Raw genomic sequence first — 115,343 nt, 5'->3', positions numbered from 1 at the left:
TTTCCCCCAACAAACAATTAAACATATAACAAACGTTCATTAATTAATTTTAATACAATATTAAACACTTGTACAATGGACAATCTGGTTGTATCAATTTTCACTGCATCATCTGCAGGCTTTAATGGCGCATGCGTACGAGCAGTATCCCTGACATCACGTTTAGCCAATTCTTCTACAACCTGCGCGAGGCTAACATTAATTCCTTTTTCTTTCAACTGTAAATAACGTCTATTTGCTCTTTCCTCTTCACTTGCATATAAAAAAATCTTTAAAATTGCCTTAGGAAAGACCACGGTTCCCATATCTCGACCATCTGTAACTAAACCAGGACGTTGGGCAAACTTGCGTTGGCGATCAAGCAAAGCTTGCCTTACTTCCTGAATAGCAGCGATCTGAGACGCATCCTGGCCGCATTGTTCACTGCGAATTTCTGCGCTAATGTCTACATCATCCAAGATTACTTTTGTTTCATAATCATCAGAAGATGCAAAACGTAAATTTAGAGCGTGCGCGAGTGCAATTAGCTCATGCACTTCATTAAAATCGATTTTGTTTTTCCTAGCTGCATAAGCAAGAACACGGTAAATTGAGCCGCTATCAAGCATATTCCACTTAAGATGCTTTGCTAGTAATTGACATAAAGTTCCTTTACCAGTTCCGCTTGGCCCGTCTAGGGTTATCACAGGTACAGTGTCATTGTACATTATCAACAGTTTCCTCTATTTGTAATTGAAGTTCCTTTGCAGTTTCTACAAACAAAGGGAACGAGGTAGCTACATTGACACAATTTTTTATTGTAACAGGATCACTAGCTACAGCACCGGCGATTGCAAAAGACATGGCAATACGATGATCACCTCTGCTTTCAACAGTACCTCCATGTAAAGTTCCTCCTTCAATTATTATTCCATCATCTAATGCTTGCGCATGAATACCTAATTTTTTTAGACCATCAACCATGGCAGCAATACGATCACTTTCTTTAAAACGCAACTCACTTGCACCATGCAGTGTAGTTTGTCCTTGGGCACACGCTGCGGCTATAAAAATAACAGGAAACTCATCAATTGCAAGTGGAACCATATTTGCTTCAATCTTAATTCCTTTTAATGGTGTATATTTAATTCGTAAATCAGCGACCCACTCCTCGCCCAACTGACGCTGATCTAAAAGAGTAATATTTGCTCCCATTTCCAGCAAAATATGAATTATCCCTGAACGTGTTGGGTTAATACCTACATTACGAATAAGAATATCGGAACCAGGGATAATTGTAGCCGCAACAATGAAAAATGCCGCAGATGAAATATCTCCGGGAACGTATATCTCAGTACCTATACATTCATTTGCCGAGTTAATGATTAGAGTATTATCTGAGCGATGTACCGGATAAGAAAAGTTTTTGAGCATTAACTCCGTATGATCACGGCTTACACCTATTTCTATAATTCGTGTTTCACCCTCAGCATAAAGCCCTGCTAATAGAATACATGATTTTACCTGAGCACTCGCTTCAGGCATTACATAATGGATCCCTTTAAGATTTTTTCCTCCTTTAATTGTAATAGGAGGCTTACCATCGACAGTAGTGATATCAGCGCCCATTTGTGTTAGTGGTTTGCTAACCCGAAGCATGGGTCTCTTCAATAAGCTCTCATCTCCAGTTAATTGACTATCAAAAGATTGTGCAGTCAATAATCCTGCTAATAAACGCATGCTGGTCCCAGAGTTTCCACAATCAACAATCTTTTCTGGCTTTTGCAGTCCATGCTTACCAACACCGTAAATTACCACTTGTTGTTCATCAGGGCCTTCTATTGTGACCCCCATTGCTTGAAACGCTTTTAGAGTCGCCATGCAATCATCGCCATCGAGAAATCCATTGATAATTGTTGTTCCTTTAGCTATAGAACCAAAAATAATGGAACGATGAGAAATTGATTTATCACCAGGCACAGTGATTTCACCTTTTATTGAATGGACAGGTTTACTTATAAAATTATGTATTCTCACCGACTATATTCCTTTGCAAATTCAGACATGAATTCAATTAGTGCATCGACTCCAGCCATCGGCATTGCATTATAAAGGCTGGCACGAATTCCACCTACTAAACGATGTCCCTTTAAAGCATATAAACCTCTGAGTTGGGCTAAGCGTAGGAATTCATTCTCTAATTTATCATTTTTGAGTGAAAAGCAAACATTAACTATGGAGCGTACTTCAGGATTTACATGAGTAGTATAAAAATCTGTATCGTCCAAATATTGATATAATTTGGCAGCTTTTTGGCAGTTTAAGCGATATATTTCTTCCACTCCACCCTGGGCTTTCATCCAATCAAATATTTTATCCGCCAAATAGCAATTAAAAACTGGCGATGTAGCATATAGCGAACGATGTTCTGTTTGAGTTTTATAACTTAGCATTGTTGGCACCGGAGGAATAGGCATTCTTTCTAGTAAATCATCTCTTATAATGACTATGGTTAATCCAGCATTAGCTATGTTTTTCTGCGCTCCAGCAAAAATTAAGCCAAAATTTTTGACATCTATAGGCTCGGTAAGCAATGCTGATGTCATGTCAGCTATTAATGTAATTCCCTTGGAATTAGGAACATAAGGAAAGCGAACGCCATTTACGGTTTCATTTGGGGTATAATAAACGTAAGATGTATTTTCTTTTATTTTCCAATTTTTCGGTTCAGGAATCGATTTATAGCCATTTTCTTCATCATTAGCAATACAATATGCTTTTTTCAAGTGCAGTGCTTCAGAAAAAGCCATATGCGACCATATCCCTGTAACCAGATATCCTGCCTGTTCTTCTGGATTTAAGAGATTCATTGGAATCATGGCAAATTGAGTACGGGCTGGTCCTCCCAAAAATAAAACATGGTAATTTTGAGGTATAAAAAGTAATTCTCTTAAAGACTGTTCTGCGTGACTTAATAGAGCCGAAAATTCTGGGCTACGATGCCCCACCTCAAGAATAGAAACGCCGAGATTTTGCCAATCAAGAAATTCATTCTGAGCTTCCTTAAGAACAACCTCAGGAAGCATGGAAGGACCTGCACTAAAATTATAAACTCGAGTTGTCATCGCTGCTTTCTTCAATTCCAGTTTCATTATTGGACTCATTGGAGTCCTCACCCAAATCTTCAATTTTTTGCATACCAACTACTTTTTCACCTGGACTGACATTTATCAAACGAACACCCTGTGTATTTCGACCAATTACAGATAATTCATTAATCTTAAAGCGTACCAACGTGCCTTTATCCGTTATTAACATGGCCTCATCCCCATCAGTAACCTGTACCGAGCGTACAACCTTACCATTACGCTCACTTACTTGAATGGAAATCACACCTTGTCCACCACGTCCAGAAACCCGATACTCTTCGATTGAAGTACGTTTACCATATCCATTTTCTGTCGCAGTCAATATGGTTCCATCTGGATGAGCCACTATTAGGGAGATCACTGCCTGGGCCTCTTCGATGCGAATGCCTCGTACCCCACGAGCAGTGCGTCCCATAGGCCGTACTTTGTTTTCATCAAAGCGAACTACTTTGCCTGCATCAGTGAATAACATGATATCTTTAGTGCCATCAGTGATATCAACTCCAACTAGACTGTCATCTTCATCCAAATCAACAGCAATAATTCCATTGGATCTAGGCCTGCTAAATGCATTTAAGGGTACTTTCTTAACTGTTCCCTTTTTAGTAGCCATAAACACATAATAACCATCTTGATATTCCCTGACTGGTAACATGGCATTAATTTCCTCGCCTTCAGCAAGTGGTAATATGTTAATAATCGGACGACCACGAGAAATACGACTGGCTAAGGGAAGCTGATAAGCTTTTAACCAATAGAGTTTCCCGTGGTTAGAGAAGCAAAGTAACGTGTCGTGAGTACTTGCAATAACCAAACGAGAAACAAAGTCCTCATCTTTAACATTTGTTGCGGATTTACCCTTACCGCCTCGACGTTGAGCCTGATATGCAGTAAGAGGCTGGTACTTTACATACCCTTGATGCGATAAAGTTACCACCACATTCTCTTCAGTGATGAGGTCTTCAATTGTCAAATCTTCTTGTGATGCGGTGATTTCAGCTCGACGCTCGTCACCAAATTGGGTTTTTATCTCAATGAGTTCATTACGGATCACTTGCATGAGCCGCTCTGGAGAAGCTAATATTTCCAACAGTTCACGAATCAATTTTAATAATTCTTCAAACTCACCTAAAATTTTATCCTGCTCCAAGGCGGTTAAGCGATGAAGTCTTAACTCAAGAATGGCCTGAGCCTGAGCTTCTGATAATTTATATCCATCAACACTTAAACCAAATTCAGGGGCCAAATCATCAGGGCGAGATGCATTGGCACCTGCTTTTTCCAGCATCGCTTTAACCATTCCTGGCTGCCACAGTTTAGCAAGTAACGCTTCTTTAGCATCCTGAGGTGTTGGTGATTTTTTAATTAAAGCAATCATTTCATCAATATTAGCTAAAGCAATTCCCAATCCTTCTAATAAATGAGCGCGAGCACGAGCTTTTTTCAGATCAAATAAAGTTCTTCTGGTTACAACTTCACGTCTATGCTTAATAAAATATTCAAGAATTTGTTTTAAATTCAATGTGCGTGGCTGGCCATCAACTAAGGCAACCATATTGATTCCAAAAACATTTTGCATTTGTGTATGGGCGTACAAATTATTTAAAATGACATCAGCTACTTCATTACGTTTTAGTTCGATAACGACACGCATGCCCTGTTTGTCTGACTCATCTCTAAGGCCAGAAATACCTTCAATCTTTTTATCCCGCACCAATTCAGCAATACGTTCAACCAAACGGGCTTTATTCACCTGGTAAGGAAGCTCTGTAATAATAATGGCTTGCCGACCTGAATCTTCATCTGTTTCAATTTCTGTACGTGCTCGTATAATCGCACGTCCTTTTCCAGTACGATAGCCCTGAATAATCCCTGCTCGGCCATTAATAATAGCCGCTGTTGGAAAATCTGGGCCAGGAATAATTTCCATAATGTCATCTAGACTTAATTCAGGATCATCAACCAGAGCAACACACGCATTGATGACTTCAGTAAGGTTATGCGGTGGAATATTAGTCGCCATACCTACAGCGATACCTGAAGAACCATTAACTAACAAATTAGGTATACGTGAAGGCAAAACTACGGGAGCGAATTCTGTTTCATCATAATTAGGACTAAAATCAACAGTCTCTTTATCAAGATCTGCCAATAAAGCATGGGCTGCCTTGGACATTCTTACTTCGGTATATCGCATTGCTGCAGGGGCATCACCATCTACAGAGCCGAAGTTACCTTGTCCATCCACCAAAAGATAACGCATCGAAAAAGGCTGAGCCATGCGAACTATAGTATCATAAACTGCTGTATCACCATGCGGATGGTATTTACCGATTACATCCCCTACGACACGCGCTGATTTTTTATAGGGTTTATTCCAATCGTTGCCTAATTCACTCATCGCATAGAGCACGCGTCGATGAACCGGTTTCAATCCATCACGAACATCAGGCAAAGCCCTGCCTACAATGACACTCATCGCATAATCTAAGTAAGATTGCTTTAACTCATCTTCAATATTAACTGGCAAGATTTCTTTAGCTAGATAAACCATAGTTTGGACGTATCCTTGACGATAATTTTTTAATAATAAAGGATATCACACAGACGGATTTAATTAAATCATCTACACTAAAATGTACCCAGGAAAAGTGCCCAATGTAAGGATAAACAATATAATGCAAGTGAGGTCTGCGCTCCTACCTTGACGAGATAAATTTATTACATTTTACTGTCATTCTTAGAAATTCTAAACCATAATAAAATTGACTGTAAGTGCTCATTTTGTATATAGTGCCACGCACAATTCAGATGAATCCTTTATCAGGAGAAGCAATGACAAAAAAAACAGCTAAACTTAGCCTTGAAGGCCAGGAGCCGCTTGAATTACCCGTATATAAACCCACACTAGGGAATGATGTGATTGATATCACACAACTGGGTGCACATGGCGTTTTTACCTTTGACCAAGGTTTTTTATCGACTGCCTCCTGCGAATCTAAAATCACCTATATTGATGGGGATAAAGGCATATTACTTTACCGAGGCTATCCTATTGAGCAATTGGCCGAGAAAAAAGATTTTCTTGATGTAAGTTATCTTTTACTCAATGGTGAACTGCCTAATGCTGAAGAAAAGAAGAAATTTGTTAATTTAATTAACAATCACACGATGGTACATCAGCAAATGTATCAGTTTTTGAATGGTTTCCGTCGTGACGCGCATCCAATGGCGATTATGGTCGGTATGGTTGGCGCTCTATCTGCGTTTTATCATGACACCATGGATTTAAATAATGCAGAAGATCGCTTTATTTCTGCGATTCGTATGGTTGCTAAAATGCCCACCCTTGCAGCAATGAGTTATAAATACTCCATCGGATTACCTTATATCTACCCACAAAATAAAATGTCATATGCCGAAAATTTCTTGCATATGATGTTTAGCGTTCCGACAGAAGAATCCACACCTGATCCAGTTCTAGTACGTGCTATGGATACGATCTTCATATTACATGCAGACCATGAGCAAAATGCTTCTACTTCTACTGTTCGCCTTGCTGGCTCAACTGGTGCAAATCCTTTTGCATGCATCTCTGCAGGAATCGGTGCATTGTGGGGACCTGCGCATGGTGGTGCAAATGAAGCATGTCTCAATATGCTTAAAGAAATTGGTAGTGTTGATCGCATTCAGCTTTATATCAAGCGCGCAAAAGACAAAAATGATCCATTCCGATTAATGGGATTTGGCCATCGTGTTTATAAGAGCTATGATCCTAGAGCAAAAGTAATGCGCCAAACCTGCTACGATGTATTAGAAGCTGTAGGAGCAAAAGATGCTCCATTATTCAAGCTTGCTATGGAACTTGAACGCATTGCCCTTGAAGATGATTATTTTATTGAGAAAAAACTTTATCCCAATGTTGACTTCTATTCGGGTCTGACTTTAAGTGCTATAGGAATTCCGACCAATATGTTTACGGTGATTTTTGCTTTAGCTCGAACTGTTGGCTGGATGAGCCATTGGATGGAGATGGTTGCCACCAAATCAAGAATTGGTAGACCTCGTCAGCTTTATACTGGTGAAAAAACTAGAGATGTTCCTTAAAGTCTAGGATGTATAGTCTAGATTCAGGTCCCACTAAAAAACTGTCGTTCCCGCGAATGCGGGAACCCGCTTTCTAGAGAGGCACAGAGCCACCGCGTTTCATTCAGACTACAATTTCTACAAGTTACAGCCCTCTATAAACGATTTTCTGGAGTTCTGAATCATTCTACTTGATACTAATCTAGTTTCTAAGGTGTTTATTCTTTTATTTTTTGTAAAGCGTGTCTCCAGCCATGATAATCCAGTTCCACTTGCTCTAAAGATCTTTCTGGTATAAACGCTTGCTCTACATTCCAAATTGCATGCAGCTCATCCAAAGAGTTAAAAACGCCACACCCCAAGGCTGCTAATATTGCTGCGCCTTTAGCTGTTGTTTCAATGTTCTTGGGTTTTTGTACCTCTAATTGACATTGATCAGCTAAAAATTGTAAAAACCATCGATTGACAGCCATTCCACCGTCAACACGTAATAGTGATAGGTCCAACTGACTATCTTCTCGCATACAAAGACATACTTCTCGAGTTTGATAACAAACCCCTTCTAATACTGCTCTGGCAAAATGCGCCCTATTACTCGATAAACTTAAACCAACCATGGATGCACCAGGAGCAGATAGCCAATGAGGAGCACCTAAACCTGTAAATGCTGAAACGAGATAAACGCCCTCATTTCCACTTAATGAATTAGCCAGTGTCTCAGTTTCATCAGCATGAGTAATCAGTTTCATTGAGTCTCTTAACCATTTTACAGCTGTACCTGCATGATAAATGCTTCCTTCCAGCCCATAAGTTGTTTGTCCTTGAATTTTATAAGCAACTGTTGTTAAAAGTTTATGTTGTGATAATACAGGTTTTCCTCCTGTATTTAGTAATAAAAATGCCCCAGTTCCAAAAGTTGCTTTTACCATACCCATTTTGAAGCACTCTTGACCAATTAATGCAGCTTGCTGATCGCCAGCAACTCCTGTAATTGGTAACTCAATACCAAGCCATTGTTTATCAATTATCCCAAAATGGCTGTCACTTGCACAAACTTTAGGTAAAACAGAATCAGGGATTTTAAAATAATTAAGCAAGTCTAAATCCCATTGTTCTTCTTTAATATTAAATAGCATCGTTCGTGACGCATTGGTCACATCAGTCAAATGCAAATGTTCTGTAGTTAAACGCCAAATCAGGAAACTATCAATGGTACCAAAAGCCAGGTCCCCCTTATCTGCCAACATTTTTATTTCGGGATTATTTTCTAAAAGCCATTTTAATTTAGTTGCAGAAAAATAAGGATCCGGAATTAAACCAGTTTTCTCTTGAATCATGGATTCGTCAGCTACTAAAGTACGGCAATATTCAGCAGTTCTACGATCCTGCCATACAATAGCTCGGGCAAGGCATACGCCAGTATTTTTATTCCAGACTACAGTAGTTTCTCTTTGATTTGTTAGACCACAAGATACTATGTGATCGGCAGGAACTTGAGATATCACATTACGCATTGCAATTAAAGTTTTTTGCCATATTTCTTCCGGGTCATGTTCAACCCAACCTGTTTGAGGATAGTACTGTGTGAGTGGATATTGACTGGCAGCAACTAGTTCGCCATGAACTGTATATATCATGGCACGTGTGCTACTCGTTCCTTGATCTATCGCAAGTAAATAATTCATTGTTGCAAAGTTCCTTGTCCCAACTATTATGTGTATATTATAAGTGTATACTTTTTTTGTGGAGACCAAAACATGAATTCGGTTTTTGATGTTGCAATTATTGGCGGCGGCATCAATGGCTGTGGTTGTGCTGCTGATGCGGCATTGAGGGGATTGTCTGTAGTTCTCTTGGAGCAAGATGATTTAGCATCTAAAACATCTTCAAGCAGTACAAAGCTCATTCATGGCGGGTTAAGATATTTAGAAAATTATGAATTTGGAATGGTTAAAAAAGCAATAACCGAAAGACAAAGACTTCTAGATCTGGCACCGCATATAGTCCATCCTCAAGCCATGGTTCTCCCCCATGAAAATCACATGCGTTCCGCCTGGTTTTTACGTTTGGGTTTGTTTATTTATGATCATTTGAACAACAAAAATCGCCTACCTAAATGCAAAATAATTTATAGAAAAAGCAAAAAAGACTATTTTGCTGCCCTAATCAATAAACTGAATATGGGTTTCCTATTTTATGACGCTGTAACCGATGACGCTCGCCTAACCATTGTTAATGCAATTCAAGCAAAAAATCATGGTGCAAGCATACGAACACACTCAACAGTAATTCATGCTGAAATTGTAAATGATTTATGGCAATTAACAGTAAAACCTAAAATAGGTTCATGCTATACACTCTACGCCAAATCAGTAGTTAATGCAGCAGGTCCATGGGTTAAATCCGTAGAACAGCTTACTCAAACCCCAGATCAACAAAAAATTAGTTTAATTAAAGGAAGTCATATTATCGTCCCTCAAATTTATGAAGGGAATCATGCATATTTATTACAACATCAGGACAAACGTATTATCTTCGTGATCCCCTATCACGGATTTAGTATGATAGGTACAACTGATATTCCATTAACTGATAATAATCCTGTAAATGCAAGTATTAGCAATGAAGAAATTCAGTATTTAATTGGATTAGTCAATTTATACTTTGAATGCAAAATATCCGAAAAAGATATTATCTATACTTGGAGTGGGATTAGGCCTCTACTCGCCGATGGAAACAAGAAAGCGAGCGCTCTAAGCCGTGACTATTCCTACAAAATACATTTTAAACCGGCGCCTATTATTACAGTTTATGGTGGTAAAATAACAACTTATCGTCAATTAGCGGAAGAGGTCATTAATCAACTTTTGCAAACATTCCCACAAATGGGCCCTTCGATTACTGCATCAACTCCCTTACCCGGGGCTTTTTTTGAAGAAATGAATTTTGAGCAATATACGCAATATGCCAAAGAAAAGTACAAGTGGATGGATAAATACTTACTGGAGCGCTATTTATATACTTATGGAAGTCGCATGGAACTGTTTCTTGCTCCTTGCAATAGTAGAGAGTCCCTAGGGAAAAAGTACTGTACCAACCTTTATCAAGTTGAAGTAGATTATTTGATTTTAGAAGAATGGGCACAAAGTTGTGATGATATACTCAAGCGACGGACAAAGCTCGATCTAATCATTGATGAAGTAGGAAAGAAAGAACTCACAAAGTACTTGTCGCAAGTTATTTCTCGTCCTTTTCTTGAAGCTCCGCTTTTATTGCACTGACATCAACTGCCACTGCTTGCTCAACCAACTCTTTTAGTGTAGAGGCTGGCATACTGCCAGCATTTGAATAAATTACAATCCCTTCTTTGAAAACCATCAGATGAGGAATTGAGCGTATTTCAAAAAAATCAGATAGTTGTTGCTCCGTTTCAATATTTACTTTTGCAAATTTTATATTAGCAAACTGTTCAGAAACTTGCTCATAAACCTTAGAAAATTGTTTACATGGAGCACACCAGTCAGCCCAAAAATCAATAAACACAATTTCATTTTTATCAATCAAAGATTGGAATTCAGCACTAGTTATATTGAGGCTGGTCATATTTCTTCCTTAGCTTCGATTGAGTTGACAATTTTTTGAAAGACATCATCTACATCTCCGGTACCACAAATACTATGAAACTCAGGAGCACCATGATTGTCATTCTCAGCCCATGATTTATAGTAATTGACTAAAGGCGCTGTTTGACTGCGATAAACTTCTAAACGTTTTCTTACAGTTTCTTCTTTATCATCTTCGCGTTGAATTAAAGCTTCACCAGTAACATCATCTAATCCCTCGTGCTTTGGAGGATGGTTTTGAATATGATAAACACGGCCAGAAGGTTGATGAATACGTCGGCCACTGATTCGTTTGATGATTTCCTCATCATCAACCTCAATTTCAATGACATGATCTAAATAGATTTCTGCTTGTTTCAGTGCGTTTGCCTGCACAATTGTTCTAGGGAAACCATCAAATAGAAAACCATTGGCGCAGTCACTTTTTTTTAATCGTTCTTTAACTAAGCCAATAATAATATCATCGGGTACCAGACCACCTGTCTCCATAATTTTTTTAGCACTTAGTCCCAAGGGAGTCCCTTGTGCAATAGCAGTGCGCAGCATGTCACCTGTGGAGATTTGCGGAATTTGATAACGTTCTATCAAACGCAAAGCCTGGGTTCCTTTACCTGCACCCGGCCCACCCAAAAGCATTAATCGCATTAAAAAACTCCTTAGTAATCTATCAGTTTTAATTACTGAATATATTATTACTTATTAAACCATATAAATTCAAATATAACCTGGTTTCCGCCTCGTCACGCCAGTAGGCTAGCACCTCATTAAACGCCTAAAACCAAGAATGTGATTTAAACCTCTTTTTACACGAATTAAGTTGTGCAGCATAAAGTTGTGAACGTGCTTTTACTTTGCGAGCAACAGGAATTAACCATGATTTTCTCAAATAGGTTTTACGCTGATAACCGCCTATACCTTCATGGTAGGCCAAATAAAGTGAATAAGCATCCGTACGCGGAACTCTTGCTTTTTTATAAGCTTCATTTGCATACCAACCAATAAAATCCACACCATCACTAAAATCACCACGTGAAGCAAACCATCCTCCACAGTTTTGTTTGTAATGGCTCCAGGTTCCGTTTAACGCTTGGGTATATCCATAAGCTGAAGAAGGTCTTTTCCAGGGGATAACACAGAAGAGTTTTTTACGTGCTGGTCTTGCTCGAGCATTAAATTTTGATTCCTGATGGATAATAGCCATTTGCACTGGAATAGGAACCATCCATCGGCGCTCAACATCCTTGGCATCTTTATACCATTTAGGATATTGTCTAAATATATTACAAAGGTTATTGACATCAGCAGGAGGATGACTAACACAAGCAGTCAGGAAAAAAATAAACAACAAAAATATTATTCGCAACTTCTTAAAATTTTGTAATAGAGCGTCCATGAGCAGCCAAACAATAAAAAAATTATTTTAACAAATTTAAGCACTACAATCCACGCATGATGCACTCAAAATAAGCTATTATTTTGAAAAAAATTACTATTTCCCTAAATTATCCCATATTGTTAAGATATGGATTCATGTATAATAAACTAAGTTGAGCCAATGACTATTCTTGTATTCGATATAGAAACAATCCCAGATATTGAGGCTGGACGTAATTTATATGATTTACACGGATTGTCTGATAAAAATGCTGCGGAAGCGATGTTTGCTTTACGTCGAGCCAAAGTTGGCCATGATTTTTTACCTCATTATTTGCAAAAAATTTGCGCTATTTCTTTAGTTATGAGTCACGGCTCACAAATAAAAGTTTGGTCTTTAGGCGATGAGTCTTCTGACGAAAAAGAACTAATAACACGTTTTTTTGCTGGAATTGACAAACATACCCCGACTTTAGTCAGCTGGAATGGCAGTGGCTTTGATTTACCAGTTTTACACTACCGCTCCTTATTACATGGAATTACGGCGCCTACTTATTGGGAAATTGGTGAAAACCAACAAAATTTTCGTTGGAACAATTACTTAAGTCGCTTCCATTATCGACATATTGATCTTATGGATGTCATTGCAGGATATCAAAATAAAGCATTTGCCCCTCTGGATGAAGTCTCCAGCATGCTAGGATTCCCCGGAAAAATGGGTATGAGCGGCTCTAAAGTATGGGAACAGTATTTATTAGGCCAAATAAAAAGTATTCGTGATTATTGTGAAACAGATGTACTCAATACATATTGTGTTTTTTTACGATTCGAACTCATGCGAGGCATACTTCAATATGATGAATATAACCGCGCACTGGAATCACTCAAAATTTCTTTAAGTTCCGAGCAAGAGAAAAGACACTTACAAGAATTTTTGAGTCATATGGCCTAATCCAGGTAGCGCGAGTGTGATGGCAGAGTATTGAGAAATTGACTCGAATTTAAGTAACTTTACAATAAGTCCAGGCAAAAACTACAGTTCTGCGGCTTGTCCGAGAATTCAGAAACTTAGCTCTGAGGATCTCTGAATCCTGCAAATAAGCTGCAAGACATAGGAGAATGTAATTTGCCGGAATTTCCACTGTACTGCTCTTAGATTGAAAAAGTCCGATGACCGGTAAAAGAAGGAACTAATCGATCTGATTCAATAACAGCAAAGGCATTCTTATACTCTTCACCGTGTAAAAGTTCCAAAGTTTTGGCGAAACGTTCTCTCCCCAACTTTTCATATTCACTCTTACCCACAGATTTGGCTTCATTTGTTAATTGAGTCCATGACCAAAGAGTAATCCACCACTCCACGACAGGTTTATAAGCACTGAACCATGCCAAGATTGAATCTGTCAGTTTTTCTTTTCCAAAATACTCAGTTAAATAAATTAATTCTTGTTCTTTGCTGAGCTTTGCTTCTCTTGCAAAATAAACAAGATCCCACATAAAGTCGTTATTACTTGAATATTCCCAATCAATTTGATAGAAAACCTCTTGTTTCTTTAACTCCCCAAGAGACATCATATAGTTCAATGGCGTTGAATCATTATGGCATGGACTCATTTCAATTTGATAAGAAGAGAATAAATTCTTCAAATACCTCATCTGCTCAACAACGAAATCTATTTCCTTAGGAAATATAAAATTTTTTATTTTTAATTGCTGCACTAAACGTTCATTGCGTTCAAAAACAGCAGTATCATTATCAAAGCGCTCCGAGATATGTAACTTCTTTGCCATAGAAGCTAAAATTTGTAATATACCAGCACGTTCCAATGTTTTTTTATCTAAAATTTGAACATTTTCTATAAACTTAGTGAGTTGCAATCCATCCTGGTCAAAATGTTCTATAGGTACATTAAGCCCCAAAGCCGATGCCTTACATGCATTTTCTAATTCGTGTTTACGCGATACTGAAAATGATGATACTTCTCCTGGAATCCGTAATATCCATCGTTGGGGCAGCCTGATACGCTCAATAAGGGCTGAGTTGACCGAAGGGCATTCTCTGAGCGACTTGAAAATATTTGGCCCAACTTGGACTCTATATACAGTATTTGTCATTCCACCCGACATTAATTTCAATCTTAATACATCGAGACCTAACTTAGAAAGCAGCGGAATGCGATGAATCGTTGGCAATAAATCGATATATTTTTGAGTTAATTCTACGAGTTCCCTCCATTTATGATTAACCAGGGATGCCTTGAACTGCGAGGCAGGATCAAGTAAACTAAGGATGTAAATCATTAAATGTTCATTAATTCTGGGTTTGCCACTATCTTCGCCAAAAAAATACCATTTCATAAGATTGTTTCGCAAAATTGAACATCAAAAGAGTATATAAAAATTAATCACAGAATTACAGAGTAGTACGCTTAAAGAAAAAATTAATCAACAAGGGTCTTGTTATGACTGAACCCCTTATTCCTATAACAAAAAAGCAGGCGCTTATATTTACCTGTTTTTTTGTCATGTATGAATTCTTAACTTATATTGCCAACGATATGATCATGCCAGGCATGATTCATGTTGTTCATTCTTTTAATGCACCAGAATCTGCAGTAGCAACCTCTTTAAGTGTTTATATTCTTGGGGGTGCAAGCCTGCAATTCCTCTTAGGTCCTATATCGGATAGTTATGGGCGCAGACCCATGATGCTGCTTGGTGCATTCCTATTTTTGATTTTTACTTTATTTATTGCTTGCTCCAATTCAATGAACCAGTTTTTGAGTGCACGCTTTTTTCAAGGTATGGGCTTATGTTTTATTGGGGTAATAGGCTATGCAACAATCCAAGAGATTTTTGAAGAGATGGATGCAATTCGCTTAATCTCTATTATGGCAAATGTTGCGATTCTTGCCCCATTATTAGGGCCTCTTATAGGAGCCATAGTCATTCATTATACTTCGTGGCGTTATATTTTTGTGACTATTGCGCTTGGAGCTCTTGTTGCATTATGGGGATTGTGGCGATATATGCCAGAACCTATAGGACAAACAAAGAAGAATGGAGAAGTAACTCCTAAAACCAAATTCTCAGCACATAAAGTATTTCAAAACTATAAAGACCTTTTTACCAACCAAAGGTTTTGTTTTGGGACTTTAGCTGCGGGAACAGTTGGCATTCCCTGTATAGCCTGGATTGCATTAGCTCCTATCATTTTGATTGTTGAAGCGAAACTCACGGTGATTCAATATGGGCTTTGGCAACTCCCTGTATTTGGTGCAACTATTTTAGGGAATTGGTTTTTACACAAATTAACCTATAAATACAAAATTGAACAAATAGTTTTTTTAGGCTGCTTTATCATGATTATTGGGGCAGTTTTAACCTCTTTACTTCCTTTTCTTTATGGGAATGCCTATTATTATTTGTTGCCTGGAACAATTATTTACTTCTTTGCACTGAGTGTAATTAATGCACCTTTAAACAGATACTGTCTTTTTGTAACACCTGTAAGCAAGGGCACTGCATCTGCATTGGTTAGTCTATGTGTTATGGTTGTTGGTGCAATAGGAACAGAAATAGCTAATTTATTTTATAAGCATCACAATAACCTTCATTTTGGACTTTATTGTAATGTAATCCAATTCATATTCCTGATATTTATAGTCCTAACTTTTTTACCTAAAAATCCGGTTGCAGATGAAAGCACAGCTGATACAAATGCAATTGGCAGCATTTAACGCCCTAAAGCCCTTTCCTGGAATTATCGCGGTAACTCCAACTGTTTGAAGTGATGCAACTTGCCTCTAAGAATGCAATTGACTTTATACGCGCTCAAGGGTTTTTTCCGCAATGCTGATCTGTGTGTCATTAAACTATATATCTTGAACCTGTACTTTCATACATACCTACTCCAGGACAAGATACTCATTTACTCCCTGAGCTTAATGTAATTCAAAATATGCACTAAATTGTATAACCAGCACCCTATTAGATCAAACAATAACCACAAAAAACAAGTATTTGACATGAATAACCATAAGTAATTAACATTAAATGTGGTGAACTTAAATTTATTGTACAGCCTATTTAATCTTCTAAAAAATCACCGCATCAATATATAGCTGTATTTTCAAAGGAAGAATCATGACTGTTGAACTCATACAAATTGGAAAAAAAGATACGAATAATTATGAACAATGCTTACAAGATTTTGGCTACACTAACTTAGATAAAAATGTAAAAGAAGATGTTATTGCAATCTGGAAATTTTTCTGCAATGAGGAATTGGTATTACGCGGTTTAAAAAATTTCGTAATTGCATATTTTTTATTTAACCAAGAAGAAAAAAGATCTTTACGCCAGTTTTTCAATGATTGGGGAAACAAAAATCATTTTAATACACCAACCTCTTCCGAGATTAGTAAGGAATTTAAAACCAGCCCTGATTTTCAATATCCCAAACACACTCCGATTTTACATGGTGAATTAACTGCCGATCTATTTAATAATGTTCTATTAAAAAATGGTTATTTAGCTGCAGATGCGGGTGCAGGTCCCGCACATGGAAAATGGGCTCACACGATTCAACTTTTTCTTTTAGAAGAAGCACGAAAAGAAGGTATTTTACAGTTGCATGCGCAAACTGTTTGTCAATTTGTACAAACGATTTCACAAATTAAAGGAATGTTTGAATCATTAACCTTATGGAATATTCTATTCGATTCTTTTGATGAGCATATTTTTACTTCACCTAATAATATTACCCAGATTTTAACTAGCTCGCGGGACTCTTCAGAAGCGGCTAGATTTCTAGCTGGTAAATTTAATGCTTTTGAAGAAAAATTTAATCGGTTTGCAAATGATGAAAAATGCTATGAAGGTTATGCAAAAAAAAAGTATTTAAGCAGATTAAATGAAGCAAGTTACATTTTTTATAAAGACAAATGTGCTTTATTATGGTTTGTATCAAAGAATAAAGAAGAAACTAGCAATACAGCTGAATTGGGCAGTGTCTGCGCATCCCCATTAGGGTTTTGACAGTATAGGAGAAGCTCATCGAAAGATGAGCTAAATAATTTGCAGTTAATGAGGCTTCTGATGTGCTGGATGTGACTCTTTAAGCAAGAAACTTGCAATAAGTAAACTGGCTAAAAAACATATTGGCATTACCATTAAAGCAATCTGGTAGCTTGCAACACTATATACATGTGCTCCATTCACTATATGCCATAAATTAGTATGCTGTAATATGTAACCTACTAATGGCTGAAATATTGCTCCGCCTATCACAACTGAAAGATTATTAAAACCTGAAGCAGTACCAACAAGATCAGGAGAATTATTTTCTTTGACCACTGCAAAACTTACCGTTTGCCCACCAGCTCCTAAACCCAGAACAAAGAGAATAAAGGGTGTCCATCCATAAGACAATCCAGGCAAATACAATAGAACCAATGTTGCGCATAAACCTAAAACTGCACTAATAATCAGAGCGATACGCCGACTTTCAATCTTATCACTGAACCATCCTAAGAAAGGACTCCCTACGCCTATTCCAATCCAAATCATACTGCACAATCCTGAAGCAGCAACCACACTTATTTGGAATTTTTCTTGTAAATACGGGACCCCCCAGAGTGCAGCAAAAACTGCAATGGGGGCCCATATCGTGAAAGCATAAGATCCGGTTATCCAAGTGTAACCATGTTTGCATACAGCAACAAGTCGTTTCCATTCATCACTCAGGTAATTTTCAGGAATTGTTTGACTTTTCTGGTGCGGATAATCTCGGATATATATCCAAAAAAATGCTGCTAAAATAAAGCCGATAATCGAAAGAATAAAACTTGCATTACGCCACCCAACAGCTTGAATTAAATAGGCAAGAGGCATTTCACCAAATATAGCACCAACTGAACTCATCAATTGCGCAATTCCTGCCAAAATGGCAAAATAATAAGGGGGAAACCAACGCGAGATGAGAACCAGAACACCAATAAATGAAAATGCGGATCCAATTCCAATAAGGAACCTGCCAATACATGCCGTTAATACACTATTTGTTGATGCAAAAAAAGCAGACCCTAGAGCACATAGGATAATTGCAAAAGTCATTAGTTTTCGTGGACCATAACGATCGTATAAAACACCCGCAGGCAATTGAGTTGGGGCATAGGCATAAAAATAAAAAGCCGATATCACCCCAAATCCTTGTCCGGTAACTCCAAAAGTTTTCATCATGGACTCAGCCATAACACTGGGTGCTACTTGCAAAATGAATTCGTATAAATAAAATGATGCTGCGAGAAAAAATATAAAATAAGCCGTTACGAGACTTGTGCTCGTTCCTTGATTTGTATTTTCTGAATAATGTTCGCTCAACTTAAGGTCACTCCGTTTGAAATTCCACATTTAAGCCTATACATATTTATTTTGTCAATATAATCTTGGTACATATAAAGCAAATAGAAAGCCTGATGTCAGACAAAAAAGTAACTACCAGACCCAGATCCACTGCCGCTTACCCCAGGCTGCATGATTTTTCTTCAAATTATTTTATAACAGGATAGATCGCACCCAAAATTGCTGGTTGTCGAGCGCCAGTAACAACGCATAAATCAACTGGAATTTGATTCATCGTTTGTTCAGCAAGCCAAGCAAACATCATGGCTTCCAAGTAATCAGGACTAAAACCTACTTCAGCAATGCTTTTTACCCTGGTTTTAGGCAATAATTGAATCAACATATGCAATAAAGCAAGATTGTGAGTACCTCCGCCACATAAGTACATTGTTTCGACATGATTTTGTTCATTTAATACTGCATCTGCAATTGTTTTAGCAGTAAATGCAAGCAACGTCTTTTGTATGTCTACAGGTTGATACGTTTCTTTTAAATGACGCTCTAGCCAAAATAAAGAAAAGTATTCTTTGCCTATGCTTTTGGGTGATGAAGAAGTAATGAACGAATCAGACATTAGTGCTTCAAGAAGAGGTTCAATAATTTCACCTTGCCGTGCCCATCTCCCATCTGTATCATACGATTTCCCCTGGTGTTTCATGATCCATGCATCCATTAAACAATTTCCAGGGCCTATATCCCAACCTTTAATTGGTTCACTTGCATTAATAAATGTAATATTGGCAATGCCACCTATATTCACTACAGCAACATGATTATTCGTATCACCAAATAACCTCTGATGATAAAGGGGAGCAAAAGGAGCCCCTTGCCCACCCAGAACCAGATCACGGGTTCTAAAATCAGCCACAACAGTGATGCCTGTTAATGCAGCAATAGTGTGAGCACATCCCAGCTGTAAAGTATATGGAATAGTGCTATGAGTATTATGACACACTGTTTGGCCGTGACTCCCTAGAGAGCAAATATCACTGGCTGACAATTTTGCTTTCTGTAATAATTCATTCACTGCACAAGCAAACTCTTTTCCAATTAGTGTGTTGAGCTGACAAATAGACGCCAAACTTAAATCTACACCTGAAAGCAGCTTCTCCATCCGCCTTTGTACTTCATCGCTGTATTTTTTAGTAATTCCATAAAGCAGCGTATTTGTTGATGTATCAACAAGAGCAGCATCGATACCATCCATACTTGTTCCAGACATCAAGCCAATGTACAAAGTCATTAGTTAATCCTCAGCATCATTAAATATTAAAAAATAGAGCATCCCCCGAGCGTTGCGCGCTCATAGCTAGTAAGTTAAGTCCATAATTTATTAATTATCATCCCACGTAGGTGGAGATCCCTCTCCAATCGAACACCAAGCCGAACCAGGTATAGATTCCTACTCATGCGGGAATGAAAGAAGTTTCTTAACTTAATGGCAGCGGATGCAGAGCCACAAGGTTACAGTCTGAAACAAGTATAAAAGTTATTTGTAGTAATTTCAGCTATTTCATCATAAGTCATATTGCGAAGCTCGGCTATAGCCTCAGCTACATGCTTCACAAGGGCAGGATGATTTTGTTTGCCACGATAAGGCACTGGAGCTAAGTAGGGGGAATCCGTTTCAATAAGTATTCTATTCAAAGGAACCTTACGTGCCACATCCTGAAGTGCAGTTGCATTTTTAAATGTAACTATTCCTGAAAATGAAATATAAAAATTTAAATCCATCGCCTTATATGCGATATCCAGACTTTCAGCAAAACAATGCATAACACCGCCAATTTGATGTGCATTTTCTTTTGCCATTAATGCTATCGTATCTTCTGCCGCCTGGCGAGTATGAATGATCAAGGGTTTCGAAGATTTTAAAGCAGCTTTTATATGCTCTCTAAAAAGATCACGCTGTGCCTCCTGTGCTTCTTCGGTATGTGTTCGATAATAATCCAAACCTGTTTCACCTATGGCAATACATGCTGGATTGACTGCTAAATCACATAGCATTTGCGATGTCACAGGATACTCCATTTCGGTGTTTGGATGAACACCTACAGAAATGCTGATATCAGAATATCTTGCTGCTAATTTTTCTAATTGTGGATAATCCTTTAGTTCGACGCAAACAGATAAAAAGTGCTGCACACCATTTGTTTTTGCCTGTGCCAAGACATTAGCTATATCATCATCAAAATCTGCTAAATCGAGAAAATTCAAATGACAGTGCGAATCAACTAACATGGATGTCCTCATTAAATATTTGCGCGTTCAAATTGAGAAAATAGAAATTATATTTTCTCACATCAAGTCACTCTAAATTGTATCGGTGAGTTGTGAAGATTTTAACATGCCTGCTAAATAGGTTTCTATTTTATTACACAAGTAGCGACTGTTTTCACCAATAAATTGTACCCCTACTCCAGGTACTTTATTACCCTGAGCGCCTTTAGGTGTAATCCAAACTACTTTACCATCGACTACATAGAGTTCATCTTCATCCATTAATTTAATCAATAACTTAACTATTGAACCAAATAAATAATTGGTATTGGTACGGATAAATAACCCACCTCCTTTTATAAAAGGCATGTAAGCTGCATATAATGCTGATTCATTAAGAAATGTGCAATTAATCTGGTGAATTGTATCCATCATCACTTTCCTTTATATCCCTTAATTTTCAGTAAAATCAAAATATTAATGCATCGGGGCTTGTTTATGAGAAAGTCTTAGATTTACTGTATAGTCCAAGCAATAAATCTTCCAATGCCAAAATTTGATTTACATTTATATTATGGCTTAATTTTCGCTGCAATGTATTTAATTTGTCTATTTGATCAAAAATTATTATGGGATTTAATAGAGACATTAAATGATTCAATTGCTGAATCGCTGGACCAACAGCTGCAGGCATATTAATTTGCATCATTTGTATTTGCGCATAGACTAAATACAGAAACCAAAGTAATGTACCAAACTCAAATTGATTCCATTGGGCTGCAATCACACTCGGATGTTCTTTTTGTTCCATCACAGCGATTAAACCATCTAAAATAAATTCCGATTGTTTCACAATCATTACTTGTTCAGATTCCGGTGAGTAGTACTCAGCCAATTGCAAAAGATTAATGACTGATAAATCTTCATGTGACGCAAAGCGAATTATTTGACATCTGCTTAAAACCGTAGGCAATAAAGTGCTTAATTGCTGAGCTAAAAGTAAAAATATCGTCTGTGGCGCCGGCTCCTCTAAAATTTTTAGTAATGAGTTCGCAGCAGCAGTATTCATTCGATCTGCCGATTCAATCACAATCAAACGATGCTTGCTCCGCTGTGGGGTCAAATAAGCATAATTTTGTAATTCTCTGATTTGATCGATTTTAATTGGACCACTACTTTTTTCTGGTTTGACCCATTCAACATCAGGATGTTCGTCATGAACAACCATGCGACAATCAGCGCACTCAAAGCAAGGTTTATTTTCCTTTTTTTTGCAGAAAATTAATTGAGTTAGTTTCTTAACAAAATCCATAAAAGCAGAATCAAACGAACCAACGAAAAGCATAGACTGAGGCATACGATTACTTACCCATGCAGATTGCATTTGATTCCATTGAGTTTGATATTTTTTCTTTCCACTCAATCGAGAAAGCTCCTGCAGCTCACTGAAACCACTCATCCTTGGCGCTCTATAAATTCATTTATTGCTTTTTGAATTGCCTGTTGCACTTCATATAGCGGTTGCCTCGCATCAATTGTTATTGCATTAGTGCTCATTTCAACATGACGAATATATCTTTCATGAACGCGATGGAAAAAATCAATGGATTGTTGCTCAATCCTATCAAACACTCCTCTTGACTTGACTCGCTTCATTCCTTCCTCAGGACTAATATCTAAATATATAATCAAATCCGGTTTAAATCCCTTCAATGCAAAAGAAGATAATTGATGTATTATCTCTTGGTCTAAGCCACGCCCACCACCTTGATAGGCCATAGTTGAAAGTTCGAATCGATCGGCAATAACCCAAACTCCTCGAAGCAATGCAGGCTTAATAACTTCCTCAAAAAGCTGAATACGCGCTGTATAGAGTAACAATAATTCACTGCGATCATCCAAAACATCACGATAATCCGGATTTTTGATCAAGGCGCGCAAAATTTCCCCTATTGCTGTGCCACCAGGCTCTCGAGTAGTTAGGGTTTTAATTTGTCTTTCTGTCAACAGCTCTGTAATAGTATTTATTGCCGTGGTCTTTCCTGCTCCCTCCAATCCTTCAATAACAATTAATTTCCCGCTTAATGATGACATTAAAAATCCTTGCGTTTATATTGATTAATTGCACGCTTTTGTTGTTCATAAGTTTCTGAAAACTGATGTGCTCCATCTCCTTTGGCAACAAAATATAAATAATTGGATAATTGAGGGTGAGCTGCTGCATCCAAAGCTTCCTTACCTACCATTGCAATCGGTGTTGGCGGTAATCCTCGATTATGATATGAGTTATAGGGCGAGTCGATGAGCAAATCATTGTGTGATAGTTTTCCAGTATATGCCGAGCCTAATCCATAAATGACTGTAGGATCCATCTGCAAAGGCATTTTTTTATTTAAACGGTTAACCATTACACCTGAAATCAATTTTCGCTCTTGAGGAATAGCTGATTCTTTTTCAATTATTGAGGCTGCTGTAAGCAATTCATATGGGCTTTTATAAGGCAAGTTAGGCGCTCTATTAGCCCAACTCGTATTTAAATAACTCATTAAATTACGATGAGCATGCTCTAACAAACTTTTACCACTACTCCCACCAGGATATTGATAGGTATCAGCAAGTAATAATCCCTCAGCATTGGGATGGTCACCCTTAATGGAACGCCAATCCTCAGAACGATAATTTAAATATGCTGCTTTCAGCAAATCTTGAGAAATTTTCTGCTGAGTAGTCCCTGCAACTATTGTAAAATTTTGCGTTAAAACATCTCCTGCAACGATTCGATGCACTAATTGCATTGGCGTTTCACCCGGATTTACTTGGTAAACACCCGCTTTAAGTTGAGATGACAAACCTGAATAACGAATCATCATTAAAAGTATTGAAGATGAGTGTATGAGATTTTTCTCTTTTAAATTTTTTACAAACTGTGATGCCGAAGCAGCTGGTTCAACGGTGATAATAATCGGCGAACCTTGTTCTGAAACAATAGCTCTAGTGATTTGAATATAGGTAATCAAAAAAAAAGAAAGGAAAGACATAAAAAACAGTATTATAAGAAAAAGCACCTGTTTTTTATGTCTTGGAAACGTCATTTACACACGCTTAAATAATAAGCTACCATTTGTTCCACCAAAACCCAATGAGTTACTCAGAACGTAATTAATAGCCCTTTTTTGAGATGTATAGGGTACATAGTTCAAATCACATCCTTCATCTGGATTATCCAAATTAATAGTGGGTGGAGCAATTTGATCTCTGATTGCTAAAATACTAAATATTGCTTCTACAGCACCGGCAGCACCTAATAAGTGTCCAGTCATTGATTTTGTAGAGCTTACAGCCAAATCATAAGCGTGTTGCTTAAATACACGTTTAATCGCTTTTGTTTCATTCAAATCATTAAGATAAGTAGAGGTACCATGCGCATTAATATAATCAATCTGTTCGGGATCAATTCCTGCATCATGTATCGCTGCTTCCATTGCACGAGCAGCACCATCAGCATCATCATCTGGAGCAGTAATATGAAAAGCATCACCAGACATACCGAATCCTAAAAGCTCGGCATAAATTTTTGCACCACGAGCTTTAGCATGCTCATACTCCTCTAATACAAGAACACCTGCACCCTCGCCCATAACAAAACCATCTCTATCCTTATCAAAAGGTCTTGATGCTTTTTCAGGCTCATCATTACGCTTAGATAAAGAGCGTACAGCAGAAAATCCTGCTAAACATAGCGGTGTTAAGGTCATTTCGGCCCCACCACATACCATAACATCAGCATCACCATAAGCAATCATTCGTCCAGCAAGACCAATATTATGTGTTCCTGTAGTGCATGCGGTAACAACTGCAATATTAGGGCCTTTAAGCTGATGTCTAATTGAAATCTGCCCAGCAACCATATTAATAATACCTGCAGGAATAAAAAATGGAGAAACCTTTCGAGGACCACCTGCCATCAATTTATCCTGATTATTGGTAATTGTCTGGATGCCGCCAATACCTGCTCCCACAGCTACACCAATACGATTTGATAAATTTGCATCAATCTTCAAACCTGAATCAAGTATTGCTTCATCAGCTGCAGCAATACCGTATTGGGTAAATACATCCATTTTACGTGCATCTTTAAGCGGAACATAGTTCTCAATATTAAAATTCTTAACTTTAGCCCATATTCGTGTGCTGTACTCGTTGGCATCAAACTCATCTGCCAAAGCAACGCCACTTACACCAGCCAATATATTTTGCCAAGTTTCTTCTACATTAAGTCCGACAGGGGTAACCATACCCATACCAGTAATTACTATACGCCGCTTATTCAATGAAAGCTCCTCGTAAAACACTCTCATCCATCTCCCACACGCTAAGCGTGGAGAGAAAGAGATAAAAAAAGTTACGCTTCTTCTTTATTTAAATTAGATTCAATATAGTCAATTGCTTCTTGAATCGTAGTAATTTTTTCAGCTTTTTCATCAGGAATTTCTGTTTCAAATTCTTCCTCAAGAGCCATAACCAATTCCACAGTATCTAAAGAATCAGCACCTAAGTCATCAACAAATGATGCATCATTCTTTAACTCTTCCTCTTTAACACCTAATTGTTCAACAACAATTTTGCGAACACGCTCTTCAACTGTACTCATAACTTGATTTTCCTCTTTCGATTGATAGAAATTTAAAAAAACTCTGGGTTAATTACTATACTACCTCCACTTAACTTTAATTGCTTAATAAAGTAAGCCTCATATCCATTTTTAAATTATTAACCAATTTTAACAAACAAGTCAGGCTCCATTTTTTAATCTAATCACTTAAATTTAAAAGCAATTCAAAAAAAACCAAACAACCAAAGTTAAATGGAAGTGGTATAGTTTATTCATTTATACAGATAACGCAAGTGCATTTAGTCCATATACATGCCGCCATTGACATGAATTGTTTCGCCTGTGATATATTTAGCACTTTCTGATGCTAAAAAAGCAACAGCTTCAGCTATATCTCCAGGCTCTCCTAGCTTACGCATAGGAATTCTTTTTAACATTTCATCCTTTACCATATCAGGTAAAGATGCTGTCATGTCTGTATCAATAAAACCGGGAGCGACAACATTTACTGTAATTCCCCTGCTTCCTACTTCTTGTGCTAAAGACTTACTGAAACCAACAATACCGGCTTTTGCTGCAGTATAATTCACTTGGCCTGAATTTCCACTTGAACCAACCACTGATCCGATAGAAATAATTCGTCCCCATCGTGCTCTAAACATAGGCTTTATACAAATTTTAGACATTTTGTATATTGAATTCAAATTCGTTTCAATTACCTTATACCATTCTTCATCATCCATGCGCAGCAACAAATTATCTGATGTTATTCCAGCATTATTTACTAATATTGAAGGGGATTGGTTCTCTTTAGCTAATTCACTTATCACTTTTTCAATGTGCTCTGAATTTGTAACATCAAGTACTAATCCTTTACCTGATAATTTTTCTTTTTCAAAATAAGCATTAATTGATTGAGCACCTTGCTCTGTAGTGGCTGTACCAAATACCAAAGCACCTTGGTGTGCCAATTTAAGGGCTATAGCCTGTCCTATTCCCCTGCTTGCCCCTGTGACTAAGGCAATTTTTCCCTCTAGACTCATCATTTATTTTCCTCAATAGAAAATGTTTATTTTTGTAGCTTGTGCATTTTGGCAAATAATCTCGGGCTCCACGCAGACACTAGTTAGGCCATGGCTCATTCTACATCTCAGCATAAAATCTGAGCTCGCTTCTTCGGTACCTTTAGACTATGCAAACTGCTCTTCAACCTGGTCCAAGCTAATGGTATCGTAAACACTAATGGTATTTAAGCTTCTGTCTATTCTTTTAACTAATCCGCCAAGTACTTTTCCTGGACCACACTCAAGAATTAGCTCTATACCATTATTTTTAAAAAGCTGAATTATCTCAACCCAACGAACAGGGCTGTATAACTGCTCTTTTAATTTTTCACGTATGTGCTGTGCTGAATGATAGATGCTTAAATCAACATTACTCACCACATCAACTTTGGGGTTTCTGAATTCAATTTTGGCCAGATATTCAGCAAAGGATGCTGCAGCATCCGACAATAAAGGACAATGGCATGGAACACTGACTGGAATCACTTTCGCGAGGCGTGCTCCAGCTTCATCAGCTAATCCTAGTATTCGTGTGACGGCTGGTGTATGACCAGCAACAACTACCTGTCCAATTGCATTATAGTTTGCAGGAGTCACAACCTCATTTGTTTGGCTAGCTTGGTCACATAAAGTTTTTACTTCCTCATCCGTTAAACCAACAATTGCAGCCATTGCACCCATGCCTAAAGGCACTGCATTTTGCATTACTTGTCCTCTACGGGATACCAAACATGCAGCATCAAATAACGACAATGCATTAGCACAAACCAATGCGGCATATTCGCCTAAACTATGGCCAGCCATAATCATTGGCTGTGTAATATTATGCTGCATTAATACTCTATATACAGCCACATCAGCAGTAAGCATTGCGACTTGAGTATGCTCTGTTTGATTTAGTTTTTCTTCAGGCCCATGTTGCACTAGTTTCCATAGATCATAACCTACTGCTTCTGATGCTTCTGCAAAAGTCTTTACAACAATAGGATACTGCAACTCAAAATCTGCCAACATTCCTATTGATTGTGAACCTTGCCCCGGAAATACAAATGCTGTTTTTACCATATCAAAAATAGCTCCGAACTAAAAAATTTAATTCAAAAAAGTTTAACTCAAATAAATCATTAATAACGAATTACCATAGCTCCCCAAGTCATTCCACCACCAAAGGACTCAATCAATAATAACTCATCTCTCTTAATCTGATTAGTTCGAATAGAATGGTCTAGAGCCAAAGGAATAGATGCAGCGGAAGTATTACCCTGGCTACCGATAGTAACGATCACTTGTGACATAGGAAGATCAAGTTTTTTGGCAATGGCTTGAATAATACGCATATTTGCTTGATGAGGAATAAGCCATTGAATATCCGATTTTTTTAAGTGACTCGCCTCTAACACTTCATCAACAACATCACCCATAACTTTTACAGCAATTTTAAAAACCTCATTACCACGCATACTAATCGTAGCACGTTGATTATCAAATGTTGCATTACTAAAATTTAATAATTTTTCAGCATCATAAGAAGCATGTAACACACTGCCCATAAGACCTTGTCTATCACTGGCACTTAGAACTACTGCTCCGGCACCATCACCAAATAAAACACAGGTTGAACGATCAGTCCAATCCACAGCCCTGGACATGCTTTCACTACCAATGACCAAGATATTCTTTACGGCACCAGATGCGATATACTGTTTTGCAATATCCATCACATAAACAAAGCCACTGCATGCAGCACCAACATCAAAAGCAGGTATAGGTCGCTTAATTTTCAAGGCATGCTGAACATAGCAAGCTACTCCAGGAAAGAAATGATCTGGAGTACATGTGGCAACCAATATCAAATCAATTTCCTCAGCGTCCAAACCTGAAGCACTTAATGCCTGTTCAGCGGCTTTGGAAGCCATATACGAGGTGGTTTCATAAGGTTGTGCAATACTACGACTACTAATACCAGTGCGAGTAACGATCCACTCATCACTGGTCTCCAGCATTGATTCCAGTTCAAAATTGGTAAGTTGTTTTTCAGGAATATAACTTCCAGTTCCACGTATTACAGCATTTTTCATAACAGCAATCCCTGATTTATAAAATCATTTATTTGAACGCGCACTAAATCAACTACATTATTTTTAACTTCAAGAATTGCTTGTTCAATAGCATGTTGAAACCCAAGCTCATTGGCACCACCATGGCTTTTTACCACTATGCCATTTAAGCCGAGCATACTTGCACCATTATAGCGAGAAGGATCAAAACGCTTCTTAAGATGCTTTAATGCTGGACGAGCAATTAAAGCAGAAAGCTTGGTATACCAATTTCTACTAAATGACTCCATGAGCAAACTTACAAAAAGCTTTGCAAGACCTTCGCTCGCTTTTAAGGCAACATTACCCACAAAACCGTCACAGACTACCAAGTCCACCTCTCCGGTATAAAAATGATCACCTTCTACATAGCCTACATAATTCATAACCTCACATTCAGCGAGCATATGTGCCGTACGCTTAACTTGATCATTTCCCTTCATTTCTTCCACACCGATATTCAATAAGGCGATTTTCGGTTTGGGTTTATTAGCTACTGCCTGCACTAATGCAGATCCCATAACTGCGAATTGAAATAAATGTTCCGCACAAGAGTCCACATTAGCACCTAAGTCAATCACCCATGTCCTACCACGCATAGTTGGAAGTTCAGAAACAATTGCAGGCCTATCAATTCCTGGTAATGTCTTTAAAACATAACGTGCTGTAGCCATTAATGCACCGGTATTTCCGGCACTAACACAAGCCTGTGCCATGCCCTCCTTCACCAAATTAATGGCTACACGCATGGACGAGTCTTTTTTATTGCGCAAAGCATGAGAAGGCAATTCATCCATAGTCACCACTTCCGAAGCATGTACTATGGAAAATTGATTTGAAGAAGCCATTCCCTGTTTTTTTAGAAATGCATGAATCTTGTCATGAACTCCAACAAGAATGAGCTTCAAATCAGGATTATTTTTTGCCGCGCGAATACAGGCAGGAATCACAACACTTAAACCATGATCCCCACCCATCACGTCAATTGCAATGGTGATGTTTTTCAAGAAAATTACTCTTGTTCGTAAACAGTATCAGTATCAATAATTTTTTTACCGCGATAATAACCATCTGGAGTCATATGATGACGACGATGTGTTTCACCTGTAGTTGAATCAACAGATAATGTTGGTTTGGTTAAACTATCATGCGAACGTCGCATGTCACGGCGTGAGCGTGATTTTTTATTTTGTTGTACGGCCATTGTATTACTCCTAAACAAATTGCATTCATAAAGCGGGAATATTAGTGTTAATTAGATAAAATTTCAATAAAATTCATTTTTCCCCATTAAAATTTGATTTATTTCACTGCTGCAATCATTAACTTTTGGATGAAATTGTGGCGCGTAGAGATGTAACTCATCAATTAGTATATCTTCAAAACTCACTTGCAAATTTTCAGAAACAATACACTCGTAATGCTCCAATATTTGTTCAGCTCTCTCATCATCACGACATACAGCAACTACAGTCATATTATCATATGAAAATTTAAATTCGTCCAGACAACGCTGGCATTGAATAGGTAACTCGCCCTTAACATGAAGATGGATTAGGTAAAAATCTTCCTTTGCCTCAACATGATACGTAATATCCAACTGACAGGTCGAGGTAATAAAATTAGGTAAGCGCTCACTAAGGGTCACGGTCTTAGTTTGTCGGCCTTGTTTAACCATTTCTTGTAAGTGGAGCATTATTGTCGTATCCTAAAGAGTTATATTTTTGTAAAAGGTCACTTCCATAATTGCAGCTTGGGTGCAGCGCAGTGGAACCAGGAATTTCACAAGGAACAGAAGTCGCTGCGCTGCACCCAGGCTACAATTGGAAAATTAGAATATTAAGCGGTATCTCAATTTTATGAAAGCTAAAGTTATTGTTGGAATGTCTGGTGGTGTTGATTCCTCAGTTGCAGCATGGTTATTACAAGAAGCCGGCTATCAAGTAGAGGGCTTGTTCATGAAAAACTGGGAACAGGATGATAAAAAAGAATTCTGCCCTGCAACTCAAGATCTTGCTGATGCTCAAGCCGTATGTAATCAATTACATATTCCACTCCATACTGTAAATTTTTCTGAAGAGTATTGGCAAAAAGTTTTCACTCATTTTTTAAGTGAATATGAAAAAGGAAGAACACCAAATCCAGATGTATTGTGCAATAAAGAAATCAAATTTAATGCTTTTTTAAATCATGCGTTAAACCTTGGCGCTGACTATATTGCTACAGGACATTATGCTAAAAATAAAATAGAAGGAGATATTGGACTTTTATATAAAGCCAAAGATCGCGATAAAGATCAAACCTATTTTCTTCATGCCGTCGATCCTAAAGCTCTGGCAAAAACTCTGTTTCCAGTTGGTGATTATACAAAACCAGAAATTAGAGAGTTTGCTAGAAAACTGGGCTTAGTGACACAAGCAAAAAAAGATTCAACAGGTATTTGTTTTATTGGTGAAAAACGTTTTAAATCTTTTTTACAGGAATTCATCTTGGCACGACCAGGTGAGATAAAAAGCACCGACGATAAAGTTCTGGGTAGACATGATGGATTAATGTTTTATACTTTGGGTCAAAGACAAGGATTAGGCATTGGTGGTTTACACAATTCAGCCGATGATCCATGGTATGTAGTCGATAAAGACGTAACTACCAATACGTTATATGTAGCCCAAGGAAGTCAACATCCAATGCTTTATGCACAAGGTTTAATTTGTGGTCCAATCCATTGGCTCGCTGATTGCAAAGATAATTTACCGCTTACCTGCTATGCTAAAACACGATACAGGCAAGCAGAACAAGGCTGTATCATATCACCTCAGAATGAAAAACAGCATTATGTAATGTTTTCAAATCCACAAAGAGCAGTTACTCCAGGACAATATGTGGTTTTTTATGATAAAAACCAATGTCTCGGTGGCGCTACTATTGAACAAATTATTAGATAAATACATTATACTTGTATTATAAAACGGGAGTTAAAATGGCTGCTATTGATATATCCCCTGCTAACAGTACCAGCGACATCCACTTTACTGTTAGTGCAGCAGACAAAGTGGCTGAGCTAATAAAAGAAGAAGATAACTTAAACTTGAATCTACGCGTCTCAATTACAGGCGGTGGTTGCTCTGGGTTTCAGTATGGATTCAGTTTTGATGAAGAAATCAATGAGGATGATACCATTGTTGTTCAGCAATGTTCAGATGGCGTGTCCTCAGTAAAACTTCTTATTGATTCAATGAGTTATCAATACTTGCATCAAGCTGAAATTGATTATGTCCAAGGTATACAGGGCGAACAATTTGTGATTCGTAACCCAAATGCAAAAACCACGTGTGGATGTGGCTCCTCATTTAGCATAGATGATGAGGATGAATACTAATCTTTAGAAATTTTCATGTAATGAAGCAAAACTCAATTTTTCTTCATTTTGCTTCATTACATCGCTGTTTTACAAAAACTCAATAAGGTTTCACAATTACCTTAGTCCCTATTCGAATAAAATTTTTGCTTAACCATTTAGCGTCGCCCGGATGCACACGGATGCAGCCATGACTTGCATTATAATTTGGCACATGGTAGGAACCATGAATTGCATAATATTTTGAATAAAACATACAATAGGGCATAGGTGAACCACCCTTACCTACAGGATAACGACTGGAAACACATCCAGGGCCACCTTTACTCCAAACAGTAAAAACACCACTCGGTGTTTTACATCCTCTTTTTATGTCCGCACAATATTTTTTACCACCAGATCCTTTGCCAGTACGAATAACTTTACCATTCGAATCAATAGCCTTCCATGTAAGGGTATTGGGATTAAAAACAAAGGTATTTGCTGAAGCGGTGGAAGAATATAGCAGAAAAACGAATAATGGAATGAATGCAAAATAAGCTAATGATAATAAAATAGAACTTTTCTTTTCCATAATAATTCCTAACAATTTAATCCATCTTCACCCTAATTTTAGTTCATTTTTTGATCAAAACAAATTATTTTCAAGCAAAAAAATAATATTTGTCCTACTCTTTAATGATAGGATGTTAATAAGGTGCCCAATCATGACGAAACATTTGCTTGCAGCTTCCTCCATTTTTTTGGGATGTACTTTGATTTCTTTCACTATAAGTGCTGAAGATAAGACTGATAGTTCTACGGACACATCTTCTAATAGCACAATCGAAATATCGAAAGACAGCTGGTTAAAATCAGTTACACCATTATTACCTAATCTCATTTGCAAGGGATTTGAGAATGACTCTCAATTAAAAAAACGACTTGATGAAATCAAAATGACTTATGACCAGTGTGTAGTTAAGATTCCGGATAGTGTCAGTAAATGTCAGCAAGATCTTTACGCTAATATTCCTGATAAAATTAATACCGACAATGCAGGAGTTTGGGGGAAAGCTCTAGGCGAGTGTATTGGTAAAGATTTTGCAATAAAATACTTAATTCCCAAAAGTTAAGAAGAACGTGAATTCATATAAAAGGGTATGAAAATGCCTTTTATGTCGCTAAACGAACATTAACAAAAATGCTTAGCATTTATATGGCTAATGCTCGAAACAGGAAAAGTGCTCCCAAATATCAGTTCTCACTCCAATGATTAATACCTGACTGTTTGAGTAAATATTCAACAAAAGATTGATGCAATTCCAGTTCTTCGTTATCAGCTGAGAAAACAATAGGATTTGCCAAATGAAGTGCTGTAATTTCTTGAGTCTTGATTTTAGCATGACTTGATGTATCTTCAACCTCTTCAAATAAGCTAGTTTGACCACCAGTCATTGCTAAATAAACATATGCAAGGATCTCGGCATCAAGTAAAGCGCCATGAAGTTCACGATTAAAATGATCGATGCCATACCGTTTACATAGAGCATCCAAACTATTTCGTTGCCCAGGATATTTTTCACGTGCTAAAACAAGTGTATCAACAATATTACAAAAATCTTCTAACTTCTTATTCCATTTGATGAACCTCAGCTCAGAATTCAAAAATCCCACATCAAAGGGAGCATTATGAATTATTAATTCAGCGCCAATAATAAACTGCCAAAACTCATCGGCTTTTTCTGCAAATAAAGGTTTATCCTGCAAAAACTCATCACTAATCCCATGGACACGAAAAGCCCCCTCATCAACCTGGCGTTCTGGATTGAGATAAACATGGAAGTGCTTGCCGGTTAATTTTCTATCCACTAATTCGACACAGCCTATCTCAATCACGCGATGCCCATGCTCATGCCCTATACCCGTAGTTTCTGTATCTAAAACAATCTGACGCATTATTTACTCACTTAACTCTTCGATTGCTTTGTTTGCTAAAGTATCAACCAAATCATTTTCCACATGACCTGAATGTCCTTTTACCCAGTGCCAATTTATTTTATGACGAGAAGCCAATTCATCTAATGACTTCCAAAGATCTGCATTCTTCACAGGCTCCTTTTTAGAATTACGCCAACCATTCAATTTCCAGTTGCCCAACCAATCCGTCATTCCTTGTCTCAAATACTGAGAATCAGTATATAAATCAACGACACAAGGGCGCTTTAAAGCTTCCAGACCCTTAATCGCAGCCATAAGCTCCATACGATTGTTCGTAGTATGTGCTTCTCCTCCGTATAAAGTTTTTTCCTGTCCCTTATAACGAAGCAATACCCCCCAGCCGCCAGGCCCTGGATTTCCTTTACATGCTCCATCGGTATAAATTTCTATACTCACGTTCATCCCTAATTTTTATTCCACAAGTGGAAAAATGGAGTGGCGAATTCCTCATCGAAAATCTTTTGCTTGATTATGGCAATATCAGGTGCAAAAAAACGATCAGTATCATAAGCAGCTACATTAGAACGTATGCGTTGATGAAATTTTTCTAATAACGTTGATGATTTAAGTGGCTTATGAAATTCAATTCCCTGTCCAGCTGCTAATAATTCAATAGCCAAAATAGTTGCAGTATTATCATTCATTTCATGTAGTCGTCGGGCTGCACTGGTTGCCATAGATACATGATCTTCTTGATTTGCAGAAGTTGGAAGACTATCTACTGAGTGTGGATGAGCAAGTGCCTTATTCTCACTGGCACAGGCTGCTGCTGTAACATGAGCAATCATAAATCCTGAATTTAAGCCGCTCTCTTTAATCAGAAAAGCTGGTAAGCCACTAAAATTTTTATCAATAAGCAGTGCGATGCGTCGTTCGGATCCTGCTCCTATCTCAGCTGCAGCCAAAGCAAGATTATCAGCCGCCATGGCAACAATCTCCCCATGGAAATTGCCTCCTGAAATAATTTGCTCTTGTTCATTAAAAACAAGTGGGTTATCAGAAACAGCATTGATTTCAACATCTAAAGTCCTTCTTACGAATCGAATTTGATGCAATATTGCACCCATAATTTGGGGCTGGCATCTTAATGAGTAAGGATCCTGGACTCGTGCGCAATGACGATGAGCCTCGCGGATCTCGCTTCCAGCTAATAATTCTCTATAGCATGCCGCAACATTTTGCTGTGCTTCATGGCCTCGTACCTTTTGAATCCGTTCATCAAAGGGCACATCACTACCATTAGCAGCATCCACTGATAAAGCACCAGCAACCAGTGCTGTTTCAAACAATGTTTCTGTAGTAAACAAGGCATTTAAAGCGATAGCTGTAGAAGCTTGTAGCCCATTTAAAAGAGCCAGTCCTTCTTTCGCCTCCAATTCAATTGGCTTTAAACCTGCGATTTTCAATCCTTCAATCGCACTAATTACTTTTCCTTGATGACGAACGTTACCAACACCTAATAAAGGTAAAGACATATGAGCTAATGGGGCTAAGTCACCAGAAGCGCCTACTGAGCCTTTAGATGGAATACAGGGATAAACTTTGTGATTAAGTAAAGAGATTAATGCTTCAATCAATTCCAGACGAACTCCAGAATATCCTTGAGCCAAATTATTTATCTTAAGCAGTAAAACTAAGGCAACAATTTCATCAGACAACAGCTCACCGGTTCCACAAGCGTGGGAAAGGACTATATTGCGCTGTAACTGTTTTAAGTTTTCCTCTGAAATCGTTTGATTTGCCAATGAGCCAAAACCTGTATTAATTCCATATACCGTTTTTTTATCGAGAATTACTTTTTTAACTGTTTGATTCGATGCATGAATTCGCTCAACTGCCTCTTTAGCAAGAACACAATTCGATTGCTGATTTAAAATATATTGAATTGACTGCAAGTTCAACTCGCCAGGTTGAAGAATAAAAGGTTCTTGCATTAACTTAACTCCTTAAATATCGATGGGTCTTTTGACCTAACATGAGATAACAACTAAAGTTTGTTGGACAAAAGCCCGAACAAAGTCTGTTCTAAGATTCCATAGGCAGCCAAAGTGAATTTTCCTTGGCACATTTTTTTGCAAGTTCATACCCTGCATCTGCATGACGCATAACCCCAGTAGCAGGATCGTTATAGAGTACTCTTGTCAAACGTTTTGCCGCTTTCTCTGTGCCATCCGCAACAATCACAACTCCAGCATGTTGTGAAAATCCCATGCCTACTCCACCACCATGATGAATGCTAACCCAAGTTGCACCACTCGCACAATTTAATAAAGCGTTGAGTAAAGGCCAATCAGATACTGCATCACTACCATCAATCATTCCTTCAGTTTCACGATTAGGGCTTGCTACTGAACCAGAGTCTAAATGATCCCGTCCTATAACTATAGGTGCTTTAACATCACTATTACGAACCATTTCATTAAAAGCCAATGCTAAACGAGCACGATCTTTTAACCCAACCCAACATATACGTGCAGGTAATCCCTGAAACGCAATTTTTTCCTTTGCCATATCCAACCAATTATGCAGATGATTATTGTCTGGAATTAATTTTTTTACCATTTCATCAGTAGCATAAATATCTTCAGGATCTCCTGATAAAGCAACCCATCTGAAAGGCCCGATTCCTTCACAAAATAAAGGCCGGATATACGCAGGAACAAAACCTTCAAACTCAAAAGCATTTTTTTCTCCCGCTTCAAAGGCCATTTGCCTTATATTATTCCCGTAATCAAAAACCGGAATGCCTCTTTTTTGGAATTCAAGCATCGCATGTACCTGTACGGCCATAGATTGTTTTGCTGCTGTAACTACTTCATCCGGTGCAGTTTTACGCAATTTTGCTGCCTGCTCTAATGTCCATCCAGCAGGAAGATATCCATTTAAGGGATCATGAGCACTCGTTTGGTCAGTAACTAAAGCTGGAGAAACTCCACGCTGCACCAGCTGAGGAAAAATTTCTGCAGCATTTCCCAAAACAGCAACAGATAAAGGGCTTTTCTTTTGGCACGATTCATTTATCCATGCCAAGGCTTCATCCAAGTCCATTGTATATCGATCTAAGTATTTTGTTTTAATACGTTTTTCTATTCTGGATATATCGCATTCAACAGCCAATACACTAGCTCCTGCCATGGTACCGGCTAAAGTTTGTGCTCCCCCCATTCCTCCTAAACCACCAGTTAAAATCCAACGTCCTTCTAAGCTTCCTGCATAGTGTTTACGCGCAGCGGCGACAAAAGTTTCATAAGTTCCTTGTACAATGCCTTGCGAACCTATATAAATCCAGCTTCCTGCAGTCATCTGACCATACATCATCAGACCTTTTTTATCCAATTCATTGAAATGCTCCCAAGTAGCCCAGCGCGGGACTAAATTAGAGTTGGCAATAAGAACTCGAGGCGCATCCTCATGAGTGGTAAAAACTCCAACAGGTTTACCTGACTGAATTAACAGGGTTTGTTGATCATTTAATGTCTTCAGAACATCTACAATTTTGTTAAAACACTCCCAATTACGAGCAGCCTTACCCAAACCTCCGTAGACAATTAGAGAATCTGGGTCTTCTGCCACATCCGGGTCAAGATTATTGCACAGCATACGAAGCGCTGCTTCTGTGAGCCAGCTTTTGGCTTGTCTGTCGCTTCCTTTATTTGCTCTAATTATTCGATTTTTCTTGTAGTCTTCCATTAAGAAATGCCCCATACGAAATAAAATAGAAGCATCATACACCAGAGCCATTTCAGAACATAGATATCAATTTAAAGGTAAAATATTTCTTTAATATGCTTAGCTTCCGAAGTATTATAATAATTAAACATTTTGATTATTATGATTGCTAATAACCGCTCAAAATGAGCTTCGAGAGAACACATTGTCTATGATGTCCCATAATGCTATGTTACAATTGACCCCACTCTAACTCACATGTTTAAGATATAGTGCACACCAACTCTGAAAAACACCCAAAGTCACTCCGTATTTTTTTCGCAACCGAAATGTGGGAACGATATGGCTTTTATGTAGTTCAATCCCTTTTGGCACTTTATTTAGCCTTACATTTCAAATGGCCTGACGAGCAAGTTTATGCATTAGTTGGTTCATTTACTGCCTTAACCTATCTTTCTCCCGTAATAGGAGGCTGGATTGCGGATAAATTAATAGGTCAAAAACGTGCTGTTTTACTCGGTGCAGTTGTACTTTTCGTGAGTTATTGTATCTTGTCTCTAGTCGATAATGCTACTGTACTTACGGGATCTCTTGCAGCAATTGCCGTTGGAACAGGTTTATTAAAGCCTAACATTTCATCGCTTTTGGGAAATGAATATCTTACGAGCTCAGCACGTCGTGAGAGCGGTTTTACAATTTTTTATATGGGAATTACTACAGGGATTATTTTAGGAACCACTTTACCGAGTATTTTAAATGAGCATTTTGGCTGGGTTGCCTCTTTCGTCAGTGCCGCAATCGGAATGATCGTAGCCTTTATCGTTTTTTTGCATGGCATCAAAAAATACAATATTAAAGACTACAATCCTTTTGTTTTTCAATATAAAAAAATCGTTGCCGCTACTCTCTTAATGATATTCCTGTGGTCCTTATCGTTTTATATTTTAAACTCACCTCAATTAGCCAATCTTATATTCGGACTTGTCGTATTATTTTCAGCAGGTTATATTTTATATTCTGTCAGTGGAGAAAATACCAATCAATCTCGTCAAACTCTAGTGATTGGTTTATTGTGCATCATTTCAGTTGTATTCTGGTCTTTCTACTTTCAAATGTTTATGTCATTGACTCTGTTTATTTCACGTGTTGTTGAACCAACATTTCTTGGTATTTACTTCCCGCCACCTTATTATGTAACGATTCAAAGCGTGGGAATGCTAATTATTGGTTACTTTCTCTCGAAGAAAAACCCTAAACTAAACTTAGTGGAGCGTGGATTAAGTATCGGTAAAAAATTTCTGCTTGCCATATTTATTACAACTGCAGCTTATGCAATTATTGCATTAGCCAGCAATTTCACTGACAAGAATGCGTTACTCTCTCCACTTTTAATTATTCCAGCTTATTTAATGTTTTCATTGGCTGAGCTCCTGTTATCTCCAGTTGGATTATCTGCAATTACACTTCTTGCAGACAAAAACAAAGTGAGTACCCTAATGGGCATCTTTTTTGTTTCTCTGGGCATCGGAGGGTTTTTATCAGGTAAGCTGGCTTCATTAACAGCTGTTCCTTCGGGTGAAACAAATATTGCAGCATTAAAAACGCTTTATGCTGCAGCATTTACTCAACAACTAGGGATACTGTTTATTGCTGCTTTATGCTGCTTGATCTTATTTGCAGTAATCAAATTCTTATTAACTCATGTGCGTTTAACTGATTAATCATCTAGTGGATGAAACAAAATGAAATATAGATTCCATTCTTGTTTCAGCTAACCGCGCAAACAAATAAATAATCTTATGATTAATATTGGTTTTTTTTATTTTTCAACAATTTTTCATACAATTGAGTTACGTGCGCTCCCTAAAGCCCTTTTTATATAGAAAAAATACTGTTATCATTCAGCGCTTTTTATTAATGATTAGCTAATTTATGTCAGATCAAAACCCAATGTTAACTAAACTGTTACAGCTGCTTGATGACAATCAGGCTATCGATGTTAAAGTAATTGATGTTCGAAAACAAACGACAATTACTGATTATATGATTATTGCTTCAGGGCGCTCTTCTCGGCATGTTAAAGCAATTGCACAAAAAATAATGGAGGATATGAAGTCCACAGGCACTCATGCCATGAATTGTACGGGACTGGAAACTGGTGATTGGGTTCTTATTGACTTTAGTGACTTTATCATTCACGTCATGCAGCCTGAATACAGGCAATACTATAATCTAGAAGGTCTGTGGGAAGAGTCGTCCAAAGATTAAATATCGTTATGTTAAAAATCACCATCATCACTATAGGCAATAAAATGCCCGACTGGGTTACCCAAGGGGCTAATGAGTATGCCAAACGATTAAATGATGGTGTTCAACTCAAACTCATTGAAATACCATTGATTCGCCGCGGTAAATCATCAGACTTATTGCGAATATTAGAAAAGGAATCTGCACTTATCCAAGATGCATTACCCAATAATGCACGAATTATTGCTCTGGATATTGAAGGTAAAGCGTTTAGCAGCGAAGAATTGGCACTTAAGATATCTCAATTACAACAAATACATAGTCACTTCTGCTTTATAATCGGTGGTCCTGAGGGTCTATCTCAAAACATCCTCAAGTTATGTAACGAACGCTGGTCTCTATCAAGGCTTACCCTTCCTCATCCACTCGTACGTATTATTTTACTGGAAACCTTATATAGAGCCTTGTCTATTATTAACAATCATCCTTATCATAAGTAATGTATTATAGTGATGCGACGAAGCTATAGTAAACAAACTCATTTTAAGTTACTATGCAGTTTTCCAGTCCAGCTTAACTGACCGTGCGTCAATGAGTCGAAATCAGTTTTTTAAAAATTATCGCTCTGAATCCCAGCATCAACTTTTTAGAATTAACCTGCTGGTGGCTTTCCTTATTATTTTGTCTTTAATCCTTGTTTTAAGGCTGGCATTTTTGCAAATTTCCGAATTTAAAAAGTATCAAACCCTATCTTTAAAAAATCAAATGAGTATTATTCCAATTGCTCCACCTAGAGGAGTTATTCTTGATAGAAACGGCGTATTGCTTGCAGAAAACATACCTGTTTATGTTCTGGAAATTATCCCTGAGCATGTTAAAAATATGGATCAAACATTAGCTGAATTACAAAAATTAATTCCTTCGATTACAGAAGAAGATCTCAAAAATTTCAAACGTACCAGAAAGCAAAACCGCTCTTTTGTACCCATACCTGTTAAATTAAAATTAACACAAGAGGAGGTAGCGCTTTTTGCCATCAACCAATATCATTTTCCTGGCGTCAGCATTAAAGCACGTTTGATGCGTCATTACCCCTTAGGTGAGATAACTGCTCATGTTCTGGGTTATGTTGGTCGAATCAATGTTGAGGAATTAAGGGCAGTAGATCCAACCAATTATCGAGCTACAAACTTTATTGGAAAGGCTGGTGTTGAAAAATATTACGAGGATGTACTTCATGGTAAAGTTGGATACCAAATGGTAGAAACCGACGTCAGTGGGCGCACGCTAAGAGTTATTGATAAAATTAACCCTCATTCAGGAGAAAAACTTTATTTAAGTATTGATATCAGGCTTCAACAAGCAGCTTATGAAGCACTCAAAGAGAAACGAGGTGCAGTTGTCGTGATTAACTCTAAAAATGGTGAAGTCTTAGCCATGGCGAGTTCTCCAAGTTTTGATCCCAATATTTTTGTCGGTGGTGTGAGTGCTAAAGAATACAAAAAATTGTCAAATACCTTACAAAGACCATTATTTAATCGAGCGGTGCGCGGTGTATATCCTCCTGCATCAACAATTAAACCATTTGTTGGCCTAGCAGGTTTAGATAAAGGATTTATTACCACTACAACAACTATTTATGATCCAGGTCGATTTAAACTTCCTACTGCTAGCCACATCTATAGAGATTGGAAAAAAACAGGCCATGGAATGATTAATTTTAAAAGAGCAATCACCGTTTCCTGTGATACTTATTTTTACCAACTAGGAAATAAAATGGGTATTTCCAATATTGAAGATATGCTCGTAAAATTTGGTTTGGGCCATTTAAGCCATATCGATCTTTATGAAGAAGCTGCAGGTATCGTACCTAGCTTACGTTGGAAAAAACAAACTAAAGGAGTTTCTTGGTATCCTGGTGATACCTTGATAACTTCTATAGGTCAAGGTTTTATGCTTGCTACACCATTACAAATAGCGAATGCGACAGCATCGTTAAGCCAACATGGACAACGGTTTAGGCCTCATTTATTAACGAAAACTGTCAATAGTGACAGTGGCGAGATAAAACAATACAAACCTGTTGAGGAATATCCAATTTACCTAAAAGATGAAGCAAACTGGGATATCGTTGCAGACGCAATGCACAACGTTTTAACCAGCAATGAGGGAACAGGTTATCGATTTGGACGCAATCCCCCTTACCCAGTTGCGGGAAAAACCGGTACAGCACAAGTATTTAGCGGCAGACAATATGAAAAAGTAAAATATGAAGACATCCCTGAAGCATTACGGGACAACTCATTGTTCATTGCATTTACTCCGGTGGAAGAACCTGAAATTGCACTAGCAGTTGTTGTAGAGAACGATGTTGCTGCGCCCACAGTTGCACGTAAAGTGCTTGACACATACTATCAACTTTATCCGATGAAGGCTCATGAACAGAAGACACACTAAACCCGTTTACCGGTTTACCACAAAATCACTTCATTTAGATCTTCCCTTATTGGGGTTACTTCTTTTATTGATAAGCTTTGGTCTTTTAATTTTGTACAGCGCCTCCAATGCGAATACAAGTATGATCTTGCGCCAATCAATGAGACTTATCTTTGCATCGCTCATTATGATTGTGCTCGGGTTTATTCCTCCTCATAAATATAAAATATGGACTCCATGGATATATAGCGTAGGATTGACTTTATTAATTGCCGTGATGCTTATGGGGAAAATTGGGAAAGGAGCTCAGCGCTGGCTTGAATTGGGTTTATTTCGCTTTCAACCTTCTGAAATCATGAAATTGGCTGTCCCTATGATGGCTGCTTGGTACTTTGACCGACAAGCTCGACCCAGCACCTTTAAATCTCTTGCTGTTGCCGGACTCATTATCTGCGTTCCCGTACTGCTTATTGCAAAACAACCCGACTTAGGGACTGCGATTATGGTAGCTGCTGCTGGACTATGTGTTGTATTTTTAGCTGGGATTCGTTTTAAAGTTATTTTGTTGCTCGTACTCCTAATAGGCTCTGCCATTCCCGTGGTCTGGCATGTAATGCATGATTATCAAAAACAACGTGTTTATACTCTGCTTGATCCAGAGCAAGATCCACTAGGCGCAGGATATCATATTATCCAATCCAAGATTGCCATTGGTTCAGGTGGACTTGCTGGAAAAGGTTGGTTACAAGGAAGCCAATCTCATCTTAATTTCTTACCTGAACATGCTACGGACTTTATCTTTGCAGTAACAAGTGAAGAGTTTGGCTTCGCAGGTGGATTTGCCATTATTGCTCTTATTGTTATGACCTCTCTTAGAAGCCTGAACATCGCATCCCATGCCCAAACGACATATACTCGTCTTTTAGCTGCAAGTCTTGCCATGTCATTTTTTATGTCTGGCTTTGTCAATATTGGCATGGTTATGGGAATCATTCCGGTTGTGGGCATTCCCTTGCCTTTAGTCAGCTATGGGGGTACTGCAATGGTTACATTTTTAGCGAGCTTTGGGATCTTGATGTCCATTAGTTCACATAAAATTTTATTTAATAGTTTAAATTGATTGTAGTTTGAGTGGTCTTAGTATTTTTTAGCCCGGTTCCGCTATGGCGCGCAACCGGGCTAGGAAATTAAAGCAATGCTGCTACGCGTTCATAACTTCGCCGATGAATCTCGCATGGCCCAAGTCGATTTAATGCTTCTCGATGAACAGCGGTCGCATATCCTTTATGTTCTGCAAACCCATATCCGGGATAAATCGCATCAAACGCTACCATTTCTGCATCTCGAAATACTTTTGCAAGAATTGAGGCAGCACTAATTTCAGGGATTAAATTATCACCTTGCACAATTGCCTTGCAAGGAACACTTAATTTTGGCATGTATATGCCATCAACTAATACGTAGTCTGGTTTGATTGTCAAAGCTTCAACTGCACGCTGCATCGCCAGCAAAGTTGCATGATGGATATTCAAGATATCAATTTCATCTACCTCTGCTCTGCCATATGCATAAGCAATGGCCTGCTCCTTTATTTGTACGGATAATAATTCACGTTTTTTCGCACTCAATTTTTTCGAGTCGGCAAGACCCTCTATGGGATCTTTTAAAATAACTGCAGCAGTGACCACTGCGCCTGCCAAAGGACCACGTCCTACTTCATCTACGCCAGCTATAAGCATAATATTCTTCTCTTTCCTTAATCAGTATAGTCATGGGGCATTAACGCTGGCTAATAATACTCTTATAAAATTGATTTATCATCCAATAAATGCGATCATGCGCACAAATAATTGACATATGAAGATAATGAGTAAAATTCGCTGTGCAGTCATCGGTGTAGGTTATTTAGGTAAATTTCATGCACAAAAATATCAACTGATTCCGAATGCAGAGTTAATTGGGATTTGTGACCTGAATCAAAGCATATTGGAGGCAGCATCACAGGAATTGCATGTCCCTGGCTATAACGATTACCATGACTTGTTTGACAAAGTTGATGCAGTAAGTATTGCGGCAACAACGAACAAGCATTTCGAAGTTGCTAAAGCTTTTTTAGAGCAAGGCATCCATGTTTTAATTGAAAAACCAATTACTGAAACAGTAGCTCAAGCAAAAGAATTAATTCAACTTGCCGAAAAACACCAGGTAAAAATACAGGTTGGACATCTTGAGCGTTTTAATTCAGTGCGGTTGGCTTTGGATGAATATTTACAAACACCTTTATTTATTGAATCAGAACGTTTAGCTCCATTTAAAACACGTGGTGCTGACGTTAATGTGATTCTTGATGTCATGATCCATGATATTGATTTAATTCAAAATATGGTTAAAAGCCCAATCGTCTCAATCCTTGCCCAAGGCACACCTGTACTTACAAAAGCAATTGATATAGCCAATGCTCGAATTACATTTGCCAATGGGTGCGTGGCTAATCTTACAGCCAGTCGAGTCAGTTTTAAAATAGAGCGCAAGACAAGGATATTCCAAAAGAACTCCTATCTTTCAATTGACTATCAGAGTAAAAAACTTGCTGTATTTAAAAAAGGAACTGGTGAAATGTTTCCCGGAATTCCTGATATTCTTCGAGAAGAAAAAGAGTATGAGCAAGGTGATGCATTATTTGAAGAAATAAAATCATTCATCAAATGCATCCAAGAAGACACTACCCCTCTTGTAACTGGTGAAGACGGCCTCCACGCACTTGATGTTGCAGAAACAATAACTTCGCTTATCCAGAATAACTTAATTGAACGTCATGCAAGAATCTAAACGCATTAGACTTTTTTTTTCCAAACTCGCTGCAGTGAGGAAAGTACAAGGAGAAACGGAGCGAAGAAATGGATTGTGCACGAAGTCACATGAGGATTCGACAACCGTATCGACGAAGCAATTTTTCAATGAAATAGAGTTTAGGAAAAAGTCTATTGTCATTATAGCGGGTGAAGAATCGGGTGATGTCCATGCATCGGTTTTGATTCGCCAATTAAAGGCTGCCTATTCTAATATCGAAATTAGTGGAATTGGCGGCAAACACATGCAGGAAGCTGGAGCCCAAATAATTTCAGATTTAGCTCGTTTTGGTGTTACTGGACTTACAGCGGTTATCCGCAATCTTAATGTAATTCGCAAGGCATTTCTGGCAATTAAAAAACATTTAAATCAGCAAAAGCCGGATCTACTTATTTTAGTAGATTATCCGGGCTTTAATTTAAGACTGGCAAAATATGCAAAACAAAAATTAGGGATTAAGATTCTGTATTACATCAGCCCCCAAATTTGGGCCTGGAAAGCTAATCGCATTCATCTTATCAAAAAATGCATTGACCAAATGGCAGTTATTTTGCCTTTTGAAAAAATTATCTATGAGAAAGCTCAAGTTCCAGTTAGTTTTGTTGGTCATCCTTTAATAGAAAAAATTGCATCTGTTGATGACCTCCATTCACAACGCAAAGCGTTAGGTCTTCCTCAGGAAGCAAACATTTTTACTCTTCTTCCCGGAAGTCGTGCTAATGAAATAAAATATCATATGCCGGTGTTGCGTGACACCGCTCTAATTTTGCAACAACGCTATCCAAATTTGCATTTTGTAATTCCCATTGCAGATACAATTAATCCAGAAAAAATCAAACATTATTTTTCTAATCTAAATTTACCTATTAGCTTTGTACAAGGCCATGCAGTGCACTGCATGGCTGCCGCAAATTTTGTTATCGTTGCTTCAGGAACTGCCTCTCTTGAGTGTGCTTTATTAGAAAAACCGATGTGTATTATTTACAGATCTTCCTTTCTTTCCTATGTATTGGCGATGAGATTTATCAAAGTCAAGTTTTTTGGTCTATGCAATCTTTTAGCGAATAAAATGATTATTCCTGAGTTTTTGCAATACGATTGCAATGCTCATGAATTGACCCGTTATGTTGATCTTTTTTTCAATGATCCAGAGCAACCTACGAAAATGATTTCCCATTTAAATAGGGTAAAAAACTCATTGTCCTCAGAAAAATCCGATCGCTCATTATTTAATCTTGTGGCCAATGAATTGCTCGAAAAAAATGCATAGTTTTCTCTTAAAAATATAGAATATCAATTATCCTTCATGTACAATTAATTTTGCTTTCATTTTGAATGTTAGCAATTGGAATGTTGATTTAATTAATAATAAGGAAGTTAAGATGACTGTCATTGAAACACCTGAAGCTACTTTAAGCATAACGAAACAAGACCAAGGTCTGCAAGATTTAGTCTATAGTTTAGTTACTCGTTTTCTCGCCGAAAATAAAAGTAAAAGCATTGATGATCTTTACGATATGATATTATCTGAGGTTGAGCCTCCATTACTTCAAGCAGTAATGGAAAAGCGTCGTGGCAATCAATTGCAGGCTGCTAAGATGCTAGGCATTAGCCGTGGTACAATTAGAAAGAAACTCCAAAGATATTTTGGAACTAAATATTTTCGTTTAACTGACGAATAATTAAATTTAAACTCGAAAATTGCTTATACCTAAAAAAGGCTCGATATTCGAGCCTTTTTTTTGCAATAAACATAAACTGGCTTTTTTAATGATAAAAATGATACTTATTGGCTCTCTAATGCACTTATATAAAATGTGCGTGCCAAATATTTTACAAAAGGAATTTGAGTATGTCGTTATCAACATTAAATCTTGAGCTTTCAGTTGAACAAATAACGGATAAGTACATTGAGAGTTCTAACTATTTTATTTTGCGTAATTCATGTATTAATTCATCGCCAATTCCTTTTGTAACCAGCGAAATTAAGGACCAACTATCTTACATTCTTCAAGTTGATCAACAGGAGTCAGCATCTCATTTAACATTGGCTGCCTGCAAAAAACAATCTCAATATGATTTGGATGAGCAAAAACGTGATTATCAAGAGTCAGAGGATGATTCTCTTTTAGATACACATTTATATTTTCAATTGGAACTTATCCAGGAGAAAATAAGATCTATAGAAACAGAGATACAACAGGACAATGAAAATATTCATTGTATTCAAACCCGCATCAAAAACATTGAGGAAGACGAAAAAACTCATCACCATCACTCTCATCCAGAGACAGTGGATACTGTTTCAAAAACCTCTCATGAACATCCTCATCCAGAAACAGTCGAGCAACGAGATGATAAAACCCATACTCACCCAGAAGACGATTCGCATTTAAAAACACCCCATGCTCATTCGCGTGTACAACATATGCACCCAGAAACTAATTTAGAGCTGCAAAAAAACACTCTTACAAAAGAATTAAGCTCACTCCAAAAAGTCTTAAAGAGCGACCAATTACGTCATCAACAATTGACTGAAAGTTACGATAGAGTAAGAGAAAATCTTTTGGAATTAACCGAAAAGAGACAACAAAGACAGATGCGAGCCGAAGTACGAAATAAAAGAGCAGTAGCACGTTTGACCGATGATCCTGCTTTATTGCAGCTCTCAGAAGAAAACCGTCATTTACTCAAAGAAGCTATAGAGACAGAGCACAAAAAACTGCATCAAAAAAAAGAACAATTGATGCAGCGAGCTATTGAGATAAGCTATCAAACTTATCTTACACGTCTTGAAATTTATTTGCAATCAACAGTAAGTCGAAATTATCAAGAAAATGAAGCACTAAAACAAATAATTCAATTCATGCGTGAATACCTTTTAATCATAGCAGAAGAACAAAAAATAAGATTAACACGAAATAACACTTTTCTTGAGAAAGAAAAAATAGTAAAGGATAAGTCTCAAACAGAAAAAAAAGTGGAACAATTGAAACAATCAAATCCAGCACTAGCATTACAGAATATAAGTTTAGGAAAAGAAAATGAACAATTAGAAATCTCCATCCAAGAGCGCGGTAGCTATAAGAATACTCTTCTCAAAATAGGTTTATTCTTCTTTTTGTTGTCGGCTGGAGGAGCCTGCACCGGTGTAACCGTTGCGGGAGGCATTCTTGCAGTAACTGCTCTGTTTATGGTTCCAGCTGCAGTGCTTGCTGTCATTATGTTAAGTCTGTTTATTGCTGCATTGATCTACACAATTAAAAACAGTATAGACAGCAATCAGTTAACTAAAAATCAAACAATTATAAAAGATAATATTGCAACAATTTCCCAACAAGATAGTGAAATGATGTTGCTTGAAAGTCAAATACTGCCTGAACTAGCAAAAAAAATAAGTGAAGCTGAACATAATCTGAGCATGCTTGATAAAAGCATTGAGAGGTTACACCAACATGCTGAATTAAAATTAAACACAGCAAAACAAGTAACAGTGCAATTTCCAAGCAGCCAGCTACCGTTTATTGGACAAACCTCTCAACGTACACATCAAGATACATATCAAAATTCAATTAAAACGCCAACCCCATTCATAGATGACTTAACAGAGAGAAATGCATTTACCCATCAATAATTAAATCGTAGCCTGGGCTCTTTATATCTTGGGTGGGATAACGGAACTTGGGAATACTGAAACTTATAAAAAACCCGGGCTACGGTTCATACCTTCACCCAGGCTACACCACACCATATTAAACTGCAGATGAAACCAATAATTTATTAACTCGATTTACAAAATCCGCAGGATTATCTAATTGACCACCTTCAGCCAAAACTGCTTGTTCAAACAACATAGTGACCCATAATTCAAATAAATTATCATCCTGAATATCATGTAAGTGTTTAATTAACTGATGTTCAGGATTTATTTCAAATACAGGCTTACTCATAGGAACCTGCTGACCAGCAGCCTGCAGAATACGTTGCATTTCTAACCCCATATCTTGCTCATCTGCAACAACACAAGCAGGTGAGTCAGTCAGTCTGTTTGTTACCATCACATCCTTAACTCGTGTATCCAAAACGCTCTTAATATGTTTTAGCAAAGGTTCAAGTGTTTTTTCTTGCTCTTTTATTTGCTCGGGTGACTCATCTCCTAGCTCTACCTTTCCTTTGGAAATGGACTGGAGTTTATTTCCAGCATACTCACTTAAATAACCAACCAGCCACTCATCAACTTTGTCGCTAAGTAACAATACTTCAATTCCTTTTTTTCTAAAAATTTCCAGGTGAGGGCTGTTTTTAGCCGCGTTGTAACTGGAGGCAGTGATGTAATAAATTTTGTCCTGTCCTTCTTTCATACGACTGATGTACTCATCCAAGGTGGCCTCTTGTTTCTCAGAATCAGTCGTCGTTGTTGCAAAACGTAGCAATTTGGCAATAGCCTCTTTATTGGTAAAGTCTTCAATTGGTCCTTCTTTTAAAACCAATCCAAATTCATTCCAAAACTTTTGATAGGTTTCCTTATCCTGGGTACTCATTTTTTCAAGCATAGCTAAAATACGTTTTGTACATGCAGAGCGGATGCTCTCTACTTGTTTATTGTCTTGTAAAATTTCTCGCGACACATTAAGGGGTAAGTCACTTGCATCGACTATACCTTTTACAAAACGCAAATAGCGAGGTAAAAATTGAGTTGCATCGTCCATAATAAAAACACGCTTAACATAAAGTTTTAAGCCATGTTGGACTTCATGTTGCCACAAATCAAATGGTGCATGTGCTGGAATATAAAGCAAAGAAATATAATCATTCTTTCCTTCTACATGGTTGTGTGACCAAATGAGTGGATCTTGAAAGTCATGAGAAATATGCTTATAAAGTTGTTTATACTCTTCATCAGTAATATCCGACTTTTGCATTGTCCATAAAGCAGTTGCCTTATTTACAGTTTCATATTCGTTTGATTCTTTATCATCCTGAGAGATTTTTTTCATAATGATTGGCCAGCAAATATGATCTGAATATTTACTGATAATGCTGCGCAGACGCCAATTGCTGAGAAACTCATCATTTTCGTCTTTAATATGTAAGGTTATTTCAGTACCACGAGTTGCTTTATTTTCAGAAGCAATGGTAAATTCCCCTTCGCCATTAGATTCCCAAATAATTCCCTCTCCAGGTTTTACTCCAGCACGCCGACTTTTAACAGTTACCTTATCAGCAACAATAAATGCTGAGTAAAATCCCACGCCAAATTGTCCGATTAACTGAGAGTCTTTTGCGCTTTCTCCAGTTAAATGGCTCATGAATTCTTTGGTACCCGATTTCGCGATTGTACCTAAATTTTCAACAGCCTCATCCCAACTTAAGCCAATACCATTATCTTTAATCGTTATCGTTTTCAACTTCTCATTAACATCAATAGTAACTCTTAAATCAGAATCATTTTCATACAGTGCACCGTTTGATAAAGCTAAGAATCTTAATTTATCCAACGCATCAGAAGCATTAGAAATTAACTCACGTAAAAATATTTCCTTGTTGCTATAAAGTGAATGCACTACCAAATGCAACATCTGCTTTACTTCTGCTTGAAAGCCCATGGTTTGTTGCTTACTTGACATTTACCTCTCCTATGACACATTTCTAAATGATGTATGTCATATAGGGTTTGATTTGATAAATTTCAAGGGGGAAAAGAATGAAATTTAATATACAAATTATTCGTAATTAAACCCAGGCATCGTTAAGGTACCTCCGGAATGAATAATCAATACATTACCTTTCAATTGTTCGGCTTTGATATATTTCCTTGACTCATAAAATAGCTTTGCAGCATAAATAGGGTCAGCCAAAATCCCCTCTTCTCGTGCCAGACGTTTTATTTCATTTTTAATGGTTTGATTCACTGAGCCGAAAGCTTTGGCTGTAGTAGGATAAAAACAAAGAAAATTCTGGGGAATTAATTCAAGCCATTGCTTTAATTTATTTCGAAACGCGAGTTCATCATCAGCCAACAACAATACATAAACCTGAGCAGAATGCTCTAATCGCTTCAGACCTTTAATGAGTGCAGCAGCAGAAAAGCCTGTTCCCGAGTCAATAAAAATATGTTGAAACGTAGATCCCAATGAATACTCATTTAAAATAATATCATCAGCAAGGGTTAACGCACCGTTCATCGCTTGAGAAACACTTGCGCCTTCCTGTAAAACAAATCCAGACTCATTTAATGCCAGTAGATAATTATCTGCCAGCTCATTAACTTTTGACCAGTCGTCACGTGAAACCCAGACAATTTCCCGTTCTTCAAGAAATAAACGACTTAATTTATAATTCCCGCGCAGCTCCAATTTCCAAGGCTGTATCAAAAAGGCAGTTACTCTCAGCTTAAATTCTCGCGCTAATTGTAATGCAGCAAGTAAATTGTTGGATTGAGGTCCAGCAATAATAATTAAGTGCTGTATTTCTTGCTCAATCAAAAAAGGGAAAAGACTGGCATACTTACGTAATTTTGAACCACTGATACCACAACCTAATTCATCATCTCTTTTAACATAGCAACTCACTTCATCATCAGGAAATTTGTTTAAATGATGTACACGACTGGATAGATTCCACATAGATTAAATTTTCGTTTCATTAATAAGCATCTCGTACAAAATCAAGATGACTCTTAGTCGAGGTTGACTCTTGGAATTTATAACCCAGTTCATTAAATTGCTTCAGGTGCTCCAAATCATCAATTTGATTTTGCATGAGAAACTTAGCTATTGTCCCGCGCGCCTTTTTAGCATGAATACCAATCATTTTCATTTGATCATTCTTTTTTTCATAAAAATTGACTGTGATAATTGGATAATTTAATCCCTTTTCATCCACAGCTTTAAAATATTCGCTGGATGCCAGATTAATCAACACCGGATTTTTTTGCGTTGCTAACTGTTGATTTAGTATACTAGTTACTGTTTCCTGCCAAAAATCGTATAAATTTTTACCCGCAGGATTCTGTAATCGTACTCCCATTTCAAGCCTGTAAGGCTGGATATTATCTAAGGGCCTTAATAAACCATAAAGCCCAGACAAAATTCTCAAATGATCTTGAGAATAGTCAACTGTCTTTTGTTCCCAGCTGAAAGCTTTTAAACCCTGGTAAACATCTCCCTGAAACAAAAATAAAGCGGGATATGCGTGCAATGATACTTTATCACCCATATAAAAATCATGGTAACGATTATAATTTAATTCAGCCAAATTCTTAGATAAATCCATCAAAGCGGCGATATCGTCAACTGATTTGGTTTTCATTAACTTAACGAGAGTATTCGTTTTATCTGTAAACAGAGGCGTGGATGTCACTCCAGAATAGGGCTTGGAATTATTTAATAATTTTTTAGCTGGTGATAATAAAATAATCATAATCAATCCATAGAAATTTAACGTGCAGTACCAGGAACCATACCAACCCGCGGTCTAAAAACATAAATAGTTATGGGCTCACTAGTATCAATCACATTTCCATCCGCATCAACAATTTGCACTGCCAAAGTATGCGATCCCCTATACATATCATTTACTTCAAACACTGGATTCACTTGCGGTTCACCAAGAGTTCCGCTATCGTAAATCAATTGTAGCCTATCTCCTGGACGCAAATCAGGCTCCACCTCAGTAGTTACGACGACAAAACCTTGATTATTACGAATTGTTGCCCCAGTTTTCGGTTGGGTAATAGCGATTTTAGTGTACGAATGATTTAACTTTACCGTATCATCTTCATCTATTTGCTCAGGTTTTTGTGCTGGAGTTTGAGTCGAAGGAGGTGGTGAGGAAAAACTTTGTGTCTCGGGAATAATCACAGTTTCAGCTCCCTGACGTGGAGTGTCACTGAAATGAACATTTCCTTGACTATCAGTCCATTTGTAAATTTGCGTCGCATAAGATGCAACGCAAATTACCATCATCAATGATAGGGAGACAAAAAATTTATCCATTACCATTATTCCTATAGGCTGTAATACAACTCAAACTCATAAGGATGGGTCAAACTTCTAATTTTACTGATTTCCTCTTCCTTCATGCTAATATAATTATTAATAAAATCCTGAGTAAATACGTCGCCTTGTAATAAGAAATCGTGATCCACTTTCAGATTTTCCATAGCTTGCTCCAAAGAAGCACATACTGTGGGTACATCTACAAGTTCTTCTGGAGGCAAATCATATAGATCTTTATCCATAGCTTGGCCGGGATGAATTTTCTTTTGGATACCATCTAATCCTGCCATCATCATAGCAGCAAATGCTAGATAGGGATTCGCAGTAGGATCAGGGAAGCGTACTTCGATACGGCGCGCTTTAGGATTATTCACATGAGGAATACGAATTGCAGCAGATCGGTTTCTTGCTGAATAAGCCAATAGAACTGGGGCTTCAAATCCAGGAACTAAACGTTTATAACTGTTGGTTGATGGATTAGTAAATGCATTTAAAGCACGTGCATGCTTAATTATTCCACCTATATAATAAAGTGCCATTTCGGAAAGACCGCCATATTGATCACCAGAAAATAGATTCACGCCGTCTTTGGCTAATGATTGATGGCAATGCATACCGCTTCCATTATCACCAACTAAAGGCTTGGGCATAAAAGTAGCTGTTTTACCGTAATTATGTGCAACGTTATGAACTACATATTTTAAAATCTGTAATTCATCCGCCTTCTTTGTCAATGTATTAAATCGTGTAGCAATTTCACATTGGTTTGCTGTGGCTACTTCATGGTGATGTGCTTCAACAACAGTTCCCAATGACTCAAGGATCAAGCTCATTGCTGAACGCATATCATGAGAAGAGTCTACTGGAGGAACGGGGAAATAGCCGCCTTTTACTGCAGGGCGATGACCAATATTACCCCCTTCTAATTCTTTTCCTGAATACCATTGTGCTTCTTCTGAATCAATTTTATAAAAAGAACCACCAATGGTTGTTTCCCATTGTACACTATCAAAGACAAAAAACTCGGGCTCGGGTCCAAAATAGGCTGTATCGGCAATGCCAGTAGATTGCAAGTAAGCTTCGGCACGCAACGCCAGTGATCGGGGACAACGTTCATATCCCATCATGGTTTTGGGGTCTACGACATTGCATCGAATAAATAGTGTGTTGTCTTGAAAGAACGGGTCAAGTTTCATGGTTTCCAAGTCAGGCATCAAAGCCAAATCAGACTGGTGAATTTTTTGCCAACCTTTAAAAGAAGATCCGTCGATCATTTTTCCATTTTCAATAAAATCATTATCCACTGATGATATTGGGATGGTTATATGTTGTTCTTTACCACGTATGTCCGTAAACCGCAGGTCAACTAATTTGGCATCAAGTTCCTTAATCGCCTCAAGTGCTGTATTTTTGCTCATTATTGCTCTCCAGGATAGTCTGGCTGTATAGTGTACCTTAAGTGACATATTAAACCCAATAGATTAAACTCTATGTTTTACCATCAACCATAAAAAATATGGGTGCATACCAATATCAGGCGCTTCAAAAAAATGGCAATGCGGCTAAGGGTGTGCTGGAAGCAGACTCTGAGCGTCACGCCCGCCAACTTTTGCGTGATCAGGGATTAATTCCAACTCAAGTTCGTGTGTTGACTCAACAACGTATAGGGAGTCATACCAAAAGCAAAATTTCCGCAGCAGATCTTGCTCTATTTACACGGCAATTAGCCACATTGCTTGCTGCCGGAATTCCAGTTGAAGAATCATTACGTGGAGTGAGTGAGCAAACAGAAAAAGACAAAGTCAGAGAACTTATTATAGGTGTTCGTGCAAAAGTACTTGAAGGTTATGGATTAGCGCAGGCCATGGCTCAATTTCCATCTGCATTCCCCGAGTTATATCGTGCTACTGTTGGTTCAGGAGAACAAACCGGTCGCCTTGATGTGGTTTTAGAAAAATTAGCGGATTATACTGAAAACCAACAGCAGACAAGGCAGAAAGTTCAGCAAGCGCTGATTTATCCGCTGATTATGATTATTGTTTCAATTGCTATTATTAGTTTTTTACTAAGTTTTGTTGTCCCTAAAATTATTGAAGTCTTTACCAGCGGCGGACAAACCTTGCCTGAAATGACTTTATTATTAATTAATATAAGTCACTTCGTTAAAAATTATGGCCTTTATACCTTAATTGTACTTATCCTGTTGATGTTTGCCTTTAAGAAAAGCCTGAGCAATGAAAAGATTAAAATTGCTTGGCATCGTCTGTTATTAAAGCTTCCTATAATTTCATATTTAGTAAAAACAGTTAATGTTTCGCGTTACATTCATACTTTTGGTATACTTTTCGCAGCAGGAGTAAGTGTTCTAGAAACAATGCGCGTTGCAGCAAGTCTAGTAACCAATGTCGTTATGCGGCAATCCTTTGATACTGCAACAGTTAAAGTTAGGGAAGGATGTGGTATTAATGAGGCTTTAAAAGAAACGGGTTATATTAGTCCGATGGCAATTCATTTAATTGGCAGCGGTGAAAAAAGCGGCCAACTGTCAAACATGATGGAACGGGCTGCCGCTCACCTGGACAATGAAGTCAAACGGCTAATTGATACATCATTGACTTTATTAGAGCCTATGGTGATCCTGTTGATGGGGGCAGTCGTTTTGTTTATTGTTTTAGCTACTTTATTACCTATTTTTTCAATGGAGCAGTTAATTACTTAAAGCCCAAACGTGAGCCTTCACGTTATCCAATCCAGTTTAAAATCGGAGTAAAAATGAATAGACAACAAGGGTTCTCATTAATTGAAATTATGGTAGTGGTCGTTATATTGGGTATTCTCGCTTCTATAGTTGTACCTAAAATTATGGGCCGTCCTGATGAAGCGCGAAAAGTTAAAGCCAAACAAGATGTACTTGCCATCCAAAACGCATTGGATTTATACAAATTAGACAATGGTAATTATCCCACTACGGACCAAGGCTTGGCAGCCCTCGTTGAGAAACCCACATCAAATCCAGTACCCAACAATTGGAAGCAATATCTCAAGTCACTTCCCACAGATCCTTGGGGCAGAGATTACCTTTATTTAAATCCTGGTCAACACGGTGATATTGATGTTTTCACCTACGGCGCTGAAGGACAACCCGGAGGTACAGGTATTAATGCCGAAATTGGTAACTGGGATGAGAAAAAACAGTAGATTTCTTCGGAAACTTATTACAGAGAGAGAAGCACGAGGAAGCACGGAGCGTAAAATTTCATCGTACGCGCAGCGCACCGTATCGACAAAGCTACTGCCAGTCTCCAAGAGGTCTAATCAAGGTTTTACCCTGATTGAAATCTTGATTGTTTTGGTGATTATAGGCATAACCTTTGGTTTTGCCTTAATTGCCTTTGGTGATTTTGGTGAAGGTCGGCGTATTTTATTTTCTGCAGAACAATTAGTTAATACGCTTCGTCTAGCCCAACAGCAAGCTATTTTGGGGACCAATACTTTGGGTCTGCGTATTGATAACAACGGTTATCAAGTGGTTCAACTGTACAACAACGCTCAATGGAAACCTATTTCCGATAAGGGGGTGTTTAAAATGATATATTTTCCCCAGGATACACGTATTATTTTGAAAACCAGTAATCCAACTCCAGCAGGAAACCCTCTCATCATTATTTCTGCCTCAGGAGATATGACACCATTTACCTTGAGTTTTGGTAGTAAGCAAGACAACAACTTAGCTTTGCTTATCGGCAAACGCAATGGAGAACTCCAATTTAACATTGGTAAACATTAAATGAGCACATACCATAGAAAACCTCTTTCAAATGAATCGGGATTCACTCTAATTGAGGTTTTATTAGCGCTTTCCATAATAGCGATTGCATTAACTGCTTTGCTGAAAGCGATATCACAAAATGTAGAAACTACCCGACGTATAAAAGAAAAAACAGTAAGTCATTGGGTTGCCATGCAAGGCGTGGCAATGATCCAGCTCAATTTACTCCAGATTAATCAAAGTCAGGAAACAACCCAAGATACAACCATGTTGAATGAACACTGGTACTGGAGAGCGAAAGTAAGCTCAACACCACTAAAAAACATTCAAAAAATAGTTATTTCAGTCAGCCCAGAAAAAATAGGGCCTTTTAGAGAGGAACTGCAAGCTTTCAGGTATGTACTATGAAAAAAAATGAAACGTCCCGAAAACTTAATGGCTTTACTTTGATTGAAATTTTAATTGCACTTGCCGTATTTGCTATTCTGGCAACAATTACTACCTCCGTATTATATAATGCATTTACAACACGCTCTCGAGTTAATGAGCAAAGTGAACGTCTCAGTGAATTGCAACTTGCAATAAGCCTCATTCAACAAGATACACGCCAAATCGTAGAGCGCGCTATTCGTAGTAATGAAATGCAGTTATTACCTGCTTTTATAGGACAAACAAATTACGTGGAATTTACGCGCGATGGTAATATAAATCCTGGCAGTATTGAAAAACGCAGTACACTAAAACGGGTTGCATATGTTTGCCAACAAGGAGCATTAATCCGTAGAACTTGGAGTAGTCTCGACATAATCAATCAAAAAAACCATGAAGATAAGCTCTTGCTGAGTCGCCTTACTCACTGTCATTTTGGTTATTTAAATCAAAATTTACAAATACTTCCTGAATGGAGGGAACAAGCTGTAACCTTAAATCAGAGTAAAGAGCCGTTTCCCAAAGCCATACAATTTAATATGACTTTGCAGGAACAGGGTGAAATAAATTTACTTTTTATTCTACCGGGTGCGCTGTATGCTGCAAATTAAAACCATAAAAGGAAGCGCCTTACTTACCGCACTCTTTATTATGACTTTGGTTGCAATTGTAGCCACAGCCATGAGTACCAAAGTGCAATTAGATATTTACCGTACAAAACTTATACTCACTCATGACAGAGTTTATCTTGCCTCACAAGTAGTTACTTTTTGGGCACTTAGTGAGTTAAATAATAAAAAGAATAAATTTGCCAAAGCCGATGCACAAGGAATAGTAAGTGTGTTTCCCCGCAACATGGAAAATATAGACAGCACTGTTACCTTAAAAGGTGCACTTTATGATTTACAAGCTCAATACAATATTAATAACTTAGAAAATAGAAAATCCATGTTAGGATTTATAAATCTTATTGGGGTAGCTTTACCACAAACACCGGAAACAGAAAGAGTTAAGCTCACTCTTGCAATTAATGATTGGCTCTCATCCTATGATTTGGCACGCGGTAAGGACAATTATCTATCCTATTATATGAGCCAAAAAACCCCTTATTATCCCAGTCATCAACTTATGAGCAGCAAATCCGAGTTACGTCTGATCAAAGATGTGAGCGCTCCCCTTTATTTAACGCTAGAGCCTTTAATTACAACTTTACCAGAGTCTACGCCAATTAATATCAATACAGCGCCGATAAAAGTTCTCAAGTCACTAAGCAGTTCAATGAAAGAAACTCAACTCAATGAATTAATCAAGGCAAGAAAAGAAAATGGAATTAAAGATCTAGGCAAAGTCTCTGAAATACTCAAAAAACTTAATATAGCTAATGACCAAATAACCCTAGATAGTACTTACTTTCTTAGTATCGCTTCTGCCACCAGCGATAATGTTAATTTAACTGTATATACTATGTTAAAACGAAGTCGTGATAAAAATCAAAAAATCTCAGTCAATGTGTTAAGGGAAAGTTTCAATATTTTCTAATCTGAGAGATATTAAGAATATCTGCTATTCTTCATTGTTTGATGATTTAGCACTATTATTTTGAAGTATTTCTTTTGATAACTCATCACCTGCTTTAATATCCGCATCAGACAGTTTATTTTTTAGCATTTTAAGCTCTCTGGTTGCTTCGTCATTTTGATTCTGGGCAGCAATCTTAAATAAAGCATATGCTTTAATCCAATCTTTCTCTACACCCAGTCCTGCAAGATACATATAGCCTAACTTGGCCTGTCCAGCTGGATCTCCCTGTAAAGCAGATTTAGTAAACCAATACACGGCCTGTTCATAATCTTTTGCAATACCAGTTCCTGTAAGCAGCAACTGGCCTAATTCAGCTTGTGCTTCAGGTAATCCGCTTTGCGCTGCAGCCTGATACCAATAAGCTGCTTTTTGTGGATTTGCTTCCACTCCATATCCTTTAAGGTAATAATAAGCCAAATAAGCTTGTGCTTTGACGTGACCTTGATTCGCTGCTTGCGAAAACCAATAAAATGCTAATTTATCATCTTGAGCAATACCCTCTTGTTGTCCTGTATATAATAGGCCTAGGCTATACTCTGCTCTAACGTCACCCTGTTCCGCGGCTTTCTGATACCAATAAAAAGCTTTATTGACATCCTTTTTAGTCCCTTCTCCCATAATATACGCATAGGCGACATTTACTTGTGCCTTGCTGTACCCTTTTTTTGCGGATTTTTCGAACCATTCAAATGCAGTTTTTTTATTCGCTTTAACACCATCTCCTGACGTATACATCAAACCAATATTTCTTTCTGCAATTGCATTACCTTGTTTTGCTGATTTCATATACCATTTAAAAGCCTCGGGGAAATTTTGCGTAACCCCTTGCCCTAAATCATACATAAACCCCAGACTTAGTTGTGCTAAGACATTATTTTCATCTGCTGCTTTTTTGTACCAACTTAATGCCTCGGTATAATTTTTAGTTACCCCTTCCCCGTACTGAAACATTCGACCAAGTAAATACATTGCATCAACATTTCCATCCCTTGCTGATTTCATTAGATAAGGATAAGCAGTGGTATAATCTCCGTTTTGATATGCAGCGAAACCAACAATTTCATCACCTGCAAAAGCAGTATTCACTACCAGCAATGCTGCTAAAATCACCCTGCGCATGCCGAGACTCCAATTCGATCCTCTTACCTAAAGAGTAGAATAAAGAATCAACAAAGCAAGTACACCGTCTTGATTAAAAACACCATTATTTCCCTGCAACCATCATTTTTTCGATTAATACTGAACCACAACGTGTCGCAATATTTGGATTAATATCATTACCCACTGCAAGAATATTTTTAAACATATCTTTTAAATTTCCTGCAATTGTAATTTCATCAACAGGGTATTGGATTACACCATCTTCAACCCAATAACCACTGGCACCTCGCGAATAATCACCGGTTACACTATTTATTCCTTGCCCCATTAATTCAGTAACTAATAATCCCTTGTCCATAGTTTTTAATAAACCAGCCAGATCGCTTGCTGTAGGATCAATCGTTAAATTATGAACTCCATCAGCATTAGCAGTTGTTTTTAATCCCATCCTACGTGCAGAATAGCTGCCCAATACGTATTGTTTCACATAACCATTTTCAACAAGAAGATTTGGACGAGTTGGAACCCCTTCACTATCAAATGGTGAACTTCCCAAGGCACCTAACAAATGGGGCTGTTCATAAATACGAATAAACTCTGGAAAAACTTGTTGTCCTATAGAATCCAACAAGAAAGTATTTTTCCTATAAAGATTTGAACCGCTAATTGCATTGATAAAAGTTGAAAATAAACCACTGGAAATTCGTGATGAAAAAATAACCGGTGTTGTTTGTGTAGCAATTTGTTGTGCGCCTAAGCGACTTACAGCACGCTCAACAGCATTTTTGGCAATTACATGGAGATCGATTAAATCCTGTGGATTACGAACGGTTGTATAATCGTAATCCCGTTGCATTTCCTCACCATCCTTCGCTATTAAAGAACAACTTAAACCATGACGTGTGCTGTGAATAAATCCAGATCCACCATGCGTATTAGCAAATCCATGATGCGATTCATATGTAGATACATTTACTCCATCTGAATTAGAAATTCGTTTATCCAGCGATAATGCATAATTCTCACATTTTAAAGCCATTTCTATCGCTTGTTGGGGACTTATCTCCCATGGGTGAAATAAATCAAGATTGGGATGATTCTTGGACATTAACTCTTTATCAGCCAAGCCAAAGCATGGATCCTCTGCACTTACTCTTGCTATATCACAAGCAGCTTTAACCATAGCTTCCAAAGCAGCGGGTGAAGTATCAGTACTGCTTGCCCCACCTTTACGTTGACCAATATAAACAGTCAAACCAACACCTTTATCTTCACTAAATGCCACAGTTTCAACTTCTCCCATACGCACATCAACTGCAAACCCCTTATCGTTATTCACTGCTACCATGGCATTGGTTGCACCTTCTTTTTCTGCAAGTTCAAGCACCTCATTCATAAGGCGAGTTAAATCTATTGTTGACTTATGTACTTCAGTATTGTTATGTTGCGTTTTAATTTGCATAAGAGATTCCGTGGTATTGAATGATGTACATAAGGATACAATAACATGTCTTCACAAACCAATGATTATCCTGCAAACAAATCATATTTGTTCCGTTTATTATTTGTGCTTTGTTTTATATTCATCCCACTTCATTCCTATGCTGAGGGATATTGGCGAAAATTAAGTCCTGGTATTGAGTATCAAGATCTTGCTGGAGGAATACTTTCACCCTGGGCACATATTTATACATTTCGTATTGACCTCAATAAAAATAAACTTGCCTTGGTCAATGCAAAAAAATTATCACTAAAAAATGCCTCTGCGGATCAATTTGCTGAGCACAGCAAAGCACTTTTAAGTATTAATGGAGGATTTTTTGATCATGAATTTAACCCCCTTGGACTTAGAATTAATAATAAAAAATTGATTAATCCTTTAAAAAAAATTAGCTGGTGGGGGATTTTTTATATAAAAAATAATCAAGCATATATTTCCAGCTTAAAAAATTTTAATCATGATGTTGATATTGATTTCGCCATTCAAAGTGGGCCTCGATTGCTCATTAAAGGAAAAATTCCATCCCTTAAACCAGGTATTGCCGACCGCTCAGCCTTAGGAATCACTGAAGAGGGGAAAATAATTATTCTCGTTTCAACTAATACAGCAATGACTACCAACAAGCTTGCTCAGTTACTCAGATCCCCGCCTCTATCTTGTGTTGATGCAATCAATCTGGACGGCGGCAGCTCGAGTCAACTGTATGCTCGTATTGGTTCATTTCTATTAAATGTCCATGGCTTTTCTAATGTCAGTGATGCCATTATTGTGAAAAAAAGAGAAACTCGGTGAAAGTGAAGCCTTAATCTTTATAACCGACACATTTGCCCAAAGGTGCGATTAAGAGATAAGTGTAAGCAACAAATTTATTAAAATTCTAGGTTTCATATGGGCTAAGGCTCTCTTAATAGTCACTCTATATAATTATGAATATTTACTCATAAATATTCATATCTTATGCAGATAATAACTAAATCTGGAGCTCAATACCTATTAACAAAATATGCGACATTATTTAGTCTCTCAAAAGAAGATCGAAGGTATATTTTAATTCACAATATTTCTCAGGCTTTGCATGCAGTAAGAGATGGAGTAAAATCCAATCCCTCTATTGACGAACTTAAAAAAGACTTAGAGAAAGTTGAGTTTCGCCGTCAGTTTTCTAAGCTTTTTGGTGAAGATATCAAAGATATATTTTATGAATTGGTAGATGATTTATTCGATGATAATCTCGAAATAAAAGCCACTCACATTTTACCTTCCCTTCAAATGCAACAGACCAGGCGAAATGAAGATGCTGTAAATAGTATTACTGCAGGTGAAAACTTTAAATTCGCATTAGAACTTTTTTTACAATCTCCTGATCCAGAAAATAAAGAAAAGCTAATTAGTGCTTCGAGTACTATTTATAAAAGTGTTGTGCATGAGCAAGGTTTTGATGCCGATAATATCATCGCTAATCTAAATAAAATCATAAAACGTCTTGTAAAAGACACTCACATCAACGTTTATCAAAAAAATCTTTTAGAAACGCTGATTAAGGATTTAGGGAAAGCAGGAGTTATAATAAAAAAGGGAATGGCAGTTAATATAAGAGAAAATGAGGAAGAAAAAGATGTAAACGCATTTCATGCATTAAATCTTGTTTTCAGTGATTATCTTATACCTGATTTTAAGAGAAATAGCTTAAAAGAGATTACTCAAAATTTCTTAGATGAATTGGAGAAGCTTGAGAAGGCCGGTAATTTAATAGAACAAAAAAATTTGGAAAACAGTTTCTTTTTTAATAGTGAGGATACTAAAAATATTCGTGAAAGAAAGAGGATTATAGAAAATATATTCAACCTCTTTTCAGATGAAATAATTGATGCAGCCAAAGAAAAAGGATCCTTAAAAAATAATGAACAAGCTTTTGATTTTATTGGTAAATTATCTGAAAAAGAATGCGACATTGTAATATATAAATTAATGGACAATCTAAGGAAGTTAACCACTCAAGATAAAGACATTTTAAAAATACATTCTATCAATGATAAATGGATTTTTAATTGGTTTATGAAATTAGTAAAAGTAATTGAAGAGATATTTAATATTAAAACGACTTCAGAGGAACTTCTTGAAGAAATTGATTCCAAGATAAATGGATTGAATCCTTACATAACCTCTGATAACAGTCATTAGTTAAAATAAAAGTCAAGTAAGCTAAAGTTAGGCAACGTCCCTGAGTTTTTTTGTAACTTACCCAAACTACGACCGCTCATAAAAGCAATTGTGAATAAACCCACAACTTATCCACAAAATACTCCCATATTATTCTCTTGACCATCATAAAAAAACACATTATCTTGTTATTAATAACCCGGTGTAACCCAATATATTGGGTTTTCTGCTATAATCTAAATAATAGTGAATAAATTTAACTCGACTGTTAATAACAATAAAAACTGCGTGGAGGAAAAATGTCCGCAATTCTTGATCCGGTAAATGATGTGCCGCAAACCAGTCAACTGGAATTGACCGCTAATGCCCCTGGTTTATTAAAAACCATTAAGCGCAATGGTAAAGTAGTAAATTATGATGATACAAAAATTAAAATCGCAATTACTAAAGCATTCATTGCTGATGAAGGCGGTACAGCTTCCACTTCAGATCGTATTCATCAACAGATTGAAGAACTTACCCGTCAAATAACTCAAGTGTTTAAACGCCGCTTACCTAGTGGTGGTGCAGTTCATATTGAAGACATTCAGGATCAAGTAGAGTTGGCGCTCATGCGTAGTAGTCATTACAAAGTTGCTCGTGCTTATGTATTGTATCGAGAAGAGCATCGTAGAGCACGCGAAAATGAGTTAAAACAGCAAGCCAGTGATAATCAAATCTTGTTAATTACTATGCCTGATGGTGAATTAAAACCATTAGACACCGAACGTATGAACACGATTGTTCATGAAGCATGTCGTAATTTAGAGCATGTTCAGGCAGAGCCTGTCATTAAAGATGCAATGCGTAATCTTTACAATCAAGCGAAATTTGAAGACGTACATAAAGCAATAATTATGGCTGCACGTACACTGGTTGAAAAAGAACCAAACTATACTTATGTCAGTGCTCGTTTGTTGTTAGACAGTTTGCGTATGGAAGCATTGAATAAATTAGAGATTCAAGCAGACGCTACCTTTGATGAAATGAGTCAACTCTACCCCACTTACTTCAAAGTATATGTTGCTCATGGCATCAAACAGGGAATATTAGATGTAAAAATGGCTGACTTTGATTTGGAAAAGCTTGGCAAAGCACTATTACCTGAGCGTGATATGAAGTTTAGCTATTTAAGCTTACAAACCCTATATGATCGTTACTTCATTCATGATCATGGTACACGATATGAGTTGCCTCAGGCATTTTTCATGCGCGTTGCCATGGGTCTTGCCTTACGTGAAAAAGATAAAGATGAAAAAGCCATTGAGTTTTATCAATTGCTGTCTTCATTTGATTACATGTCATCAACACCTACTCTGTTTAACTCAGGTACTGTTAGACCGCAATTATCCAGTTGCTATTTAACCACTGTCCCAGATCATTTGGATGGGATTTACAGCGCAATTAAAGATAATGCCCTGCTCTCAAAATATGCTGGAGGTTTAGGTAATGACTGGACTCCAGTACGTGCTATGGGCTCTCATATCAAAGGCACTAATGGAAAGTCACAAGGTGTAGTTCCCTTCTTGAATGTTGCTGACGCCACTGCAGTTGCAGTAAACCAGGGAGGTAAGCGTAAAGGGGCTGTTTGTGCTTACCTGGAGTGCTGGCATAAAGACGTCGAAGAGTTCCTCGAATTAAGAAAAAATACTGGCGATGATCGACGCCGTACACACGATATGAATACTGCATTATGGATACCCGATTTATTTATGGTACGTGTACGTGAAAATGGTAATTGGACTTTATTCTCACCTGATGAAGTACCTGATTTACATGATCAATATGGCAAAGCGTTTGAAACACTCTATTGCGAATACGAAGAAAAAGCGCGACAAGGTCTCATCAAAAACGCAAAAACACTCTCTGCGGTCAAACTGTGGCGCAAAATGTTATCTATGCTTTTTGAAACCGGCCATCCTTGGATGACTTTTAAAGATCCATGTAATTTACGCTCACCACAACAACATGCTGGTGTAGTTCATAGTTCTAACTTGTGTACTGAGATTACACTCAACACTTCAGAAGAAGAAATCGCTGTATGTAATCTGGGTAGTGTTAATCTTCCTGCGCACATCAAAAAAGGCAAACTGGATACTGAAAAATTAAAACGCACCATTAGAACTGCGATTCGTATGTTGGATAACGTGATTGATATTAACTATTATTCAGTACCTCAAGCGCGTAACTCCAACTTGAAACACAGACCTATTGGTTTAGGCCTCATGGGCTTCCAGGATGCATTATATAAGTTAAAAATTGATTATGCTTCTCAAGAAGCAGTGGAGTTTGCTGATTCATCCATGGAGTTAATCAGCTATTATGCAATTGAAGCTTCTTGTGATTTGGCTAAAGAACGAGGCAGTTATTCCAGCTATGAAGGCTCTTTATGGAGTAAAGGCATACTGCCAATTGATTCAATTAATCTGTTACAACAAGCTCGTGATAAATATCTGGAACAAGACCGTTCACAACGCTTGGATTGGGAAAGCTTACGCATCAAAGTTCGTACACAAGGAATGCGTAACTCCAATGTGATGGCAATAGCACCTACCGCGACTATTTCTAATATTTGTGGTGTAGCTCAATCCATTGAACCTACGTACCAAAACTTATATGTCAAATCCAATTTGTCAGGCGAATTTACTGTGATTAATCCCTATTTAGTTTCTGATTTGAAAGCATTGAATCTTTGGGATGAAGTAATGGTCAATGATTTGAAATACTTTAATGGGAGCGTCCAACCAATCAGCCGCATTCCTGCTGAATTGAAAAAACGTTATGCAACTTCTTTTGAAATTGACCCAATTTGGTTAGTAGATGCTGCTTCTCGTCGTCAAAAATGGATCGATCAAGCACAATCACTTAACATCTATATGGCTCAACCATCTGGTAAGAAATTAGATCAACTCTATATGCATGCATGGACACGCGGACTAAAAACCACTTATTACTTACGCAGTTTAGGTGCGTCCAATGCCGAAAAATCTACTGTGACTGATGGAGCACTCAATGCAGTTAAAATAATAGCTGAGGAACCTAAGGCATGTTCCATACTCGATCCGGACTGCGAAGCTTGCCAATAATCAGGAGAATTTAAATGTCAGAAATCATACAACAACACGATATAATTCATCCTGGTGCAACAGGATATGAGCCCCTTGAAATGGGAGCTGCACGCATTCACGTTGATGATAAACGCATCATCAACTGTCGTGCCGACTTAAACCAACTGGTTCCTTTTAAATATAAGTGGGCTTGGGATAAATATTTAACTGCTTGTGCAAATCATTGGATGCCCAATGAAATCAATATGAGTGCTGACGTAGCTCTTTGGAAAGATCCAAATGGGCTTACAGAGGCCGAACGTTTGATAATCAAACGGAATTTAGGATTTTTCTCAACAGCAGATTCATTGGTTGCCAATAACCTAGTACTCGCTGTTTATCGACATATTACGAATCCTGAATGCAGACAATACTTGTTACGTCAGGCATTTGAAGAAGCGCTGCATACTCATGCTTACCAATACGTCATTGAGAGTTTGGGACTTGATGAAGCAGAAGTCTTTAATATGTATCGCGAGATCCCATCAGTAGCAACTAAAGCAGCCTGGGCATTACCTTTTACTCAAAGCTTAGGTGATGAAACATTCCATACAGGTACTGTAGAAAATGATCAGCGTTTATTGCGCGATTTAATTGCCTTCTATGTAATTTTTGAAGGAATCTTTTTCTATGTTGGGTTTACGCAAATTCTCTCTATGGGGCGTCGAAATAAAATGGTAGGAACTTCCGAGCAATTCCAATACATTTTACGTGATGAATCCATGCATATGAACTTTGGTATTGATGTCATCAACCAAATTAAAATTGAAAATCCGCATTTGTGGACGCCTGAATTTAAAGAAGAAATGATTCAACTCATTCACCAAGGCGTAGAACTGGAGTATCAATATGCTAAGGATACTATGCCTCAAGGCATTTTAGGAATGAACGCAGAAATGTTTGAAGAATACCTGCACTTCATAGCTAATCGTCGTTTAAACCAAATCGGCTTGCCAGAGCAGTATCCTGGTGCTGAAAATCCATTCCCGTGGATGAGTGAAATGATGGATTTGAAAAAAGAGAAAAACTTCTTTGAAACTCGCGTCATTGAATACCAAGCTGGCGGCACTCTAAGCTGGGATGATGATGAATAATAACTCTTCAATTCACATCGAGCTTCATTAAGGAACATTGGGTTAAGGAAATTCCCTAGCCCAGGTTCTAAATCAATTCTATCGAATTCTTTTTCTAAGTTGTCTTCTTTTTAAATTCATCAAGTGCCTTTTCGCTATATTTTCAAACAATCTCATTTTTGGAAAAACAATTTTTTAAAAAAGTACAAATAAAGATGATATTTTTCTTCCCTATAGTAGAATCTTAAAGCAGTCGAAATTCAATTTCGACTTTGATTTTAATACATTGTAATAATTAATCTGGTACAACACATGAGGTGACGTATGACCAAGAAAAAACAGGAAGATGATACCAATTATACTTTTTTACTCAGATGTATGACAGCACTCACTGCAGCTGCAATAGTCACGGCAGGAGTTATTGCTGCAGTAACGCTAAAATCTACAACCGCTACTGCAGCTGCAATAGCTACAAAAACCCTGCTTGCATCAGCTTTTATTTTTACACCGATACTTCCAATTGCACTCGTTGCTATCGGTCTTGTTTTTGTATTACCTTTTCTATTTGCTTGCAACAATAATACATATACTACTGTAAGAACTACCGCTACTCCTGGTTACAGCAGTTATGGCTTTTACTCTCCCGTTTATACTGCTGCTCCTTATGGACACTATGATACTGGTAGTACGGTATACGTAAATAATGATCACTCACATGGACATCCTACCTCCCACAGAACAGTACATATTCATGATGGCGGTCATATTCATGAACATGGCGGCAGTCGCAGTCACCAACATGGTCGCTTTTAATTAAACCACTTTCCCCCATTTGGGGGAAAACAAAATATCCCAAAGATCTTTGATTATACATGCTTATTTTTTATATAAATTCATATCAATGTGATTAAAAATTTTTTCTAAATAAATGTGCTATATTTATCAGGTGTCTTTACTTTGAACAAATATAAAGACTTTATGGGAAAATAAACAAGGAGGATGCACAAATGAAAAAAACACTACTCACGGCTTTACTCCTAACAGTTGCTACGGCAGCCTTAGCTGATAGCATGATCGTAACAGAAACCCAAACTTGGAAAAGTGTCCCCATTACTGTAGATACAACTGCTCATACTTATACTACTGTTGAAGGACCAGTGCCTACAGGTGATTTTTATTATACTTATCCTGGCTACCGCTGTTTAAAAGAGAAAAGAGAGATTGCTGGTGTTGATGCACTGATATTCCATGCTAGTATAGATGGTGGAAGCGTGATCTATTGTTATCCAGAGTAAATTCAAAAGTTACGCTGAATAATAGTATAACCTGGGTTCTCTACTTCACAGCATCCAGGTTATACAATACAGATCAAATGTGCCTAAGATTTTATTTATCTAATTTGATTGAGTTAATTGCATTAATTTCTGTAAAAAATCACCCATTTTGTCATTTTATAAAACCATTCCATTGACTTGACTGTCCCAAAGCATTTTGAAATGACTGTGTTCATTATTTACCAATTCGTTAAAAGTACCTTCTTCAATAATCATCCCCCCTTCCATGACTACAATTCGATCCATGTGCCGAATGGTAGACAGTCGATGAGCGATTGCGATGACCGTAGCATTATTTTGCTCCAACATGGCGTTAATTGATTGTTGAATTTCTTGCTCAGAAAGCGTATCAAGACTTGAGGTTGCCTCATCAAGAATAACAATTGATGTATTCTTTAAAAAGGCTCGTGCAATCGCAATGCGCTGACGCTGTCCCCCTGAAAGTTTCACCCCACGCTCACCAACCAGTGTATTATATTTTTCAGGAAGTGACTCAATGAACTCATCAATATTCGCCATCGCAGCTGCACGTTTAATCTCTTGCAGTGTTGCATTTTCTTTTGCATAACCAATATTCTCCCCAATAGAGCGATGGAAAAGCATAATATCTTGGGGAATAAGAGCTATTTGTTGGCGCAAAGAATCTGCAGTAATCTCTAAAATAGGTTTATCGTCAATTAAAATTTTTCCCTCAGTAGGCCTAAAGTTTTTTAATAGCAAGGAAACTAATGTCGATTTACCTGCTCCCGAATGGCCAACCAAACCAATTCTCTCACCAGGTTTGATAAGCAGATTAAGATTTTTAAATACAAAAGTTCCTGCATTATAGGTAAAAGAGAGCTTCTGGAATTCAATTTTACCCTTGGTAATCCGATATTCTTGTGCATGGGGTATATCCACCTCCTCATGGGGTATCGATAAGATACTAAAAGATGACTTGAAATCCCCCATTTCTTTTAAAAAAGTACAAAGACTACTCATGAGCGTCCATAAATCAAAAGAAATAGTAATGGCAGTCAGCATAACAAACAGAAAATCCCCAGTAGAAATCTTTCCGTGTGTACGCAGATATATCATAAATATAAAAACAACAATCAACATGAACCAGTACAGTACCGAGCCGATCATATTAAATTTAAAGTCATACCGATAAAGAGCAATTTGACTCGGCACAAAATCATCAGACATCAGCTCATTAACACGCCGATGTTCAGCGCGTCGTTTAGCGAAATAAAATAGAGAAAAAATATTGGTAATATTATCCGAAAAACTGCCTATGACTTGATGTTTACTCTCTGCCATATTATTAGAGAGCTGATTCAGTTTGATTGCCATAGGTAGCATAATTGTCATAACGAGCACGCACCAGGCGAGCATGAAACAAAAAACACTGAAATTGACCACCAACAAAACAAAAACAGAAACAGCAACCACACAAAAGTGCTTCCCTACAATGTGGTGGATATTAGAAAAAACACTGTCATAACCATCCAAAAGGCCTTTTAACTTACTAATTACCGTACCACTAGGCGTATTTTGAAAATAATTATAGGAATGATGTTGTACATAATTATAGGAATGATGTTGTACATAATTATAAGCAGAAGACAATAATCTTTGCCGCGCATAGGGCTCCGCCTTCCACTCTGCAAAATCACTAATTCGCCAAACAACATCCAACACAATTTGCGCGATGATAAATAATACAATAGGAAACACTAACGGTTGATATGAAGTGATTGTTTCACTGGAAAATGCATCGACCAGGAGTTTAAAAGAATAATTATTGGCAAAAATATAAAACGCAGTGAACACTGGTGCCTGAAGCATTAAGACATACCACCAACGATAAGGCTTAATGACCTGCCACAAAAAATTCCACACTGAAGGAAATGGATATTTTAAATCCGACGTGTTCATCACATCATACTGATCAAAATAAAAGGTCAACGAAGTATACCACAACAAGGCTAAAAAATGCTTATAATTAACCCATTTTCCATGAAAATTGAAAAATGAAAACCTTACGTTTACTACCATGGAAGTTGTTATTTTCCAATGATAACGGTAGACTTACGAGTCAATAAAAAGTCCCGGTGGCACAGCTGGATAGCGCAGCCCCCTCCTAAGGGGCAGGTCGGAGGTTCAAATCCTCTCCGGGACGCCAGTGAAATCAAAGAGTCACGAATTTTTATTTGGGGGCGAGTTTTAACTCCAAATGCGACAATCATTTTTAAATTGCTGTATAAACAATTCCTTAGGCATTTTAAATCCCAACCATTTTCTTAGGCATAGGTTCAATTAGATGGCTATACCAGATTATCAAACAATAATGCTGCCTTTATTAAAGCTTGTTAAACAACATGGCGATATTAGTCTTTCAAAAGCCACCACCATTATTGCAGAGCAATTCAATTTGACTGAACAAGAAAAAATTACAATCACAGCCTTGCTGTTTGCTGTTTTCCATTCTTGATTTATGCTCAACTATTGTTGTAACCACCTTCTTTTTGTTGCCAGTAAATTGAATTGTATCGAGTGCTTAAAAAGGACAGATGGAAAATACAGAGGATATGCCTACTTGGAAACAGTTTTATGAACTTGCGGCATAACTACGACCTGAATAAGGCCATCCTTAACCTTGTATAAAATTTTTTACACAACCAGGGCAATTACTGGAATTGTCTGAGTACAAGGACAAAAAATGAATTCAATGATTACACCAATTAGCTGATATTGTTTAGATTGCACCATGTGAATTAGTTGTGACTTAATCTCTCTTTTAGCTATGCTCTCTAAGTGACTCGAAATGAAGTGAGACCTAGGTTAAGGTCCTGAGGACAATTAAATTTATATCATTACGGTCTATCTTGTACATTAACTAACTTCTTTCATATAACAAATAGTTAAGAAGAAAATAGAAAATATTCTTTTATACAATAAAGCAAACCCCTCTTCGATGATTGCACTAAAGTAATGATTTCTTCTATCTCTTCTTGGAACTTTTCAAGTACATTTGGTAATTCTTGCGGGAAATATGTTTTTCTAAAGTGCGTCAGGTTAAAAATAAGCCACATAAAATCAATAGGTTATATGAAAACCCGATTATTGACGCTCTGCTGAAAATTCACAAAATTTTTTTTAAATTTTCCAAATCTTCAGCAAATTCATTTTCTAAAAAATCGGAAGGTTAGGTACATAGGCCCTATCTAAATGAGTAATGCAAGCTCTTAGTGTTACAGTAAACTACCAATTGATGTATAATTCGACAAATTTTTTACCAAAGGATATAAATTATGTTTTTAAAGCGATTCCCTGAAAATCCACTTATCAAAAAAATTAAAATTAGCGGCCCTTTTATTAGCGTTTATGTACCTGAAGCAGAATTAAATAATTTTCAAAAAAAATATGAAAAGCTATTAAACCAATACTCAGTTTTATCGATTGGCGAAGGATTAATGCACGATTTTGCTCATTATACTCATAACAAACACTTGTCGTTTCTTTTTGCAAAAAAATCAAGCCAAGAAAAAAGCGGACATTTCCATTTTATTTTACCTGCAACAGTCACTGAAATTAACTTAACAACATTTTTAAACTTTTTTGAAGATCAAGACTTAAATAAAGAACAAAAACAACAAGTTTTAAAAGAATTTAAGGAGCATTCCAATACGTTGACCCTAGAGACATTATTAGAGCAAATTAAGTCTTATAAGTATATCGTATCTGCGTTGTTACAAAAGGACCTTTACCTTTCAATAATGATGCCATTACTTACTGAGTGTGTTAGTAACTTGGAGGCTTATTCGAGTACAGATGACCCTGTTAATATATCTCCGTCGAGCATGATTAAGATAGGTGATCATCAAGTGTCTGCTCGTGATGCTTACAATAACTTTACTGCATTTTTAACTCATATAGGATTTTTATCTTCTTTCGAAGAGATCATTGAGCAATTGAAAAAAGGTGAGAAAGAAACCACACCTCAGACAATAAAGGAATTAAATGAACTCTTTAATTCTGCATCTACAACTCCATTCCCTAATTTTAATACATCACCTTATCTATTCAATGAATTGGTAGCACATTTTCCCTTTTTCGATGGGAATTTCAATAATCTATATGGAATGCTTAAACAACAATTAGCAAATCTATTAAAAACAGAAGGACTTATTTTTGCCCCACAAAAAATTAATCTTCCACCTGAGGATATTTCCTATAATCAAGCGATATTTTTCTTAAGTAAACAGGGAAATATTGGACTAAAAATCATGTATACTATGGCTCGCTTACAAGAAGGTAAAAGGAGTTCGAACCCTTATTGGATTAATAGTGGTACAAAACTTCAGGGTATAGTTGATGCTGTATTAAATCTTAAAGATAAAGAGAATAACCTAAAAGAAGTGGTTCAAAATTCCGAGTCCGAGCTTTACTTGGCGCTCAATAAACAACGACTTTTACCTTTAACTTTCTTAGGCAGTTTTGCTGTTAATAAATCAAAATCAATGATGAAAGTTGAAGAGGAAATTTCAAATTCACTCACATGCTGATAAACATATTGAAAGCTCGCGACCTGAAGGTGAAAAATGACGCAAAGCAATTCGAGTAAAACGCGCTGCGGATCCCCAAGAATTAGCTGGGGCTGTATTGCTACTTGCATCAAATGCATCAAGTTATATGACGGAACACTAAGAGTTGATGGCGGTTATGCTTGTCATGAAATTGTTTTACCTAAGGTGTAACCATGAAGCACAACCTTATTATCATTCCTGAATGAGGTGGTACGGAATTACTATGGAAACATCAAAGCACGCACCTTGATGATATCGCTGATATTACTGTCAAATATTTTCCTGACGCTGAAACCATAGAAAAAATGACAGAACAACTCCTTAAAGATGCACCAGAAAAATTTATTATCTGTGGACATTCTTTGGGTAGCTGGGCAGCACAACTCACTGCAATAAAAGCGTCTCATAGAGTCTCTCACTTAATTATTATGGGGAGTTGGGCAGGTGATTTAGATCAGGGGAAACGCAAATATTTTGAACAGTGGCAATATGAAATTGAAAATGACCGTCCTCAATGAAATCAATGTAACCAGTGTTTTCCCCTCTCGCAGCAATGACAGGACATTAATGAGTACTCTTGTTTAAGGACAAGCAAAATTTCCCAGGCAAGGATTTCTGAATCAAACTAAAGCAATGTTAAATAGTCAACCATTAACATTGCAACTTCATAAAATAGTATGCCCAACATTAATTCTTTATAGCAGACAAGATACTGCTTTTACTTTGCAAACAAAGCAATCAATGAAATCTGGCATTCCTTCAGCAAAGTTAGCAATTATTGAGGATTGTGGCATATGCCTCATGTTAAGCAACCGCAAGCAGTAACTGCATTATTGAAATTTTGGCTTGAAAACCAAGTGGAACAATAACTGTATTTCAGGTTGGGAATGCATTCTCTCCCCCCATATACTTGGTGCTCATTTCAAAGGAGAATCATCCGAGCTTAGTAAAGAGTACTCCACAGTCACTGACTCTAATTTTGCACCTCCCTTTTTGAGGTCATCCCCCTTGAAATGAAAAATTTTATAATTATTTTAAAAGATCTCTCGCAATAAATACGCAAAATGATGTAAAATTATCCATATTTTGATATATAGGGTTGTACTTTCTTGAAATCGATTGATATTGAAAAAAGCATACACGAATTAGAAGTACGAATGTCGGTAGTTGAAAAGATTAATGGCATCGTATCAGCGACAGCGCAAAAGCAATCTGAATCAATTAAAAACAAAAAAAATACGGATAAATCAATACATAAGCCTATGTCAGGTAATTGGTTAGGTTTTGTTGCTTCAGTTTGTTTTATTCTGGCAGCGTGCTTCATTGTTAAATTATCCATTGAATCTGGATGGTTAACTCATGAAAAGCAACTCGGAGTAGCTACATTATTTGGAATGGCTTTATTTACCGCAGGAATTGCAATTTCCAACTCAGATAGAATATATGCCTGCTTTTTACCCGCAGCTGGAGCAATAGTACTTTATTTTACCTGCTATGCCGCATATCAATATTATTTACTGATTTCATTTCAGACAGTCATTGCCACATCAACAATTATTTCAGGAGTTTCTATTTGGTTTTATTTACGGTTTAAACACGATATTTATGCGATTGTTGCTGCATTAGGCGCATATTTTGCTCCTATTGTTGCCGGTGTTGAAAATAATGCTATTTTTTCTTTATATTATTTCACTATTTGCTCTTTGAATTTTGCAACACTTGCTATTTGGGTGGAGTCTCGAACCTTAACTATGATTTCAGCTTACCTAGCAATATCAATCACAGCAATCGTTGGGCTAGAACTGAATCAAGATGTGTTAATCGCTACAGTACTTGCTCTTAATTTTCTTATTTATTCAATTGGCACTCTACTTTTTACACAATTAACTAAAAAACAGCTCACGGAGAAAGAGTCATGGAGTCTCTTCCCTGTCTTATTAATTTTCTATGCAATGGAGTATTATTATCTCAGTCGTATTGATAATACCCTGGCTTCTTGTGTTTCCTTAGTATCAGCAGCTCTTTTAGTTGGGCTCTATTGCTCAGCTAAAAAATGGTTTCCTGATCGTCGCTTTAACAGTCGTAATGTACTACTGACTTTTGTAACACTTGTCAGTTTCCACTCGATTTATCTTGGCCTTTTGCCGTTAAGTCTAAGACCATGGCTTTTTGCAGTAATTGTTTTTGCTTACACCCTCTTTCGTGAAAAAATTAAAGCGATTCAATGGAATATTTCATTCTTAATCCCATTTGTGGCGCTCTCTGCTATTTTGGGTATTGAATATCTAAGTATATTAGGCCACTTAGTGAACGGTAGTGGATTGTCTTGGTCTTTAGTGGCCGGGGCTTCTTTTGCCAGCATTTGGTATTTAATAATACAAAATCGCCAGGAATTATCTTATAGAGAGGAATATTATTATGCTTTACTAGCAGCTGCACATCTCCTTGCGATCATGAGTCTTTATCAACTGACCGCTGAATACAGTACCTTGGCTGTTTCTGCTTCCTGGCTTGCGTATGTTCTTATCATCCTGCGCGTTTCAACACTGCGCAATGATGTACTTATTGCAAAATCAGTGCTTATTGTTTTGTTCTTTGCTGCAGGAAAAGCGTTACTTTATGATGCATCATCAAGTCCAACAATTATTCGGACATTATCGCTTATCCTTACTGGGGTTGTTTTGTATGCTTCAGGGTTTGTCATAAGAAAAAAAACGAATTGGAGAAGTAAACTCATTAAGAGTAATTCTAAAATCACCACCGAAATAGATTTATAACCAATTGATTATAACCGTTTAATTAAAAAATGTAGTTAATTCATCAGGGTATAGTTCAGGGCAAAATCATACCATTTTAAACTCAATTTGAAGCCAGTTCATCATGCAAATTATGTCATTCCCGCGCAGGAGGGAATCCATTCCTCAACGTAGTACATCACTTTGTTTGTCAGATGGAGCCTCTTCTGATCAATTATGACACTACTTGGGTTATTAACAAACAAAGCATGTGTTTTCCCTAGGGTATAGTTTCAAGTCATTGCCTTTATAATCGACTTTCTGTAATATAAGAAATCATATTTGCTCCATTTTTTGCCATTTTACATTTTAATTTTTAGAAATTAGAAATAGAGAATAAATATATGCGTATTAATTTTAGCTTATTAAGACTTTTACATCTGACTGAGTATCAAAAACCAAAAGGTGAACAGTGCTCGCTTGAATTGTTTCGACGAAAAATTAATCCAATAGAGCTTTCAACTTGCATGCGTCATCTCTATCTGTTCTCTGTTGAACAGCTAGAAATGCATAGTGATCAATATAATGAAATACTTTTAAATTTGAAAAAACCTCGCTTACATCAGAAGTCGCTTCAACTAGATGCTCTTGAAGGAAGTGAGGTATATCGGTTTCTGTTATTTTGGGTCATTGGAGGATTAAATAATAAAAAACCTTTTAATGACGAACGTATTTTAGGTGATCTGAGAAAAGTTTGTAGAAATTATGAACTTTCAAAGTCGCCTGCTAAAAAAGAAGTCTGGGAACAAAGTCAAGCGGTTATGAAAGCATTACTCACTGATGCAAAGCATTTATTAAAATTAACAAAAAATATTGAATTACCTTTAGAAGAAAAGAAAATACTTCTAAAAGCAGCTTGTGATCGTTGTACCTGGGTGAGAGAGCAAGGTTTTTTTGAAATCACCCCATGTATTGATTATGCTTCTTTTCTTGATAAAAAAGAAATGGCGGTCCATCTCTATAGAACACTTGAAATGGCACATCAAAAGGTCAATATTGAACTCGGTAAAGTTGCGGTAGAAAAAGCCCCCATTTCCTTTTTATTTTCAAAATCAACCAACCGCTTGCAAAATAAGTTGAGACAGATTGGCAAATTACAAGCGCTACTAATCGATGAAGAACCTTCTTTAATAACTACTGATAAGTTGGATGAAGATGCATCAATGAGGCTAAGGACAACAATTTTTACTGTATAACAACACTGTGTTTGGATAATTTTTTTTCACTTAACTTAAGCAGACTCAAAGTAATTAAACTGAAAAAACCAATCAAGCACAGTAAGCGCATAAAAGAACTTACCTCTTTAATACCAATGACGCTGGTAATAAAGCTAAATAAAGCGGAGCAGTTGAATTGACAAAATAGCGTTAAAGCTAAAGCCAATGCCATTTGTTTCGGAAAAGGACGTACAACTGCAGAAGTTGTACTCGCTACAATAAATCCAGTACCGAAATAATAGATCGCCATCGGAATAATAAAGATAAGATAAATCACATCAGAAAGTAGACTAAACAGCCACATTAAAACCGCAGAAAAAGCAAAGAAATAAATACCAAACGCAGTGAGTTGTCTACTCGAGTAATACTTAACTAAGATACCGCAGCATGCTGTTCCTAATAAATGCATTATTGCCATAACTGTTTTAGCAAAACCATACTGAGTAGAAGTCCATTGAGCACCTTGAATCAAAATAAATGATGCTGAAGTATTAAAGGCAGACTCACCAGCCATCATTAATGCAGAAATCAATAAATAACCAATAAAAACAGGATGACGAAAAACTGTGGTTATTATTTCTTTAAAACTCAACATCAACGAATGATGTGGTTTCGTTTCTTGTATCCCGATACTTAAAGGAAATAAAAGCAGCGCATATAATGCAATGATTATAGATGCAGTCCGCCAATTTAAATGACTATTAATTAAGCCCCCCAAAAAAGGTAAAAAGCATATAAAAAGTCCTCCAAGAGTAAAAAAACAAGCAAAGTATTGGGTTGCATGGTGTTCATCATGAGTGTCATTAATCATTGTTCTACCCATAAGCAATGTTGCACCTACGGCCACTCCCTGAAAAAAACGACAAAATAATAAAGCTTCAATAGAAGGACTCCATGCAGCTAGAAAATTAGAGTTCAGATACAACAACAAGCCTAAAATAAATATAGGTTTTCTACCATACCGTTCAGAAAGAATTCCCCACAAAATCATACTCAACGCCTTTCCTAGTAAAAAAATACTAATGGTTAATTGAGCTGTATTCGGTTTCACTGAAAAAGAATTAGCTAATTGAGGTAAGGCTGGAGTAATAAAATGAATATCCAAATTCCCAAAAAACCAGGTAAATAATATGAGTAAAAAAGCTTTATTGGTCATGATGTTCTATCAGAGTACGTGTTGGAAAGCTGAGATACTGGATTGAAAAAGAATCCATGAAATCCCGCCACAAAAAGAGCAAATAAGCCATAGAAGCTTGCGAGAATCACAAACAATGCTGAATAAGACAGCCAGTTCATCAGAATGCCTCCGAGTAATAGACCAATGAGATTTCCTAATTTGGCAAAAGAATTTGCTAAACCAAGTGCATAACCAGGTAAAGAATAACGATCGCTTAAAAGAGCACATAATGCAGGTAATAAAGCAGCTAAAACAACTCCCCATAGGATACGGAAACAGGCAAAGAGAACGAGATTGCTTGTACTTGCTTGGCATAGCATAAGAATTAAACCGAGTACACTGTAACGTACTAAATAGCGATGTACTAAAAAAATGTCGGTTCGACATTGATCAAACTGACGCCCACACCATTCAGAACTCGCTAACATGCCAGCCGCAGGGAGAGAATAAAGCAGACCAATAAGAACTAAATTATGAGAAAAAGAATCGTTGATAAATAAAGACAATCCTGGATCAGGTAAAAATTTAATGACTTGAGTCAGAGTAATCAAAAAGCATAGAAAGAAGATAGGCTTCGAATCAACTCGCAATCTATTGGGCTTTTGATTCTGATTTTTATCCGCTTTTTTTTGTGCGGCCGGCAGGTAATATTGCATAATAAGCGTTATAGCCAAGCAAATAGCCGTAGCTATTCCATATAATCCTTGGTAATTGGTAACAGCTAAAATTATTCCCCCTATGAAACCAGCTAGAGTTGTAGCAATTGCCTTTGCCGATTGTAAACGCGCTAATTGTCTACTTTTATGATGCCATTCACAAAGGCTTAAAGAATAAGTTTGCATGGATACAATAAAACCTGCGAAAGCCCCTTGAAAAACACGAATGATTAAAATCCAGAAGATAGAATGTGCAAACATCATAGTCAGTTGTGTAAATACCAATGCCCAGGATGCACGCATTAACATAGATTTATAACCATAACGATCAGCCGCAATCCCCCAAATTGGTGCCATGATGATGTTGGCAAGCATAGGTAATACGAAACTGAGCATGCTATAAAATACTGCATCCTCTAATGATCCTTCACTTTGTGAGGCAATAAGTAAAGACAAAAATGGATTCGTCATTTCTAAAGCCAAGATCATAAAAAATTGGCCTATTAAGATGAGTGGCTGCAGTGATTTAGGCATAATTTCTGCTTAATGGATTTCTAATCATGGAAAATAAATCTTGGTTTTGATTTTCATGAAGTCGCATAGCCAGCAAACATTTTTGTTGCCAAGGTTCAACCAACAATTTCTTTCGATGCCAATGATAAATTTGCGGTTCAGTTTCAGTTCTAAGATCTTCTAAAATATGATCGAGAATTTGCCTTACCTTTTGCCAAAGAATAGGCTTAGATAGCTTATAATCGACACTCAAACAATCAATCCCATAAGCCAAATTACTCAGTAAATTACCATGTATAAATTTATCGCTCAGTTCACTTAGCCCAGTACAGGTTATAGTTGAGTCTGGATGTAACGTGGGTTTAATTACTTTCTCATAAAGTGGATGGCTGCAAATTTTTATACCTCCTAGATCTCGTATTACAAGCCCTGAAGGACGATTTGCTTGAAAAATAATTAACGTATTTTGTTGATGGGCTTCCAGTGCAATCCCATAACATAATAATAGGTGCAGCTGACTTGTCAAAACGCAGCGGCAATAATTAGTAAAGTAGCTTACTGGATTGCTTTGGCTGAGTTCAATGAGTTCGCTCAATAAAGATCGTTGACTCATCGGTGACCGTTTAAAGAGTGACGCCAAAGGAACAAGTTTTTGGTCTAATCTTATCCATTGCAAAGGATTTTCACGAATTATAAGTGCCAAATGTTTCTTTTCATTATCAGGAATGGACGGATGTAACGTATTGATACCTGCTAAATCACGTGCCAAAAATAATTGCCCTCTATAATATTGATGTTGTGCAAGTAATTCATTGAGCCATTGTGACAATGTGGACGAGTTACTTACTGATGCTGGAGAAACCGTACGTAAAGAGGAGGTAGTATGTACCCCTACAGCCAATTTAAGATGCGGGCCATGTTTTGCGAGTGGCATCATCGTACGAAATGACATCGAGGGTTTTGTTTGTTGATATACTGGATTGACGATAAATTGGTGCCCATCAAATAAAGGTTTTGTGAGTGTTTGCAATTTATTAGCCCACTGCCAAGGATGAATAGGTAGTGGATAATAATCCTCTGGTTTTAACTTTTTGAATCGTAGAGATTCACTCCACAAAGTGTATTCTTTAGGGAAGTGATTACTAAATAACCAATGAAAAACAGACTTTGACGTTGAGGTAAATGCAAGAGAATGATGAATTGCAGCCCAGCAAATAGTGACTTCTGAATTGAATTCAGGAGAATATTGTACAACTTCTCTACGATTAAAGCCTATTTTGGCGCGAAAATTAGGATGAGATGGATGTCCCATACAGCCCCATTGCTCTAAGAAATTAAGTACTTGTTGCTGATCAAATTGCTCGATTAACCAAGACCATAAATTCGAGTAACCTTTTGCCTGTTGTATAATTTTTTTATGCCATTGATATTGATATGCAAGAGCTAGAGCTTGATTCGCAATGCTTTCATTTAATTCCTCATTTAATGAGTGCCAATTTTTAAAGTGAATTTTTCGATTTTTTGAATAAATCTTCAAGAGATCAAGATAAGCAGCAATGGATTGGCTCGTTACTTTTTTATTAATCAATCCTTCTGAAAAGGCCGCCCTTTTTAACCGTTCAAAACACTGCTGATAAGAGGTAAAAAGAAAACGCTCCATTTGTTTTGATGAAACAGGAAAATCAGTATCCAATAATAATGAACGTAATTGAATGTTTAGCTCATTAACGTGAGAACTCGATAAAATCATACACACCACCCTCTTTATTGTCTTATAGCTTAAGTTATTATTCATAGAGACAACTTCTGATTGTCCGCACCCAACTCCCTCAAGTCAATCAAAATGAGAATAATTATCATTTACAATATAAACGATAACGATTCTCATTTGCAATAATTGGCAGAGGATTTTTATTAAAGAATGCTGTGTAAGAATTTAAAGATTCAATATGAGCTGTAAAGCAAATGTATTTACTTTCGCAGACGTCCCCCAAACAGTCTTGTTTAAGCCCGAGGCTTCATCCTTGGAGCTGTATTCATAATCTTTGAAATATTGAAATTGCGCGGTAAGATAACGTTTGGGATATGCTGAAAGACCTACACCAAATCGCTTTTTTGGTATTCTTAACGCTAAAGTTTCGTAAGAATACTCATAAAATCCAATCAATTTCACCGGAGCTTTTTTTATCATAAGGTAATAACTGCTTTGTATGCTAAAAGCTTGGGGGATCGCTCCTTTTTTATTATAACTAAGCTCCGAAGACTGGAATGGACGAACCGCTGTAACATAAGTTAAATTGATTCCTATATTTTTATAGTTTAAATTCGCATGGGCAGCAAAACCCGGAACTTTGCTGTGGATAGTGCGCTTCAAAAAACCACCAAAACCCTTGTTGTATTGAAAAATCTGGCTATCAGCTAAAGAATATAGGTAGCTGCCGCCAATATCATAATTTTTTTTATGAGTACCAAAGTTTAAATTGTAATAAGGAAGAGAAGAGGAGCGTATGCGTGAATAAGGGGAAAATAAAGATAAACTCATATAATAGTCTGCGTCATATCCCATTACTGCCGTTAATTCATTAGTTTGACCTAAAGCTTTAGTTAAGGGTTTATAAATAAGATCATTTTTATAGTTACCAAAAGTTACCCATTTCCTCCCTCCCTCAAAGTACCAGTGGAAATTGGGACTTTTAAATTCGTGATAGAGTTGATCAAAATAAATTTGCGGATTAATCGGCGTGGGTAATGTATTGTAAATCAGCAACCCCTTCGTTTTATTCCAATCATTTATCTGTAATTCAGAACCTAATTTAATGTTTGATAATTGCTCATTAAGCAGAAACCTCTCTCCTTGAACTGCTGAGTTGGTCGCATTAAAAAATATATGCCCTTCATAGGAGAATCGTTTCGGACGCCATTCTAATACTGCTGATTTTGCAAAAACATTAAGTGGTATCAGCAAAATTACAGTAAAAATTGAAATTATTTTAGCCATTGGTCAATAAAAAATATCAAATCGACACACATCCTAATTGATAATGATTATCATTATCAATTAGGATGTGTGAAAATAAACCAATTTATTGACTTATTACTGCTATGTCGCAGAAAACACCTTTTACAAAATCAGGAAGGAAGTGATGAAATGACTCCTTGTGCAATTGAGCGTTTAGAAGCAACTGTGAAAAACTATACCGAAGAATATGGTGATGTAATTTTTATCAAAGAGGTAGTTACTTCAACTACCAAAGATGTGGAGGGCATAGTAGCCTTATGTGTAGTGAAGCCTGAGAAATTATTACTTAAAGTTAACTCCAATCTATTCAATAAAAAGAATTTTCTGAATACCGCGCATACAGCGCGGTATGTTAAAGAAGTTATAATACTATTTGCTGAATTCTGCTAATAATTGCAAGGTCTTTTCTTTGGATATCTGTCCAACAGAGCTTAAGTGAGCAAGCTGTTGTCCTTGTTTATCATAAAATAGCATCGTAGGAATACCATAAATATGGAACGCTTGACGAATCTCAGCCACTGCATCTGTTTTTTCGCTGATATCAACCCGAAGATTTACTGAGCCTTGCATGGCATCAATGACTGCATCTTGGTTAAAGACTTGACTATCCATAGCCTGACAATCACTACACCATCCAGCAAAAAATTCGATAAAAACACGCTGATTTCCTGCCCTTGCTTCAGCTAATTTGGCATTAACTTCTTCAAGAGTATGTACCATTAGGAATGGAGTATGTTTCACTGATTGAATTATAGGGGTAGGCGAAAATGTGTGATAGGCTAAAGCCCCTGCTCCCATCATGGAAAAAAGAGCCACACCTTGCAGTAATCGTCCACCTAGGTGATGCTCCTGGCGAAACGCACCAAAAATCCACGCAGCGATAAGCAAGACTGCAACCCAGAGTAAATCAATCCAAAACGGTGGCGCAACACGGCTTAATAACCAAACAGCCATAGCAAACATCATGATGGCAAATACTTGTTTGATGCGAACCATCCAAGGTCCTGAACTTGGTAAAAAACGACCATATCCTGCTCCTACAATCAATAAAGGCAGACCCATTCCTAAAGCCAAAACAAAAAGCAATAAACCGCCCTGAGCCACATGCTTGCTTTGAGCAATATACGTTAGAATGCCAATCAAAGGTGCTGTGACACAGGGAGATACGACTAAGGTAGATAAAGATCCCATCAAAGTTGCAGATACAATACCGTGTTGACGTGATTTTCTAGGAGCAAACCGCATCAAAATTGGCAATCGCAGCTCAAAAACACCCAACAACCATAAGGCCATTAAGGTAAATAAGATACTAAAACTCCCAATAATAATCGGTTGCTGCATTAAAGTTTGTACTGTTGAACCAAACCATGCTGCCAACATTCCTGCGATAGCATAAGTGACTGCCATACCCATTACATACCCTAAAGATAATTTAAAGGCATGGCGTCCCGTACTGGCTCCTTGCCCTGTGATGATACTGGATAGGATCGGCACCATAGGTAAAACACAGGGAGTAAATGCCAACAAAACACCGAGACCAAAGAAGGCAGCCAAGTAAAAAATCGGACTATGACTTTGAATAAACATCATTGTATCAGCCGGATTAGCACTGCTAAAACCCGAAGCAAAAACAGAAAATGAGATAAATGACATCAGTAATGACAAAATTAGTTTTTTCATTTTGATTCCTTTTAATAATTTATTTTTTGAATTTAAATAAAAAAAGAAATCAAATAGGAGGACGATAAATCTCATCCAAAGGAGAGTTATATTTTGAGAAAATAAGTAAAAAACCGAGCAACCCAATGAGACACTGTGCTATCCATTGTGCTTTCAAATGGAATTCATCTTGAAGCCAATAAGAAGCAGAGAAACAGCCATTATTCATAGCTTGCTGTACAGAGCAAGGAGTTAGCGTAAAAGAAAGAGCAGCAGGTGCGCTCATACTTTGTTTTGGGCATGTTGGCAGTTTGAGTGGCGCTAGAACGAGGGCACCCATAAGTAACAATAGGATCAGAGAACGGTATTTGTTCATTTAAACACCATAGCATAAAAAATGAAAAGAAATCAAATATATCTTTAATTAGATCTCTTTTAATGCCTTTCCAAGCAATTCGAGAAATGGATTATTTGTTCAATCAACTGTTTAAACATTATAAATCTCTCTATGTACCGCGCGTAAGGCACGGTACGTAGGGTACAAAAAGTTGTGAAGATGTATCAGTTGTTGTGGAATACTTAACTAGAACAAACAGCTTGCAACTCATCTGTTCCTAAATTAATAAGATTAATTTGAGTGCCTGACTCTGCACTCACAGATACACTGCTGTTATTTTTAACATTGATTAGAGTTCCTTGACCAATAGATAGTTTTTTTCCATTTACCGTACCACTGTTCTTTATTACATTAATTTTAATTTTGTTCTTATTTTGATTTGTGCTTTGAACAACACATGTGGCATTTAACGTCCATAGCGAATTATTTGCGAGCATCTTTGATTCATTGGGACTGAGTTTAATTGTTTTTGCATTTGCATTGGTACAGAATAATCCAATGATCATAAAAAGAAATAAAGTTGAAATTTTATTCACGTTGCATCCTTAATGACATTAATAAAGAATATGAGCAAAAATTATATTTGTAGCACACATTTTATACATAAAATATTAAGGTTTTATTAAGACATAATTCTTGGTCGCTTAACTCCAATCCTCTAATAGTTGCCATTTTAATGAATATTGCTCACCATAGGATTGTATCTACTTACTATTTTGAGAGGAAAGATGGCAAGAACAAAATTTTCATTTTGGTCAGATTCCGTTGATGAAGAGTATTACGTAGTGAAAACAAAAAAAGGAACCGAAAAACTCACCGCAATCCATGCGGTACATGACCATATTTCCAACGCTATTTATCAAGTTTTTGGGGTACATACTACAAATTTATATATTGGATATTATCAAAAAATGCTTGGTTTAATATCAAATGTCTTGCCCGGTTACAAAGATCTTATTGAATGGTTGAACAACAAAAATGCATTAGAAGAAATTAACCAACACCAGAAAGTTGAGGCATGTATCACTGCCTATAAAAAATTTGAAAGTGACTTATCAATTGAGGGAAAAGAAGCCTTGCTTGCGGCAGCCATTATCTTAGAGGATATGGATGTTATAGGTGCAGGATTACGGAATGTAGGGCTTATTAAACTTGCGAGTAAACATCAAATCATAAAAATAGATCCCAGTGATTCCATATTTGATACTTCAGCAGAGAATATTGATGCAGTTCTTCGTAATTTTGAAGCCAATTTATCATTGGATAACCCTTTTATATATGGTCCCTTTTCTTTCAGCAAAGTATGTAATAATCCTCAAAACATAGTAGGCAATTTACATTTTAGTGAGTTTTTCCATGACATTGATAAGGAAAAACTTAAGTATGAGTTAGCAAAATTTGCCAGTTTAGATGATGCATACATCAAAAAACTTATTATCCGTGATGAATACTTAGAACTATTATCAATGGATAATAAAAAATTATATTTAGAACAGTTATCTAACTTGCTATTAAGTAAAAAAACCATTTTGAAAAAAGTTTTAAGTTTACCCAAAATAAAAATAATGCCGCCAGAACCAGCACCAGTTTTCATAAAGGATACCGTATTCAGTGAACCATTAGAGTATATTAAGCATGGGGCCTCTATACCTTTTAAGGTTAAAAGAATTGCGTCCTCCAAGTACCTGGATACAGATTTAGACAGTTTCTCGACTGATTCTATAGTTAAAATCAGTTAGAAAACCGGGATGGCACATGGTTTCAAAAAAATGTGACATCAGGTTCGCCGATAACTGGCAAGAATTTAATAGCGGTGTTTATACTCAACCCATAACTGGAAAAAGTCTATTTAGGAATAGATAGATCCAGTATAAATTCACTTTATAAGAAATCAATGACGGTTATCAAGGTAACTAGAAAGTAGTTCTCCTACTGGTCAGAAGTTTTATCTAACCAATCTCGTGAAACACTCATGAAATGAAACATCCACGTAAAATCATTTTCCCTGCGTTATTGGATCCAATTTGATCTCCAGGCTGGATTTTAGACATGGATTCCTCCTTAAAACCAATTATTTTGTTTAAGTATAGGTGAGGAAAATCTTCTTGCCCTTGCAAACAAATTAAGTCCCTAGGTTTTTATATGCTTCATTATCTTGATAAATGCATTGCGTCATCTTATCTTCGTTTGCAGTAGAGACTCCTCTTGAGAAGGAATCAGATCTGCTAACAGAAAAGGATCTGGGGCAAATTGCGCTGGTGCAACTGCTACAAATTTTGGATTAGAGGAGTTTATTGTTTCTATTAGCTTTAGTTTGAAGGACGAAGACAGTACCTTGTCGGGTATTGAATGAATTCTTTCAGCTAACTTATAAGTTTGCTCTTTCAATAAGGAAACACTGGTTTCTTTATTTGCTTTGCACAGAATATCCAAAACTTCTCTTAATTCTTTGGGAAAGCGTACCGATTTATCCCCTATTTTTAAGACAATAGTATCAATATAATCACCAAATAGACCGTATTTTTTTGTTAATTTCCATTTTTTATACTCTTTTAATTGTTCCAAGATATCTGAAAATTGATTCTGCATGATCTTAATATTTATGTCATAAGATTCGAACAGCTTTTTTAGTGGGCCACCATGTCTTTGCCCCTCCTGCATCAATGTACTACTGAGTCTTTTTACATAAGGATCTGCATTATGTGCTAATAAAAATTGACATCGATCCGTATTTTTCTGATGAATTGCGACCCACAAGGGATATTGAGGAACGCCATTGATGTTATCGATTTGTGCATTTACCAATTGAGGAAACTTTTTCAAAACCACATCTGCTATCTCATAGTTCTTCTCATGCAGTGATTTGATAAAGATTTTTTTGCACCACTCTTCGCTGACGTTTTTTATTGAAAATAACTCTTTAAATAAGGTGTTACTATTTCTTTGAGAACACAATTCAAGATCATCAGTACGTGCGAGAAAAAGCGGATCTTCTTTCAATTTTTTAATGCACTTTCCATACACATCTTGGTTGTTATGTAATAATCCTAATACATACATTTGGTTTAAAGCTGCAGATTTTAAATCATCTAAGGCAATTGGGCTTATTAATTGGTTAAAAGCAGCATCATCTTTTTCAAAAAAAATGAAGGGATCTGTTTGGCTCCGAGGACTTTTGAGTAATAAAGCATTTTTATCGAGAATTTGCGCACCAATTTCTTTACACAGATCGATTTTTGTATGTTGTAAAGCAACCAAATAGTATTCGATTAATTGTTCTTGACCTAACTTTTTAATATCGACTTTCTTTAAAATGAGCTCAAATAATTCAGGTTTTTGAGTCAGCATTTTCCATGGCGATAAATCAACCACACCCCCTGCTTTAAATAGTACATTGGGATCAAGTGCAGCAACTTGCAACACAGAGTTTATAATTTCTACATTACTTTGTTTGAGTGCCAGTAAATAGATGCTATGTAGTGTTTCTTGAGTTTGTTCCGTATAATTTATACCGGCTAATGCTTGAATAAACGGAGGCATTCGTCCGTCATCAAATTTGGCTGTCTCACAAAGTTCAACAAATCGATTTTTGGGCGCGCCCCCTTCATGCTGAAGCATTGCGGCAAAAGTAATATTTTCTTGACACCGTTTAATCATGCTTTGGTTATTATTTTTTAACGCTAAGATATATACTTCATACCATCGCCCCTCTTTTATGAGTATAGGATAGATTTTTTCATTTAACTTCCCCTCTGTTTGATACAATCGATGGATTGGTCGTTCGCCTTGTTTGTCCTTGGCTAATAGCAAAGCAGGATTCCGTGATACAATGTCAACAAAAAGCTCAGGCTGATGAAGAGTAAGATAATGCAAGCAGTTTCGTCCTGATTCATCTGTTAATGATAAATTGACCTTTCTGGTTAATAGAATGTGTATCACTTCGACACTATTATTTTGCGCAGCGATATTTAATAATGGTGTGCGGATTTTATGTAATGTACCCGAATAAATTAATTCTGCGGGATTAACTAAATCAGATTGTTCTTTGTAAAATTTATCATAGTATTCTAAAAGTAGATTAAAAATATAACCTTGGTCTAAACGTGCGGCATGAGTAAGTGCGTGGTCAAATGCCTTTTTCTCAAAACGGTGTCCTTTTTCAAGAAGAAAATTAATTACTTGTTTGTCGCCACTGGCGAATGCATTAATCAGTACGTTCTGATCCACATATTCTTTTTTATAATAACGAATTACAAATTCAAGCTGCCCATAGGATACAGCGCTTTTAAATGCTTGTTTTTTACATGCTTCAAGCTTCACCGCGCCAAGCGTTCCTTCCAGATATTCTACTAATTTTTTATCACCGTTTTGTACTGCATAGGCTAATGCATCAAGCTTCGTAAAATTATCTTGCTGCTCCAGTGTGTTCTTCCTTTTTTCATAAATGGAAGTTACTAATTCAGTAGTAGACGGATAAATAGTTGGTAATATTTCAGGATTTGGATCACGTAATCGCGAATACACATGCATGCGTATACCTGTATATGTTCCTTGAAAATTTGCTTCGTCAAAATGCAAAGCATTGTAAATTGCTTCGTCAAACATTTTACTTACAGCCGATTTTAGTGCCGCTGTATTTTCCTCTGCTGTTTCCTTTTGAGGTATTTCAATGATCCAGGACTCCCCATAAGCAGGATCGATCACTTCAATTTGGTTACCAACACGTGTTATCGATATAGAATGTTTGTTACAACTTAGAGTAAATCCTACGCCTTGTTGTTTATTCGGATCGAGTGCTAAATAGGTTACAAGAGTTTCCTTGAGTTCTTCAACAGTAATAATACCTGCAAATTGCTGATGATAAGTGAGAGGGAATGGCTCTCCTTCCCGTTCAAATAATGCTTCCAAAGCCCCTTCCATACGATCCTGTTGCGTCCCTACTTCAATACGTAGAGTTCGATGCAGCCACAAAGTATTTTGAATAAAGGTCTCATATGCCTGATGAACCTCAGGACTAATATGTTCTGCAAGAGGGTCAGAATTATAAATGAGCTTTAATATCTTTTCATATTCCTTGTATTTTCCTGTTAAGGTACAATACAAACGCCAAACTCCTAACCCTAGGCATACCCCTTCATTAGTAACCTCTTTGTTAAAGCTTGCGGTATCGCCCCTAAAACGTCCTTGCCATTTGCTCGCTTTTTCTATTAATACTTCTTGTGGAAGTGATGGCATGCTGATACCATAATTTAATAAGCTTATTGCTAATATATAGTACAACTACCGACTCGTTTACTGAGGATAACTTATTTAATCTCAACTCGACGTAGAATCGAATCCAGGCAAGTACATGGTGTTATGCAAGGCCATACATCGAAACAATAGAATTATGTTTAATTGTTATCAAAATAAATGCTTATTCAAATAACAGCAAAACGGCTTGAACGGGAATCTATTTGTAACATAGACCATAGAATCACATAAAAGAAAAGATTAATATGAGCATTAAAAAATCTATTATTTAGAGGGAACTATGAAAGAACTAATAGAAGCTATGGTATCTAACCCAGGTGAATTTATTCACTTAATTTCTGAGAACTTAGATATCCTTTCCCCAAAAGATGCTGCTTATTTGGATTCCATCGACCCTTTGAAAAAATTACATGATTTATTCGAATATGGCAGTTTAACTCCATTTGCAGCTCATTCTTTAGGGCCTGTATTCAAACCCGCTTTAAAAGAAATCGAGCGAATTAACAACTTACAGACAACCCAACTACATGAAGGACATTTTTCAGAAACTCACGAACAAAGCGGTAACTGGTTTGATTGCGATATTGAGGAAGATGCCGTTAAAGCAATGCAGGCAATACTTGGTTTTTCAGAGACATATGAATTCCTCTATACTCAGGAAGGTTTATCTTCTAATCTTGGTCGTTTGATTGATACTTTTTATCGACCGACCTTAGCTGATTGGCAATCAGGAAAAACACAAATCTGTCATTTAGGAAAAGAGTTTTTTTCCGATCAAGCAATTATTGAATCCATCTTAAAAAGAGGGATACAAACTGCTAAGAATTTTGGTGTCTTTTTTACCAACCATAATCTTATTCCCAATCCTACATCTCTTACCCTAAAAATTCTTCCTGATGAAAAAGGACTCTATAACGAAGAAGAAATTATTGCGTTCATCAAAATGCGTGCAGACAAAATCCAGATTCTACACTTATCTGATATAGTATTTAGTACAGGACAACGTCTTGATATGAATCATATCTTAACCGAATTAAAGGATGTAATTGCAAAACATCGGATTATTGTTGGCCTCGATTTAGCTCATACAGTAGGAAATAGAATTTTAAATCTGAACAAGTTGCCTGTGACCTATGCAGTAGGCTGTAGTTATAAACATATTTGTGGTTCAGCAGGAAGTGGCTTTGGTATTTATGTTAATAAGAATACAGATTTGGGAAAATACCCGCCCATTCAGGGATGGAAAGCAGCAGCTTCAGAGAAAATCTTCGGATTAATCGATGATTTTGATGCAAAAATTATGATGCAAAAAGGTGCTTGGGCATTCAGATGCAGCAATCCCTCCCCTGTTGCCCTTGCTCCAGTAAAAACCTATATGAAAACAATGAGCCAAATTGGTTGGGATAAATTAATTGCTAAATCAGAATGCCTTACTCGCTATATGTATGCGCTCCTGCAACAGTTTTTAGGTGATAAAATTGAGTGGATTACACCTGTGGATCCTAAGCGACGAGGCGCTATGCTGGTTTTTCGTGTTAAAGAAATTAGCGATGTCAGGCAGATAGAAACTGGATTAAAACAATCAAATAAATTAGGGCAATTTGAAATTGATGTACGTCCTCCTAACAATATTCGTGTTACTGCACATTACGGATATACGCAATTTATTGATATTCATAAAATGGTTTCCCGTCTCACGCAAGTTGTTAATCTGTTACTGGAGCAAAAAAAGGTGGAGCGCCTCAGTTTAAGTACAGTGAAACAACGAGGAAAAGATAGATTTTTTGAGAAGCAGGTCATTTCGGGAAATGCGAACCCTACGAGTCCTCAAGTGCAAACAGAGATCGAGAATTTTACCCCTTAGCCTCAAAACGTCTGCTGGCTCTTTTTGCGTTAAAAATTCAAACGACTAACTGATGTTTTTACATATATTGCGTGCATAACCTTATTGTTTTTTCTTATCCACTTTGAATAAGTATTTGAGGAAATAAAGTGTAATAAACGTTATGCTTACTATTTCCACTATTAATGACCTTTACCCCATGCCTAATAAAAATTTCTCTGTATATAATGAACAATGTCCATCACATAATATATTAGAAAAAATTAGTGATAAATGGTCAATTTTAATCATTAATATATTGTTAAATAAACCGTTTCGCTTTGGGGAGCTAAAGCGCAAAATTGGTGGAATTTCTCCAAAAATGTTAACCCAAACATTAATGAAATTAGAGCGCTTCGGTTTTATAACTAAGTGCTCGTTTCCAGTATTGCCTATGAAAGTTGAGTATTCAATAACCCCATTAGGAAAAGAATTGGGTACTATTCTTAATTCACTAACAACATGGACCGAGAAAAATATGAATAGGATAATGCGTGCTGAAGATAAATTTACAGAAACACGAAATTTGTAATTATTGCTCAAACCATCTCATCAATGTATCCTCGCCCAAATTATCATATATATAGGATAAATATAAGGTTAATTCCTGTTCATAGCGTTCATCTAAGTGATTGTCATTCATATCTACAATGGGCTCATGATGAAAGAAAACTCCACCAAGGTAATTACTGCAAAACTCATGATAATCTTTCGTGAATAAAAGAAAAGTATGCCACATGTTATCAATATCGCACATTTCTGGATGAATGGTGCAAGCAAAGTCGAGTAATACATTCGAAGGATTATTTTTTTTATCTGACTTATGCTTTAAACAGAGCCAAATAAACTTCATTAGCTCTCTTAAAGCAGCTTCCGCATGCATTGTCGCATGAGGATAATCTTTATTGTATCGATAAATAATTTTGTTATTTTTATAATGTATTAATTCATCAAGATTAGGACAGTACATAATTTAGACCCGATAAGTTTAATTCAATGCATCATATTTTATGTTCAATATGATGCATACAATTTAATTATCCAACACAGGTACCAGGCCCACACCATCCCTTGCTTTTTTTTAATACTTTTCCTCGAACGATTTTTTTGATAATTTTTTCTTTCATAATGATTCTCCTTTTGGGTTACAAATTCATTATTAAGAGTATAAAAGCACTATTAATCAGTCAATTAGTTACCAATTGGTAACTAGCCAGGGAAGCATAATATGGATAATAAAAATTGGATTAATTATTATAAAATTACAAAGCAAAAGACTCTTCCTAGAAAAACTTTAATGAAAGCAATTGAATTGTTTCATTGTAGGAATAAATTTGACCTTCCAAAATTAGCGATTGATCTTGGATGCGGCTCTGGTTCAGATTCTCTTGAGCTTTTAAGAAATGACTGGTCAGTTCTAGCTATTGATTCTCAAACTGATGCAATATCCATTTTATTATCTTCCTGCCCTCAATCATTAAAAAATAAACTCAAGACAAAGATTGCTTCATTTGAGTCATTAACTTCTCTTCCGATGTCCCAATTAATTAACGCAAGTTATAGTCTCCCCTTTTTAAAACCAGAATTTTTTTATAAGCTTTGGAAATTGATTTTAAAAACATTACGCCCAGGCGGACTATTTTCTGGGACCTTTTTTGGAATAAATGATGATTGGAGTAAAAATAAAAGACCCGATATGACATTTTTGAGTTACAAAGAATTACATCAGTTATTTCTTCAGTTTAAAATCGAATTGCTTGAGGAGGAAGAACGTGATGAAGCAGATGCATTAGGCTACTCTATGAAACATTGGCATAAATACTTTATTGTAGCTGAAAAATGTTAGCCTACCGTCCGTATTAAACTACGTTAATACGAACGACACATATCATGCTCGCTGAGCTTGATTGACATTTACTGCAATATCAGCTGCATCATCAGCAATCAATTGAGTTTCTTTACATAATTTGACGTATTCTTTATGTGTAATTAATGCATAAAAAAGAGCTGATACGAGCAGAATATAATAAATATTTTGATAAAAATAAATTAACCACAAATAAGTTAGAAACGGCGCTGATAATACTAATAATGTTGTTGCCTTCATTCGACGCGCAATCTGTATTGCTCCGTAAATTACCATCAAAATTGAAATCGACAAGTTCATCTTTAGAAAATCATTGGCAGGTAATGTACTCATCATGAGCCCAAGGATACAAAAGACTATTAATCCAAATAATCTGGTACTCGGTCTAATCGCCCCCATGCTGATCGGAGCTGCCATATATCCAATTAAATGATAGCCGGTTACAATCACCATTAATGAGGCCCAACTATCGGAATTCCAGAGAAATAGTGCAGTGAGCGTAAAGTTGATAAGCAAGGAGCGGCGACATAGATTATATTCAGGATGTAATTTACCAATGGTTTTCTTTGGCATTTGGCCCTCTTTAGCCATCGCGTAGAACATTCGTGAAGCACCACCTAAATAAGAGTACCCTGTACCTGATGGGCTAACGATACTATCAGTAATCAAGATCATTGCTAAGAAATTTACTCCGAGCAACATTGCTAAATTAATTAAAGGCGAATGAAAATTAAGGCTACTCCAACCACTCGCTAACATACTATGGGGCACAGCACCCATAAAAGACAATTGCAACAGCATGTAAACCAACATCACAATTACAATTGAAAGAATGATTGAGAGAGGAATATTTCGTTTTGGATTTTCTATCTCACTGGCAAAAGCTACTGCTAATTGAAATCCGTTGTAAGAATAAATTAATCCAGCGGAAATAATTGAAGTAATTGCTGAGCCAATTCCGTATTGAAAATTTGTACCCAAGGTAAAATTGCTGGTGTCAAAGCGCATAATCAAGAAAATAGCAATAGTAAAAATTGGGCTAATAATTTTTATTACCGTAACTGTATTATTAACTTTGGTTAATAACTTAACACCAAAATAATTAATAAATAAATAAATGACCAAGATACTCAATGCAAATAATTTACCGTAAATCGTCAGGACATTATCCGCGATTAAAACATTACTTTTAATTGCGGCAGCTAAATATTGTGTAGTCGCTTGAGCTTCGGTACCGATCGTTACCATTAATCCAAACCAATTGGCAAAAGCAAAAGGCATGCCAAAAATGCTATTGTGTGACAACGCACTGGACCGAGCAGTTGCCCCACGCACTGGGTAGATTGATGCGACTTGCGCAAGACACAGCCCAACCGCCATTACCAATAATGCTGCCAGAACCCATGCAAGAAAAGAGTAATTTCCTGCAATTTTAGCGTTTAACTGAGCACTAAAGAGCCATCCAGAACCAATCATAGCTGTAGCAGAAAGTGCTGTTGCGCTAAATAATGAAATTTTGGCATGCCTAGATCTTGAACCCATAATAAATTACCTTAAAAAGATACACATTCTACAAAAGTGAAAATAAAATATAGATTTTGCATATTTTTAAGTCAGCGTCAATAGGGCATTGAAATACCAAATCCATCTAAAAAGATAATGAAAAAAAATTTGACCAAAAACAGAAAGAAATATATACACTCATAAAGCAATCAACCTATTGTTTTTATTAAATTTAATTCTATTAAGTAGCTATTGCTTGTTTCTAGTTGTTCAACTAAGCATTCACTTGTCCAACAGCGAAGATGAGACAGCCTTTTTATCAAATGTATTTTTACTTACCTATATGAAAATACATGTCTCTTGATACAGTCACGGATATAGAATCACCATGAATAAATTCCCTTGTCATCAATTTTCTTCCTACTTATGTAATTTTCATTATTTTATTGCTTTTAATTAAAACAACGTGGATAATAAATATCTTATTGATTCGAATATATACACAATTAATACAGATCTATACTTAGATCATTTTTAAAAGGTAATTATGGTGTATCCACACAAACAACATGTCATTCTGTCAGAAAAAATGGATGATTTAAAAAAAAGAATAATCCAAAAGAAGAAAGAACAGAAGTCATTGATTGAGATTACCCATAAAAAGGGAAAATTATCCCAACGTCTACTTGAAGGTACACAAAAATTTTTTGACCTCATAGCCTCTTTTTTTTCGTCCAGCAAAGAACTCCCCATCGTTGGATTTGTGTTTCAAATGATCTCCGTTATTCCTAATGCGATTACCACAATAACGGATAAAAACAGCTCGATAGGAAGTAAAATTTTAGCGGTAGGCTTGCTTTTAGCCCTAACAGCCTTGGGTATCACCGCATTTACTCTAGGGGGAATAGTCGCTGCGAAAATTGGATTAGCTTTGGCTTCTCTTGCCACTCTTATTGAAGGAATAACATTTATAGGCGCTATTGTTAATAAATATCAAACAAGTAAAGCTTATAAAGAAAAAAAAGAGTTTATTGACTTACTGAAAAACCAAAATATTGATTCATTAAAGAATGATAAGTATCGTGCGCGATTAGCAATTAGAGCTTTAGAACTAGAACATCTACTTGAAAAATCGACTAATGAATTACATAAAAAAGAGTTTGAATTCATCAAAACAATTTCCAATAAAATAGATTTATCCGATTTCCCTGATGACAGTCCTGTATCTAAACTTTCGAAATTATATAAAGATCGTAAAGATTTGATATCTTATTTGGGGAGAATCACACAATTAGTCGATCAAAAAGAAAAGAAGAACAATTCAATAGCTAATGAGAAAAACACCGAGGATACTTCAACTCTGATTAAGCTCATAAACGATCTTCAACAACAAATTGCCCAAATTGATGAAGATATTGAAAACATAACGGAACCATTGCATGAGTTAAAACAAAATGATCTTTTAGCGAATGAAGGCATACCAAAATCTCTTACTAATTTTGCTTTAGGCGGAGCCGGTGTGGTTTTTTCAATAATGGGTTTAATGATTCTTCTAAGTGCAGTAGCCGTTCCTCCTATTATAGGACCTATTTTAGTCGGATTTGGTATTGGTATGGCAATATTTGGGGTCGTCAAGTGGGGAATAGAACTTTATGAGACGAGCAAAGATGAGAAATTCATGCAAGAACGTGAAGAGGAGAATGAGGGAATAATACTCGAAGAAGCATTAGATCAGTATGAGCATGGATGCACTTACTCAAAAGCAATGCGTCCCATCCTCTATTCACAAGTAACAATCACTCCCAGTGAGTCTCAAAATATAGCAGCAAATGATTTAGAGTCACCCTCTATAAAATCTACAAATTCACTGGAATCTCCAGAACACTTTTCAAAAAGATCAGGAGAATTCCAAATCTAATTATCTACTCCAAAGAATTTTTAGTTGTGTTCTTAATAAACACTTAATAATTTGTTAAGAATCAATATATACAATTTATCTACTTTTAGATCAAATTAATAACTGGTGAAAAATGTTCCAAAAAAAAGACTCCATAAAAGGTTTTACGCTTAAATATACAGGCACTAAATTTAAAGACAACGATGACTCTGTTCATGGAATGGAAGCATTAAGAAAGAATTTTTCCGAAATGGGCGCTTTAGCCATTCGATTACAATTAAGTTTAGCCCAGTTTTCTGCCTTGATTGAACCAGTTTGTGAAGAAAACTATGAAGAAAACTCTACTGAACATACTGCCGAAGGAAAAAACCAACTTGATTTATTTGGTCTTTCCAAGGAAAGTTCACCAGTTTCACAAGGTACAAAATTATTGGAAAAATCCAGTCATTATATTGTTGGAAAAGGAAAAATATTAAATGAGCGTAACCAAGCTCTTAAATACCCCAATACAGAAGGTCTACGTGGTGGGGAATCAATTTGGGATACCATTCATTTTTCGGTTTGGCAAACAGGAATCTGTCTCAGTAGCCAACTATCAAAACAAGGTTTTCTCTATCTTTGCCATCCCAAAGGAGTAAATGCAGAACAATATCAACGCATTACAGAGGAGTTAGATAAAGGCAAATTTGAAATTATCACAGAACAGGATAAAAAAATTGTTAAAACTCGCTCTGGTATGGTGATAGAAACATCTGCTATTCCCTCAAATACCAAAATTGATCTTGATCCTGAGCACACTCAGACTTATCAAGACAATGGCTTTGTAGTTAATGTAAATGATCGGCCAGCACCAATGGGTTGGATTATCAAAGAGAGCACTAGAAAATTCGTCAAGCCAGAATATGCAGACGATGTAATGCGTGTAATACGACTTTCCAAAAGTGGTTTTCGACGCTTACCGGAAGATCAAGGAAAGTTATTAATGCTTGGTTTAATGACAGGTAACGAACATATTCTACATACACAAAATCGCTCATTCAACGCAATGGATATTCTTCTTGAAATTCTGGAAAAAGAATATGATTTTGAACCTTCAAAATTAATGGATTCTACCGTAACGAAACGTGTATTTGCTCAGATGCAAAAAGATGCGAAAGAAAAAGATATTGTTGATGATTTATTAACAATAAATCTTGCACTTGAAATGATTCAGCCATTAAAAACCAGCCTGACCCAAAGTACAAGACATCCTTTACTAAAACAATTAACTAACTCCTATACAGTAAATCAAAATACGCTCAAAGCAATTATCTATGCTTTTGATCTACAGAAAAAAAATGGTAGTCCTGCTCTCTATTTAGACAAGGAAACGCCAATTTCAACAGATGAAGGATTAATTGATGTTCGAATTAATGGAGAATTGGCTACCCCCAACTTATCGAACCCTAAAAATGCAGCTGCATTATTATCCATTGCGGTTCTTGTTTCAGAACAAATGATCATTGAACAATTGCTGCGAGATACAGCTCATTACGGAGAAGAACATCCTAATGCACAAGCACTCAAAGCGATATTAAATGATGATGAGCTGTTTTTAAAGCTGAGAGAAGAATCTTTGCATTTACCAACTAATGAAAACGGACCAATTTTAGGACTGCAATTTGCTTATTGCGAAGAAATCATTGCTCAAATCAGAGAAAAATTCGGTACTAATCATCTCATTGAGGTGATACGTCAATTAGAAAATGATGAGCCAATGGTGATTAATCCGAATACCATTACTGCTCTTAGGACATTATTTGGTGTAGGTGAAACCCTACAACAACTCGAAGGAACTTCAGGCATCAAAGCATACTCTAGAGGAATTAATGGAGGATTAAGTTTAGTAATCCTAAATTTTGCCCCATTGCTATATAATGAACTTTCCGATACAACTCCTCCTGTTCCTGTATTGCAAACTATACCTGGAGAAAAAGCGCGTAGTGATTTGGAAGCAATGGATGCCTGTCCTTTCCTTAGTGGTAAGTTAGGATGTAATTCCGCTGAAAATCCTCATATGCAAAAAGAACATGAGGTAAAAAAAGAACAAACCACAGGTTCATGGTGTGGTTTCTTTACGAAAGCAGTCGTTACAACAGGAGTATGCGCTGCAAGTGTTTATCTTGGAAGTCAAATGTTATAACGAAACGTAGCCCGTATTTGCATGGCGAAATATGGGCTTTCCCCCTTAATGTTTCTAAATCCATCTCAATTAGAAAGCCGTATTTCTCATTTTTTAAATTCAAACCTATAATAAAAAGAAATTAATATTACAGGGACGACTCTTATGAAAATTCTTCATGGATTACTGCTGCTCTCTTCTTTAATTTATCAAAGCGCTTATGCTGAAAAACCACTTTCCCCACCAAGTGGACAATCGCCTCAATGCGAACAAGCTTATGAGAGTTCTGGACAGATTAAAACCATAAACAATGTTTTTAGCACCTTATCAACTACCTGTCATTCTGCTGGCGGGATGAAATTAATGCATAAAATCTTAATATCAGAATATTCAAATGAACCAACAGGGGTTTTATTTACCTGTACAGGGGAAGATTTAAATTTTGTTGTTTTTACTTGTCTCTTTTCAACAAATATTGGAAGCTTATAAAGAGTAAAATACACCTAAGTTAAGAAAATAATTTCTTTATAATCTGCTGGTGCTTGCTTATTATATCCTTATTAAAAACACTAAAAAAACACATTGAATAAAATGTAGCGTCACTTTAGCTTACAAAGGTTTGACAGGCTATAAACAGACTTATCCACAGAAAATGTGAGTAACATGGTCGCTGTCGCATAATGATTTGTATGGTAATTGCTCAGCGGCAATTTTTTTACCGTACAAACTCGTATAAAATCAGGGCCAGTGATTTCCATTACCCCAATCGTGGCACCTCGGTCAGTTTTCTATCAATCTGTGGCTCATTTGCAGATTTCTCCACTGCTTTATTATTTGTTGGACTACCTCTCCTGACGTATAGCGAGTAAGCTGCCTTAGATTGAATCCAAACACGGCAGCATAGCCAGCACTTTTGGTCGTTTCGCCGCAGAAACTTGGATATTTAAAAAAGACTTAGTTATCTTAAAAAATAAAAAAAACACTATTGGCTCACATAAATTTTCTTTTTATTTAGATTTTGATGGTCTAATTTCGCACTAATAATAACTTTATACGTATAACGTTCTTAGACAAAATTTCAAAGAGTTTGATCGACGCCCATTGGGAATTATGATATAATTTTATACACTTTTTGGCTTTTAGACGTCTTATATACGTACTTGCACATGCCCTCGTTAACAACAACTAGTATTTTCATTTATTGCGTATTTTTTTTAATAAGTGCCTTGATTGAATCGATGTCCTTTAATGCGCTTAACGCATCGGAACGAGAAACTGTATCGAAGCGAAAAAAACTTCCTTTTATGACTGATTTAAACAGTATCATTAAAGTATTTTCCTTTTCATTCATCGTTATCTGTATTACACCTTGGCAAATGCGATATAAAACCTATTTATACAGTAATACTCAAGAACTGATTTTTCTCTATCATGTGTTCATGGTTTTTTTTGTTGTCGCATTTGTACCCATAATCAAATACTTACAAAGCGACATTAGAAATGAACGCATTCCCGAATGGTATCTTAAAAATATATTAGTCGGGGATTATATTCATCTATGGGGTATTTTATTCGCGTGCTATGCATCAATTCCCAATTTTTAGTGAGTAATTTCCCAACCTCTTCCTTTCCTAAGGCCACTGTTCCTATTTTTTTATATGGCTTGGATGAAGCTGGAAAAACGGGAGTTAAGGATTCGTTACCTGGGCTTTTGTATGTTTCACCCAGGCTACGATAAAATTTAATTCACATGTCAAACCACAAGGGGGACAATTTTATAGGGAACCAGTTCACAATATTTTTTCCAATCATGGCCATACTTAGCGGAACATCGTTTATCATCACGAAATGCTCTGTCAAATAATAGAACAGTCAAAAAGCAAAGGTAAAAATACGGTGCAAAATTATCAAACAAAGCAGGAACAGACCAAAAAAATGTACCTGCAAGCTCTGGAATATAGTGGAAATGCCTAGCGATTCCCCACCATCCAGAAGCAAGTAATATGGTTTGTTTTTTATCTCCTTCCGTAGTCTCATAACGTGCCAACACAGTGATCGGTTTTTTACCCCAGATTTTACATTCGCCTTGGGTCGCTCGTGTAACAAGTCTTTGTTTGTCAGCAAGATAATTAACAATAATGCTCGTTAACCCTAAGCCTAAAATGAGGATTGCCCATATAAAAGATAAATGAATCGGATGAAGCACAAGATACATACTTGGCGAAGTATAAACACAAGGAACCCATACCATGCACCCCCAGCAAATATAAAAACCGGCGCGATCATGCATGATGTCTAGGGATCGTAAATAACCCTTTTCCCACATGTAAAATTTACTCAGATAAACAAATTGCAAGAAAACAGAAATGAACATTGAGTTGGATAGACCGCCTAATTCTGCTTGTTTGGCACAATAAGAAATAAGAAATAACCCCCAGCTCATCATACCAAAACGGCAAGTAATAAATTTTTTAATACTCCATCCCCAAACTTGAGGATAGAGTTCTGTTCCCCAATAGTAATCAAATAATATATTCTTGGTTATTCCCGAATCGGTTGTTGAAGGAAAAAAACGTCCTTTAAGATACAAAAATATACAGAAGATAAAACTCAACAAATTCAATGCACCGAAAAGTGCTCCCAGATTGTCATAAAGAATAGAGGCCGAGAATAAATTGAAGCCAAACGATGCAATACAAAAAGTTGCCATCGTGACAATAAATGCCAAAACACCATTATCTTTATAAACCGGAACGTTCCCTTTAGGCGTAATAGGACCATTAAATGGTTTTCCTGGAAGAATACGCATTAAGGCCAACTCAAATACAACAAAAATTAAAATCATTTTCCAAGCAATAGAAGATCCCCAAAAGTGAGGACTCCATACTGTCGCTATTGTTTGCAAAAAACCGTTTTGGGTTATTAAATCCCATAGAACAGACAAAGACCCTTGAAGTTGAGTATTGGTATACCACATCAACATCACAAAAACAGGGCATGAAAGGATAAGAAATAAGGGGCCTAAGGTATTCCTAATAGTGAAATTCATAAATGCTTCCTTACATTTTTAAAAAACCTGGAGAGGATTATAATACAGGAATTTTTATCATTTAGTATCCTTTTAATGAGTTGATAAAGTGACAAGCTAAAACCAGAATAGAGTGCGTATTTGCTTTAGTTGCTACTTTAATATTTAATTTATTGTATACACTCGCAAAAAAGTGAATATCATGTCCCAATACCGTATCGAACACATGACACAGGAAGAAGTTTCAATTGCTGTAGAATGGGCACGAAAAGAAGGTTGGAATCCAGGGCTAAATGATGCGGAATGTTTTTATCATACTGATCCGCAAGGTTTCTTTGCTGGCAAATTAAATGGCCAAATTATTGCTGTCGGTTCCGCTGTAGTATATGACCCATGTTTTGCTTTTTGTGGATTTTATATAGTAGATAAAAAATATCGATCCCAAGGCTATGGGATGCAATTAACTCGTGCTCGCCTGCTGTATGTTGGTGATCGCAATGCGGGAATCGATGGGGTGCTTGATATGATCGATAACTATGCTCATATTGGTTATCAGTTTGCACACAGTAACGCACGCTATGCTTTAGAATATACTCGACTGACTCCAAAGCCTGATCCTAATTTGGTTGAATTAAAGACGGTTCCTTTTGAGCAATTAACTCAATATGATCGTCACTATTTTCCTGCACCAAGACCTAAATTTCTCTCGGAGTGGATAAAACAAAATACCGCCTTAGCTCTTGGGTATGTGCAAGAAAAACAATTAAAAGGTTATGGAGTAATCAGAAAATGTTTCGAAGGATATAAAATAGGCCCCCTATTCGCAGATACCTCTTTCATCGCTGAAAAACTGTTCGAGCAATTGGTCGAATATGCTCAAGGAGAAACAGTTTATCTGGATATTCCTGAAAATAATCCCCTAGCTGTTAATCTAGTAAGTAAATATAAAATGTCTAAAGTATTTGCAACTGCTCGAATGTATTTAAAAGGAGCACCTAAACTATCTATTGAAGGCATTTATGGTATTACCACCTTTGAACTAGGATAAATATGCGTGATTTAGTGGGTTATGGCTCAGAAGAAAAAAATTTTTTTTGGCCCAATAAAGCAAAAATTGCCATTAATTTTGTGATTAACTATGAAGAAGGAGCAGAATTAAGCCCTATCAATGGTGATTCACAAGCAGAAAACAGTGGTGCAGATTTTCCTTTTATACCCAAAGCCAAAGGGCAACGAAATCTGAGTATGGAATCGTTTTATGAATATGGGAGCCGCGTAGGTATATGGCGGCTGCTGCGCTTATTTGACCATTATAAAATACCGCTTACTTTTTTTGTTACCGGACAAGCGTTGATACTGAACCCTTTATTTGCCGATTACCTGGCACGACAGAACCATGAAATAGCAGGACATGGATGGCGCTGGATAAATTACACCAATATCCCGCGGAACGTTGAAAAGAAACATATTCTTTTGTGTATTGAAACCCTAAAAAAACTAACCGGACATAAACCCAGAGGATGGTACACTGGGCGACGAAGTAAAAACACTCGAGAATTATTGCTTGAGATCGGGGGGTTTCTCTATGATTCAGACAGCTATGCGGATGAATTGCCTTATTATAGTGAGAACCATTTAATAATCCCCTACTCTCTTGACTGCAATGACTTCAGATTTACGACTACACCAGGCTTTGCCGACAACAAAGCATTTTATGAGCAATTAATGAATACGTTTCATTATCTTTATCAAGAAAAACGCCTCACATTAATAACTATAGGTTTGCATCCACGTCTGAGTGGAAAACCCGATCGTTGTCTTATGTTAAAACAGTTTTTAGAGCATATAATGCAGTATCAGGATATCTGGATAGCAAGACGAATTGATATAGCTCAATTTTGGTTGGAAAAAATCACCCCCTGAATAATTAAATGAAATTGAAAACAGATAATCCCTGAATCAGTACAAAACTTTGCTGCGCAACTTCTAAATTATACAGCTCCTGCTTGAATTCAGTTGCAGCAGCTAATGGGTCAACTTCTTGTAGCCGCTTTAAAATAATTTTGCTTTGTTCAATTAAATCAGCATTTGCTGTTTCAGCATGTTCTAGCTGATTTAGGCGAGCCCCCAGGTTAGCCCTAGCATCCAAAATAGTAGTTAAAGCACTATCTATTTGAGCCAATATTTGATTATTTACGGTTGTTGCTGCTGCCTTTTCCGTAGCAGTTGAATAGGGTTGATTCAAATTATTAATCATATTCTGGATCGTTGCAAAAACCGACTCATTCTGCGAGGGGTTAATTAAAAAGGCATCACCAGGATTTGGCATTCCTGAGACTTTAATTTCCATACCATTAAAACTGACAGCCATCCCCTCCTCGTATAAAGGGGCATCATCAGGTAAACCTGTAGGAGGGATTACATTCCCGCTTACTGCTCCACTAACCATGACGACCAACTGCCCCTGTGAATTTAATGCAAAACCCATGGTGTAATCATCAGGCACATAGGCTGAAGGGGTAGTTATCGAACCCGTATTTAATGACGCAGTTCCCGTATTAGGGGTACCTGTTTGTTTAATAGTAAAGCTACCATTTCCATTGGGTATACGCATAAAAAGAGCATCACCCGGATCATTGATAGCCATTTGTAAACTACTTGCGACCAGCTGAAACCGCTGTGTACTGTCGCCATTGTATACATATTGTCCCGAGGAATTAATTGAAAAAGGTACAGTCGATGTTTGTCCACCACTGAACATATAATCACCATTAATATCTTTTGTATTGGCAAAATCAAGCAGCTCATTCAAAATGATGTTCGCCTCGATTGCTAATGCCTTACGATCCTGTTCAGACAATGTTGCATTACCCGCCTTAACCTGAATCTCCCGCAAGCGTTGTAAACTGGTTGTACAATCATTCAAAATGGATTCTTCCATACTCAGCGCACTATCAGCACTTTCACGATTTTTTTGAAGAAGCTCCGTGGTGCTTATACGTTGGTTCATTAGTTCTATCTGCGCAAAAGCGATAGGATCATCAGACGAATAACGTACCTTTAAAAAATTTTCGCTTAGTTGCTCTTGCAGTTTTGCTACGCGTTCTTGCTTAAGTAATAAACTGCTCAAACTGTTCTGATAAATTTGATTTGTTGAAATACGCATTTATCACCTCATTATTTGAAAAAGAATTTCCATCATTTGATTGGCTATTTCCATTAGCTTTCCCGCAGCTTCATATGCTTGCTTGAATTGCAGTAAATTTTCCGCTTCTTCATCCAGATTAACCCCACTAATACTTTCCTGATAATCTACAGATTGCTTATATAAAACCTGAAATGCATCACTGCGATTTTTAGCCTCGTTAGTCAGGCTGCCTGAATCAGAAAGTAAATCAGAATAAACGTCAAAAAGGGTTTCTGTACCGTTAGAAAAAATATCTTGTTGTTGAATTCCAGCTAAAAGTAATCCATTACGATTATCACCATATCCCCCTTGGTTGTACTGGGCAGTAAACTGATCACCTGTATTTGGAGCTCCGGATAAAGTAATAGAATAAGACGGATTGATATTATCCGGAATCTGAATCACATTGTCTGCATTGGGAACAAACGCAATTGGTCCAGTGGTAATACCATCAGTAACGTTAATTAAATTGAATTGAGTTGGGGAGATAAAATCAATAGTATATTGTTTTGTAACCTCCGTGGTATTTAAAACAGCCCCCAAGTCAATTTTTCCTTGCCCTGTATTGTTTAGGGAAGCACTTGTTTGCACAGGTGAAGCAAGTGCCAATTGACGAGCATCACTCATCAATAAAGCAAAGTTCGATGCAGCCCCACGCGTAGGCATAATTGTAAAAGAATCATTATCTACCAAATTAGCTATGTTATCTACAGTAATAGTCATCCCATCAACTACAATTTGTCCTGCAGGAGGAGCTGGTGGATTGCTACTCCAATTTAAAGTTACAGCAGAGCCATCAGAATCGCGAATGAGTGTTACCTGATTTGCTCCTGCATTGGTAACAACTAATTGGTAATCAGTTATTTTAGTTTGTGAAATATCAGAAATATTCACAGACAATACTCCAGACCCTGCATTTGTAGCTGCTTCAATCGAGCGATTCAATTGCAACGCTTGACTGTTATAATCAGTAAAAATGTTCTGTCCTAGTTGATTGTTCAAATCCATACCCAAACGATTTTGAACATTGAATGTCTGTGCTAAACCAATCGCCATTTGGCCTATTATTTGACTCGTTTTAGATAAAATGTTTCTTTCATAATCCAGTAAACCACCTAATGTTCCGCTTGCTATTTGATTTGTAATATCTGTTTTTCCTGCGCCTGTATCCAATGAAATATGAGTCCCTTGTGCTGTTAATTGATCATAACTCACCGTCATAGCACGTTGCGTTGCTCCAATCACCAGCATTTGACCGCTACCAATACCCACATTTACCATCCCATTATCCTGTTCCACAATAGTTAAATCGGAGTATTCAGACAGTTGCTTGAGCAACTCATCTCGCTGATCCAACAACTCAGGTGAATTAGGAGAGTTCATTATTTGTCCGTTCACAGCAGCAAGATCTGATGTTAATTGATTAATTTTATTTGCTATTTCCTTTATCTGCGCGGTGGAATTTTCTTGATATTGATCGAGATTTTTCTGTAAAAATAAAAATTGACTTGCTAATAATTGACTTTGACTCATCACAACATTTCGCGACGCAACGCTGTCTGGTGCATTGTTTAGTTGACCTAACGAATCAAAAAAGGATTGCAAAGATGAGGAAAGACTACTGCCATCCTGAGAAAGTAATTTATTAATTTGTAGGGCTTGCTGGTAAAAAGTGTCATATTGAAATTTAATGCTTTGGGTACTTCTCACTTGAGCATTAGCAAATTGATCCACGTTACGGGAAACATTATTAACTGCTACTCCAGTACCAATAAAAGAGCCCGCAAACTTGCGTGATGGAGTTGCAGTAAATTGAATACTTTGTCTTGAATAACCTCGAGTTTTGATATTTGCAATATTATTTCCAGTAACACTCAATGCGTTTTGAAAAGCATTCATTCCCGAATAAGCAATACTTAGTATTGACATAATTACTCACTCCCTGACCTAACATTCAAATGTCCATCAAACTTGCTCTAATAGCTCACATCGTTCAATTGCCTGCTTTAATTCTTCACCATGATAAATTGATAAAATTTTTGTACCATACTCAGGATCAGTCGCATATCCTGCCTTATGTAATTCATTGACATAAAGCTCTGGATCTTCTGCACTGGCTAAAGCATTTTGATATCGTTCACTACCTTTAATTAAAGAAATATAATCATTAAAGCTATGTTCAATAGATGAGTATTTTCTGAATGATGCATTTACTTTAATTGGAGTATCTGCAAAATACTCTGTTGTTTTTATATTTACTGAGTCAAGTTCGCTACCATTACTCGACTTGATATTGAACAAATTATTGCTGCTGTTCCCATCAATATCCTTCGTGACAAATTTTCCCCATCCTGTTTCCAATGCTGCTTGCGCCATCAGAATTTTAGGATCCAAACCAATGAGCGATGCAGCTTTTTTGGCCTGAGGCCAAATTGAGTTGACGAACTCATCAATTGTAGCAGCTTCTGGTATATCCTGTTTTGCTGATTTAACTGGAATAGCCGGCGAAGAAATCTCCGTCTTAGCAGGTGTACTCTGTGCTGGTTGATTATCCACATTAGGCAGATTACGTTCCATTTGTTTTACAAGCATGTCAGCCAAACCGATACTCTTGGAATTTGCAATAGTACTCGCATATTGAGCATCTAACATATCCTGAAAAGTTTCCCTATCTTTACCTCTAAATGGGCTGGACTCATCAAGAAAGTGCTGCCCCATACGCATACTTTTCAACATGGATTGTAAGAATATCCCTTCAAATTGCTTCGCTGCATCAGGTAGCGCTTCTTTTGCATTGTTTTGAGCTTGAACTTTTAGTTCATTTAATGCATTAAAATCACTCGTTGCAATTCCATGTACGGTCATATTAATCCTTTATCTTAATCGATGATGCTTCACATTTTTAAGCAAAATACACACCTATATCACAATTAATGTGGCATTTAATGCACCTGCTTGTTGTAATGCTTCAAGAATCGCAATCACATCAGCTGGAGTTGCACCAACAGCATTAATACCTCGAACAATATCTTTTAAAGTCACACCACGCGGCAAGACAAAAGCATGGTTATTTTTTTGGTCAATAGATACTTGTGACTGCTGTGTTGAAACTGTTCGTCCATCTGCAAATGCATTAGGTTGGCTTATCACTGGAGTCTCAGTCACACTGACTACCAAATTACCATGCGAAACTGCAGCAGATTTAACAATGACATTAGAAGAAATAACTACTGTTCCAGTACGTGCGTTAATAATAATTTTAGCCATTGCCTCAGCGGGTTTAAATTCTATATTTTCCAACACTGAAACATAATCCACACGTTGAGACATTTTTTTAGGCGCCGTAACGACTACTGAAGCAGCATCCAATGCTCTGGCAGTTTCTGGCCCCATCATTTCATTAATAGCATCGCTCATTCGCTTCGCTGTTGTAAAATCAGGGGTATGTAAATTAAAGGTCAAATCCTTTGTAAAATAAAAAGGATTAGGTATATCTGCTTCAATGGTAGCACCATTCGGAATTCGCCCTCCGCTGGGAACATTTACCGTAACACTTGTACCATCACTTCCTGCAGCACTTACACCTGAAACAATCACATTTCCCTGAGCCATTGCATAAACACGCCCGTCCGCTCCTTTTAATGGAGTCATTACTAATGTACCACCTAATAAACTTTTTGAGTCGCCAATCGACGAAATATTGACATCGAGGGACTGACCTTTTTTCATAAAAGAAGACAAACTTGCTGTCACCATGACTGCAGCCATATTTTTTGAATTAAGCTTGGTTCCGGGTTGTATGTTAACACCTAATTGAGTGAGCATGTTTGCAAAGGTATCTTCGGTATATCGAGTTCCGTTTTTATCTCCAGTACCATTTAAACCAACAACCAAACCATAACCAACTAACTGGTTGGTGCGAACGCCAGCCAAAGTAGCAATGTCTTTAATGCGTTCGGCATAAACATGATTTGTGATCAAGTTTATCGCAAACATCCATGTAATTATCAGCAATCGCCGCATTACAATTCCTTAATTAAGCATTCTTCTAAATACCAATCCCTTTCTAACTAAGGAGCCAGAAAATACTCCATTTCAAATCATATTCTTAGATCGCAGGTTAGATTATGTTGGGAATAATGGTCCCCACATAATTCGCGCTAACCATCCCTGAGCATTCGTATTATTCACTTGTCCAGTACCGCCATAGGCAATACGAGCATTAGCCAGACGATCCGAGGTGATCGAATTATCAGCTCGAACATCCTGAGGACGAATAATGCCAGAAACACGCACATACTCCTCACCTTGGTCGATTTTAACCCACTTTTCTCCCTGGACTACCATGTTGCCATTAGCCAAAACTTGAGCTACAGTAACGGAAATGCTTCCCGCTAACTTATTATTCTGTACCGCCTGCGCAGAACCATTGAACTGTCGCCGATTGTTCAAATCAAAATCCATACTGTAACCGCTACCAAAAGATATTGGTCGCCCCAAAAAGAGGTTGTTTTTGACTACATTCGTATCTGTTTTCATCTGTTGCAGTGTCGCATTTTTTGATGCATTGGTGCTTTCAACCAAAAATACGGTGATTATATCACCAGCGTGCCTAGCCCTTGGTGTTTCAAAAAGAGGCAATGCCGTTTCAGCGCTATAAATAGCTCCAGACTCTTTCCTCAACTCCTTTGGATCAGGAGTTGTAGGATAGGTAGGCGCATACTCAGGATCCTTTCCCCGCTGGGGAGGATTTAAAAGTTCGCACCCACTCATAAGCATGACAACTGAGCTTACAAAAAGTAGATTAAATAATTTCATTAATGAAATCTTCTTAAACAGTTTGATTCAAGTATTGCAACATGTTATCCACTGTCTGGATGCCCTTTGCGGTAATTTCATAGCTTCTTTGTGCTTGAATCATATTGACTAATTCTTCAACCACATTCACGTTCGAAGCTTCCAAAGAGCCTTGCAATAAAGTACCTACGCCTGAATTTCCTGGGTTATTCAGTGTTGACGCTCCACTCGAAGCAGTTTCAATAAAAAGGTTTTGTCCTATAGGTTGAAGCCCTGTCGGATTAGTAAAATTAGCGAGTTGAATGGTGCCAAGTACAGTAGGCGTATTGCTTCCCACTACAGTAGCACTCACCACTCCCTCCGTGCTAATTGTTACTCCTAATGTTTGAGCAGGAATATTTATTGCAGGTTGCAATGCATACCCATTCATATCAACAAGCTGACCTGTGTTGTCCACTGTAAAAGTACCATCACGCGTATAAGCTTGAGTGCCATCTGGCATTAAAATTGTAAAAAATCCTTGCCCCTGAATCATTAAATCATAAGGATTGCGTGTATTTTGTACACTTCCCTGTTCAAATATTTTTTCTGTAGCAACTAAATGGACACCAGCACCTGAGTTTATTCCCGTTGGAATTAAAGAATTCTCTGAAGATTGGGCCCCAGCTTGGCTTGTATTTTGATACAACAAATCTTGAAATATTGCTCTATCTTTTTTAAATCCAGTTGTATTAACGTTTGCCAAATTATTAGCAATCGTAGCGATATTTTTTTCTTGTGCTTCCAAGCCTGATTTACTTACCCATAATGCTGGCTCCATGGGGATCCCTCCGCAATTATTCTTCAACTAAATTGGTTATCATTCCTGCAATACTTGTGCCAATTTTCGGAAATTTTCTTCGACTGTAGATATCACCTTCATATGTGCATCATATTCACGCCCAGAGGTAATCATTTCGACCATCTGATCAACAGCATTCACATTAGAACCTTCAATAGCCCCGCTTTTAACCTTAACATTACCATCAGCAGCGGCCGGAATTCCACCATTTTTTAATTGGAATAAACCTTCTGAATTTTTAACAATATTATTTTTATCCAGTGTAACCAACTTAATTCTGTCCAATACAGCCGCACTTTTAGGATCACCACCCAGTGGAACAACTGTAATTGTGCCATCAACTCCTATGTTAACGGATTGGGCTGGAGGAATCGAAATTGGACCGCCATTCCCTAAAACCGGATGTCCAGAGGCAGTTGTTAACAAACCATTGATATCCAAACGTAAGTTTCCAGCCTTAGTGTAAGCTTCTTTGCCTTGACTATTACCTACCGCAAACCAACCATTACCTTCAATTGCTATATCTAAATTGCGCCCTGTTGTCACAATCTCACCAGGGCTCAAATCAATTGCGCTTGGGTTTTGTATAGAAAAAGATGGTCCTTTGCCGGATCCATCTGTATTTGCATACATGGTTTGGGCTTGATACATATCCGCTTTAAAACCTGGGGTACTCACATTCGCCAAATTATTGGCGATTATCTCCTGGCGCTTAAAGCCGATCCTCCCACCACCAGCGGCATTATACAAGATAGGATCCATGAGTTACCTCCTAACGCATATTAATAATTGTTTGTGTGATTGTATCACCGGCACGAATTGACTGCGCATTGGCTTGAAAATCGCGTTGTGCACTAATCAAATCAACTAATTCACTGGTTAAATCAACATTAGATTGCTCCAACATACCTGATTTAATGGCACCAAACCCTCCTGACGCAGCAGTACCAATTAAAGGTTGTCCTGAAGCAGAAGTTTCAGCCCAAGAAACATTCCCCATGTTTTGTAGACCTGTAGGATCAGCAAAATTAGCTAATTGAATTTGTCCCATAGCCATGGACTGGCCATTGGTATAAATTCCCAAAATAAGTCCGGTATCATCAATGCTTAAGCTAGCCAAGCTTCCTGTTGTATAACCATTTGAGGAAGTAGATTGAACACCAAAGGGACTACCAAACTGCGTACTGTTTGATAAATCAATATTTAAGTTTAAAGGATTGGCACCATTATTCAAATTAAGTGACAGTGGGATCAGATTATCACCTATAGGTGCCCCGCCTGGACTAGCAACCCCCACAAATGATCCATCCGAATTAAAATTCACTTCGAATAGATTCGTTGTATTATCTGTTCCAGCATTAGCTGGAACATTTTGGTTATCAATTTGAAAAGCAACATACCATTGATTCTCTGTACCTGGAGGAGTTGATGCGTTTGGTTGTCCTGCTGCCGCAGCAGAATCCGCCTTGATAAAATACATGCTCAGCACATGCGAATTTCCTAAACTATCATAAATAGTTAATGATGTTGGATTATTATAAGAACTGCTAAGCGGTGCAGCTCCACCAACCCAATCAATGGCGGGGGGAGTACTCTGTGAATTCAAATTGACGCCAGTTGTCACTGTGGTACTTGCCTGTGGAGTTATATTCTCTGTATTTATCTGTAATTTTCCAGAGGTTCCTGTAATATTTCCTTTTCCATCAGAAAGGAGTCCAGTAAGATATTGCCCATTCGCATTGGTAATATAATTCTGGTTATTCAAATTAAACTGGCCTGCGCGTGTGTACACCGCCCCGCCACCTGGATTATTTAAAATAAAAAAACCAGAACCATTGACTGCAAGATCCAGACTGTTTGTACTACTGGATAAATTTCCCGATGCGAACGATTGCTGAACTTGAGTCAGCATCACCCCGCTACCTATAGAAGTACTGCCTGCACCAAAACTGCCGTAACCGCCAAAAGCATAAATATCACCAAAGTTAGCACGAGAACCCTTAAACCCTACAGTTGAAGAGTTTGCAATATTATTACCTATAACATCCAAATTACTTGTTGCCGCTTGTAGTCCACTTAGTGCTGCGTCAAAAATCATTTTAGCCTCCTGCTTTTAAACTGATATTTGTCTTACCTGATCCAATGATATTGGTCCAATCCCTGCTACATTCAATTTTAAGCCTTCTCCATTTTGACCAAGGCTTACACTATCAACATTAGCAGAAGTCATCGTTTTTAATGATACTTCTTTCCCTCCATAAACAGCATGCACTTCAATTTTATACTTTCCCTCTTTCGTCCGATTATTGTCACCGTCGGTACCATCCCAACTAAATTGAAAAAATCCAGGAGCAGGCTGTCCTAAAGGAATCGTTTTTATCAGTTCACCAGATTCTGAATAAATTGAGGCACTTAAATTACTAAGACCAGGCGGAATATCAACTGCTGCCTTTACATCACCCTCAGTACCCAGTTGGAGGGTCTGGCTATTGACCAAAACTTTACGACCCACTAAAGCCGAAGCTTGCAAAGCCTGATTAGATTGTAGAGAAGTTGCCATTTGTTGTAATGACTCTTGCATTTTGGCAACCCCATCATTAGTACTAAACTGTGCTAATTGCGATAAAAACTCACCGTTTACCTGAGGTTGCATCGGATCCTGATTTTGGATTTGAGCAACCATTAAACGTAGAAAATCCTGTTGTCCTAAACTGTTCTTCGTTGCGGAATCGATTTGATTATTAAATGATGGGTTCGATGCGTTAGTTCCATTAACTGAATTTGTCGCCATTCACTTTTCTCCCTTATTCACCCAATTTTAAAGTCCGTAGTAATAGTTGTTTTGTTGTATTAAGCAATTCAACATCCATTTGATATGACCTTGAAGCAGAAATCACGTTTGCCATTTCTTCAACATAGTTCACATTCGGTGTATAAACAAATCCATCTTTATCTGCCAAAGGGTTATCAGGTGCATAACGCTTTCGAGGATCTAAGGTACTCTCATAAGTTCCTTTAAGCTGAACCCCTCCTGATACTTGTTCCCCTATCCATTGATTTGCATGCTCCTGCACTGCTTTAAATATCGGATACTTTGCTTTGTAGGTCTCACCAGCACTCCCTGACTCTACATTAGCATTACTCATATTCTCGGCGCTAGTGGTCAAGCGTGCTGTTTCAGCAGTTAATGCTGAGCCTGCAATATTAAAAATTGCATTTAATGTCATTCTTATTCTCCTTTCAGCGCAAGCATCATGGATTTGATTTTACTATCAAGAAAACTCAGGCTGGCTTGATAGTTAAGAGAATTGTGTGCAAATTCTGTGGTTTCCAAATCTTTATCCACTGTGTTTCCGTCTAAAGACATTTGCGATGTCACTCGATATTTCAAATTCGCTGAAAAATCGGCATTTGCATTAATATGATTAGGTGACGTAATCTCCATCTTTTGCGCACCACCAGCCATACTGGCTGCTAAAAATTCATTGAAATCGATATCTTGAGCTTTATAATTGGGTGTGTTGACATTGGCTAAGTTGTTCGCTATTTGTGATGCCCTGTGATCACGAGCTACCAAAGCTTTAGCATGCACTCCAAAATATGAATCCAGATCTAACGCCATATTTTCCCCCTTAAAGTATATATAACAAGAAAAGCAAACATTGTGCCAATTTAAAATAA

General features: G+C 37.1%; 105 protein-coding genes, 1 tRNA gene and 1 pseudogene. 47 read left to right on the top strand and 60 right to left on the bottom strand.

What is annotated here, in order from left to right; all coding sequences use genetic code 11:
• Positions 1-17: 17 nt before the first annotated feature.
• From cmk to gyrA, 4 genes are read right to left on the bottom strand one after another with little or no spacing between them, the layout of a single operon-like run.
• The gene (gene cmk, locus Ltuc_RS05065; protein WP_058520220.1) at positions 18-707 is read right to left on the bottom strand and encodes a (d)CMP kinase; all 690 of its coding nucleotides are present in this window, start codon (positions 705-707) and stop codon (positions 18-20) included.
• The gene (aroA, locus tag Ltuc_RS05060) at positions 697-2,016 is read right to left on the bottom strand and encodes a 3-phosphoshikimate 1-carboxyvinyltransferase (RefSeq protein WP_058520219.1); all 1,320 of its coding nucleotides are present in this window, start codon (positions 2,014-2,016) and stop codon (positions 697-699) included. Before aroA ends, cmk begins: the two co-directional genes overlap by 11 nt.
• Positions 2,013-3,104: a 3-phosphoserine/phosphohydroxythreonine transaminase gene (serC, locus tag Ltuc_RS05055; protein ID WP_058521612.1), complete on the bottom strand. Its 1,092-nt coding sequence runs from the start codon at positions 3,102-3,104 to the stop codon at positions 2,013-2,015. The genes aroA and serC overlap by 4 nt, the downstream gene beginning before the upstream one ends.
• Positions 3,085-5,682 (bottom strand): DNA gyrase subunit A, encoded by a 2,598-nt coding sequence (gene gyrA / locus Ltuc_RS05050; RefSeq protein ID WP_058520218.1) that lies wholly within the window; start codon positions 5,680-5,682, stop codon positions 3,085-3,087. The genes serC and gyrA overlap by 20 nt, the downstream gene beginning before the upstream one ends.
• 281 nt (positions 5,683-5,963) lie before the next feature.
• Here gyrA and gltA point away from each other — a divergent pair, with 281 nt between their 5' ends.
• Complete coding sequence (gene gltA / locus Ltuc_RS05045) at positions 5,964-7,235, top strand: citrate synthase (protein WP_058520217.1); 1,272 nt, start codon at positions 5,964-5,966, stop codon at positions 7,233-7,235.
• 197 nt (positions 7,236-7,432) lie between these two features.
• On the opposite strand, the gene glpK is transcribed toward gltA, so the two are convergent.
• Positions 7,433-8,899: a glycerol kinase GlpK gene (glpK, locus tag Ltuc_RS05040; RefSeq protein WP_058520216.1), complete on the bottom strand. Its 1,467-nt coding sequence runs from the start codon at positions 8,897-8,899 to the stop codon at positions 7,433-7,435.
• 72 nt (positions 8,900-8,971) lie between these two features.
• Between glpK and glpD the strand changes: the two genes are divergently transcribed.
• Positions 8,972-10,495, top strand: a complete 1,524-nt coding sequence (glpD, locus tag Ltuc_RS05035; RefSeq protein WP_058520215.1) for a glycerol-3-phosphate dehydrogenase — start codon at positions 8,972-8,974, stop codon at positions 10,493-10,495.
• Here the strand turns inward: glpD and Ltuc_RS05030 are convergent.
• From Ltuc_RS05030 to Ltuc_RS05020, 3 genes are all read right to left on the bottom strand, one after another.
• Positions 10,452-10,817 (bottom strand): thioredoxin family protein, encoded by a 366-nt coding sequence (locus Ltuc_RS05030; RefSeq protein ID WP_058520214.1) that lies wholly within the window; start codon positions 10,815-10,817, stop codon positions 10,452-10,454. The genes glpD and Ltuc_RS05030 overlap by 44 nt on opposite strands.
• On the bottom strand, positions 10,814-11,482 hold the full coding sequence (gene adk, locus Ltuc_RS05025) for an adenylate kinase (protein ID WP_058520213.1): 669 nt from the start codon (positions 11,480-11,482) through the stop codon (positions 10,814-10,816). Before adk ends, Ltuc_RS05030 begins: the two co-directional genes overlap by 4 nt.
• Positions 11,483-11,609: 127 nt before the next feature.
• Positions 11,610-12,230, bottom strand: coding sequence for a transglycosylase SLT domain-containing protein (locus Ltuc_RS05020; RefSeq protein WP_058520212.1), 621 nt, complete (start codon positions 12,228-12,230; stop codon positions 11,610-11,612).
• 162 nt (positions 12,231-12,392) lie between these two features.
• Between Ltuc_RS05020 and Ltuc_RS05015 the strand changes: the two genes are divergently transcribed.
• The gene (locus Ltuc_RS05015) at positions 12,393-13,163 is read left to right on the top strand and encodes a 3'-5' exonuclease (RefSeq protein ID WP_058520211.1); all 771 of its coding nucleotides are present in this window, start codon (positions 12,393-12,395) and stop codon (positions 13,161-13,163) included.
• Between the two features lie 200 nt (positions 13,164-13,363).
• On the opposite strand, the gene Ltuc_RS05010 is transcribed toward Ltuc_RS05015, so the two are convergent.
• A complete protein-coding gene (locus Ltuc_RS05010) occupies positions 13,364-14,569 on the bottom strand; it encodes an F-box protein (protein WP_058520210.1) in 1,206 nt (401 codons plus the stop codon).
• Between the two features lie 104 nt (positions 14,570-14,673).
• On the opposite strand from Ltuc_RS05010, the gene Ltuc_RS05005 reads away from it, so the two are divergent.
• On the top strand, positions 14,674-15,951 hold the full coding sequence (locus Ltuc_RS05005; RefSeq protein ID WP_058520209.1) for an MFS transporter: 1,278 nt from the start codon (positions 14,674-14,676) through the stop codon (positions 15,949-15,951).
• Positions 15,952-16,357: 406 nt separating this feature from the next.
• Positions 16,358-17,251: a LirA/MavJ family T4SS effector gene (locus Ltuc_RS05000; protein WP_058520208.1), complete on the top strand. Its 894-nt coding sequence runs from the start codon at positions 16,358-16,360 to the stop codon at positions 17,249-17,251.
• Positions 17,252-17,296: 45 nt separating this feature from the next.
• Here Ltuc_RS05000 and Ltuc_RS04995 read toward each other — a convergent pair whose 3' ends face one another.
• From Ltuc_RS04995 to Ltuc_RS04925, 15 genes and pseudogenes are all read right to left on the bottom strand, one after another.
• Positions 17,297-18,595, bottom strand: a complete 1,299-nt coding sequence (locus Ltuc_RS04995; RefSeq protein ID WP_058520207.1) for an MFS transporter — start codon at positions 18,593-18,595, stop codon at positions 17,297-17,299.
• Between the two features lie 169 nt (positions 18,596-18,764).
• The gene (locus Ltuc_RS04990; RefSeq protein ID WP_058520206.1) at positions 18,765-19,859 is read right to left on the bottom strand and encodes an anhydro-N-acetylmuramic acid kinase; all 1,095 of its coding nucleotides are present in this window, start codon (positions 19,857-19,859) and stop codon (positions 18,765-18,767) included.
• A 221-nt stretch (positions 19,860-20,080) separates the two neighbouring features.
• Positions 20,081-20,857 (bottom strand): TatD family hydrolase, encoded by a 777-nt coding sequence (locus Ltuc_RS04985; protein WP_058520205.1) that lies wholly within the window; start codon positions 20,855-20,857, stop codon positions 20,081-20,083.
• Positions 20,858-20,929: 72 nt separating this feature from the next.
• Entirely contained in the window at positions 20,930-21,268 is a 339-nt protein-coding gene (locus Ltuc_RS04980) for a PilZ domain-containing protein (RefSeq protein ID WP_083498041.1), read from the bottom strand.
• A gap of 64 nt (positions 21,269-21,332) precedes the next feature.
• Entirely contained in the window at positions 21,333-22,295 is a 963-nt protein-coding gene (locus Ltuc_RS04975) for a DNA polymerase III subunit delta' (RefSeq protein ID WP_058520203.1), read from the bottom strand.
• On the bottom strand, positions 22,292-22,930 hold the full coding sequence (gene tmk / locus Ltuc_RS04970) for a dTMP kinase (RefSeq protein ID WP_058520202.1): 639 nt from the start codon (positions 22,928-22,930) through the stop codon (positions 22,292-22,294). The genes Ltuc_RS04975 and tmk overlap by 4 nt, the downstream gene beginning before the upstream one ends.
• Positions 22,930-23,928, bottom strand: coding sequence for an endolytic transglycosylase MltG (gene mltG / locus Ltuc_RS04965; protein ID WP_058520201.1), 999 nt, complete (start codon positions 23,926-23,928; stop codon positions 22,930-22,932). The genes tmk and mltG overlap by 1 nt, the downstream gene beginning before the upstream one ends.
• Positions 23,929-25,167: a beta-ketoacyl-ACP synthase II gene (gene fabF / locus Ltuc_RS04960; protein WP_058521611.1), complete on the bottom strand. Its 1,239-nt coding sequence runs from the start codon at positions 25,165-25,167 to the stop codon at positions 23,929-23,931.
• A 71-nt stretch (positions 25,168-25,238) separates the two neighbouring features.
• A pseudogene (gene acpP, locus Ltuc_RS04955) lies at positions 25,239-25,499 on the bottom strand (acyl carrier protein); the annotation flags it as partial.
• 248 nt (positions 25,500-25,747) lie between these two features.
• Positions 25,748-26,494, bottom strand: a complete 747-nt coding sequence (gene fabG, locus Ltuc_RS04950; RefSeq protein WP_058520200.1) for a 3-oxoacyl-ACP reductase FabG — start codon at positions 26,492-26,494, stop codon at positions 25,748-25,750.
• A gap of 144 nt (positions 26,495-26,638) precedes the next feature.
• Entirely contained in the window at positions 26,639-27,577 is a 939-nt protein-coding gene (fabD, locus tag Ltuc_RS04945; RefSeq protein ID WP_058520199.1) for an ACP S-malonyltransferase, read from the bottom strand.
• Between the two features lie 59 nt (positions 27,578-27,636).
• Positions 27,637-28,590 (bottom strand): beta-ketoacyl-ACP synthase III, encoded by a 954-nt coding sequence (locus Ltuc_RS04940; protein ID WP_058520198.1) that lies wholly within the window; start codon positions 28,588-28,590, stop codon positions 27,637-27,639.
• A complete protein-coding gene (plsX, locus tag Ltuc_RS04935) occupies positions 28,587-29,615 on the bottom strand; it encodes a phosphate acyltransferase PlsX (RefSeq protein WP_058520197.1) in 1,029 nt (342 codons plus the stop codon). The genes Ltuc_RS04940 and plsX overlap by 4 nt, the downstream gene beginning before the upstream one ends.
• Before the next feature lie 5 nt (positions 29,616-29,620).
• Entirely contained in the window at positions 29,621-29,812 is a 192-nt protein-coding gene (gene rpmF / locus Ltuc_RS04930) for a 50S ribosomal protein L32 (RefSeq protein WP_058520196.1), read from the bottom strand.
• A 63-nt stretch (positions 29,813-29,875) separates the two neighbouring features.
• The gene (locus Ltuc_RS04925; RefSeq protein WP_058520195.1) at positions 29,876-30,304 is read right to left on the bottom strand and encodes a YceD family protein; all 429 of its coding nucleotides are present in this window, start codon (positions 30,302-30,304) and stop codon (positions 29,876-29,878) included.
• 163 nt (positions 30,305-30,467) lie between these two features.
• Here Ltuc_RS04925 and mnmA point away from each other — a divergent pair, with 163 nt between their 5' ends.
• Entirely contained in the window at positions 30,468-31,553 is a 1,086-nt protein-coding gene (gene mnmA, locus Ltuc_RS04920; RefSeq protein ID WP_058520194.1) for a tRNA 2-thiouridine(34) synthase MnmA, read from the top strand.
• A 35-nt stretch (positions 31,554-31,588) separates the two neighbouring features.
• Positions 31,589-31,987, top strand: a complete 399-nt coding sequence (gene erpA, locus Ltuc_RS04915) for an iron-sulfur cluster insertion protein ErpA (RefSeq protein WP_058520193.1) — start codon at positions 31,589-31,591, stop codon at positions 31,985-31,987.
• 79 nt (positions 31,988-32,066) lie between these two features.
• Here erpA and Ltuc_RS04910 read toward each other — a convergent pair whose 3' ends face one another.
• Entirely contained in the window at positions 32,067-32,540 is a 474-nt protein-coding gene (locus Ltuc_RS04910; RefSeq protein ID WP_058520192.1) for a L,D-transpeptidase, read from the bottom strand.
• 133 nt (positions 32,541-32,673) lie between these two features.
• On the opposite strand from Ltuc_RS04910, the gene Ltuc_RS04905 reads away from it, so the two are divergent.
• Complete coding sequence (locus Ltuc_RS04905; RefSeq protein WP_058520191.1) at positions 32,674-33,081, top strand: hypothetical protein; 408 nt, start codon at positions 32,674-32,676, stop codon at positions 33,079-33,081.
• 121 nt (positions 33,082-33,202) lie between these two features.
• Here Ltuc_RS04905 and dnaQ read toward each other — a convergent pair whose 3' ends face one another.
• The 4 genes from dnaQ to hutU all read right to left on the bottom strand — a co-directional run bounded on the left by dnaQ (position 33,203) and on the right by hutU (position 37,636).
• A complete protein-coding gene (gene dnaQ / locus Ltuc_RS04900) occupies positions 33,203-33,904 on the bottom strand; it encodes a DNA polymerase III subunit epsilon (RefSeq protein ID WP_058520190.1) in 702 nt (233 codons plus the stop codon).
• A gap of 3 nt (positions 33,905-33,907) precedes the next feature.
• A complete protein-coding gene (gene rnhA / locus Ltuc_RS04895) occupies positions 33,908-34,342 on the bottom strand; it encodes a ribonuclease HI (RefSeq protein ID WP_058521610.1) in 435 nt (144 codons plus the stop codon).
• Between the two features lie 8 nt (positions 34,343-34,350).
• Positions 34,351-35,880, bottom strand: a complete 1,530-nt coding sequence (gene hutH, locus Ltuc_RS04890; RefSeq protein ID WP_058520189.1) for a histidine ammonia-lyase — start codon at positions 35,878-35,880, stop codon at positions 34,351-34,353.
• A gap of 91 nt (positions 35,881-35,971) precedes the next feature.
• Entirely contained in the window at positions 35,972-37,636 is a 1,665-nt protein-coding gene (hutU, locus tag Ltuc_RS04885) for a urocanate hydratase (RefSeq protein WP_058520188.1), read from the bottom strand.
• A 251-nt stretch (positions 37,637-37,887) separates the two neighbouring features.
• On the opposite strand from hutU, the gene Ltuc_RS04880 reads away from it, so the two are divergent.
• The 5 genes from Ltuc_RS04880 (at position 37,888) to rodA (ending at position 43,418) form a co-directional block, all read left to right on the top strand.
• Positions 37,888-39,336, top strand: a complete 1,449-nt coding sequence (locus tag Ltuc_RS04880) for a peptide MFS transporter (RefSeq protein ID WP_083498040.1) — start codon at positions 37,888-37,890, stop codon at positions 39,334-39,336.
• Positions 39,337-39,547: 211 nt separating this feature from the next.
• On the top strand, positions 39,548-39,883 hold the full coding sequence (gene rsfS, locus Ltuc_RS04875; protein WP_058520187.1) for a ribosome silencing factor: 336 nt from the start codon (positions 39,548-39,550) through the stop codon (positions 39,881-39,883).
• Between the two features lie 8 nt (positions 39,884-39,891).
• Entirely contained in the window at positions 39,892-40,362 is a 471-nt protein-coding gene (gene rlmH / locus Ltuc_RS04870; protein WP_058520186.1) for a 23S rRNA (pseudouridine(1915)-N(3))-methyltransferase RlmH, read from the top strand.
• A gap of 91 nt (positions 40,363-40,453) precedes the next feature.
• Entirely contained in the window at positions 40,454-42,319 is a 1,866-nt protein-coding gene (gene mrdA / locus Ltuc_RS04865; protein ID WP_058520185.1) for a penicillin-binding protein 2, read from the top strand.
• A complete protein-coding gene (gene rodA, locus Ltuc_RS04860; protein WP_058520184.1) occupies positions 42,300-43,418 on the top strand; it encodes a rod shape-determining protein RodA in 1,119 nt (372 codons plus the stop codon). The genes mrdA and rodA overlap by 20 nt, the downstream gene beginning before the upstream one ends.
• 67 nt (positions 43,419-43,485) lie before the next feature.
• On the opposite strand, the gene rnhB is transcribed toward rodA, so the two are convergent.
• Positions 43,486-44,037, bottom strand: coding sequence for a ribonuclease HII (gene rnhB / locus Ltuc_RS04855; protein WP_058520183.1), 552 nt, complete (start codon positions 44,035-44,037; stop codon positions 43,486-43,488).
• Positions 44,038-44,164: 127 nt separating this feature from the next.
• Between rnhB and Ltuc_RS04850 the strand changes: the two genes are divergently transcribed.
• From Ltuc_RS04850 to Ltuc_RS04835, 4 genes are all read left to right on the top strand, one after another.
• On the top strand, positions 44,165-45,127 hold the full coding sequence (locus tag Ltuc_RS04850; protein ID WP_058520182.1) for a Gfo/Idh/MocA family protein: 963 nt from the start codon (positions 44,165-44,167) through the stop codon (positions 45,125-45,127).
• Positions 45,114-46,418: a lipid-A-disaccharide synthase gene (lpxB, locus tag Ltuc_RS04845; RefSeq protein ID WP_238584068.1), complete on the top strand. Its 1,305-nt coding sequence runs from the start codon at positions 45,114-45,116 to the stop codon at positions 46,416-46,418. The genes Ltuc_RS04850 and lpxB overlap by 14 nt, the downstream gene beginning before the upstream one ends.
• Before the next feature lie 112 nt (positions 46,419-46,530).
• Complete coding sequence (locus tag Ltuc_RS04840; protein ID WP_019232137.1) at positions 46,531-46,830, top strand: helix-turn-helix domain-containing protein; 300 nt, start codon at positions 46,531-46,533, stop codon at positions 46,828-46,830.
• A gap of 170 nt (positions 46,831-47,000) precedes the next feature.
• On the top strand, positions 47,001-48,782 hold the full coding sequence (locus Ltuc_RS04835; RefSeq protein WP_058520181.1) for a hypothetical protein: 1,782 nt from the start codon (positions 47,001-47,003) through the stop codon (positions 48,780-48,782).
• Positions 48,783-48,900: 118 nt separating this feature from the next.
• Here Ltuc_RS04835 and htpG read toward each other — a convergent pair whose 3' ends face one another.
• The 5 genes from htpG to glnA all read right to left on the bottom strand — a co-directional run bounded on the left by htpG (position 48,901) and on the right by glnA (position 54,566).
• Positions 48,901-50,775 carry a molecular chaperone HtpG gene (gene htpG, locus Ltuc_RS04830; protein WP_058520180.1) on the bottom strand — a complete coding sequence of 625 codons (1,875 nt, stop codon included), beginning with the start codon at positions 50,773-50,775 and terminating at the stop codon, positions 48,901-48,903.
• Positions 50,776-50,871: 96 nt separating this feature from the next.
• On the bottom strand, positions 50,872-51,774 hold the full coding sequence (locus Ltuc_RS04825; protein ID WP_058520179.1) for a hypothetical protein: 903 nt from the start codon (positions 51,772-51,774) through the stop codon (positions 50,872-50,874).
• A gap of 19 nt (positions 51,775-51,793) precedes the next feature.
• The gene (gene yaaA / locus Ltuc_RS04820; RefSeq protein WP_058520178.1) at positions 51,794-52,570 is read right to left on the bottom strand and encodes a peroxide stress protein YaaA; all 777 of its coding nucleotides are present in this window, start codon (positions 52,568-52,570) and stop codon (positions 51,794-51,796) included.
• 17 nt (positions 52,571-52,587) lie between these two features.
• Positions 52,588-53,145, bottom strand: coding sequence for a DUF4124 domain-containing protein (locus Ltuc_RS04815; protein WP_058520177.1), 558 nt, complete (start codon positions 53,143-53,145; stop codon positions 52,588-52,590).
• Positions 53,146-53,156: 11 nt separating this feature from the next.
• A complete protein-coding gene (gene glnA / locus Ltuc_RS04810) occupies positions 53,157-54,566 on the bottom strand; it encodes a type I glutamate--ammonia ligase (protein ID WP_058520176.1) in 1,410 nt (469 codons plus the stop codon).
• A gap of 98 nt (positions 54,567-54,664) precedes the next feature.
• Between glnA and lspF the strand changes: the two genes are divergently transcribed.
• The 6 genes from lspF to gspK are packed head-to-tail and all read left to right on the top strand — an operon-like array spanning position 54,665 to position 58,885.
• Positions 54,665-55,867, top strand: a complete 1,203-nt coding sequence (lspF, locus tag Ltuc_RS04805; protein ID WP_058520175.1) for a GspF family T2SS innner membrane protein variant LspF — start codon at positions 54,665-54,667, stop codon at positions 55,865-55,867.
• Positions 55,868-55,920: 53 nt separating this feature from the next.
• The gene (lspG, locus tag Ltuc_RS04800; protein ID WP_058520174.1) at positions 55,921-56,346 is read left to right on the top strand and encodes a GspG family T2SS major pseudopilin variant LspG; all 426 of its coding nucleotides are present in this window, start codon (positions 55,921-55,923) and stop codon (positions 56,344-56,346) included.
• Positions 56,330-56,935 carry a type II secretion system minor pseudopilin GspH gene (gene gspH / locus Ltuc_RS04795; protein WP_083498039.1) on the top strand — a complete coding sequence of 202 codons (606 nt, stop codon included), beginning with the start codon at positions 56,330-56,332 and terminating at the stop codon, positions 56,933-56,935. Before lspG ends, gspH begins: the two co-directional genes overlap by 17 nt.
• On the top strand, positions 56,936-57,325 hold the full coding sequence (gspI, locus tag Ltuc_RS04790; RefSeq protein ID WP_058520173.1) for a type II secretion system minor pseudopilin GspI: 390 nt from the start codon (positions 56,936-56,938) through the stop codon (positions 57,323-57,325).
• Complete coding sequence (gene lspJ / locus Ltuc_RS04785; protein ID WP_058520172.1) at positions 57,322-57,957, top strand: GspJ family T2SS minor pseudopilin variant LspJ; 636 nt, start codon at positions 57,322-57,324, stop codon at positions 57,955-57,957. Before gspI ends, lspJ begins: the two co-directional genes overlap by 4 nt.
• A complete protein-coding gene (gspK, locus tag Ltuc_RS04780) occupies positions 57,944-58,885 on the top strand; it encodes a type II secretion system minor pseudopilin GspK (RefSeq protein WP_058520171.1) in 942 nt (313 codons plus the stop codon). The genes lspJ and gspK overlap by 14 nt, the downstream gene beginning before the upstream one ends.
• A gap of 24 nt (positions 58,886-58,909) precedes the next feature.
• Here gspK and Ltuc_RS04775 read toward each other — a convergent pair whose 3' ends face one another.
• Both Ltuc_RS04775 and pmbA read right to left on the bottom strand, forming a co-directional pair.
• A complete protein-coding gene (locus Ltuc_RS04775; protein ID WP_058520170.1) occupies positions 58,910-60,046 on the bottom strand; it encodes a tetratricopeptide repeat protein in 1,137 nt (378 codons plus the stop codon).
• A gap of 85 nt (positions 60,047-60,131) precedes the next feature.
• The gene (gene pmbA / locus Ltuc_RS04770; protein ID WP_058520169.1) at positions 60,132-61,490 is read right to left on the bottom strand and encodes a metalloprotease PmbA; all 1,359 of its coding nucleotides are present in this window, start codon (positions 61,488-61,490) and stop codon (positions 60,132-60,134) included.
• A 45-nt stretch (positions 61,491-61,535) separates the two neighbouring features.
• On the opposite strand from pmbA, the gene Ltuc_RS04765 reads away from it, so the two are divergent.
• From Ltuc_RS04765 to Ltuc_RS04740, 6 genes are all read left to right on the top strand, one after another.
• Positions 61,536-62,321 carry a phosphodiester glycosidase family protein gene (locus tag Ltuc_RS04765; protein ID WP_058520168.1) on the top strand — a complete coding sequence of 262 codons (786 nt, stop codon included), beginning with the start codon at positions 61,536-61,538 and terminating at the stop codon, positions 62,319-62,321.
• A 165-nt stretch (positions 62,322-62,486) separates the two neighbouring features.
• Positions 62,487-63,710 carry a hypothetical protein gene (locus tag Ltuc_RS04760; protein WP_058520167.1) on the top strand — a complete coding sequence of 408 codons (1,224 nt, stop codon included), beginning with the start codon at positions 62,487-62,489 and terminating at the stop codon, positions 63,708-63,710.
• A gap of 278 nt (positions 63,711-63,988) precedes the next feature.
• Positions 63,989-66,814: a ribonucleoside-diphosphate reductase subunit alpha gene (locus Ltuc_RS04755; protein ID WP_058520166.1), complete on the top strand. Its 2,826-nt coding sequence runs from the start codon at positions 63,989-63,991 to the stop codon at positions 66,812-66,814.
• 14 nt (positions 66,815-66,828) lie between these two features.
• Positions 66,829-67,929, top strand: coding sequence for a ribonucleotide-diphosphate reductase subunit beta (locus Ltuc_RS04750; RefSeq protein ID WP_058520165.1), 1,101 nt, complete (start codon positions 66,829-66,831; stop codon positions 67,927-67,929).
• A 303-nt stretch (positions 67,930-68,232) separates the two neighbouring features.
• Positions 68,233-68,721 carry a hypothetical protein gene (locus Ltuc_RS04745; protein WP_058520164.1) on the top strand — a complete coding sequence of 163 codons (489 nt, stop codon included), beginning with the start codon at positions 68,233-68,235 and terminating at the stop codon, positions 68,719-68,721.
• A gap of 194 nt (positions 68,722-68,915) precedes the next feature.
• Positions 68,916-69,203, top strand: coding sequence for a hypothetical protein (locus tag Ltuc_RS04740; RefSeq protein WP_058520163.1), 288 nt, complete (start codon positions 68,916-68,918; stop codon positions 69,201-69,203).
• 156 nt (positions 69,204-69,359) lie between these two features.
• Here the strand turns inward: Ltuc_RS04740 and Ltuc_RS04735 are convergent, their stop codons facing one another.
• Positions 69,360-71,162, bottom strand: a complete 1,803-nt coding sequence (locus tag Ltuc_RS04735; protein ID WP_058521606.1) for an ABC transporter ATP-binding protein — start codon at positions 71,160-71,162, stop codon at positions 69,360-69,362.
• Between the two features lie 170 nt (positions 71,163-71,332).
• Between Ltuc_RS04735 and Ltuc_RS04730 the strand changes: the two genes are divergently transcribed.
• The 7 genes from Ltuc_RS04730 to Ltuc_RS04705 all read left to right on the top strand — a co-directional run bounded on the left by Ltuc_RS04730 (position 71,333) and on the right by Ltuc_RS04705 (position 77,804).
• Positions 71,333-71,409: transfer RNA gene (locus Ltuc_RS04730), tRNA-Arg, on the top strand.
• A gap of 138 nt (positions 71,410-71,547) precedes the next feature.
• A complete protein-coding gene (locus Ltuc_RS15280; protein WP_157064599.1) occupies positions 71,548-71,718 on the top strand; it encodes a hypothetical protein in 171 nt (56 codons plus the stop codon).
• An 820-nt stretch (positions 71,719-72,538) separates the two neighbouring features.
• Complete coding sequence (locus Ltuc_RS04725) at positions 72,539-73,792, top strand: hypothetical protein (protein ID WP_058520162.1); 1,254 nt, start codon at positions 72,539-72,541, stop codon at positions 73,790-73,792.
• A gap of 36 nt (positions 73,793-73,828) precedes the next feature.
• Positions 73,829-73,984: a hypothetical protein gene (locus Ltuc_RS15450; protein ID WP_202972326.1), complete on the top strand. Its 156-nt coding sequence runs from the start codon at positions 73,829-73,831 to the stop codon at positions 73,982-73,984.
• A gap of 134 nt (positions 73,985-74,118) precedes the next feature.
• Positions 74,119-74,331, top strand: coding sequence for an alpha/beta fold hydrolase (locus Ltuc_RS04720; RefSeq protein WP_058520161.1), 213 nt, complete (start codon positions 74,119-74,121; stop codon positions 74,329-74,331).
• Positions 74,332-74,922: 591 nt separating this feature from the next.
• Positions 74,923-76,590, top strand: coding sequence for a DUF2339 domain-containing protein (locus Ltuc_RS04710; protein WP_058520159.1), 1,668 nt, complete (start codon positions 74,923-74,925; stop codon positions 76,588-76,590).
• Between the two features lie 362 nt (positions 76,591-76,952).
• Entirely contained in the window at positions 76,953-77,804 is an 852-nt protein-coding gene (locus Ltuc_RS04705) for a hypothetical protein (RefSeq protein WP_058520158.1), read from the top strand.
• Here Ltuc_RS04705 and Ltuc_RS04700 read toward each other — a convergent pair.
• The 4 genes from Ltuc_RS04700 to Ltuc_RS04685 form a co-directional block, all read right to left on the bottom strand.
• Entirely contained in the window at positions 77,794-78,981 is a 1,188-nt protein-coding gene (locus Ltuc_RS04700; RefSeq protein WP_058520157.1) for an MFS transporter, read from the bottom strand. The two genes, Ltuc_RS04705 and Ltuc_RS04700, sit on opposite strands and share 11 nt — an antisense overlap.
• Complete coding sequence (locus Ltuc_RS04695) at positions 78,978-80,192, bottom strand: MFS transporter (RefSeq protein WP_058520156.1); 1,215 nt, start codon at positions 80,190-80,192, stop codon at positions 78,978-78,980. Before Ltuc_RS04695 ends, Ltuc_RS04700 begins: the two co-directional genes overlap by 4 nt.
• A complete protein-coding gene (locus tag Ltuc_RS04690; RefSeq protein WP_058520155.1) occupies positions 80,185-81,921 on the bottom strand; it encodes an IucA/IucC family protein in 1,737 nt (578 codons plus the stop codon). The genes Ltuc_RS04695 and Ltuc_RS04690 overlap by 8 nt, the downstream gene beginning before the upstream one ends.
• Before the next feature lie 186 nt (positions 81,922-82,107).
• A complete protein-coding gene (locus Ltuc_RS04685; protein WP_058520154.1) occupies positions 82,108-83,169 on the bottom strand; it encodes an LbtU family siderophore porin in 1,062 nt (353 codons plus the stop codon).
• A gap of 69 nt (positions 83,170-83,238) precedes the next feature.
• On the opposite strand from Ltuc_RS04685, the gene Ltuc_RS04680 reads away from it, so the two are divergent.
• The gene (locus Ltuc_RS04680; RefSeq protein ID WP_133138260.1) at positions 83,239-83,580 is read left to right on the top strand and encodes a hypothetical protein; all 342 of its coding nucleotides are present in this window, start codon (positions 83,239-83,241) and stop codon (positions 83,578-83,580) included.
• Here the strand turns inward: Ltuc_RS04680 and Ltuc_RS04675 are convergent.
• The 3 genes from Ltuc_RS04675 to Ltuc_RS04665 all read right to left on the bottom strand — a co-directional run bounded on the left by Ltuc_RS04675 (position 83,560) and on the right by Ltuc_RS04665 (position 85,782).
• Positions 83,560-84,870 carry a protein-disulfide reductase DsbD family protein gene (locus Ltuc_RS04675; protein ID WP_058520152.1) on the bottom strand — a complete coding sequence of 437 codons (1,311 nt, stop codon included), beginning with the start codon at positions 84,868-84,870 and terminating at the stop codon, positions 83,560-83,562. The genes Ltuc_RS04680 and Ltuc_RS04675 overlap by 21 nt on opposite strands.
• A 49-nt stretch (positions 84,871-84,919) precedes the next feature.
• Positions 84,920-85,225: a hypothetical protein gene (locus Ltuc_RS04670; RefSeq protein WP_058520151.1), complete on the bottom strand. Its 306-nt coding sequence runs from the start codon at positions 85,223-85,225 to the stop codon at positions 84,920-84,922.
• A gap of 203 nt (positions 85,226-85,428) precedes the next feature.
• On the bottom strand, positions 85,429-85,782 hold the full coding sequence (locus tag Ltuc_RS04665; protein ID WP_058520150.1) for a hypothetical protein: 354 nt from the start codon (positions 85,780-85,782) through the stop codon (positions 85,429-85,431).
• A 192-nt stretch (positions 85,783-85,974) separates the two neighbouring features.
• On the opposite strand from Ltuc_RS04665, the gene Ltuc_RS04660 reads away from it, so the two are divergent.
• Positions 85,975-86,985: a hypothetical protein gene (locus tag Ltuc_RS04660; protein ID WP_058520149.1), complete on the top strand. Its 1,011-nt coding sequence runs from the start codon at positions 85,975-85,977 to the stop codon at positions 86,983-86,985.
• A 433-nt stretch (positions 86,986-87,418) separates the two neighbouring features.
• Here the strand turns inward: Ltuc_RS04660 and Ltuc_RS04655 are convergent, their stop codons facing one another.
• Complete coding sequence (locus Ltuc_RS04655) at positions 87,419-90,481, bottom strand: transient-receptor-potential channel family protein (RefSeq protein ID WP_058520148.1); 3,063 nt, start codon at positions 90,479-90,481, stop codon at positions 87,419-87,421.
• Between the two features lie 298 nt (positions 90,482-90,779).
• Here Ltuc_RS04655 and Ltuc_RS04650 point away from each other — a divergent pair, with 298 nt between their 5' ends.
• Positions 90,780-92,363: an aminotransferase class V-fold PLP-dependent enzyme gene (locus Ltuc_RS04650; RefSeq protein WP_058520147.1), complete on the top strand. Its 1,584-nt coding sequence runs from the start codon at positions 90,780-90,782 to the stop codon at positions 92,361-92,363.
• 178 nt (positions 92,364-92,541) lie between these two features.
• Positions 92,542-92,913: a winged helix-turn-helix transcriptional regulator gene (locus Ltuc_RS04645; protein WP_058521605.1), complete on the top strand. Its 372-nt coding sequence runs from the start codon at positions 92,542-92,544 to the stop codon at positions 92,911-92,913.
• On the opposite strand, the gene Ltuc_RS04640 is transcribed toward Ltuc_RS04645, so the two are convergent.
• On the bottom strand, positions 92,914-93,351 hold the full coding sequence (locus Ltuc_RS04640; RefSeq protein ID WP_058520146.1) for a glycine-rich domain-containing protein: 438 nt from the start codon (positions 93,349-93,351) through the stop codon (positions 92,914-92,916).
• A 258-nt stretch (positions 93,352-93,609) separates the two neighbouring features.
• Between Ltuc_RS04640 and Ltuc_RS04635 the strand changes: the two genes are divergently transcribed.
• Positions 93,610-94,227 (top strand): class I SAM-dependent methyltransferase, encoded by a 618-nt coding sequence (locus tag Ltuc_RS04635; RefSeq protein WP_058520145.1) that lies wholly within the window; start codon positions 93,610-93,612, stop codon positions 94,225-94,227.
• A gap of 42 nt (positions 94,228-94,269) precedes the next feature.
• Here Ltuc_RS04635 and Ltuc_RS04630 read toward each other — a convergent pair whose 3' ends face one another.
• Entirely contained in the window at positions 94,270-95,790 is a 1,521-nt protein-coding gene (locus Ltuc_RS04630; protein ID WP_058520144.1) for an APC family permease, read from the bottom strand.
• A 508-nt stretch (positions 95,791-96,298) separates the two neighbouring features.
• Here Ltuc_RS04630 and Ltuc_RS04625 point away from each other — a divergent pair.
• The 4 genes from Ltuc_RS04625 (at position 96,299) to Ltuc_RS04610 (ending at position 101,413) form a co-directional block, all read left to right on the top strand.
• Positions 96,299-97,669, top strand: coding sequence for a T4SS effector SidA family protein (locus Ltuc_RS04625; protein ID WP_133138259.1), 1,371 nt, complete (start codon positions 96,299-96,301; stop codon positions 97,667-97,669).
• A 112-nt stretch (positions 97,670-97,781) separates the two neighbouring features.
• On the top strand, positions 97,782-99,830 hold the full coding sequence (gene ceg17 / locus Ltuc_RS04620; protein WP_058520142.1) for a Dot/Icm T4SS effector Ceg17: 2,049 nt from the start codon (positions 97,782-97,784) through the stop codon (positions 99,828-99,830).
• A gap of 144 nt (positions 99,831-99,974) precedes the next feature.
• The gene (locus Ltuc_RS04615) at positions 99,975-100,298 is read left to right on the top strand and encodes a hypothetical protein (protein ID WP_058520141.1); all 324 of its coding nucleotides are present in this window, start codon (positions 99,975-99,977) and stop codon (positions 100,296-100,298) included.
• A gap of 749 nt (positions 100,299-101,047) precedes the next feature.
• Positions 101,048-101,413, top strand: coding sequence for a hypothetical protein (locus tag Ltuc_RS04610; RefSeq protein WP_238584067.1), 366 nt, complete (start codon positions 101,048-101,050; stop codon positions 101,411-101,413).
• A gap of 149 nt (positions 101,414-101,562) precedes the next feature.
• On the opposite strand, the gene Ltuc_RS04605 is transcribed toward Ltuc_RS04610, so the two are convergent.
• Complete coding sequence (locus Ltuc_RS04605; RefSeq protein WP_058520139.1) at positions 101,563-102,858, bottom strand: phosphatidylethanolamine N-methyltransferase family domain-containing protein; 1,296 nt, start codon at positions 102,856-102,858, stop codon at positions 101,563-101,565.
• Positions 102,859-103,039: 181 nt separating this feature from the next.
• On the opposite strand from Ltuc_RS04605, the gene Ltuc_RS04600 reads away from it, so the two are divergent.
• Both Ltuc_RS04600 and Ltuc_RS04595 read left to right on the top strand, forming a co-directional pair.
• The gene (locus Ltuc_RS04600; RefSeq protein WP_058520138.1) at positions 103,040-103,885 is read left to right on the top strand and encodes a GNAT family N-acetyltransferase; all 846 of its coding nucleotides are present in this window, start codon (positions 103,040-103,042) and stop codon (positions 103,883-103,885) included.
• 2 nt (positions 103,886-103,887) lie between these two features.
• The gene (locus Ltuc_RS04595) at positions 103,888-104,760 is read left to right on the top strand and encodes a polysaccharide deacetylase family protein (RefSeq protein WP_058520137.1); all 873 of its coding nucleotides are present in this window, start codon (positions 103,888-103,890) and stop codon (positions 104,758-104,760) included.
• A gap of 4 nt (positions 104,761-104,764) precedes the next feature.
• On the opposite strand, the gene flgL is transcribed toward Ltuc_RS04595, so the two are convergent.
• The 11 genes from flgL to flgB form a co-directional block, all read right to left on the bottom strand.
• Positions 104,765-106,003: a flagellar hook-associated protein FlgL gene (gene flgL, locus Ltuc_RS04590; protein ID WP_058520136.1), complete on the bottom strand. Its 1,239-nt coding sequence runs from the start codon at positions 106,001-106,003 to the stop codon at positions 104,765-104,767.
• Positions 106,004-106,006: 3 nt separating this feature from the next.
• Positions 106,007-107,953, bottom strand: coding sequence for a flagellar hook-associated protein FlgK (gene flgK, locus Ltuc_RS04585; RefSeq protein WP_058520135.1), 1,947 nt, complete (start codon positions 107,951-107,953; stop codon positions 106,007-106,009).
• Between the two features lie 36 nt (positions 107,954-107,989).
• Positions 107,990-108,889 (bottom strand): glucosaminidase domain-containing protein, encoded by a 900-nt coding sequence (locus tag Ltuc_RS04580; RefSeq protein ID WP_058520134.1) that lies wholly within the window; start codon positions 108,887-108,889, stop codon positions 107,990-107,992.
• A 54-nt stretch (positions 108,890-108,943) separates the two neighbouring features.
• Complete coding sequence (locus Ltuc_RS04575) at positions 108,944-110,047, bottom strand: flagellar basal body P-ring protein FlgI (protein WP_058520133.1); 1,104 nt, start codon at positions 110,045-110,047, stop codon at positions 108,944-108,946.
• 102 nt (positions 110,048-110,149) lie between these two features.
• The gene (locus Ltuc_RS04570) at positions 110,150-110,842 is read right to left on the bottom strand and encodes a flagellar basal body L-ring protein FlgH (RefSeq protein WP_058520132.1); all 693 of its coding nucleotides are present in this window, start codon (positions 110,840-110,842) and stop codon (positions 110,150-110,152) included.
• A gap of 13 nt (positions 110,843-110,855) precedes the next feature.
• Positions 110,856-111,641 (bottom strand): flagellar basal-body rod protein FlgG, encoded by a 786-nt coding sequence (gene flgG, locus Ltuc_RS04565; protein ID WP_058520131.1) that lies wholly within the window; start codon positions 111,639-111,641, stop codon positions 110,856-110,858.
• A gap of 39 nt (positions 111,642-111,680) precedes the next feature.
• Entirely contained in the window at positions 111,681-112,424 is a 744-nt protein-coding gene (gene flgF / locus Ltuc_RS04560) for a flagellar basal-body rod protein FlgF (protein WP_058520130.1), read from the bottom strand.
• Between the two features lie 10 nt (positions 112,425-112,434).
• Positions 112,435-113,760, bottom strand: a complete 1,326-nt coding sequence (flgE, locus tag Ltuc_RS04555; RefSeq protein WP_058520129.1) for a flagellar hook protein FlgE — start codon at positions 113,758-113,760, stop codon at positions 112,435-112,437.
• A 15-nt stretch (positions 113,761-113,775) separates the two neighbouring features.
• Complete coding sequence (locus Ltuc_RS04550) at positions 113,776-114,453, bottom strand: flagellar hook assembly protein FlgD (RefSeq protein ID WP_058520128.1); 678 nt, start codon at positions 114,451-114,453, stop codon at positions 113,776-113,778.
• Between the two features lie 13 nt (positions 114,454-114,466).
• A complete protein-coding gene (gene flgC, locus Ltuc_RS04545; RefSeq protein WP_058520127.1) occupies positions 114,467-114,889 on the bottom strand; it encodes a flagellar basal body rod protein FlgC in 423 nt (140 codons plus the stop codon).
• 2 nt (positions 114,890-114,891) lie between these two features.
• On the bottom strand, positions 114,892-115,284 hold the full coding sequence (flgB, locus tag Ltuc_RS04540; RefSeq protein WP_058520126.1) for a flagellar basal body rod protein FlgB: 393 nt from the start codon (positions 115,282-115,284) through the stop codon (positions 114,892-114,894).
• Positions 115,285-115,343 lie beyond the last annotated feature (59 nt).

Source organism: Legionella tucsonensis (assembly GCF_001468035.1).
GTDB classification, from domain to species: domain Bacteria; phylum Pseudomonadota; class Gammaproteobacteria; order Legionellales; family Legionellaceae; genus Legionella; species Legionella tucsonensis.
This window is presented reverse-complemented; position numbering and strand designations above follow the sequence as displayed.

Excerpts from the sequence above, each read along its gene's own strand:
- erpA (WP_058520193.1), top strand. The coding sequence starts at position 31,589 with ATGGCTGCTATTGATATATCCCCTGCTAACAGTACCAGCGACATCCAC.
- Ltuc_RS04605 (WP_058520139.1), bottom strand. The coding sequence starts at position 102,858 with ATGAATTTCACTATTAGGAATACCTTAGGCCCCTTATTTCTTATCCTT.
- rpmF (WP_058520196.1), bottom strand. The coding sequence starts at position 29,812 with ATGGCCGTACAACAAAATAAAAAATCACGCTCACGCCGTGACATGCGA.
- Ltuc_RS05000 (WP_058520208.1), top strand. The coding sequence starts at position 16,358 with ATGACTGTTGAACTCATACAAATTGGAAAAAAAGATACGAATAATTAT.
- rlmH (WP_058520186.1), top strand. The coding sequence starts at position 39,892 with ATGTTAAAAATCACCATCATCACTATAGGCAATAAAATGCCCGACTGG.
- Ltuc_RS04690 (WP_058520155.1), bottom strand. The coding sequence starts at position 81,921 with ATGATTTTATCGAGTTCTCACGTTAATGAGCTAAACATTCAATTACGT.
- Ltuc_RS04905 (WP_058520191.1), top strand. The coding sequence starts at position 32,674 with ATGACGAAACATTTGCTTGCAGCTTCCTCCATTTTTTTGGGATGTACT.
- Ltuc_RS04580 (WP_058520134.1), bottom strand. The coding sequence starts at position 108,889 with ATGACCGTACATGGAATTGCAACGAGTGATTTTAATGCATTAAATGAA.
- Ltuc_RS04630 (WP_058520144.1), bottom strand. The coding sequence starts at position 95,790 with ATGGGTTCAAGATCTAGGCATGCCAAAATTTCATTATTTAGCGCAACA.
- mnmA (WP_058520194.1), top strand. The coding sequence starts at position 30,468 with ATGAAAGCTAAAGTTATTGTTGGAATGTCTGGTGGTGTTGATTCCTCA.
- Ltuc_RS04980 (WP_083498041.1), bottom strand. The coding sequence starts at position 21,268 with ATGGATACAATTCACCAGATTAATTGCACATTTCTTAATGAATCAGCA.
- adk (WP_058520213.1), bottom strand. The coding sequence starts at position 11,482 with ATGCGATTAATGCTTTTGGGTGGGCCGGGTGCAGGTAAAGGAACCCAG.
- gyrA (WP_058520218.1), bottom strand. The coding sequence starts at position 5,682 with ATGGTTTATCTAGCTAAAGAAATCTTGCCAGTTAATATTGAAGATGAG.
- Ltuc_RS04685 (WP_058520154.1), bottom strand. The coding sequence starts at position 83,169 with ATGGCTAAAATAATTTCAATTTTTACTGTAATTTTGCTGATACCACTT.
- Ltuc_RS04835 (WP_058520181.1), top strand. The coding sequence starts at position 47,001 with ATGTCGTTATCAACATTAAATCTTGAGCTTTCAGTTGAACAAATAACG.
- Ltuc_RS04670 (WP_058520151.1), bottom strand. The coding sequence starts at position 85,225 with ATGAACAAATACCGTTCTCTGATCCTATTGTTACTTATGGGTGCCCTC.
- Ltuc_RS04645 (WP_058521605.1), top strand. The coding sequence starts at position 92,542 with ATGCCTAATAAAAATTTCTCTGTATATAATGAACAATGTCCATCACAT.
- lpxB (WP_238584068.1), top strand. The coding sequence starts at position 45,114 with ATGCAAGAATCTAAACGCATTAGACTTTTTTTTTCCAAACTCGCTGCA.
- Ltuc_RS04695 (WP_058520156.1), bottom strand. The coding sequence starts at position 80,192 with ATGCCTAAATCACTGCAGCCACTCATCTTAATAGGCCAATTTTTTATG.
- glpK (WP_058520216.1), bottom strand. The coding sequence starts at position 8,899 with ATGAATTATTTACTTGCGATAGATCAAGGAACGAGTAGCACACGTGCC.
- flgE (WP_058520129.1), bottom strand. The coding sequence starts at position 113,760 with ATGATTTTTGACGCAGCACTAAGTGGACTACAAGCGGCAACAAGTAAT.
- Ltuc_RS05010 (WP_058520210.1), bottom strand. The coding sequence starts at position 14,569 with ATGAAATGGTATTTTTTTGGCGAAGATAGTGGCAAACCCAGAATTAAT.
- Ltuc_RS04940 (WP_058520198.1), bottom strand. The coding sequence starts at position 28,590 with ATGAAAAATGCTGTAATACGTGGAACTGGAAGTTATATTCCTGAAAAA.
- Ltuc_RS04570 (WP_058520132.1), bottom strand. The coding sequence starts at position 110,842 with ATGAAATTATTTAATCTACTTTTTGTAAGCTCAGTTGTCATGCTTATG.
- yaaA (WP_058520178.1), bottom strand. The coding sequence starts at position 52,570 with ATGATTATTTTATTATCACCAGCTAAAAAATTATTAAATAATTCCAAG.
- lspF (WP_058520175.1), top strand. The coding sequence starts at position 54,665 with ATGGGTGCATACCAATATCAGGCGCTTCAAAAAAATGGCAATGCGGCT.
- Ltuc_RS04850 (WP_058520182.1), top strand. The coding sequence starts at position 44,165 with ATGAGTAAAATTCGCTGTGCAGTCATCGGTGTAGGTTATTTAGGTAAA.
- Ltuc_RS04655 (WP_058520148.1), bottom strand. The coding sequence starts at position 90,481 with ATGCCATCACTTCCACAAGAAGTATTAATAGAAAAAGCGAGCAAATGG.
- Ltuc_RS04700 (WP_058520157.1), bottom strand. The coding sequence starts at position 78,981 with ATGACCAATAAAGCTTTTTTACTCATATTATTTACCTGGTTTTTTGGG.
- Ltuc_RS15450 (WP_202972326.1), top strand. The coding sequence starts at position 73,829 with ATGACGCAAAGCAATTCGAGTAAAACGCGCTGCGGATCCCCAAGAATT.
- Ltuc_RS04750 (WP_058520165.1), top strand. The coding sequence starts at position 66,829 with ATGTCAGAAATCATACAACAACACGATATAATTCATCCTGGTGCAACA.
- lspG (WP_058520174.1), top strand. The coding sequence starts at position 55,921 with ATGAATAGACAACAAGGGTTCTCATTAATTGAAATTATGGTAGTGGTC.
- Ltuc_RS04765 (WP_058520168.1), top strand. The coding sequence starts at position 61,536 with ATGTCTTCACAAACCAATGATTATCCTGCAAACAAATCATATTTGTTC.
- Ltuc_RS05015 (WP_058520211.1), top strand. The coding sequence starts at position 12,393 with ATGACTATTCTTGTATTCGATATAGAAACAATCCCAGATATTGAGGCT.
- Ltuc_RS04985 (WP_058520205.1), bottom strand. The coding sequence starts at position 20,857 with ATGTTAGTTGATTCGCACTGTCATTTGAATTTTCTCGATTTAGCAGAT.
- Ltuc_RS05030 (WP_058520214.1), bottom strand. The coding sequence starts at position 10,817 with ATGACCAGCCTCAATATAACTAGTGCTGAATTCCAATCTTTGATTGAT.
- Ltuc_RS04635 (WP_058520145.1), top strand. The coding sequence starts at position 93,610 with ATGGATAATAAAAATTGGATTAATTATTATAAAATTACAAAGCAAAAG.
- Ltuc_RS04840 (WP_019232137.1), top strand. The coding sequence starts at position 46,531 with ATGACTGTCATTGAAACACCTGAAGCTACTTTAAGCATAACGAAACAA.
- serC (WP_058521612.1), bottom strand. The coding sequence starts at position 3,104 with ATGACAACTCGAGTTTATAATTTTAGTGCAGGTCCTTCCATGCTTCCT.
- rnhB (WP_058520183.1), bottom strand. The coding sequence starts at position 44,037 with ATGCTTATAGCTGGCGTAGATGAAGTAGGACGTGGTCCTTTGGCAGGC.
- htpG (WP_058520180.1), bottom strand. The coding sequence starts at position 50,775 with ATGTCAAGTAAGCAACAAACCATGGGCTTTCAAGCAGAAGTAAAGCAG.
- cmk (WP_058520220.1), bottom strand. The coding sequence starts at position 707 with ATGTACAATGACACTGTACCTGTGATAACCCTAGACGGGCCAAGCGGA.
- Ltuc_RS04775 (WP_058520170.1), bottom strand. The coding sequence starts at position 60,046 with ATGCGCAGGGTGATTTTAGCAGCATTGCTGGTAGTGAATACTGCTTTT.
- Ltuc_RS04815 (WP_058520177.1), bottom strand. The coding sequence starts at position 53,145 with ATGGATAAATTTTTTGTCTCCCTATCATTGATGATGGTAATTTGCGTT.
- Ltuc_RS04595 (WP_058520137.1), top strand. The coding sequence starts at position 103,888 with ATGCGTGATTTAGTGGGTTATGGCTCAGAAGAAAAAAATTTTTTTTGG.
- Ltuc_RS04990 (WP_058520206.1), bottom strand. The coding sequence starts at position 19,859 with ATGACTTTGTACATTGGCTTGATGTCTGGAACAAGTATGGATGGTATC.
- rsfS (WP_058520187.1), top strand. The coding sequence starts at position 39,548 with ATGTCAGATCAAAACCCAATGTTAACTAAACTGTTACAGCTGCTTGAT.
- Ltuc_RS04615 (WP_058520141.1), top strand. The coding sequence starts at position 99,975 with ATGAAAATTCTTCATGGATTACTGCTGCTCTCTTCTTTAATTTATCAA.
- dnaQ (WP_058520190.1), bottom strand. The coding sequence starts at position 33,904 with ATGCGTCAGATTGTTTTAGATACAGAAACTACGGGTATAGGGCATGAG.
- Ltuc_RS04740 (WP_058520163.1), top strand. The coding sequence starts at position 68,916 with ATGAAAAAAACACTACTCACGGCTTTACTCCTAACAGTTGCTACGGCA.
- Ltuc_RS15280 (WP_157064599.1), top strand. The coding sequence starts at position 71,548 with ATGGCTATACCAGATTATCAAACAATAATGCTGCCTTTATTAAAGCTT.
- rodA (WP_058520184.1), top strand. The coding sequence starts at position 42,300 with ATGAACAGAAGACACACTAAACCCGTTTACCGGTTTACCACAAAATCA.
- fabD (WP_058520199.1), bottom strand. The coding sequence starts at position 27,577 with ATGGTAAAAACAGCATTTGTATTTCCGGGGCAAGGTTCACAATCAATA.
- gspH (WP_083498039.1), top strand. The coding sequence starts at position 56,330 with ATGAGAAAAAACAGTAGATTTCTTCGGAAACTTATTACAGAGAGAGAA.
- mltG (WP_058520201.1), bottom strand. The coding sequence starts at position 23,928 with ATGACGTTTCCAAGACATAAAAAACAGGTGCTTTTTCTTATAATACTG.
- Ltuc_RS04745 (WP_058520164.1), top strand. The coding sequence starts at position 68,233 with ATGACCAAGAAAAAACAGGAAGATGATACCAATTATACTTTTTTACTC.
- flgG (WP_058520131.1), bottom strand. The coding sequence starts at position 111,641 with ATGGAGCCAGCATTATGGGTAAGTAAATCAGGCTTGGAAGCACAAGAA.
- Ltuc_RS04760 (WP_058520167.1), top strand. The coding sequence starts at position 62,487 with ATGCAGATAATAACTAAATCTGGAGCTCAATACCTATTAACAAAATAT.
- Ltuc_RS04735 (WP_058521606.1), bottom strand. The coding sequence starts at position 71,162 with ATGAACACGTCGGATTTAAAATATCCATTTCCTTCAGTGTGGAATTTT.
- pmbA (WP_058520169.1), bottom strand. The coding sequence starts at position 61,490 with ATGCAAATTAAAACGCAACATAACAATACTGAAGTACATAAGTCAACA.
- Ltuc_RS04825 (WP_058520179.1), bottom strand. The coding sequence starts at position 51,774 with ATGTGGAATCTATCCAGTCGTGTACATCATTTAAACAAATTTCCTGAT.
- lspJ (WP_058520172.1), top strand. The coding sequence starts at position 57,322 with ATGAAAAAAAATGAAACGTCCCGAAAACTTAATGGCTTTACTTTGATT.
- flgF (WP_058520130.1), bottom strand. The coding sequence starts at position 112,424 with ATGGATCCTATCTTGTATAATGCCGCTGGTGGTGGGAGGATCGGCTTT.
- Ltuc_RS05020 (WP_058520212.1), bottom strand. The coding sequence starts at position 12,230 with ATGGACGCTCTATTACAAAATTTTAAGAAGTTGCGAATAATATTTTTG.
- hutH (WP_058520189.1), bottom strand. The coding sequence starts at position 35,880 with ATGCAAGAACCTTTTATTCTTCAACCTGGCGAGTTGAACTTGCAGTCA.
- Ltuc_RS04610 (WP_238584067.1), top strand. The coding sequence starts at position 101,048 with ATGTCCTTTAATGCGCTTAACGCATCGGAACGAGAAACTGTATCGAAG.
- Ltuc_RS04640 (WP_058520146.1), bottom strand. The coding sequence starts at position 93,351 with ATGTACTGTCCTAATCTTGATGAATTAATACATTATAAAAATAACAAA.
- Ltuc_RS04600 (WP_058520138.1), top strand. The coding sequence starts at position 103,040 with ATGTCCCAATACCGTATCGAACACATGACACAGGAAGAAGTTTCAATT.
- Ltuc_RS04925 (WP_058520195.1), bottom strand. The coding sequence starts at position 30,304 with ATGCTCCACTTACAAGAAATGGTTAAACAAGGCCGACAAACTAAGACC.
- glnA (WP_058520176.1), bottom strand. The coding sequence starts at position 54,566 with ATGAGCAAAAATACAGCACTTGAGGCGATTAAGGAACTTGATGCCAAA.
- Ltuc_RS04910 (WP_058520192.1), bottom strand. The coding sequence starts at position 32,540 with ATGGAAAAGAAAAGTTCTATTTTATTATCATTAGCTTATTTTGCATTC.
- tmk (WP_058520202.1), bottom strand. The coding sequence starts at position 22,930 with ATGTCATCATTAAGCGGGAAATTAATTGTTATTGAAGGATTGGAGGGA.
- Ltuc_RS04975 (WP_058520203.1), bottom strand. The coding sequence starts at position 22,295 with ATGAGTGGTTTCAGTGAGCTGCAGGAGCTTTCTCGATTGAGTGGAAAG.
- gspK (WP_058520171.1), top strand. The coding sequence starts at position 57,944 with ATGCTGCAAATTAAAACCATAAAAGGAAGCGCCTTACTTACCGCACTC.
- Ltuc_RS04755 (WP_058520166.1), top strand. The coding sequence starts at position 63,989 with ATGTCCGCAATTCTTGATCCGGTAAATGATGTGCCGCAAACCAGTCAA.
- flgL (WP_058520136.1), bottom strand. The coding sequence starts at position 106,003 with ATGCGTATTTCAACAAATCAAATTTATCAGAACAGTTTGAGCAGTTTA.
- Ltuc_RS04720 (WP_058520161.1), top strand. The coding sequence starts at position 74,119 with ATGACAGAACAACTCCTTAAAGATGCACCAGAAAAATTTATTATCTGT.
- mrdA (WP_058520185.1), top strand. The coding sequence starts at position 40,454 with ATGAGTCGAAATCAGTTTTTTAAAAATTATCGCTCTGAATCCCAGCAT.
- Ltuc_RS04575 (WP_058520133.1), bottom strand. The coding sequence starts at position 110,047 with ATGCGGCGATTGCTGATAATTACATGGATGTTTGCGATAAACTTGATC.
- Ltuc_RS04650 (WP_058520147.1), top strand. The coding sequence starts at position 90,780 with ATGAAAGAACTAATAGAAGCTATGGTATCTAACCCAGGTGAATTTATT.
- Ltuc_RS04675 (WP_058520152.1), bottom strand. The coding sequence starts at position 84,870 with ATGAAAAAACTAATTTTGTCATTACTGATGTCATTTATCTCATTTTCT.
- Ltuc_RS04550 (WP_058520128.1), bottom strand. The coding sequence starts at position 114,453 with ATGGCGACAAATTCAGTTAATGGAACTAACGCATCGAACCCATCATTT.
- flgC (WP_058520127.1), bottom strand. The coding sequence starts at position 114,889 with ATGACATTAAATGCAATTTTTAATATTGCAGGCTCAGCATTAACTGCT.
- hutU (WP_058520188.1), bottom strand. The coding sequence starts at position 37,636 with ATGGAAGACTACAAGAAAAATCGAATAATTAGAGCAAATAAAGGAAGC.
- Ltuc_RS05005 (WP_058520209.1), top strand. The coding sequence starts at position 14,674 with ATGACTGAACCCCTTATTCCTATAACAAAAAAGCAGGCGCTTATATTT.
- gspI (WP_058520173.1), top strand. The coding sequence starts at position 56,936 with ATGAGCACATACCATAGAAAACCTCTTTCAAATGAATCGGGATTCACT.
- fabG (WP_058520200.1), bottom strand. The coding sequence starts at position 26,494 with ATGATGAGTCTAGAGGGAAAAATTGCCTTAGTCACAGGGGCAAGCAGG.
- flgB (WP_058520126.1), bottom strand. The coding sequence starts at position 115,284 with ATGGCGTTAGATCTGGATTCATATTTTGGAGTGCATGCTAAAGCTTTG.
- Ltuc_RS04725 (WP_058520162.1), top strand. The coding sequence starts at position 72,539 with ATGTTTTTAAAGCGATTCCCTGAAAATCCACTTATCAAAAAAATTAAA.
- Ltuc_RS04705 (WP_058520158.1), top strand. The coding sequence starts at position 76,953 with ATGCGTATTAATTTTAGCTTATTAAGACTTTTACATCTGACTGAGTAT.
- Ltuc_RS04625 (WP_133138259.1), top strand. The coding sequence starts at position 96,299 with ATGGTGTATCCACACAAACAACATGTCATTCTGTCAGAAAAAATGGAT.
- flgK (WP_058520135.1), bottom strand. The coding sequence starts at position 107,953 with ATGTCAATACTAAGTATTGCTTATTCGGGAATGAATGCTTTTCAAAAC.
- Ltuc_RS04660 (WP_058520149.1), top strand. The coding sequence starts at position 85,975 with ATGGCAAGAACAAAATTTTCATTTTGGTCAGATTCCGTTGATGAAGAG.
- ceg17 (WP_058520142.1), top strand. The coding sequence starts at position 97,782 with ATGTTCCAAAAAAAAGACTCCATAAAAGGTTTTACGCTTAAATATACA.
- glpD (WP_058520215.1), top strand. The coding sequence starts at position 8,972 with ATGAATTCGGTTTTTGATGTTGCAATTATTGGCGGCGGCATCAATGGC.
- gltA (WP_058520217.1), top strand. The coding sequence starts at position 5,964 with ATGACAAAAAAAACAGCTAAACTTAGCCTTGAAGGCCAGGAGCCGCTT.